Below are 109,295 nucleotides of genomic sequence, written 5' to 3'. Positions count from 1 at the left end.
CGGCGACGCGGACGTGGCTGTCGAGTCCCCGAAACGTGCGGGCGTCGCGAAGCGCGATACCGTGCTTGCGCGCCGTCGAGAGCAGGTCGTCGACGCTCGTGTCGGTCACTTCGAACAGGAGGAACGGGGCGTCAGAGGGAAACACGTCGAAGCGCGTTTCGAGACGGGCGCGCATCCGCGAGCGCTCTCGCTCGACCCGCCCGCGCGTCTCCGCGACGAACTCGGTCTGTCCGTAGCAGTGCTCGCCCAGCGCCGCGGCGGGGCCGCTCATCGACCACGCGCGGCGGGCGGTCGTCAGGCGCTCCAAGGCTCGCTCGGACGCGACGGCGTAGCCCGTGCGGATGCCCGGCAGGCCGAACAGTTTCGTCAGCGAGCGCGCGACGACGACGCCGTTGCGGCCCGCGATGGAGGGCTGGTCCGTGAACCCGAGAAAGGCCTCGTCGACGAGGAGCGTGGTTCCGGCGGCCCAACACCGGTCGGCGAACGACCGGAGCGCGTCGGGGTCGTAACACTCGCCGGTCGGGTTGTTGGGATTGCAGACGATAGCCAGCGAGTGCTCGCTCAGGTCGCTATCGAGGATTTCGTCGTGGGCGACGAGCGTGGGGTCCCCGCCCTGCAACCGAACCTCGCGGACGTACTCACCGAAACTCGGCGTCGGGACGAGGACGCCGTCGCCCGCACGCACCGTCGTCTGGATGGCGAGGCGGATGGCTTCGAGACCGCCGGCCGTCGGCACGATTTCGAGTGGCTCACAGCCGACGAAGTCGGCGGCGGCCGCGCGAAACCCGGCGTAGTCGTCGGCGGGGTACGATTTCGCGGCGGCGAAGCTACTGCTGTAGACCCGCGCCGCGCCGTCGGGGACCCGTGGATTCGTGTTGGCGCTGAAGTCGAGCAGTTCCGGGTCGTCGCTGCTGCCGTGGGGGACGCGACCGTCCGCGTCGACGGACGCGTCCGTTCCGGCCCCACACTCGGCGCGAAACTGCTCGATGGTGTCCGGGTCCATACGCCGTCAACGACCACTGGGGCGGAAAAGGTTTCGCGGGTCAGCAATGCCGGGCGGCGACCCGCGCGTCTGACAGCGTGTTGACGTTGACCGCGAGTCGGGCGTCCGTCGACACCCACGCGTCGTCGCCCTCGTCGCCGACGACGTTGACACCGGTCGGAGCCACCTCGCGGCCGTCTCGTTCGTAGGTCGTGTCGTCGCTGACGCCCAGTTCCCGCTTGCGTTCTGCGGGAACCAGTACGGACAGCGACCCGCCCCCGTAGGCGGCCAGCACGCGGTCGAGTATCTCGCCGTCGAGCAACGGGAGGTCCGCGGCGACGGTCAGTACCGGCGTCGAGATGCGGTCGTCTGCCAGCGCCGCGTCGAGGTCCGCGACGTAGCCCTCGCCCGGCGTCTCGATGCACGGGACATCGAGGTGGGCACGCGTCGCGGGTGCGTGGGGTGAGGTGACGGCGTACACGTTCTCGACGCCGCTCGCTCCGAGTGCCGAGAGGACTCGGTCGACCATCGGGACGCCGCCGACCCGAAACAGCGGTTTCTCCACGTCGCTGTCGAGGCGCGTCCCGCGGCCCCCACACAGCACTAGAGCGTCCACGGGAAGCCACCCCCGAACAGCGTCCACGCGACGACGGCGGCGTACAGCGCCGCGACCCGCGCGAGTTCGTTCGCCGCGCCGAACACGTCCCCCCCGACGCCGCCGAGCGTGCGGTCGGCCCACGACCCGAGGACGACGGCGACGAGGAGAGCGACGGCGACGGCGACGGCGGTGGCGGGAGCCGCGAGCAGCGCCGCCGGAACCGCGACCGCGACCGGCCAGCCGAGGTCCCGCGTGCGGGTGCCGGCGAGTATCCGCGACCCGAACCCCTCGTGGCTCGGTCTACCGAGGCAGGCCAGCGTCGCCATCGCGAGTTTCGCGCCGACTTCGGCCGCGAGAACGACGGCGACGGCTCCGCGTGGCGGCAGTCCGGCCACCGCGAGCGCCGCCAGCGCGAGCGCGAGCAGGACCGTCACGAGCGCGAGCACCGCGCCGACGCCGACGGTCGTATCCCGCATCACCTCCCGTCGTTTGTTCGGCGGGCCGTGAACGACGGCGGCGTCGCCGAGGTCGGCGAGGCCGTCGAAGTGGTTGACGCCGGTGACGACGACCAGCGCGACCAGATAGCCTGCCGCGACCACCGGCGCGGGGAGGAGGTCGGCGGCGAGAAACGGAACGGCGACTAGTCCGCCGACCACGTAGCCCGCGAGGGGAAACGCCGTCGGACTGGTCGTGAACGCCTCCCACGCGCGCTCGCTGTGACCGACCGGCAGGCGCGAGAAAAAGCCCAGCGCGCCGCGAAGGGCGTGCAGAATCAGAACCACGTCGCCACCCCCGCGAGCGCGTACGCGAGAAGGCCCGCAACGCCCACTCCGCGGACCCCGCGCTGTGCCGTCTCGACGTCCGGGAGCGACGCATCGGGGTTGAGGACGTACACGCTGGGCTTCTCCAGTCTGACGCCAAGCGCGGCGGCGGCGACGCCCATCGGCCACCCGGAGTTCGGCGAGGGGACGGCGACCAACCAGCGGCGGGCCTCGGTCAGCGACCCCGGCGCGGCCAAGGCGACGGCGAGCAGGGCCGCGCTCACTCGCGCGGGAATCCACATCACGGCGTCGTCGAGTCGGGCCGCGGGCGTCCCGACCCGTTTCGTCCGATACCCGAGCATCGAGTCCATCGTGTTGACGGCCTTCACCCACGCGGCCGCACCGGCCGCGACGGGGAGCGCCGGGAGGCCAACGAGCGGTGCGAACACCGCCCCGAGCGCGAACGCGCCGAGCGAGGCGACCAGTCCGTCGGCGAGATTCTCGGCGGCGCTCTCGACGGCCGCGCTCCGGAGCAGGCCCGGCGAGAGAGCGCTCGCGTCCCGACCGGCCAGCGCGAGCAGTCCGTCGCGTGCGGCGGCCGCGTCGCTCTCCGAGTCGGCGACGACGGACTGCGCCGCTTCGAGCAACCGTCGGAGACTGGTCGTGAGAAAGAGCGCGACGCCCGCGGCCAACACGCCAAGGAGGGTCGAGACCGACGCGGCGGCCGCGACGAACGCCGCGACGACGCCCGCCGCGAGAACGGGGAGCGTCGCCGCGCCGACGGCACCGACCGCCAGCGGCCGCGCCCACTCGCGGTCCAGCGGCGCGACCAGCGACCCGAACCACGCGACCGGGTGAAACCGCGTCGGTGGCTCGCCGACCGCGGCTTCGAGGGCGGCGGCGACGACCACCGCGCCCGTACTCAGCACAGCGTCCCCTCCCGAAGTCGACTCGCCACCCGCGTCAGCGGCACGTCGTCGAGGAGCACCGTCGTCGCGCCGACGCGTCCGGCCCCGCCGTCGGTGCGCGCGTCGTCGCCGACGTGGACCAGTTCGGTCAGTGAGATACCCAGCGTCTCGGCCGTTCGCTCGAAGATACGTTCGTGGGGCTTTCGCCACCCGCAGTCGACGCTCGTGACGACTGCGGCCGGGCCGTCATCGCTGTCTGGGCCGAGGTCCGCGCGAGCGAGCGTTCGCTCGACGAGCCCCGGGACGCTACAGTTCGAGCAGACGGCGACGGGGCCGCGCTCGTGGGCGGCCGCGAGTGCCTCGCGTGCGCCCGGGCGAACGCTGACGGGGGCGTCGAACGCGGCGAGCACCGCCTCGCTCACCGTCTCGGGACCGGCCTCGACCCCGCGACTCCCCAGCGCGAGGCGGACGTGCTCGTCCAGCGGTGCCTCCCGTCCGCGCTCGTACTCGCGGTGAGCGCTTCGGTAGGCGGCTTCCCAGTCGCTCGGGACGCGAACCCCTCGCTCGGCGAGTGCGTCGGCGACGGCGTCCCACGGCGCGGCGGGTTTGTCGGCGTCGACGAGCGTCCCGAACAGGTCGAAGGAGACTGCCACGTGCGTGTGGTTACTGCAAGCGCACTTGAACGGTGCGGTGAGCGCCACAGTTAATCCGGACGCCGGTGTCGACCCGCCATGGCAGAGACGTTCCGCTACGACGGCGAAGTGCCGCCCGGTGAGACCCGACACATCCGCCACGAGGTGGGCGAGACGTATCTCGGCGACCCCATCGAGATTCCGGTAACTATCGTCAACGGCGAACACGACGGGCCGACCGTCGGCCTGACGGCGGCTATCCACGGCGACGAACTCAACGGCGTGAAGGTCCTACAGGAGGTGGCCGACCGCTACACGCCCACGCAGGTCCACGGAACCATCGTCTGCCTCCACGTCCTGAACGTCCCGGGCTACCTCGCGCAGACCCGGGACATTCCCATCTACGACCAAGACCTGAACCGGGCGTTCCCCGGAAAGTCCCGGAGCAACACGGCCGAGCGGATGGCCAACCGCATCTACGAGACGTTCGTCAGCCAGTTCGACCTCCTGTTGGACTTCCACACGTCGACGCGCAATCGGACGACGATGTACCACGCCCGCGCCGACACGAGCAATCCCGCGGTCGACCGTCTGACGCGAGCGTTCGGGACGAACGTCGTCATCGCCGGACCGGGCGAGACCGGGTCGCTCCGCCGGACGGCGACCGACAACGGGATTCCCGCCGTGACCGTCGAGATGGGGAAGGCCCATCGGTTCCAACCGACGCTCATCGACCGGGCGCTCGAAGGCGTCACCAGCGTGTTCGCCGAGTTCGGTGTCGACCCGACCGCGACCGTCGGGTGGCCCGGATGGTACCGCGCGGTCCCCGCCGACAAGGGCGACAAGACGTGGCTCCGCGCGGACACCGGCGGCCTCGTCGAGATGCAGTGGGGACCGTATCCGCTCGTCCAGGAAGGCGAGACCATCTGCACCATCAGCGACCACTTCAAGCACGAGGAGCGGGCCGTCGAAGCGCCGTTCACCGGCATCCTCGTCGGCGTCCTCGAGAACCCCGTCGCGCAACCGGGCCACCCGCTCTGTCACCTCGTCCGCATCGACGAGACGACCCACGAGGAAATCGTCGCCGAAATCGACCGCGGCGAGTTCGACGGCTATCGACAGCGGGGCCTCCGCTGGCGCGGTGAGAGTCCCGCCCTCGACTGACCGTCAGACACGTTCAGTAGTTCTGATAAGACTGGCGACCCATACTATACGATTTCTTAGATATACTTCGCCACATACAGTAAGAATCCATACATAAGTCACGGTACTGCGGGCGTATCAACTCATGTCACTGGCGAGTATGCTTGCGAAATACAGACCGTGAAAACGCGCGATTTTATAGTGCTAAAACCGACAGGTTCGCTACCAGCGGTGGTGGACCGCGTCGAAGAGGTACTCCTCGTAGATGTCGCGCACCGCGCCGTGCGTCTGGTGTGAGAGCGGGGCCATCTCGCTCGTTGCCGCGTTGGCCTCGATGTGGTCGGGCGTCGTCGACCCGGGGATGACCGTCGACACCGCGTCGTGGTCGAGAATCCAGCGCAGGGCCATCTGGGCCATCGTCATCCGCTCGGGGACCTGCTCTCGGAGTTCGTCGACGGCGTCGAAGCCGTTCTCGACGGGGAGGCCAGCGAACGTCTCCCCGCGGTCGAACGCCTCGCCCTCGATGTTGAAGTTCCGGTGGTCGTTCTCGGGGAACTCAGTGTCCCGCGAGAGTTTGCCGGTCAACAAACCCGAGGCGAGCGGCACCCGGACGATGACGCCCACGTCGCGGCGTGCCGCCTCCTCGAAGAACAGTTCGGCGGGTCGCTGCCGGAACATGTTGAAGATTATCTGGACCGTCTCGACGCCGGGGTACTCGATGGCCTTCATCGCCTGTTCGACCTTCTCGACGCTGACGCCGTAGTGGGCAATCTTCCCCTCGTCGACGAGTCGGTCCAGCGCTTCGAACGTCTCGGGTTGGTAGTACGCCTCGGTCGGCGGGCAGTGGAGTTGAACGAGTTCCAGCGTGTCGACGCCGAGATACTCTCGCGACCGGTCGACGAACTGCGAGAGGTTCTCGTAGTTGTATCGGTCGGCGGTGTGCGGGTCGAGGCGTCGCCCAGCCTTCGTCGCGACGGTCACCTCGTCGCGAACCTCGCGTTCGTCCAGCACCTCGGCGATGCGTTGCTCGCTGAAGCCGTCGCCGTACACGTCGGCCGTGTCGATGAAGTCGATGTCCGCGTCGAGGGCCGCCCGGACGGCCTCGCGGCCCTCTTCCTCGGAGACGTCGCCCCAGTCGCCGCCGATGTTCCACGTTCCGAAGCCGACATCTGTGACATCGTAGCCAGTCGTTCCGAGTGTGCGCCGTTGCATACCCCGCCGTAATAGTCGACCACACTTGTGCGTATGGACCACGGCACGCTACGCGAGGAGTGCATCAAAAAGGGGCGTAAGCCCGATAGCCTTGGCAGGGACGTGCCGTGTGGGCGCCGACGGCTATTCGACCCACTTCGCCCGGCGGATGTCGTATCCTCCGCAGGTCGGGCAGGAGTGGTGCTGGACTTCGAGTGACGCTTCACATACCAGACATATGTATGGGCGTCTTTCTTGCTCCCCGAGATGGGAAACGCGGCGTGCTTTGTCAAATACTCCCATCGACGACCACGTCCGTCTTTCGACCCACACTGTCAAAAAGAGCGCTGATAGTTCACGTCATTTTAGACGCCGCCGTCGTGCGGTTTTCCCGATAGCGACCTCCCGACGACCCGCGCGGAAACGGACTCTTTCCCTCCTCGAACGGTCGCCCGCACGACACGCACGGTCCGAACAGTCCTGACAGAGTTGCAGACGGTTTTCGACCGCGTTGGGACGCCGCTCTCACGGGCGATTCGCCCGACCGATTGACTCGGGTTCGGGTCCATCTGGCGACGATATTCGACCGAGGACCGGTGCGCCGCTCGCGACGATGCTGACGGTGTCCGCTTTCACTGCCCGAACCCGAACCGTTCCTCCCCCAACGTCGACGACCCGTCTGACCCCAAACGCGGCGCGACCGACCCGGAAGAGATTCCCCGCCCGTCTCGGCCACGAGCGGACGCCGGGCGGTCGACGGTCAGCAGTTCGGCTGAAAATCGAGCCCGTCCTCCCCGATGTGAACAGGTGAGAGACGGTCAGCCTCGCGTGACTCGGCCGCTGCGACTCTCGTGTTCAAATCGGCTCAATTGGACGTTCCACTGCTCACAGTCGTTTGAAGGAGAAGTCCGCCCTCCCCGATTTGAACGGGGGACAAGTCGATCTACAGTCGACTGCTCTACCAGTCTGAGCTAAGGGCGGTCTGCACCCGAAAGTAGCCCGCCTTCCGGACTTAAGGATTGTTATTCGAGAGAGGTTCGGTGGCCGGTGACATGCGTCGGCGACAGCCGACGCACCGACCCCGTGGATGCATCGGCCGCTCGACGACGCCCAGTTTGGCGGACATCGCGTGCGCACGCGGCTGCCCGCGGTGGGGCCGCTTCGGCGAATCGTCGAGAGAGATAGCCGCGACGCGGAGTAAGCCGACGTGAACTCGCGGTCGACGAGCGTGACGGTTCGTTGAGGGGCGACAGACGCTCGTCAGACGCGGCGGGAAGATTGAAATACCCGGGAGACAACCTGTATGACGAGTCGGATGAGTAAGATCACCTTCCGCGCAGACGACGACCTCATCGAGCGTCTCGAAGCGTTCGACGCCTCGAAGAGCGAAGTCATGCGCGAGGCGCTCCGGACCTACCTCGACGGCGCGGACGACGCGTCGCCGTCGCGTTCGGAGTCGTCCGAACCGACCGCCGACATCGAGAGCGTCGACGAACTCATCGCGGAACGCGTCGACGCGATTATCGCCGACCGGATGGACGGCCCGTCACCGTCCCGCGAGCCGAAAGACGTTAACGTAAACATCAACTTGAACGGCGATTCAGCGGCTGTATCGCCGGATGAAGCAGTCGATGCGCGGGCGTCCGACGACGTGTCTAACGATGGGACGACAAGCGTATCACACGCTTCAGAGGGGCGTAAGACACCGGCGAACGGGCGTGAAAACGCCGGTAAACGGGCGGAACAATCGTGCGCCCAATGTGGTGAAAACCTGTCCTCAGGGCACGTTTACTGCCCGAATTGCGGCGAGAAAGCGTCCCGAAGAATCTTCTGTGACTGCGGCGACGAGCTCCGGTCTGACTGGGGATTCTGCCCGGGATGTGGGCGTCGGACCCCGGCGGCAGACGTGCTCGACCAATCCAGAAGTGGCGCAAACGAGCGGTAGCGTGCCCTTACCGAGGTAAACGCGAGATTGTCATACACTCTGCGATAGTTTTAATATCCCCCAGTCTGTGGTACATCTTGCGTAAGACGGTCGTCTTACACAGCGTTCGTCCCGGCGGTATGTATCCGCTGTCCGGCGGTTTCGCTGTGTAAACGGTTGGGCGGGTCGCAAACACGACCCGTTCAGGCCGTCTTACCCAAAGGGGAAGATAAAATATGGAGCGTGTGACGCTACGGATTCCGAAACAGCAGATAGAAGAGGTCGAACAGATGGTCGAAACGGGGGAATACCCCAACCGGAGTGAAGCAATCCGGTCGGCCGTCCGCGAGATGCTCGCAGAACAGGACGGCTCCGAGCGGTCGTCCGAGAAGCGAAAGCGCACGTGGGCGAGGGCGTAACGATGCAGGACATCGTCAACGAAGCGCTTCAGCGCGACGAGCAAGAGAAGCAGAAACTGTCCGACGACGACGTCGACGGATTCGGTGACCCCCGCATCGTCATCGTCGGATGCGGCGGGGCCGGGAACAACACGGTCAACCGCCTCTACAACATCGGCGTCGAGGGTGCCGACACCGTGGCCATCAACACGGACAAACAGCACCTGAAGATGATAGAAGCCGACACGAAGATTCTGGTCGGCAAGTCCCTCACCAACGGTCTCGGCGCGGGCGGCGACCCCTCGATGGGCGAGCGCGCGACCGAGATGGCACAAGGGACCATCAAGGAGGTACTCGGCGACGCCGACCTCGTGTTCGTCACCGCCGGGATGGGTGGCGGGACCGGCACCGGCGCGGCCCCCGTGGTCTCGAAAATCGCGAAAGAGCAGGGCGCAATCGTCGTCGGCATGGTGTCGACGCCGTTCAACGTCGAGCGCGCCCGCACGGTGAAAGCCGAGGAAGGGCTGGAGAAGCTTCGCAACGAAGCCGACTCCATCATCGTCCTCGACAACAACCGCCTGCTCGACTACGTCCCGAACCTGCCCATCGGCAAGGCCTTCTCGGTCATGGACCAGATCATCGCCGAGACGGTCAAGGGCATCTCCGAGACCATCACCCAGCCGAGCCTCATCAACCTCGACTACGCCGACATGACTTCCATCATGAATCAGGGCGGCGTCGCGGTGATGCTCGTCGGCGAGACCCAGGACAAGAACAAGACCCAAGAGGTGGTCAAGGACGCGATGAACCACCCACTGCTGGACGTGGACTACCGCGGTGCCAGCGGCGGACTGGTCCACATCACCGGCGGCCCCGACCTCACGCTGAAGGAGGCCGAGGGTATCGCCCAGAACATCACCGAGCGCCTCGAAGCCTCGGCGAACGTCATCTGGGGCGCCCGGATTCAGGAGGAGTACAAGGGCAAGGTCCGCGTCATGGCCATCATGACCGGCGTCCAGTCCGCGCAAGTGCTCGGCCCGACCACCCAGAAGCAGGCCAACAAGTCCCGGGAGGCCATTCAGGAGGTCGGCGACGACACCTCCTTCGACGCGTCGGACAACGTCGACACACTCGACAATGCGGGTGCGAGCGGCAGTCCCGGCGGTCACAGCGGCTACGGCGAGACCGACGGCGGCCGCGACCAGCACGAGAAGAACAACGGCCTCGACGTCATCCGGACCAACGAGTAACTCGCGACCTCGGTTTCGTTTCGTTCTCGTTTTTTCGTCGTTTCCACCGCCCAGCGATTGCATCGTCAGCCCTCGACCGTCTCGGCTATCTCGTCGATAGTGGGCCAGTTGTCGCTTGCCGCCTCGGTCAGCGAGTACACTGCCCCGTAGTCGGGGCCCGTTCGTTCGACGAGGCCGCGTTCTTGGAGGACGTCGAGGTGGTGTTCGACCGTCTTGTAGTTGAGCGACAGCGCCTCGGCGAGGCGGTGGCGGTTGCGTGGTCGGTCCTCGAGCGTCCGCAGGATGCGGATTCTGTTGGGGCCGCCCTCGGTCCCGGCGAGGACCTGCCACAGGACAGTCTCCATCGTCCCGGATACGGTGGCAGACCGCCTTAGTATTCGTTCCGTATCCGGGGGTAAGCCCGGCTAGTGGCCGTCGGCGCGGATGTCGACGGCGGCGAAGAGGTCGAACACCTCGTATTCGGCCGCGTCGTCGGGGGCGAAAAAGCCGGTGGCGACGACGGTGTAGGTCCGTCCCGCGCGGAGGCGAAGGTCGAACTCCGCGTCGAAGGGATTGTTGTTCTCGGAACTCGCCGGTCGGACCTCGATTTCGTACTCGCCGGGTCGGACGGTCAGGTAATCGCTCTCCTCGCCGAATTCGAGGTCCTCCACAAGGACGATGTCGCCGTCGCCGACCGTCACGTCGACGTTCGGCGCGTCGGGCGACGCGTGGATGACACGGACGCGGGCGCGGTTCCGGCGGACGCTCCGGTCGTCCTCGAAGATGAGCACTTCGAACTCGTCTTCGGCGAGTTCACCCGTCGCGACGATGGTGTACTCGTCGTCTTCGTCGAACTCGACGTCGGCCTCGAAGACGACGGCGTCGTCGTCACCGGCCGCGGTAATCGTCACCTCGTACTCGTCGGGGGCGACGGCGAGATAGTCTGAGATGGTCCCGAATCCCACGTCAGACAGCACTCGCTGGCCGTCGACGTACACGTCCACGTTCGGCGCGTCGGGCGACGCGTGGACGACTCGAACGAGGGCGTCCTCGTCGTCGTCGTCGTGAGCGCTCGCAGTACCGACTCCGAGCACAGAAGCGGTTCCCGCAGCAGCGATACCTCGCAGCACGTCGCGTCGGTCTGGTGTCATCGGGTTCACCAGTCGAGACGGAGGCGCGGGGCAACATGAACGATTTCCAGACTTCGACCAGTAATCGTCCCCGCTCGGACACCAGTGAGACACGAATCGGACACAAATTACCGCGAATAAGTGTGTCTTACCGCCCGGTCACGACTCGGTTAGACCGCTTCGAGCGCGTCCAGTAGGTTGCACTTCCGGCACCGCTCGCGGGCGGTCGGCGCGCCACAGTTCTCGCACTCCCCGAAGTCAACGTCGGCGTCCTCGCCGCCGTAGGCCTCGGCCGCGAGCGCCGCGAGTTTCTCGTAGCCCGCCATAATCGAGTGTCGAGTTCCCGGGTGGTTCTCCTCCAAGCCGAGCATGAGTTGCTGAATCTCGCCCCGATACGCCTCGTCGGCGTGGGGGCATTCGGTGATGTGCGCCGGAAGGTCCTGGAAGCGAGCGTACAGCGCGATTTCCTTCTCGGGCACGTCGCGAAGGGGTTTCGCCCGCGGGATGTGGTGGTCCTGCTTCTCCCGCGTGCGCTCTGTCGGGGCATCGGACGAGGACTCGAACGGGCCGAGCGAGGCGTCGAAGTGCTGGGCCATCTGGTCAACGTCGCCTTCGAGGAAGTTCATCAGCGCCGTCTCGGCCTCGTCGTCTAAGTTGTGGCCGGTCAGCAGTTTGTCGGCGTCGAGTTCCTCGGCGTACCGGGAGAGGAGGTCACGGCGGAACACCCCACAGTACGCGCAGGCGGCCATCCCCTCGGGGTCTTTCTCGACCACGTCGTCCATCTGGACGCCGAACTCCTCGGCGTACGAGACCGTCTCGTGACGGATTCCCAACTCCTCGGTCAGTTCCCGGCAGGCGTCGAGGCTCTTGTCCCGATAGCCCTCGATGCCCTCGTGAATCGAGAGGGCGACGAGTTCGATACGAGGGTCCCGCTCGAAGATGTCGTGGAGAATCGACGTGAGGACGACGCTGTCTTTCCCGCCCGAGAGGCCGATGACCCACGTGTCCGGGTCCTCCGGCGTGGCGTCGTCGGGCACGAGGCCGTCCTCGCGAACCCGGCGGCGCAACCGCTTCTCGACCGTCCGGCAGAGGTGGTGTTCACAGAGGTAGAGGCCGGAGTAGGCCGCGTGCAACACCGCATGGTCGCCGCACTTGTCACACTCCATCGTGTCGACGATTCGTGCGAGGAGTGGTGAGCGTTTCGTCTCGGTTGTGAACCACTTCGAAGTTGTTTGGCGAGGGAAACCGTCTTTGCGGTCGGGTCACCTCACGTAGACGATGGGTGAGTCCCTGCGGACGAGACTGGAGCGGGTGGTGTTCAACTGGTACCCCGCGTACCTCGGGACCGGCGGCCGCGTGACACACATCGAGGACGACTGGTCGGAGATTCGGGTGACACTCCCGCTGTCCTGGCGGACCAGAAACGTCGTCGGCACAATTTTCGGCGGGAGTCTCTACAGCGCCGTCGACCCCTTCTACATGATGATGCTGCTGCGCCGACTCGACGACTCGTACGTCGTCTGGGACAAGGCCGCCTCGATTCAGTTTCGCAAGCCCGGCACCGAGACGCTGTACGCGACCTTCGAAATCTCCGACGCGGAGGTGGCCGCCGTCGAATCGGCCCTCGAAGACAGCGACTCCGTCGACAGGGAGTACGCCGTCGATTTGGTCGACGAGTCCGGGACGACGTACGCGACGGTCGAGAAGACGGTCCACGTCAGTACGAACGACGAGAAGCGGGCCTGACGCGACCCGTTCAGAGGGCCGTGGGACCGTCGTCGAGAGCGGCGAGGACGGTGTCGACGTGCCGGTCCCGCGAACTGGAGGAGAACAGTTCGTGGCCGCCGTCGTACAGGCGGATTCGGTCGGCGGGCAGTCGCTCGCCGATTGCCCGCGGGTCGACCACCCTGTCGGTGAACGTACAGAACGCGACGGCGTTCTCGCGGGCCGGTGGGAGCGTGGCGTGAGCGCGCCGCGTCGTCCGGAGGAACGCGGGCGAGGCGGCGTCCGGGCCGTCAGCGAACTGCGCTTCGGTGGCGAGGTCACCGATGGCGTCGGGTTCGAGGTCGCCGGTCGGGAGGAACGGTCGCTCGACGGGGAGGCGCGTGAGGAGGTCCATCACCGAATCGGGGAGCGGGAAGTCGCTCCCCCACCACGGACTCAGGTAGACGCGCTGAGTGACGCCGTCGAAGTCGATGTGGGCGGTGGTCAGGCCCCCGGCGCTGTGGGCGAGCAGTGCGAACTCGTCTAACTCGCTCGCGTACTCCCGGACCGGGTCGACCCACTCGCGTTGCACGTCCGTGATGTGCGTCGGCAGTTCGACGGCGTGGACCCGATAGCGCTCGGCGATTTGGTCGATGAGCCACTGGACGTTCTCGTGGCGACAGCGGTTCCCCCACCCGAGGACGAGCACGCAGTCGCGGTCCGCGCCGTCGTCGTACACCCTGACCTGCATGGCCGAGCCTTCGTCATCGGGGGACAAAAGGGCGTGTGAACCGGACGCACGCGGCCGGGGGTTTCCCACGCCCGCCAGCAGGACATCAGTCGTGTGATTCGGAGCCGACGAATCGGTCCCGACGGAGCGTCAGCGATTTGCCGACCCGGCCACTACTCAGCGACGATGAGCATGGACCGCGCGGCGGCCGTCGAACGGGTCGAAGACATCGTCGACACCGTCGAGTCCGAGACGATGCCGGTTCCGGTCCGGGAGGTGTGGGTGTTCGGCGACATCGCCCTCGGACTGGACCCCGTCGAGCGACTCGACGTGTACGTCACCAAGGACATCCTGTTCAAAGACGCGCCGGACCGCGCCGAGGAGTTCCGGCGGAGTCACGGCGTCGACGGCGTGGGCAAGACGGTGCGCGCGGCGTGGGCCGACGAGTACCCCGAGTACCTGCGGGCGAACGCAAACGGCCACGCCGCGCCCGAGAAGTGTCTCGCCGCGCACCTCCTGCCGGAGACGGACGAACCGATTCACCTCGAAGTCTGCAACGCGTCCTTCGACGACAACGTCACCCAGCGACTGAAGGGCGCGATGGCCCGCGACGACTACGAGCAGATTCTCGACCCGCGCGGGGCCTGCCTCTGGGTAGAGGGTCAGCGCTCCGAGGAAGCCTTCGAGAAACTCCGCGAGGGCGAGTTCGTCCTGCCGACGCTCTCGGGCGCGCTGGAGATGCTGGGAATGGACGCCGACGAAGCGGACACCGCCGCTGACGCCGTCCGGGCCTACCGCGAACGACAGGACGGGCCGAGCGTCCGCGGCGACGTGGTGTAGGCGACGACACAGAACTTTTGGTCCGGCCCGCGTAGCGGAACCGATGGCCCCACTGGTCTCCCTCGCGATACGGACCCTCCACGTCCTCGCGGTGACGGTGCTGGTCGGCGGCACCGTCGCCCTCTGGTACGGTTATCGGTCCGGCGCGCTCACCTCCCTGCGCGCCGCCCGACAGTACGAGTGGCTCTTCTGGGCGCTGCTGGGCGTCCTCGTGCTCACCGGCGTCGGCAACCTCGGTGCGCTCGGCCCGCCCGGACCCGCCACCGATTGGGGGCGGACGCTCCTCGTGAAACTCCTCGTCATCCTCGGCCTCGTCCTCGGGTCGGCCGTCCGGACGCTCTCGGTCGTCCGCGTCAGTGACCACCTCGACCGGGCCACGGGTCGGTCGACCCACACCGCATTCGGCCGTGCCTATGGCGTGACCGCGACGGCACTGCTCGCACTCGTCGTCCTCGCGGAGGTGTTGGCACATGTCTGATGCCGAGTCTGAGTGGCTGTCGCTCCGCGCGTGGACGCTCGCGACGGTCGACATCGCGCTGTTCGTCGTTCTCGCCCTCGTAGGCATACACGCCGTCGGCGGCCTCGACGACCTGCTGGCGGGACTGAGCACGCTGGTCGGCGTCGCGGCCTTCCTCGGACTGTGGGCGCTGTTCGTCCTCGCGGTCCGGTGGGCCCTCGCCGATGCCTCACTCGCGAAGTCGTCGCTGTGGACGCTCGCCAAGCGGGGTCTGGTCGCCGGGTCGGTCGCCGGTCTGGTTACACTGCTGGTGCTCGCCCTCGTCGTGGTCGTTCCACTCGTCCTCGTCGGCCCCGCGGAACCGCTCTCCGGGTTGCTTTTCACCGCTATCGCCACGCCGTTCGCCGCCGTCGTCGGAGCACTCGTCGGTCTCTTTTTCGGCGCCGTCGACGTGGCGCTCTACCGGGCATCGGGGTACGCGCTCCCGGCGGTGGTCGACGAGCGGCGGGGGACGCCGACTACACCCGACCGACCGTGACGAAGAAGGGGACCGTCTCGACCCGCTCGTACGCCGACCGCTGCATCTGGTCCACGACGGTCCGCCCCATCGCCCGCCAGCGCTCGCGGAGCGCGTCGTACTCTTCGGGCGTCGTCGCCCCTGCGAGAATCGTCTCGCGGTCGCTCGCCAGTCCCTCCCCCGTGGCCTTTCGCCGTGCGGTCGAGACCGCCGTCTCGTCGTAGGGCGGTTCGACGGTCCGCCGCTGGTCGTACCGCCGGGTCGAGACGACCGAGAGGCCCGCGGATTCGAAGACTTCCGCGGCGTCCCCGCCGAGGGTCACGTCCGTCTCGACGCCGTCGAGGAAGTACCGGCGGGCGCGCCGCGCGAGTGCGGGTTCGCTCTCGACGGTCGACTCGACCGAGACGGCCCCGTTGTCGGGTTCGACCGCCGCGACGCGGTCGCTCGCGACGCGGGCGAACTCCCTGACGGCGGCCTCGGGGTCGGGGAGGTTGATGAGCAGTGCCTGACACACCACGAGGTCGAAGGCGTCGTCGGCGAAGGGGAGTCGCGTCGCGTCTCCTCGCACGACCGGTCCGGCGACGGATTCGAGAAGCGTCGCGTCGGCGTCGAGGCCGACCACGGGGCCGCCCGACTCCTCGCGGAGGACGCGCGTGAGTTCGCCGGTCCCGCACCCCACGTCGAGGATGCGGTCACACTCTCCGAGTTCGAGGTCCACCAGCGCCTCTCGGGAGTCGGCCCACATCCCCTCGCGGGTCGCGTCGAGGTAGTCGGTGGAGAACGTGCGCACACGCTGTCCGAGTCGGTTCGAGAGCAAAAAGTCAGCGGTCGCGCGCTGAGTCCGTCGTGGGAACCTACTCGTCGCGCAGTTCGCGAACGCGCTGGATGTTCCACTCGAAGCTCTTGCCGTTCTCGGTCGGCGTCTCCAAGACCAGCGGCACGTCGGAAACGGCGTCGTGGTTGAGGAAGGCACGCATGCCCTCCTCGCCGATTTCGCCCTCGCCGACGTGGGCGTGTTCGTCCTTGTTCGTCCCGCAGGCGTGCTTGGAATCGTTGAGGTGGACGCAGGCGAGGTCGTCCAGACCGACCACGTCGTCGAACTCCGCGAACGTCTCGTCGACGCCGTCGGCCGTCGAGAGGTCGTACCCCGCCGCGAACATGTGGGCGGTGTCCAGACAGAACTCGATGTCTTGGTCGGTTCGCTCGCGGACCGTCGCCAGATGCTCGAACTGGCCGCCGAGTTTCGTTCCGCTCCCGGCGTCGGACTCGATGAGCACCGTCACGTCGTCGGGCACTTCGAGGTCGTCCAAGACGCTGGCGGCGTTGTCGAGGCCGCCGTCGACGCCCGCGCCGGTGTGTGCGCCGAGGTGGACGTTGACGTACTCAACGCCCAACTTCGCGGCGGCGTCGACTTCCTTCTGCATCGAATCGAGAGACTTCTCGCGCAGGTCGTCTTTCGGCGTACAGAGGTTGACGAGGTACGACGAGTGGATGACCCACGGACCGACGCCGTTCTCCTCGCTCAGGTCCCGGAACTGCTGGGCTTCGTCGTCCTCGATGTTGGGGTCTTGCCACACCTGCGGCGAGTGGGAGAATATCTGTCCGCAGTTGCCGCCGTACTCGACCTGCTCGGAGACGGCGTTGTACGCACCACCCGCGATAGACGTGTGAGCACCGACTTTGACCATGCCACCCGGTCGGGTTCGGGTGTCCAAAGAGGTTCCGGAGTCGGCGGCGACTGCGCGGTCAGGGGTCCCGTCGGACCCACTCGTCGGTGGCGTACTTGCTCTGAGCGCGCTCGCGCGCTCGCGAAAGTTCGTCGTCGGTCCACGCGCCCTCGTCTGCGTCGACCCACTCCGAGAGCGTCTCGCGAAGCGTCGCGACGACCGACTCGCGGTCGATGTCGACGTACTCGTCGATTGCGCCGACGCGTTCCCGGAAATCCGCTGGGTCGGGGTTCCCGGTGAAACAACCACAGTGCCGGTCCGGTTCCAGGGACACCGACAGGGACCCGTGCTGGATGACGGCGTCCTTCTGTCGGTACTGGGCGTTCCCGGCGAGTTTCCGGCCGTCGGGACCCACGATGTCGTGGGCCGGGTGGAGTTCCCGGAGGTAACAGGCGGGTTGGTGGACCGCCTCGCGCTTCCCGTCGACGAACGACGCGTCGACGCCCATCCGCTCGAAGGCGTCGAGTATCGGTTCGCAGAACAGTTCGTAGCACTCCATCAGGTTGCCGGGGACGGCGCCTGCGGGCGCGACGATGCCGTAGGAGAGGTCGGCGTAGCTATCGTGATAGATTGCGCCGCCGCCGGTCGGTCGCCGAGTCACGCCGATACCCTCGCGCTCGCAGAACGCCCAATCTATCGTGTCGGGGTCCTGTCCGTACCCGAGCGAGAGCGTATCCGGCCACGTGTAGACGCGGACCGTCGCCGGACCACCGCTGGCGGCCGTCTCGGCGGCTATCTCCTCTAAGCCCATCGTCAGTGGCCCCTCGTGACGTTCCTCGCCGACGACGCGCCACTCTAACTCCGCCAGTGTCATCGTCGGCGGTAGGACGTGGGACGTGTTATCGGTTCCGAGACGGTCACGCGGGACCGTCGTAGCGGTCGACGACCCGAGCCATCACGTGCGATTCGGCCTTCCGGAGGTGTTCGGCGGCCGTCCCCGGTGCGCAGTCGAGTCGGTCCGCGACATCGGCGGTGGTCCCGCTCCGCGGGGTCTCGTAGTAGCCGCAGTCGACGGCGGCGGCGACGGCCGCGAACTGGCGGTCGGTCAGCCCCGCCCCCGACTCGAACCGTCTGCTGTCGTACTCGCCGACCTCGCGAACGTCGACGCCCACACCGTCCGGAACGGCCTCGACCGCTCGCTGGACGGTCCCGCCCGGCCCCACGAGCGTCAGTCCCACCGTCCCGTCCGCGCGGTAGGCGATGGGGGAGACGACGACCAATCCGGCGGTCGTGAGCGCCTCGACCAGTTCCGTACCAGTCTCGGAAGGTCGGTCGCGGACGTAGAGGTAGAAGGTGTCGTCCGGACACGTCGAGATGGCGTACTCCTCGACGTGGTCGGTCCGCTCTAGGGCCTCTCGGTATGGGTCCGGCGGAAAGCCGTCGACGTGAAAGAGGAGCGTCTGGACAGCCTCACCCACGTCGTTCCCACGAAGGAGATAGCTCGCGCGGTACCCGTCTCGCTCCACGACGAACTGGTGCATCGGGTGGCGCACCTCGGGCGCCATCGACAGCGAGAGCCTGACGTACTTCACACCGGCCGTTCCGCCGCCACATATAAATGTGCCCCGTCGACGAGGCAGTACGACGAGGTGGGCGGGCGACGACGCCCCGGTATGTCCCAGACAGTCGCGGAGCGGCGAGCGGACCACCGCTCCGACCTCCTCGACCCGATACGCGAGTACGTCGTCCGCGAGGACGACCACCTGAACGCGCCCGCCGTCGTCGTCCGCGCCGACGAGGTGCAGACCGTCCTCTCCACCCTGCGGACCGAGGCCGGACTGGACCACTGTGCCTGCGTCACGGCCCAAGAGTACGCGGACCGCTACGAGTCCATCTACCACCTGCGGAGCTACGACGACCCCACCAGAGAGCTATCGGTGGTCGTGCCGACGCCGAGTTCGGCTCCCGAGAGCGAGTCCGGCGCGCCCGTCTTCCCCGCCGCCGAGTGGCACGAGCGCGAGGCCTACGACCTCGTCGGTATCGAGTACGACGACCATCCGGACCTCCGCCGCCTCCTCCTGCCCGAGACGTGGCAGGGCCACCCGCTCTCCCGAGAGTACGACCAGGGACAGCCACAAATCGTCACGTTCCGCGAACACCAGCGACTCCTCGAAGACGAACGCGTCGGGCCGGACCGGATGCACCTCAACGTCGGCCCGCACCACCCCTCGACCCACGGCGTCCTCCACCTGAACGTCGAACTCGACGGCGAACAGGTCGCGGCCATCGACCCGGACATCGGCTTCATCCACCGCTGTGAGGAACAGATGTGCCAGTCGAAGACCTACCGCCACCAGATAATGCCGTACCCCGACCGCTGGGACTGGAGCGGTGCGGGCCTGCTGAACGAGTGGGCCTACGCGCGGGTCGCCGAGGAGATGGTCGGCATCGAAGTCCCGGAGTACGCGCAGGTCGTTCGGACGATGTGCGGCGAGTTCTCCCGTATCCTCGGCCACCTGCTCGCCGTCGCGACGTACGCGCTGGACGTCGTCGGCGAGTTCACGCCCGTCTTCCAGTGGGGGGTTCGCGACCGCGAACTCGTCCAGGAAATCCTCGAAGACCTCACCGGCCAGCGCCTGATGTTCAACTACTTCCGCCTCGGGGGGGTCGCGTGGGACGTTCCGACGCCACGGGACGCGTTCTTCGAGAAAATCGACGCCTTCCTCGACGGTCTCCCGGAGAAACTCGAAGAGTACCACCAACTGCTGACAGAGAACGAAATCATCCAGCTACGGACCGTCGACACGGGCCATCTCTCGGCCGAAACCGCGAAGGCCTACGGCTGTACCGGGCCGGTCGCCCGCGGGTCGGGCGTCGACTACGACCTGCGCCGCGACGACCCCTACGGCTACTACGACGAACTCGACTGGTCGGTCGTCACCGAATCGGAGGGCGACAACTTCTCACGACTGCTCGTCCGCCTGCGGGAAGTCGAGGAGTCCGCCCGCATCGTCGAGCAGTGTGCCGACCTCCTGCGGGGGTGGCCCGAGGCCGACCGCGAGATACAGGCCAACGTCCCCCGGACGATTCGGCCCGACCCGGACACGGAGATATACCGCGCCGTCGAGGCCGCGAAGGGGGAACTCGGCATCTACATCCGCTCGGACGGGACCGACACGCCCGCCCGCTTCAAGATTCGCGGCCCCTCCTTCTCGCACGTCCAGACGCTCCCCGAGATGGCCGTCGGCGAGTACGTCCCGGACCTCGTGGCGACGCTCGGGAGTCTGGACCCCATCATGGGCGACGTGGACCGGTAGCCCCCGAAGCCCGGACCCTACTCAAGCCGAGACCGGGATGTCGCCGAGTTCGACGGTGTACTCGCTGGTGGTCGGTTCCCCGTCGCCGGTGACGACGGTCACTGCGACGGCGTCTGGCCGCTGGCCCTTCGGGAGGAGCCATCGCCCCGTCACCGACCCGGTGTCGCCAGCGGCGAGTTCGCCCGTCGTCGGCCCGCTCCCAGCCACCGTTTCGCCCGCTCTGGTCGTGACCGGTCCGAGGCGGAGTTCGTAGGGACCCTGCCCGGTGTTGTTCACCGCGACCGTGAGGGAAAACTCCCAGCCGTCCTCGGCGACGACCACGGTGGCGTCGTCGATGCGCTCTACGGCCGGTGTCTGTTCGAGTATCTCGTCGCCGGTGCTCGCTCCCGCTATCGCTGGCGTGGGCGTCCCGGCCGCTCCGCCTCCACCGCCGCTCCCGGCCACGTAGTGCCCGATGAGGCCACCGAAGGTGATCACCTCGATGAGTATCGGGATGCCGATAGCGAGCACTATCAGGAGCCGAACCAACCGCGTCTTCTGCGGGCCTTCGACGTCGTCGAGCATGGAGGTGGGAGAGTTAGACCGGTATCGGCGGGCTTCCGGGCACCGCGATGCCGTCGGCGACCATGCTCGCGAGCGGCGGCCCGTAGGCGATGACGATGAGCACCAGCGCGATAGCGGTCCACAGTTTGTAGTTGTCGAGGATTCGCGGGCTGTGTTCCGGCCCCGACAGCGGGTCGGGGAACTCGCTGTTGACCGAGAGGGTCCCGCCGCGGTGTGCCAGCCACGTCTCGGCCATCACGAACAGGAACATCGCGGCCCCGAGGAACAGCAGGAGGCCGCCGATGGCGATTTGCAGGCGCATCTCGCCCACGGTTCCGACGAGTCCCTCGAAGGCGAACTCGTCGTAGTTCGGCTCTGCGGTCCGGCGCGGGATACCCGCCAACCCGGCCCGGTGCATCGCGTTGGACATCAGCGCCATCCCCACGAACCAGACGTAGGGCTGGGCGAGCGCCACCGTCCGCTGGCGGAGCCGTTTGCCAGTAATCTGCGGGACCAGCCAGTAACTGATGGCCATGGCCGTCAGCGCGAACGCCGTGCCGACGGTGAGGTGGAAGTGTCCCGGGACCCACAGCGTGTTGTGGATGAGGTAGTTGATGTTCATCCCGGCGTTTATCATCCCGGAGAACCCGCCAGCGGCGAACATCAGCCCCGCGAGCATACACCCGGCGAAAGCCGGGTCGCCCCACGGGAGCGAGCGAAGCCATCCGAAGTACCCCTCACCGCCGCGTTGGCGAGCCCCGTGTTCGATAGAGGCGACGACGGTGAAGGCAGTCAGTAGCGACGGCAACAGGAGGAACATCGTGTTCGTCATCGCGATGAACTTGAACCCCTCCGGGATGCCGGGGTCGACGTACTGGTGGTGGAACCCGACCGGCGTCGACAGCAGGAGGAAGAGGACGAACACGACCCGGGCGAGGGGGTCACTGAACAGTCGCCCGCCAGCCAGTTTCGGCAGCACCGTGTACCAGACCAGGTACGCTGGCATCAGCCAGAAGTACACGACGGGGTGGCCGAAGTACCAGAACAGCGTCCGGGTCAGCAAGGGGTCGACGCTCTGGATGAGGCCCAGCGACCACGGGATGAGGAGCGCGACCACCTCGACGGCGACGCCGATGGTGGAGATGTACCACATCAGCATCGTCGTCACGACCATGAACGCCCGGAGCGGGATTCGCTCGTCGGGGTTCTCGCTGCGCCAGTCCCACAGCGACTTGAAGTACGCGAGACCGGCGAGCCACGACCCGACGATGATGAGCGCGGCCCCGACGTAGAACGCGGGGTGGGCCTTCATCGGCGCGTAGAACGTGAACAGCACGTCGGCCTGCAGGTCGTGGCCGAAGACGGTCGGCGCGCCGACGATGCCGCCGATGATGGCGACGGCCGCGAGCACCGTCCCGGTCAGCATCAGCCAGAACGCGGACCACGAGAGCCGCTGTGGCAGTTCACGCTCTAAACTGTTCGTCGTGGCCCACGCGAACAGGCCCGCGATGAAGAACGTCGTGAACACGAGCGCCAACAGGACGCCGTGGCCCGTCAGCAGCGTGTAGTAGTCGGCCGAACTGACGAAGCCACGGAACAGGCCCGTGCGGTGGAGTGCCTGCACGATACCGAACAGCGCACCGAGTCCGAGCGCGGCGAACGCGACGAGGAACTCGCTGCGGACGAGTTTCGAAGTCTTTGGATAGGAATCGACGAACACCATCAGTCGCTCACCTCCTGGTAGTCGTATTGGGACCGTGGCACGACTTCGACGGACCCACCCATCGTGTGGTGGGCCGCGCCACAGTACTCGTGACAGACGAGGCCGTAGGTCCCCGGTTCGTCGAACCGGACGGTCACCTCGGCGACCTGTCCGGGGATGACCATCGTGTTGACGTTCGTCTCGACGATGGAGAACCCGTGTAACACGTCGGCGCTAGTCACCCGGAAGGTGACGCGCGTGTCCGCCGGGATGCGAATCGGGTTGTCGCCGCTCCCGGGGACGAACTGGAACTGCTGGGCGACGACGTAGACGACGTAGTGGCTGTCGTTCTGCCTGACGACGCCGGGGTCGTCGAACTGCGTGCCGGACTCGCCGTTCTGGACCGCCTGTGCGCTTATCTGTCCGCCCGAGTCGTCGACCATCTGGATGCCCGCCCCCACCGTGCCGTAGGAGATGGTGGCGATGAAGCCGACGATGAGCAGTATCGCTGCACCGAGCCAGATTTTCTCGAAGTTGTGGACCTGCATGATATCACCCTATCACGGAGACGCGACCGAGGAACTCGACGAAGTACATGAACACCCACAGGAGCGCGATGAGGACGAAGTAGAAGGCGATGAGCGCCGCCGTCCCCGTCGGGTCGAACTCCTCGTGTCCGAGTTCCGTCTCGGGGTCGGTCGCCGCCGCCTCCTCGACGCGGACCGTCCCGTCCGCGTCGACCATCTCGGCCGGCGGCGTCGTCTGCCGTCGCCGCCGCATCGCCGCGGCGTACAACAGCGGCGTGAAGAAGGCAAACGCGACCGGAGCGGTGAACAGCCACGTCGGCCCCGACACCTGCGACCCGGTCCGACCGCCACCGCCGCCGTCACCACCGCTCCCGCCGGGCGGGCCGCCGACCACGACGGCCCCCTTCATGCCGAGCGAGAGGTGTGGCTCACAGACGTATTTGTAGATGCCAGTCTCCTCGAACGTGTAGCTGTACGTGGTTCCGCTCTCGGCGACGGGGTCGCCCGAGTCCAGCGGTCCGTCGCCGTCCGAGACGACGTTGTGGCCCCCGCCCTCGCCGTTCCACGTCCAGACCACTTCCGTCCCCGGCGAGACGCGGACTGCCGGGGGGTCGAACGCGAACGCGCCGTTGTTGCCCGCCGCGCCGACCGTCACTTCGACGGTGTCCTGTCCCGTCCGGTCGACCGTCTCGCCCTCGTAGTTCGAGACGTCGTCGAACCATCCGCCGTAGTCGGGGTTCGCCGGGGGTCCCTGCTGGCCGGCGTCGCCGCCACCGCCACCGCCCGGTCGGACGACGACGGCCCCCTTCATGCCGAGCGAGAGATGTGGCTCACAGACGTACTTGAAGATACCCTCATTCTCGAAGGTGTGGCTGTACGTGGTGCCGCTCTCGGCGACGGGGTCACCGGAGTCGAGCGGGCCGTCGCCGTCGGAGACGACGTTGTGCCCGCCGCCATCGCCGGTCCACGTCCAGACCACTTCGGTTCCGGGGGAGACCATCACCGCCGCCGGTGCGAAGGCGAACGCGCCGTTGTTCCCCTCCGCGCCGACCGTTATCTCGACGGTGTCCTGTCCCCGTCTATCGACGGTGCCGTCGTAGTTCGAGACGTCGTCGAACCATCCGCCGTAGTCCGGTTCCGACTGTGCTGTCGCCGTGCCGACTGCGCTCAGCGCGGCCGCGCCGACGGCGCTCCCGAGGAACTGCCGCCGTCCCAGCGTCGTCGCCGGACCGTCCGACCGCGTCGTCTCGGAGTCGGTACGTGCCTGTCCCATACTCCGCCGAGACCCACCCGAGCCACAAAAAGGGGGGTCGGCGTTCCTACGGAGTAAGAACCGGGACCCACTTTTTAACGGGACCACGGCGTACGGGCGTTCATGGCCACTTCGAGTCCGCGCCTCGTGACACTGCTCGTTCTCGCGGGCCTCGCGCCCGTCGCGTACTACTTACAGGGAACCGGTCGGACCGTCGTCGCGCTCTCACTCGTCAGCGTCGTCGTCATCGCGGCGGCGCTGTTCCTGATGGCGTCGCCCTCGGACGCGACCACCGCCTAGGATGCCCCTCGACGGACTCGGACTGACCGCGAGCGAGACGGCGGGCGTCGCCGCCTTCGCCGGCCTCGGACTCCTCGGGAGCGTCCACTGTCTGGGGATGTGCGGCCCGCTGGTCACCACCTACGCCGACCGGCTCGACGACGGCGGCCCGCTCTCCGGACACGAAATCCGCCAGCAGGTCCTGTTCAACGTCGGCCGCGGCCTCAGTTACACGACCCTCGGCGTGGCGTTCGGGCTGCTGGGGGGCGTGCTCTACGACGCCGCCGGTCTCGCCCGACTCGCGACCACCGTCCGCGGTGTCGTCGGCGTCTGCGTCGGCCTGTTCATCCTCGCAGTCGGGGCTGGCTACCTGACCCGGGCCAGCGCAGTCGACGTCGCGTCGTCGGTTCCGGTCGTCGGGACCCTGTTCCAGCGACTCGCTGGGACGCTTGTCGCTCGACTCGACGCCCTCGTCGACGGTCCGGGGATGGTCGCGCTCGGCGCGATGCACGGACTGCTCCCGTGTCCGCTGTTGTACCCGGCGTTCCTCTACGCCTTCGCCAGCGGGTCTGCCGTCACCGGCGGCCTCTCGCTCGCGGCGTTGAGCCTCGGGACGATACCGCTCGTGTTCGCCTACGGGACGGCGTTCGGGTCGTTCGCGCCGACCCGTCGGGCGGCGTTCCACCGAGCGCTCGGGGCCGTCTTCCTCGTCCTCGCGCTGGTCCCGCTCTCGAACGGGCTGGCGGCGTTCGGCGTCGCCGTCCCGAGACCGCCCCTCCCGATGCCGTGGCTGTGAGACCATGACCGACTGCACGCTCTGTGGACTGGCCGTCGACTCGCCCGTCGCCGACAGCGACGTGGCCGGGACCTTCTGCTGTCGCGGTTGTCTGGAAGTCGCCCGGACGCTGGACGCCCCCGCAGAGCAGTCGGTCGCGGACGCCGAGACCGGTCCGGACCCGGCCGACGCAGAGGGGGAGACGGCATTTCTCTCCGTCGAAGGCATGCACTGTGCGACCTGCGAGACGTTCCTCGAAGCCCGCGCCACCGACCACGAGGGCGTCACCGGCGCGGCGGCCAGTTACGCGACGGGGACGATGAAACTCACCTACGACCCCGACCTGTGCTCGGAAGACGACCTGCCGAGCGTCGTCGCCGGAACCGGCTACGAGGCGAGTTTCCAGACCGTCGACGCCGACGACGACCACGAACTCGAAGGCCGTCTGGTCGTCGGCGGGTTCTTCGGGATGATGACGATGCTGTGGTACCTCCTCTTTCTCTATCCCGCCTACCTCGGACTGGCCGACCGGTTCCTGTTGGTCGACCTCGGGGGGGCCGCCGGTGCCTACCTCCTGTGGAACATGGCGGTGATGACCGCCGTCGTCGTCGGCTACACCGGGTGGCCGCTCCTGCGCGGCGCGTACGTCAGCCTCCGGGCGGGCCGCCCGAACATGGACTTGCTGGTGGCGATGGCCGCGACGACGGCGTTCGGGTACAGCGTCCTCGCCATCCTCCTCGGAGAGACGGAGGTGTACTTCGACGTCGCCACCGTCATCGTGCTGGCCGTCTCGCTCGGCGACTACTATCAGGACCGCGTCCGCCGTGCCGCGGCCGGGCGGTTGACCGACCTCACGAGACAGCGCGTCGACACCGCCCGCCGCCGGGTCGAAGACGGGACCGAGACGGTCGACATCTCGGCGCTCGGGCCTGGCGACGAACTCCTCGTCAGGACCGGCGAACGCGTCCCCGTCGACGGGACCGTCCTCGAGGGGACCGCCGCCGCCGACGAGTCGCTGACGACCGGCGAGGCCGTCCCCGTGCGGAAGACCCCCGGGTCGAGCGTCGTCGGCGGGTCGCTGGTCACCGACGGCGCGCTGGTGGTCCGCGTCGGTCCCGAGGCAGAGAGTACAGTCGACCGCCTGACCGAACTGCTGTGGACCGTCCAGAGCGACCGGGGCGGTATCCAGCGACTCGTCGACCGCCTCGCCGCGGTGTTCGTCCCACTCGTGGTCGGACTGGCCGCCCTCGCGACCGTCGGGCATCTGGCGCTGGGCGCGTCGGTGACCGACGCGCTCCTGACCGGACTGGCCGTGCTCGTCGTCTCCTGTCCGTGCGCACTGGGGCTGGCGACGCCGCTGGCGACGGCCGCCGGCGTCCGGACCGCCTTGGACGACGGCATCGTCGTCACCGATAGCTCGGTGTTCGAGACGGCGTCGGCCGTCGACGTGGTCGCGTTCGACAAGACCGGGACCCTGACCACGGGCGAGATGACGCTACGTGAACGGGCCGATGAGGAGGCGATGCGGCGGGCGGCGGCCGTCGAGCAGTTCGCCGACCACCCGCTGGCGTCTGCGGTCACCGACGCGGCCACCGCGGACGACGCCGTCGTCGAGGGGTTCGAGCGACATCCCGGCCGAGGCGTCAGCGCGACGGTCGACGGCGAACGCGTCGTCGTCGGGACCCAGTCCCTGTTGGCCGACTGCGGGTTCGCGGTCCCGGAGGGACTCGCTGAGCGGTTCGACGCGGCCCGGAGCGAGGGACAGGTGCCCGCGCTCGTCGGGTGGGACGGCCGCGCACGGGACCTCGTGGTCGGGGGCGACCGGCCGCGCGACTCGTGGGCGGCGGTCGTCACCGACCTCGCGGCGGCCCACGAGGTGGTCGTCGTCACCGGCGACAGCCCCGAGGCGGCGTCGCGGTTCGCCGACCACGAGGCGGTTTCGGAGGTGTTCGCGGGCGTCCCACCCGAAGCGAAGGCCGAAGTCGTCGACCGACTGCAGTCCCGGGGGACCGTCGCGATGGTCGGGGACGGCGCCAACGACGCCCCGGCGCTGGGCCGCGCCGACCTCGGTATCTCGATGGCCTCGGGGACGCAACTGGCCGCCGACGCCGCCGACGCCGTGGTCACCGCCGACGACCTCCGTGCCGTACCGCGGGTGTTCGAGTACACCGCCGCGACGCGGCGGCGCATCCGGCAGAACCTCGCGTGGGCGTTCTGTTACAACGCCGTCGCACTCCCGCTTGCGCTGGTCGGCGCGTTGAACCCGCTGTTCGCCGCGCTGGCGATGACCGCCAGCAGTCTGCTAGTGGTGGGCAACTCCGCCCGGTCGGTGGGTGACGGCGCACCACCGGACGGACGCGCCCGGCCGGTCACGCACGGGGCCGCTGAGGCCGACTGACGCGCTGGCCGTCTCCTTTTGTGCGTCCCGCGCCTACCGGCTAGCGATGACCGAGCAAGCGACGTTCGCCGGTGGCTGTTTCTGGTGTACCGAGTCCGTCTTCAAGCAGGTGAACGGGGTCGAGGACGTGGTGTCAGGGTACGCTGGCGGCCACGTCGAGAATCCGAGTTACGAAGCCGTCTGCCGCGAGGAGACGGGCCACGCCGAGTGCGTGCAGGTGACCTACGACCCCGACGTGGTGAGCTACGAGGACCTGCTGGCCGTCTTCTTCACGACGCACAACCCGACGACGCTGAACCGACAGGGCAACGACGTGGGGACGCAGTACCGCTCGGCTGTCTTCTACCACGACGACGACCAGCGCGAGACCGTCGAGGCGTTCATCGAGGAGATTCAACCGGGCTACGACGACGACATCGTCACCGAGGTCGAACCGCTCGACGTGTTCTATCCCGCCGAGGCCTACCACCAGGACTACTTCGAGAAGAACCCGAATCAGGCCTACTGCCGGATGACCATCCCGCCGAAACTGGACAAGCTAAAACAGAAGCACGCGGAGCTGCTGGCATGAGTTTCGAGTTCACCACCGCGGTCGACGTCCGCTACGACGACCTCGACACCTACGGCCACGTGAACAACGTCCGCTACGGGACCTACTTCGAGGAGGCCCGCATCGACTACCTCGCCGAAGTCGTCGGCCGCGGCGACCGGTCGTTCCTCGCGGCCGACGGCGAGGGGACCGGTATCGTCGTCGCGAACCTCGAAATCGACTACGAACGGCCGGTTCGGTCGGTCGACAGCGTCACCGTCGGCGTTCGGGTCCCGAACCTCGGGACCAAGAGCTTCCCGTTCGAGTACGAGGTCCGCGACGAGGCGGGCGTCGTCGCCACCGGCGAGAGCACGCAGGTCACCTACGACCGCGAGGCCGAAGCCCCGCAGGCGATTCCCGACGACTGGCGCGACGCCATCAGCCAGTTCGAGTGGCAGTGACGCTCTCCGACACACCGGGAATCCACCACGTTTCGGCACTCGCCGGTGACCCGCAGGAGAACGCCGACTTCTACGTCCGCGGCCTCGGTCTTCGACCGGTCGTCCGCACCGTCAACTTCGAGGACAAGTTCACCTACCACCTCTACTACGGCGACGCCGCCGCCACTCCGGGGTCCGTGGTGACGTTCTTCGCCTCGCCCGCCGAACTGGCCGGGCGCGTCGGCCGCCCCGACATCCACTCGTTCCTCCTCGCCGTCCCCGAGGGGACTCTGGACTACTGGGCCGACCGTCTCGCCGACCACGGTGCGGAGGTTGACGACCCCCGAACTCGCTTCGGCGAGCGCGTCCGCCAGTTCAGGGACCCGCACGGCACGCACGTCGAACTCGTCGCCGACGGCGACCACGGGCGTCCCGTCGGTGGCGGCCCGGTTCCCGATTCGAAGGCCGTTCGCGGCGTCCGCGGCATCACCCTTCGGTCGATGAGTCCGTACGTGACCGCCAGCCTGCTGGATACCTTCGGGTTCGAACTGGTCGACGAGACGGCCGAGGCGGTGCGCTATCGCGTCGCCGAGCGCGGGTCGACCGTCGACATCCTGAAAGACGACGCGCCGTTCGGCCGCGAGGGCGCGGGGTCGATTCACCACGTCGCCGTCAGCGTCGACAGCGAGGCCGAACTCCGCGAGTGGCGGGACCTGCTCGACGACCGGGAATTCACCGTCTCCCGCGTGAAGGACCGCCACTTCTTCCACTCGCTGTACGTTCGGGACCCCGGAGGCATCCTGTTCGAACTGGCGACCGAACGGCCCGGTCTGGGCGTCTCCCCGGCGGACGACGCACCCGCCGACACGCTCCGACTGCCGCCGTGGCTCGAAGAAGACCGCGAGATGATTGCCCCGCAACTGCCGCCGCTGTCGATGCCAGCGTGGTGAGACGGTGAGCGAGAACGACGACGGGCCGCACGCCGGAGCGGAAATCGTCACCGCGGGCGCGCCGCCCCAAGCCGCGACGGCCGCCGTCGTACTGCTTCACGGCCGCGGCGACTCGGCCCGACACTTCCTCAGACTCGCCGACGAGTTCCACCACCACGGCGCGATGTATCTCGCACCCGAAGCGGCGGGCAAAGCGTGGTTCCCCGGTCCGGTCGACGCACCGAGAGAGCGCCGGGAACCGTGGCTCTCCTCGGCCGTTTCGCTCGTCGACCGCACGCTCGACCGGGCCGCGGCCGCCGGAGTGCCGCGCGAGCGGACCGTCTTCGTGGGCTTCTCGCAGGGGGCGAGTCTCGCGGGCGAGTACGTCGCGGGCAATCCCGAGCGATACGGCGGCCTGACGATGCTCGCCGGTGGACTGCTCGGGCCGGACCCCGCCGCCGAGCGGTCCGGGTCGCTCTCCGGGACGCCCGTGTTCGTCGGATGCGGGAACGACGACCCGCACGTCTCGGCCGACCGCGTGGCCACGACTGCCGACGCTTTCCGCCGCCTCGACGCCGACGTGACCGAACGGGTGTACGACGGCCTCGGGCATGCCATCAACGACGAGCAGATTTCGGCTATCGACGCGATGGTCGGAGCCGTCGTCTGAGTGCCGCGATGTCGTCGGCGCGGTGTAAGAGGACACTCCCGCCGACGCTGGTGAGGAGGACGTAGCCGACGGTTATCGCCGGAATCGTCTCCGACAGCGTCGGCGTCGTCCCCTCGACGGCGAGGAACGCGGCGATGACCAGCGAGAACTCGCCGCGCGGGGTCAGCGCGGCCCCCATCCGCACCGCCGCGTCCGCGTCCAGACCGAACGCTCTGCCCGCGTAGTAGCCGCTGACGAGTTGGCCCGCGAGCGTCACGAGCCCGATTCCGAGGACGAACGGCGCGGCGTCGGCGACCACCCGGGGGTCGGTCTGGACGCCGACCCAGAGAAAGAACACGACGGCGAACACGTCACGGACCGGCGCGAGGTATCGCTCCGCCTCCGCGAGGAGGTCCGCGCGTTGGAACAGGCCGCCGACGAGAAAGGCGGCGACTGCCTCGCTCGTCCGAGTGAGCGTCCCGACTCCCGCGACGAACGCGGCCGCCCCGAGCGACGCGACGACGAACAGTTCTCCCCGGAGCGGGCCGAAGGCGCGCCGCACCGGTTCGGCCCCGCGGAGGACAACCGCCACGAGCGCCACAAGGAAGGCGATACTGACCACGAGCGACCGGGCCAGCGTGACGCCTGACCCGCCGACGACGAGCGTCGAGACGACGGCGAACAGGAGCGCAGTCACGACGTCCTCGACGACGACGACGCCGAAGACGGCGTCGCTGACCCGACTGCCGACCCACCCCGCGTCGACGACGGACTTGGCGATGATGACCGTCGATGAGTTGAAGACGACCAGCGCGAGAAACGTCGCTTCCAACGGCGAGAAGCCGGCGACGATGCCGACCAGAAAGCCCAGCGGCAGGCTGACCCCCACGTCGACGGCCCCGGCGCGGGCGAACGCGCGACGGTCCGCGAGCAGTTCGCCGACGCTCAACTCCAGTCCGACGAAAAACAGCAAGAGGACGACCCCGAGCGCGGCCGGGAGCGCGAGCAACGCTGGGAGCGGGACACCCACGGTATCCGCGCCCAAGCCGATGCCGAACGGCCCGACGACGACGCCGGCAAGAATGTACGTGGGGATGACCGACTGGCCGATTCGCTGGGCCGCGAGTGCGAGGGCGACCAGCGCCAAGAGCACCGCGCCGGCGACGAGCAGCGGATTCGCCACGGCTCACTCGAGCAGGTCGGCCAGTTTCGCGTGGGCCTCGTCCGTTCCGACCGCGACCAGCACGTCCCCGGCTTCGATTCGAGTGTCCGCGTCCGGACTCGAGAGCGTGCGGTCGCCGCGCTGAACGGCCAGTACGAGGACGCCCGTCTCGCTCCGTATCGCGCTTTCGCCGAGGGTCCGACCGGCCACCGGGTCGTCGTCGGCCACCTCGACCCAGCGAATGCGGGCGTCTTCGAGCGCGTGGTCGATGCCCTCTCGCGCCGGTTCGAAATACGTCCCGTCGTATATCTCGGCGAGTTTTCGCGCCTGTGCCGGCGAGAGCGAGAACAGGCGGGCGCTGTCACCGTCGTCGTCACCCCGCCAGTACGTCTCGCGAGGCCCGTCATTCTGGACGAGAACGGTCAATTGCCCACCATCGGGAAACGTCACGGTGTACCGGCGGCCGACGCCCGGAAGGTCCGTTTCGAAGACGCGCATACCGGAAGGAGGGCGGGAACCCACTTCGTTATTCGCCTCAGTCAACAATTTCCGCGTTCGTCCGTCGGGCAAGCGACGTAGCCGCCGTCGAACTCGAACGTCTCGGGATCGTCGAGATACTGGAGGCCGATGCCCTCGACGGCCATTCTGTATAGCGTTATTTGATATACTACCGCGCAGACCGCGACGCGTCGAACTTTTACGAGTCGGGCGGCTATGGAGCGCTAATGGTCCAGAACGTGGCTTCTGTGCTGCCGGAACTGGAAGCCGAGGATTTCCATCTGCTGTCCGGCGTCGAACAGGGGATGCGGTTCTCCGAGTACGTCAACCGCGAGAAACTGACCGACTTCTCCCGCCTGACCGAGGAGAACGTCGACTATCGGCTGGACCGCTGTGAGGACCGCGGCCTCGTCGAGCGAAAGACCATCCAGTACGAGGGGTTCAAACTCACCTTCGAGGGGTACGACGCGCTCGCACTCCACACCTTCGTCGAACGCGGGAGCATCGAGGGATTCGGCGCGCCGTTGGGCGTCGGCAAGGAGAGCGACGTGTACGAGGTTCAGTCGTACAAACCGCTGGCGCTGAAGTACCACCGCGAAGGGTACACGAACTTCCGCGAAGTGATGCGCGAACGGGACTACACGTCCGACCGCGACCACGTCTCGTGGCTCTACACCGCCCGAAAGGCCGCCGAGCGCGAGTACGACGCGCTGGAGACGCTGTACCCCGAGGTTTCAGTCCCCCAGCCGATAGACACGAACCGCCACGCAATCGTGATGGAGAAAGTCGACGGCGTCGAACTCTCCCGAACCGGTCTCGAACCGGAACAGGTAGTCCCGGTCTTGGGGTTAGTCCTCGACGAGATGCAGACGGCCTATCGGGAGGGGTTCGTCCACGCGGACATGAGCGAGTACAACGTCTTCGTCACGACCCAGGGGGTCGTCGTCTTCGATTGGCCGCAGGCGGTGCCGACCGACCACGAAAACGCGCGCGAACTGTTGACCCGAGACGTGGACAACATCGTGAGCTACTTCCAGCGGAAGTATCCCGCCGAGGTCGACGACGTGGACGTCGACGCCCTTGCCGACGCGGTGGCCGACGACGCCTTCGAGACGGTGGCGAACTACTCTCCCTGACCCCCGTATTTCTCGATTTCGCGGTTTTTCGCCAGTGAGCAACGGGTCTGTGGACCGCGCAGTACGCGACTGATAAACGCCATATCGCGATATGAAATTGGCGTGGCGAAGCGAGAGTCCGGTTGCAGCGGGACTGGCTGGAGGAAGGGCAGAACGGCTGAATTCGGGGTCTCCCGAAAACGGCGACGACGAATCTCGGGTTTCGAATCCTCGATAGCGGTGTCCCGGACGCTCGGACGTGTCGGGTGTCCCTGCGGGTGAGGGTGACCGTGTCGGGGACGTTCGTCGCACCGGCGACCGCGTTTCGCGGCGCTCCCACGAACCGGCAGTCAGGCCCGCCCGAAATCGCTATGGCAGGGAACCGCAGTCGTCGACGCATCCGAAATAGGACTATCGAGAGAATACGCGTCGCGTGTTGGGGCCGATGCGACAGCGTCGACGGTGGTGGTGCGGTCACCCGCGCGTCGGTCGAAACGGCGACCGCCTCAGAGCACGCCGAAGCGGAAACTCCCGAACGGCCAGACGTGGTACACCGCGATGCCCACGACGAGCGCGGGAATGGTCGTATAGATGGTTGCGACGATGGCCGCTTTCATGTCGATAGCCATCAGCGGGAACAGCGCGTCGCCGTCCTGACTGATGGCGTTCGCGGTCAGCGCCGAGAAGGGAATGCCGCCCTGTAGGGATATCCGGGGGAAGACGATTTGTGGCCCACACCCCGTGGCGAAACCCAACAGCGCACCCCCGATTGGAGTCGACACGCCAACGCGGTCGCGAGTGCCGCGACCACGGTTCGGAAACTGACCGTCCCGCGGATGTACAGCGGCATCGCCATAATCGCGCCGCCACACCCCGGGGTCAGGCCGAGTAGCGCGCCCGCGACGAGTTGCATCCGCTCGTTGGCTACCGGAAAACGAGCGGTCCGGTGGTTCGACCGCACGGTGGCAGTGTCTCGGCGAACAGTCGTCTTCAGCGGGGGCGAGGCGGTCGGTTTCGTGGCCTGGGGTCCCGAGCGGCCATCGACCACCGGGCATCCGTAAACTGGTCCGTGCTATACAGAACCGACGCTCAGGCCGACTGGCCCATCTCCGCGGGATTCTCCATCCCCTCTTTGACGCCGAAGCGGACGAGGGCGAGGTTGACGGGGAACGCCGCGAGGAAGCCGAGCGAGAGCGAGAGGACCAGCGACGACCAGAACAGGGCGTCCGTGAGGCCCGCTTCGGCCGCGAGCAGGAGGTCCGAACCGACCGCGACGACTTCCATCACCGTAATCGAGGGCGTCTCGCTGTAGAAGGCGTCGCGTATCGCCGTCGAGAAGTTCACCCCCTCTTGCATCAGCGGGCCGACGGTGAGCGCGTAGCCGAAGGTGTACGCGAACCCGAAGGTGACGGCGGCGACCCAGCCGACCGCGAGGCCGAGGAGCCCCTGTGCGAGGAGGAGGCCGACGACTTCACCCGCACCGCATCCGGAGTAGCAGTGCGCCGTCGACCGGAGGCCGCGCCGCCACAGCGAGTCCCGGGAGATCTGCGTCCGGCCCGCGTACCAGTAGACGGCGAGGCCGAACGGCCCGGAGTAACAGACGACGAGCGACCACACGCCCTTCATCATCGACGGGAGCGCGCGGTTGTGCCGCCGGATGTCCCACCACAGGACCGCCACCGAGCAGGCGACGACGGCGACCCAGCCGAACAGCAGGGTCGGCTCTGCGAGGACCGTCCGCAGTTCCGTCCGGACTGGTTCGAGTGGCTGTGCTAGCTGGGGAGAGAGTGCGTGTCCGATCATCGTATTGAGAGACTGCCGTCGCTCTCGACACCGGTTCGTCTACACTGTCGGGCGGGACGTTCTCCGCACTTGCGGTTGTGTTCCCAAAGCGCGTCAGCGTGCGTCGGTCCGGCAACCCTGGTCAGCGACGGAGCGAGGGGAGAGACAGCGGCCGAGCGACGGTCCGGAGCCCAAAGCGCCGGTCGGTCCTCAGGCGTCTCCGGCGTGCCGACCGGACTCGCCAGCGGTGTCTCGCACGTCGGCGTAGAGGTCGGCGACCACGTGGACGTACAGGCTCACGCCGACGACGAACGCCCAGTACGTCGCCCCGAGGACCCACAGACCGCCGACGAGGAGTCCCGCGATGAGGGCGTGACTGAGCAGTCGTTGGAGTCGCGAGAGGTCGGCGTCGTCGAACAGCGCCCGCTGGTCGGTGACCGCCAAGCGGGGATTGGCGAGGAGGCGCCGGGCGTTCTTCGCCGACCCGGTGTGGAGGTAGGCGACGAGGAAGTGGTCGAAGTCGATACCGACACCCACCGCGAGGGCGACGGCGACGACCGCCATCGGGTGTCCCGGCGGCGTCGTCGCCACGACGACAGCGAGGCCCGTCAACAGCGAGAGAATCGCGTGGTCGCGGGAGTACATTCGTCGCCCTCTTCGCAGGCCAGTAACATGAACGCTGGCAACGGAGTCGTGCGACCGGTAGACTGACACTACCGCCTATCCATCGGCGTGTATGGACGAGCAGTTCCTCGAAGCGACGGTGAGCCTCCGAGGGGCCATCTGCGCGCCCGACGGTCGCGTCCTCACTATTCGACGCGCGAGCGACGGCGGCTGGGAGCTCCCCGGCGGGCGGATCAACGACGGCGAGGCCGTCGTCGAGGGCCTCGAACGCGAGATACTGGAGGAGACGGGACTGACCGTGCAGGTCCACCAACCGGTCCACGCCGTCACGTGGCACAACGACCGGAGTCAGGGGCGCTTCGCGGTGTACTATCACTGCACCACGAACGGGACGGAGGGACCCGACGTGACGCTGAGCCACGAACACACGGATTGGGCGTGGCTCCCCGAGTCAGACCTGCGCGAACGCCTGAGTACCCCGCAGTCGACGGCCGTAGAGCGCGCCCTCGCCGCGGGGTCGGTCGCCCGTCCGAGCGGCGACTAGGCGTTCCCCGTCGCGGACCGGAACAGACGGGCGACGACGCGGTCACTCCCGAGGAGGTAGAGGACGCGGCCGACCAGCGAATCTATCCGCTCCCACCGGAGCGTCGGGACGGCCCGCCCGCCGAACGCGGTCTTGAACGCGAACGTCCCGTCTTCGAAGTCCGGCGTCGTCTCGCCGAAGTTGCAGGTGGCGTAGCCGTTGTCGATGCCCCACTTGATGGCGGCCCGATACAGTACCTCCGACGGGAAGTGCTCGAAGTTCGTCGGGTCGTAGGCGGGAAAGAGGAGGAACAGGCTGTCGCGTTCGTCGTCACAGACCGCCAGCAGTTCGCCCGCCGGGTCGCCGTCGACGGCGGTCCGGAACAGTTTGAGGCGGTCGCCGATTGTCGCGTGCAGCGCTCGCAGGAGTTCGGGGGACGCGCCGTCGCCGTCGAGGCGCGCCACGTGCGCGGCGTGTCGCTCGGCGAACGAATCGACGCTGTCGGCCGTGACGGGAACGTCGGTGGCGGTGACGCCCGCTTCGTCGGCCTTCCGGAGGTTGCGCCGCTTCTTCTGTGAGAGGTCGCTCTCGACGGCGTCCCACGGGCGGTCGGTGTCGAGAACGAACTGGCAGTCCCGGACCGACGGGTAGTAGTTCCGGTCGCGAAGGCGCGTCGCGTACCGAACCGACCGCCCCGAGGCGGGGCGGAGCAGGTGGCCGATTGTCCGGCCGCCGGTCAAGTCGGCCATCCGGTCGGCGAGCGCGGCGAAGACGGCGTCCTCGTCGGTGGCTATCAGCGCACCGTTCGTCCCGGGTTTGGCCGGGCCGAGGAACCGAAACGGCGTCCCCGGGAGCGGCCGAACGAACGTCGGGTGGACGCCGACGAGCGTCCCGTTCTTGCGGACCTGCACGTGGCGGGCGTCGGCGCCGGTCGCTCGCTCGTAGGCGTCGAGCCACTCGTAGCGCTCGAAGACGCTCCCGGTCCGGGACTGCTGGGCGACGATAGCGTTCCACTCGCCCCGTTTGACCTCGGTGATAGAGCGGTGCACCGAAGTCGTGAGGTCGGTCATCGCCAGTCGGTTCACCCGCCGGGGTCCTAACTGTATGGTCGCCGCGGCCGGGCGGTAAGACGACCTTAGAGATGGGTTTATCCCGACCACGAGCGTCGGTACCCCATGACCAAACTGGCCGTCGGCGTCGTCGGGGCGGGGTGGATGGCGACCGACTACCACGTACCGGGGTTCGACAGCCACCCCGACACTCGCGTCGTGGCGTTCGCCGAACGCGACGACACGCGACGGGCGAGCGCCGAATCTGAGCTATCGCTGCCGGGGTACCCCGACGCGGCCGCGATGCTCGCCGCTCACGACCTCGACATCGTCAGCATCTGCACGCCGCCGAGTACCCACGAAGGAATCTTTCTCGACGCCGTCGACGCGGGGTGTCACGTCCTCTGTGAGAAGCCGCTGGCGCTGACCGCAGAGAGCGCTCGGCGGATGGCCGACGCCGCCGCCGAGGCGGGCGTCGTCACGCAGGTCGGCTATCTCCACCGGTACTACCGGAACTACCAGCGCGCGCTGAGGCTGCTGTCGAACCACATGCTCGGCGACGTGGTGGAGGTCACCGTCGCCCACCACTCGACGCCGCCGCGTCAGGGGTGGTACTACGACCCGGACCTCGCGGGCGGCGGCGTCGCGCGGGACCTGTTTCCCCACTCGCTCGACGTGCTGTTCGAGGTGTTCGGGGGGGACCCGACCGTCACCGACGCGAGCGTGCGCCACCTCCGGGGCGACGCCGTCGAGGACGCCGCCCGCGTCTCGCTTGAGTTCGACGGCGTCCCGGTCGACCTCTCGGCGACGTGGACCCAAGCCGAGGGGGTCAGTCGCCTCCTCGTCGTCGGCACGGAGGGCTGGCTGGAACTGGACGCCGAGACCTTACAGGGCGACGTGCACGGCCGCCCGTTCGAGTTCGAACACGGGGAGCGGTCGCTGGTCGACATCGGCATCGCGTCGCTGTTTCCGGCCAGTGACGAGGACGCCCACGCGACGCGGGTCCACGACTTCGCGGACCACGCCGCGGCGGGCGATAGAGAAACGGCCGCCCCTGCCAGTCGGGGGGTCGCCGTCGCCGAGGTCATCGACGCGGCCTACGAACTGGCCGAGGGAGGAAAGCGATGACCGTCCTCGTGACCGGGGCGACCGGTTTCATCGGCCTGAACCTCCTGTCCGGTCTGGGCGACGACCACGACGCGGTGGCGATGGTACGCCCGACGGCGTCGACGGCACGGCTTCCCGACGGCGTCGAAACCGTCGAAGCGGACCTCTCGGACCCCGACTCGCTGGCCGCCGCGCTCGACGGCGTCGACTCGGTCGTCCACCTCGCGGCCGCCGTGTACGACGCGGGGGCGATGGCCGGGACCAACACCGCCGGGACCGAACGCCTCGTCGAGGCGGCCGCAGAGGCGGGCGTCGAGCGGTTCGTCTTCCTCAGCACCATCGGCGCACATCCCGAGGTGCCCGCCGACCCCGATTCCCCGTACCAGCAGTCGAAACTCGCCTCCGAGGAACTGCTGTTCGACAGGGACCATCCGTTCTCGGTGTCGGCGCTGTACCCGACGTACATCTTCGGCCCGCGGGACTACCGCCTGACCCGGAGCGAGCACATCACGCCCGTCGCCAACAACCGCGTCCTCGTCCCGCCGCTGTACACCCACGACGAGTACAACGTCGTCCACGTCGACGACGTGGTCGGGAGCATCCGCCACTGCCTCGAATCGGCGGCGGCGGGTCGCCACCTGATTACCGGGCCGAACCTCTCGTACAAGCAGGTGCTCCGAACCATCGCACAGCACACCCCCGGAAACTGCCGGGTCGTCGACGTGCCTTACGGCGTCGCCCGATGGGTCGTCAAACCGACGCTGGACGCGTTGCATCGGGTCGGCGTCTCACCGGTCCCTGGCGACGGCCTCGTCCAGCGCGGCGACTTCGGGACCGTCCGCGAGGACCTGACCGAACGGGCCCCGGTGCGCCAGCGGTCGTGGCAGGCCGCGCTTGCCGAGACGGTGGCGTGGTACGATTCGGTGGGATTGCTCTAAGTCGCCCGATTCGGTGTCCGTTCTGCGAAGGGTCAGTGACCTCGAAAGGGCACCGTCGAGCGAGTACACCGGTCCCAGCGCCCGTAGCGGGCGGTCACCTGTCGGCCCTATCGTGAGACGGGATAGCAAACCCTTATGGCCTTGGTTGACCAAGGTTCCCAGTACGGAACCACGGTTGCACACTATGCGCTCGTACCCCCTCCGCAATGGGGTCGTTTGAGCCGGATACCCGGGCAAACAGGCAGTCTCTCGTTCTCCTCGCGTCGCCGTGACGCGGAACGCATCACACACCCACGCGTTTCGCAACAGCGACCAGCCAGCATGACCGACTCCACTTCCAACACCGGTAGCCCCGCGACACCGTCGAGTGCCGACCAGCGCTCCGACGAACCGATGGTCGTCTACGAATTTGCGGTCCCAGCCGAGGAACTGGCGTTCGCCGACGTGCTCGGCGAGTTCCCCGACATTGTCGTCGAGTTCGAGCAGTTGATACCCACGAACCACACCCCGTTGCCGTACTTCTGGGCCACCGACGAGACGGCGCCCGCGTTTCGGAAGGGCATCGCCGAGGACCCCCACGTGGACCGCGTGCAGAGAGCGGCCACGTTCGAGGGGGGAAACCTGTACGGCGTGACGTGGACGGAAGACAGCGACGGACTGCTCGGGTGGGCCGAGGGCAACCACGAACGGACCGCCGTTCTCGGTGCAACCGGGCAGGCGGACGAGTGGGTCCTGAAACTCCGGTTTCAGACGCGAGCACACCTCGCTGGCTTCCGAACGTTCTGTGACGAGCGAGGCATCGACCAACGCGTCATTCGCCTCTACGACATGACCGCCCCGAAACTGGGTGAGTACGACCTCTCCGAGAAGCAACGCGAGGCCTTGATTCGGGCGCTAGCGATGGGGTACTTCGAGATTCCTCGCCAGGCCACCCTCGAAGACGTCGCGGAGTCGCTCGGCATCTCCGCTCGAGCCACGTCCGAACGACTCCGGCGCGGGCAGACGAGCCTCGTCAAGAACACGTTGACCATCGGGCCATCCGACACCGCCGGATTCGACGCGTCGTAGTGCAGCCCTCAAAACATATATAAAACAATCAGTTTGTGATGCCGCACGTCCTTCTGCGACCGGAGGATAATGTTCCGTGATGAGCACAAGCAAGGAAAACACGCTGGATACCTTGCATCGATGCCTTGCGAATAAACGTCGGCGGATGATACTCTACTACCTCCACCGTACTGAGGATGGAGTGGCATCACTGGACGACTTCGTAGACTACATCGTTTCCCAAGAGGCGAACTCGTCAGCGCCAGACAGTACACGCGTCGCCATCGCGCTGTACCACAAGCATTTGCCGATGCTGGCTGACTGCGGTTTAATCGACTTCGATAGGCGGACGGAGACGGCACGGTACAGCCCAGATTCTACGGACGACTACGCCGGAGCCCTGCTGGACAGTCAGGAAGCCGAACTCGCTAAAGAGTTTTCGTAACCGACCGAAGGCCCGGGCGTAGACGGCAGCGGATTCCGTCGCCGTCTCTCGTATCGACCCAGTCGGGAACTGGCTGTCTCGGACTGTGCATCGATAGGCGGTCCGGCCACCCGAACGCCAGTCTCTGGACGACTTCCGCCTCGCGAACCGTCTCGCGTTACTGCGGAGGGCGGACGCGGTAGACGACGCCCTCGCGTTTCGTGAGCGGGCCGTCGCTCAGCGCCGCGCGCGTCCCGAGGACGTAGCTGTCGTCGCCGTCGACGCCGAGCGAGAGGACCTGGATGTCGAGACCGCCCGCGACCCGAATCTCTCGCATCGGCCAGCGGCCGTCCTCGCGGGGCGTCGCCGCGACGAGGCGGCCCGCGGCCGCGGTGAACGAACTCGTGAACACGCCGAAGACGTACGAGTCGCGGATTGCGTCGACCGACCCGGTGTGAACGTGGCCGCCGATGACGGCGAACCCGACGGCGTCGCCCGCCTCGTCGAAGTGCGGGAACTCCAAGACGGGGTCGACCAGCGGTTCGCCCCGGTCGGACTCGACGACGCACTCGCCGTCCTCGCTGGTCCCCAGTTGCGGGTCGTGACAGTGATACCCCTCCTTCAGCGGCCACCCGTAGTTCGCCCCCTTCTCGACGACGTTTACCTCCTCCCACGTGGCTTGGCCCACGTCGCCGAGGAGTAACTGGTCGCCGCTGAAGGCCATCTTCCACGGGTTCCGCAGGCCCCACGCGTAGTGTTCGTCCCGGCCGTCCTGCCCGACGAGCGGGTTGTCCTCGGGGACGCCGTAGGGTTTGTCGTCGGTGCGGCCGTCCACGTCGAGTCGCAGGACGCTTCCCTTGAGGTTGTGCGTGAGGTCCTGTCCGTTGAACGGGTTCAGGCCGTCGCCGAGGGCGGCATAGAGGTAGCCGTCGGGCCCGAACTCGATGCTTCCGGCCTGATGGATGGGCCGTTCCCACGGGAGGTCCAACAGGACGCGCTCGCTGTCCGGGTCGCCGCGCTCGCCGTCCTCGGTTGCTCGGAACTCCGAGAGGCGTTCGCGGTGGTCCAGTTCCGGGTCGTCGGCGGGCGCGCTGTACCGGACGTAGAACAGGCCGTTCGAGGCGAACTCGGGATGGAAGGCCAACCCCAACAGACCGCGCTCGTCGTAGGCGACCCAGTTGGGCAGGTCCTCACCGAGCGCGACGAGTCGGTCCGAGAGGTCCAGAAACGGGTCCTCGCGGAGGCCCTCGGCGTCGTGGACGTGCACGACGCCCACTTGGTCGAGGATGAACCGACGGTCCATTCCGTCGTCGGCGGTGACGAGGGCGCTCGGCGAGACGAGACCGGTCGCGACTTCTTCGAGTCGAACGGTCGGCCCGGGTTCGAAGTAGTTGCCGCCGGACCCGCCGGTGTCGCTGCCGCCGTCGCCCCCGTCAGCCGTCTCACTGTCTGTCTGTTCGTCGCGGGCCGCGTCGCGGTTCCCGAACGAACACCCCGCGAGCGCACCCGTCCCCGCGACGGCCCCGAGCGCCGTCAGGAACCGTCGGCGCGACGGGCCGGGCGGCGAATCGGGCGATTGCCGGTTCGGTAAGTCCATACCGATACCGGGGGACGGAGACAGATAACCGTTTGTCGGAGCCTACCGCCCTACATCGACCATCGGAAATATATAAGCCGCCGGGAGACAACCGGTAAGATATGCTTATTTGGACGGTAGACGAATGCGTGCGGTGATACTCGCGGCGGGGGAAGGCCGCCGACTCGGGCCGATGACCGAAGGACGGCCGAAACCGATGGTCCCCGTCGGAAATCGACCGGTCCTCGAATCCGTGGTCACGGCCGCCGTCGACGCGGGCGTCGACGAGGTAGTGCTCGTGGTGGGCTACGCCAGAGAGCGCATCCAGAACCACTTCGGCGACGGCGACGACTGGGGCGTGCCGATTCGGTACGTCGTGCAAGACCACCAACTCGGCGCGGCCCACGCGCTGGCACAGACCGAGTCCATCGTCGGCGGCCCGTTCCTCGTCCTCCACGGCGACCAACCGGTCGGCCCCGAACTGGTCCGGCGGCTACTGGACCGCTGGGACGCGACCCGCACCCCGACCATCGCGACGGCCCAGTCCGACCGCCCGACGGAGTACGGCGCGGTCGAAGTCGACGCCGAATCGGTCGTCTCGGTGTCTGCCGCGCCGACGACGGACCCGCCGTTCCTCGTCAACGCCGGGGCGTACGTCTTCGACTCTCGGGTGTTCGACGCGGTCCGGGACATCGAATCGAGCGACCACGGGGACTACGGGATGGCGACGGCGCTCCAGCGACTCGCGGACGCGGGCGCGCTCTCGGCGGTCCAGCACCGCGGGCCGTGGCAGGACCTCACCTTCCCGTGGGACCTGCTGACGGCGAACGCCGCCGCGCTCCGGGGACGCGAGGCCGACGTGGACGCGGCCCGCGTCCACGAGACGGCGGCGGTGTCGGACGGCGTCGCGGCCGCCGAGGGCGTCACGGTCGGCCCGCAGGCCACGTTGTTGCCGGGGACCGCACTGGGACAGAACGTCCGCATCGGGTCGAGCGTGACCGTCTCGAACGCCGTCGTGATGGCGGACGCGAGTATCGGCGACGGCGCTGTGCTCCACGACTGCGTCGTCGGGGAATCGGTCGTCATCGGCCCGAACGCCACCGTCGAGGGCGGCCCCGCGACGGTCAGAATCGGCGACGCCGTCCACGACGAGGTGGGTCTCGGCGCGGTGTTCGGCGACCGGACGACCCTTCGCGGGAACGTGACCGTCGCACCGGGCACCGTCGTCGGGCGTGACGTGACGGCAGACACCGGCACCGTGCTGCGCGGACGAATCGACAGTGGCGAGCGGATACGGAGAGGGTAATTCATGTGTGGAATCATCGGCTACGTCGGCGAACAGTCCGCCCAGCCACGTCTGGTGGCGGGGTTGCAGAAACTGGAGTACCGCGGCTACGACTCGGCCGGTATCGCGCTGGTCGACGACGCGCTCTCGGTGTACAAACAGGTGGGCCTCGTCGGCGAGTTGGACCTGCCCGCCGACTCGTCCCAGACCTGCGGCATCGGACACACGCGCTGGAGCACCCACGGGAAACCGACCGACGCGAACGCCCACCCGCACACCGACTGCACGGGTGATGTGGCCGTCGTCCACAACGGCATCGTCGGCAACTACGACGACTTGCGCGCCGAGTTGCCCGGCCACGAGTTCCGGAGCGAGACGGACACCGAAGTCGTCGCCCACCTCGTCGAGGAGGAACTGACGCGGACCGACGACCTCCGCGAGGCCGTCGCGGCCGTCGTCGACCGCATCGAGGGAAGCTACGCCCTGGGCGTCGTCGCGGCGGGCTACGACGGTATCGTCGCCGCGCGGCGAAACAGCCCCCTCGTCGTGGGCCACGGGAGCGACGGCAACTTCATCGCCAGCGACGTGACGCCGCTGCTGGAACACACCCGCTCGGTGTCGTATCTGGAGGACGGCGACGTGGCACACATCACCCGGGAGGGCGTCTCCGTGTGGCACGACGGCGACCCGGTAGAGCGGACGGTCAAGACCATCGAATGGGATGCCGACGCCGCCGAGAAGGGCGGCTACGAGCACTACATGCTCAAGGAGATTCACGAGCAACCACAGGCGCTCCGGCAGGCCATCGCCGGGCGCATCGACCCGCTGGAGGAACGGGTGGACCTCGACCTCTCGCTGTCGGCGTCCTTCCTCGACGACGTGGACGAGATTCAACTGGTCGCCTGCGGCACGTCCTACCACGCCTGTCTGTACGGGAAGCAACTGCTGGAGACGCTCGCGGACGTGCGGGCCACCGTCGAGTTCGCCAGCGAGTACACCGTCGGCAGCGGCCGCGACCCCGAACGAACGCTCGTCGTCGGCGTCAGTCAGAGCGGCGAGACGGCCGACACCCTCCGGGCGTTGCGGATGGCCCGCCGGACCGGGATTCGGACGCTCGGCGTGACCAACACTGTCGGGAGTACCGTCGCCCGCGAGTGCGACGACGCCCTCTACATTCAGGCCGGGCCGGAAATCGGCGTCGCCGCGACCAAGACGTTCGCCTCGCAGGTCGTCACCCTCGCGCTGTTCGCGCTCTCGGTGGCCGACTCCCGCGGGGAACTCGACCTCGCGGTCGGCGCGCAGTTGCTCGACGACCTGCAGGCGCTCCCCGGGGCCGTCCAGACCATCCTCGACCGCGAGGACGAAGTGGCCGCCGTCGCCGACGCCTACGCGGGCGGCGAGGCGTTCTTCTTCATCGGTCGCCGGTTCGCCACCCCCGTCGCGCTGGAAGGGGCGCTCAAACTCAAGGAGATATCCTACGACCACGCCGAGGGGTTCCCGGCGGGCGAACTCAAACACGGGCCGCTGGCGCTGGTCACCGAGGGAACGCCCGTCTTGGCCGTCCTGACCGACGGCGCGCGCCCGGAGGAGACCCACAACAACGTCAAGGAGGTCCAGTCCCGCGGCGCGCCCGTCATCGCCATCGCCTCCGAGTCGGGGCGAGAGGGCGATTACGAGGTGGGCTTCGGCGTGCCCGAACTCGGCCTGCTGGAACCGCTCGTCGCCAACGTCTACCTCCAGTTGTTCGCCTACTGCGTCGCCGACACCAAGGAGCGTCCAATCGACAGGCCGCGAAACCTCGCGAAGAGCGTCACCGTCGAGTAACGCCTCCGAAAGCGGCATCTACGTCGATTCGGCGAATTCGGGGGACCGGACGCAACGCCCCGGAGAATATTTCGACAATCGTGGTAGAAAAGGATATATTTGCTGGGAAGAAACTGAGGGGTACATGGAACCAGACCCGCCGCCAGACGGTGACGACGGGGAGCGCACCGAACTCAGTCGTCGGTCGCTCCTCAAACTGACCGGTCTCACCGCTCTCGGAACGACGTCTGTCGCCGGGTGCCTCGGCGCGCGAGACGGTGAACGTCGCCTGGGCTACGGGGGATTCCCGTGGCGCATCACGGACGACGTACCGGCGGCGGCGTTCGCGCCCCACCTTCCCGCGCTCGTCGGAGCAGGGGACGGCCTCCGCGCGCACTGGCCGCTGGACGGGACCGGGGCGACGGCGACTGACGCTGTCGGCGGGAACGACGGCGCGCTCCGCGGGTCACCCCAGCAGGGCGTCCCCGGCGTCTACGACACGCGCGCCTACGAGTTCGGGACCAGCGCCGACAACTACGTGGAGGTGGCCGACGCCGCCGCCCTCCGGCCCGCCCAACTCTCCTTCGGCGGATGGTTCCGCACCGACAGCGGTGCGAACAGTCAGACGGTTCTCCAGAAAGCCGACTCGCGCTTCGGCGAGGAAGGCTACGCCGTCGACGTCCAGACCCCCAACAGTCTACGCGCCCACGTCGGCGTCGAGAGCGGGCGTGCCGCCGTGAATCCGTGGGGCATCGGGACCAACGATGGAGAGTGGCACCACGTGTTCTGCACGTGGGACGGCACGGCCCTCGTGATGTACCTCGACGGCGCCGAGGTCGACCGGGACACCTCGCAGTCGGGTGCGGTCGTCCACACGACTCGCTCGCTGTACGTCGGCCGCGGCGACAACGGCTACACTACCTACTACGACATGGACGGCGCTATCGACGACGTTCGCGTCTACGACCGGGCGCTCTCGGCGAGCGAGGTCACCGCGCTGTCCGAGGGCGTGAGCGAGACGCCGACGGCCACTGCGACGCCGACCGCGACAGCCACCGCGACGCCCACGGCTACCGAGACGTCCACGCCGACGGAGACACCCACGGCGACCGAAACCCCGACGCCAACCCCAACAGCGACGCCCACGCCCACGCCGACTCCGACGCCAACGGAGACACCCACGGCCACACCTACCCCGACGCCGACGCCAACGCCGACACCCACGCCAACTCCGACACCCACGGCCACACCTACCCCCACGCCGACAGCGACGCCCACGCCGACGCCCACGCCCGATAACGGCCCCACCCCGGTCGCCCGCTGGCGCTTCGAGGAGACGGGTGGGACCGTCGCGGCCGACGCCGTCGGGGCCGCCGACGGCTTCCTCCGCGGGGCGCCGACGCTCGACACGGACGGCGTGTTCGGGACCTCCGGCGTCGCGTTCGACTCGAACAGCGACTACGTGGAGGTGGCCGACGCCGCCGCCCTCCGGCCCGCCGAACTCTCCTTCGGCGGGTGGTTCCGCACCGACAGCGGCATCAACAGCCAGACGGTCGTCCAGAAGGCCGATTCCCGCTTCGGCGAGGAAGGCTACGCCGTCGACGTGCAGACGCCGAACAGCCTCCGCGCCCACGTCGGCGCCGAGAGCGGCCGCGCCTCGGTGAACCCCTTCGGCCTCGACACGAACGACGGCCGGTGGCATCACGTCTTCTGCACGTGGGACGGCGCGGCTCTCGTCGTGTACTTCGACGGCGAGGAAGTCGGGCGCGACACCTCCCAGTCCGGGCCGGTGGTCCACACCGACCGCTCGCTGTACGTCGGCCGCGGCGACAACGGCTACACCTCCTACTACGGTCTGGTGGGGAGCGTCGACGACGTGCGCGTCTACGACGTGGCGCTGACCGCGAGCGAGGTCACGGCGCTGGTCGAAGAGAGCGGGGCGACGCCGACACCCACGCCGACCGAAACACCAACCGCGACACCGACCGAAACGGCGACGCCAACGCCGACACCGAGCGAAACGCCGACGATAACGGAGACGCTGACCGAGACGCTCACCCCGACTGCGACGGCCACGGCGACGCCCATACCGAACGACGAGTTCGGCGAACGCGGCTACGGAAGCTACGGGTACGGCGGCTTCCTCGACACATCCTGACCATGACAGACAACCATCAATACGAGACGCCACCGGCGGGAACGCTGGACTGGCACCTCCCGCTGAACCGCAACTTCGAACGCATCGACACGGACGTGGAGATACGCGATACGGATGCCAACCGCTCGAACTACACCGCCAAATCCGGCGCGAAGTTCCTCGCGACGGACACGGGCAACGTCTACATCGGCGACGGTGGCTCGTGGGCCCAACTCGGGACCATCGGGACCGACGCGGCGGCCGTCGAGGGGAGCGGCATCACATCGCTCCTCCTCGACGGCTACGTAGTCGCACTGGCGCGGAACCTCTCGGCCCCGCAGTCCATCGACCCAGCGGGGACCGACACCCCGATACAGGACGCACTGGACCTCGTCGCGGCCAACGGCGGCGGCGAGGTGCGCCTCCCGGCGGGCGTCGTCGAGGAGACGGGGCCGATTCGCCCCTACGAGGAGACCCAGATCATCGGTCTCGGCGTCGAGATAACGAAAATCTCCATCACCGACCGCGACGCCGACGGCATCCTGTTCGACCGCGAGTCCGGCGTGAGTCGCGTCGCCCTCGACGGGTTCGCGCTCAACGGCCCGGCGGGAACCGGCCCCACTGGCGTCGCCATCCATCACACCAACAGGGACACGCAAGACCTCAAAGTCGGTCGCCTCCTCCTGTGGGGGTGGAACAACTCCGTCTACCGCGTCGACGAGGGCGTCGGCCCGTTCCAGTGCCGCCACGACCAACTCACCATCTACGAGTGTGACGCGGGCGACCAGGACGGCCTGTTCGAGTTCCGGTCGTGGTACGGTCCCGCGAACTGGTTCGGGACCATCGCGGCCTACCCGAGCGCGAACGTGAGCGGGCAGAACACCACCGTGTTCTTCTCCCGCGGCGGCACCCAGACGGTCGACTACCTCACGATGGGGGGGTCGGCGGGTGTCGCCGTCGACCAGACGTGGGACAGCGTCGTCGAGTTCGGTCACGTCCACTGGGAACCGACCACGAACCCCTCGAATCCGTCCGCTATCGTCCGCCTCCGCGGCCACGGCACCGCCCTCGTCGGCGCGGTCAAGCACGTCACCGGCACCGCCGACTACGTGTACGAACTGGGCTACGACGACTACAACGGCCGCGGCCCCGCGCGGAAGGTGCTCGGCCCGTACATCGAACTCGGCGCGGACGCCGACATCGCCTCGAACGTGATCAACCTCTCTGCTCCGGGCGACCCGAGTAACCCATCGCTGTATCAGGGGTCGCCCAACGACGTGACCGTGACCCACAACGACGGCAACACCGGCGGACTGCGGGCACTCGGGACGGCCGGAACCGGATTCTGACCGTGTCGGTCGTATGTGGTTAAGTACCCCGGGAGCGGACGGGTAGGCAGTGACTATCGGCGAGGACACGTCCCGAACGCGATTGCTCGCACACGCGCAGTACCGGTTCGACCCCGTCGTGCGCTCGGCCCGCGAGACCCTCGCGAAGTCGACGCTGGCCGAACGAGTCGCGTGGCACGCCGGAGAGCGTCTCCACATGCGGACGCCACCGGCCTCTCGGGTACCGGACCCCGTCGACCTGACCGGTCGCCACGAGGGCGACACGGTCCCCACGTACCCCTACGACGCCGACCGCGCGCCGTCGCTGTTCGAACCGGCGGGCGACGTCAACCCCGTCCTCACGGCGGGAGACGTGACGGACTTCGGCCACGCCGACTGCGTCGCCGACCCGTTCTTACTGGTCGCCGACGGCCGCTGGCACATGTTCGTCGAGGTGTACAACCACCGCCGAACGCCGACGGCGGCTATCGCCCACGCCGAGAGCGACGACGGCTACGAGTGGACCTACGACCGCGTGGTCCTCGAAACCGACGAGCACCTCTCGTACCCCTACGTCTTTCGCTGGGACGGCGACTACTACATGGTTCCCGACCGGTGGGCCAAAGAGCGGGGACCGGCGGGCGTGACGCTGTACCGCGCCGAGTCGTTCCCCCACGAGTGGACCCCCGTCGCGGACCTCGTGCGGCCGTCGACGCCGCTGCACGACTTCAGCCCCTTCCGGTGGGAGGACCGCTGGTGGGCGCTCGTCGGCGACGGCCGCGACCTCTACGCGTACTACAGCGACGACCTCGAGGCACCCGACTGGACGCCCCACGCCGAGAACCCCGTCGTCGAGAACCGGGTGCGCGCCGGGCGACCCGGCGGTCGTCCCCTCGTCTTCGAGGACCGCGTCCTCGCGTTCTATCAGGACTGCGCCGCCCGCTACGGTGAGAAGGTCCGACTGTACGAGATTTCGGAGTTGACGCCGACGGCGTTCGCCGACGAGGAGCGCCACGACTCGCCCGCCGTCGAGGGGACCGGCGGCCTCGGGTGGAACTCCGGGTCCATGCATCAGGTCGACGCGTGGTACGACGGCGAGGGGTGGCACTGCGCGGTAGACGGGACTCTCGGACTGGGGTATCAGGTCCTCGGCGAACACCACTGGGCCGTCGGCATCTACCGGGCTTAAGGGAGGTCCTGCGGGACCGGGTCGGGCGCCGTCAGTCCTTCGAGGAAACCGAGGCCGTAGTAGCCGTACTGGGCGGCCAGCATGACCGGGACGAGCACCGCCAGCGGCGTCCGCCGGTCGCGGTACACCTGCGCGGTGGCGAAGGCGGTGACGACGAGGAACGCGAGCGCCAGCAACGGGACGTTGCGCGCCCGCCGACTCCGCAGGTCGTCGGCCACCGCGAGGACGCCGCCGCCGAGCGCCAGCGACGGGAGCGCGGAGTACCAGCGGATGACCTTGCCGTGGCGACGCTGGATGCGGGCCATCGCGTAGCCGTACGAACGGCTCTTCTTGCAGAACGCACCCCAGTCGGCCGAGAGGTGGTGCGAGACGGCGATGGCCGGGTCGAAGACGAACCGGTAGCCCGCCTCACTCAGGCGGAAGTGGAACTCGGCGTCCTCACCGACGTTGACCTCGTCGTCGTACCGATGTTCCTCGAACACGCTGGCGTCGTAGAGGACGTTACAGGCCGCGACGGAACCGACGAGTCGGACCTTCCCGATGGCGTGAGACTGCGGTGACCCGCCGGACCCGAAGACGGTCCCCTGCAGACTCCCGACGAGTTTCGCGAACGGCGGGTCGTCGGGGAACGGCCGGTTCGGCCCCCCGACGCCCGCGATGTCCACGCGGTCTGGATAGCTCTCGATGCGGTCGACGTGCGAGTCGAGCCACGTCGACGGGACCGCACAGTCCGAGTCGGTGAAGGCGACGTACTCGCCGCGAGCGGCGTCGACGCCGTGGTTCCGACACTCGCCGATGGTCGCGTCCGCCGCGACCCGGAACTCGACGCCGTGTGCGGCCGCGATATCCTCGGTTCGGTCGGTCGACCCGCCGTCGACGACGAGAACCTCGTAGCGGTCCGCGGGGTACGTCTGGTCGGCGAGGGACGACAGCGTCTCTGCGACCGTCTGTTCGGAGTTGTAGGTGACGATGACGACGGACACGAAGGGTCGGGCCGTCTCGTCACGGGAAGTCGGCACGAGTAAGCAGTCTGTACCACCGGCGAATAGTCTTGTCGGTGGCTCAGCCCATCCCCTGCCCGGCCGTCCCGAGGACGCGGAGACTTCCAGTTTGGGACCCGCGAGTCACGTCCACCTCGGCGGGCCTGCCGAAATACCACGAGCGGCGGGTCCGGTCGAGGGTGCCTGCGATGTTGACGACGTTGCGTCGGACCTCGCCGCGGCCGCCCGGCGGTCCGAACAACAGCGCGTTCCCGGCCCCCGCGCCCAGTTCGTAGACGTACCCGACCGCCCCGGCGTCGACGACCACGTCGTCGAACCGTGTCGCGCCGCCGCCGCCGATGCGGACCAGCGTGCGGGGGACGCTCGGTTGTCGCTCCGGTTCGTAGTGCAACCGGCCGACGTGAAGCCGACCCGCGCGGGTGTCGACGAGCGTTCCCGACGTGCCGCCCGTCGTGATGTCGCCGACTGCGAGTTCGCCGCCGCGCTGATAGAGGAGGTCCGTGTTCGCGCCGCTTCGAGACGCCGTCGGATAGGCGACAACAGTTCCGAAGCGGTTGGCCGGGCCGTACGAGGAGCGCCACTCCAACAGACCGTTCTCGTTCCCGGCGTCGCAGTCGTCCATCCGGAGGAAGTCGTGGCGGCACTGGAACGGCCCCACGTCCGAATCGACGCGGTACACCGAGTTCGCCCACTCGCGGCAGTACAGGCGGCCGACGTAGAAGTCCGCGGGGTCCGTGGCCGGGTCGGCGGGGTTCGAGACGAAGTGGAGGGCGACCCCCGTCTCGACGCCAAGTCCCGGCCCGCGGAGTTCGAACCCGTCGAGTTGCACCCGCTGGGTCTTCGTGTCGCGGTCGAATCGGATGCCGTCGGTCCCCGACTCGGTTATCTGGAGGACCGAGACGTTCATGCCGAAGCCGTAGACGCCCGTGTTCGGGTGCGGGCGCACCGGCCCGCGCTCGCGGACCAGTCCCGGCGGGAGATAGACGCGTCCGCCCCCTCGCTCGGCGACCCTATCCAGCGCGTCCTGTACCGGCGTCTCGGTCTCGTCGGTCCGAATCGCCGTCCGGTCCAGACCGTTCGCGACGGCGACCACGTCGCCCGCCGCGAGGTCGGCTATCGACGCCGCGTCCGTCACTATCTGATCGGGCATCGACTCATCCTCGGGCAGCGAACAGCCAGCCATCGTCGACGCGAGAACCAGCGCGAGATACGACCGGCGGTCGAACCCGGTCACAGGTCCCACCAACGGTTCGGAGCGAGGAGAAACACACGACCAGGAGTCTGGCGTCGCTCAGGAAAAGTATTGGCACACATACAGACCCCCGCCCTCTCCCGGAAAGCCTTAACACATGGCTCGTCGTTACAGTAGGACGAACATACCGTCTCTCGGACCGGAGACGCCCATTTCGCCCTCATGTCAGACGAACCTTCTGCCCGAACCGGCCACGAGACGACAGCGAGCGACGACCCGACCTACCGCGTCCTCGGCTGTGCGACCGAACACCCGAATCACGTCTTTCAGGTCCGAACGCCGTTCAACCACCGGTCGTTCGACGCCCTGAACGCCACCGGCGTCGACTTAGACGTCGTCTCGCCGACGCCCTTCGCCCCGCCCGTCGGCCCGTACTCGGAGTACCGCCACGTCCCCACGACCGAACAGTGGGGGTCCTATCGCGTCCACTACCCGCGTTTCCTGTACATGCTTCCGAAGCGGTATTTCTACCACGTCTCGGGCAACTCCGCCCGGAAACGCGTCACGAACTACGTCGAAGACACCTTCGAGACGCCCCACGACGTGGTGCAGGCCTGCGGGTTCTACCTCGACGGCTACGCCACGCTGGAGTACTGCAAGCGCCACGACGTGCCGCTGGTGGCCCTCTCGCACGCGGGCGACCTGAAGAACTTCGACCGGTTCAACGACACCGTCCAGTCCCACATCCGCGAGACCATCGACTACTGCTCGGCGGTCCTGACCGTCAGCGACGAACTCAGCGCGATTGCGCGGCGGTTCGCGCCCGCCAGCAAGGTGACCACGCTCCCCATCGGCGAGGACCCCGAGAACTACCCGACCGACCGCCGGGACGCCATCCGCCGAGAACTCGGTATCGCCCCCGAGACGAAACTCCTCCTGTACGTCGGCCGCTTCGAGAAGGAGAAAGGAGTCCGTGACCTCGTCGCCGCGCTCGAATCGCTGGACCGCGACGACGTGGCCGTGGCCGCCGTCGGCCACGGCGGGGCGCTCCACTGGTGGTTCCTCGACAGACTGGGCGAACTGCGCCACCCCGCCCACGCCTACTGGCAACTGGACCCCATCGCCGTCCGCCGTCTCCACGTGGCCGCGGACCTGCTCGTCCACCCGAGTCACTTCGAGGCCCGGCCGACGGTCATCTACGAGGCGATGGCCGCCCAGACGCCCGTGCTGGCCTCGAACGTCGGCGGCATTCCAGAGATGGTCGTCGACGGCGAAACCGGCGTCCTCGTCACACCGCACGACCCCGAGACGCTGGCCGAGACGCTCGACTACCTCTTGGACGACCCCGAGCGGTTGCGGGAGATGGGCGCGGCGGGCCACCGGCGACTGGTCGACCAGCAGTGGACGTGGCGACGCCACGCCGAGCGCCTCAACGAGATTCACCGGGAGGTCATGGGTGACTGACTCGCCTCGCGTGAGCGTCGTGATTCCGGCCTACGAGCGGGGCGACGTTATCGGCCGCGCGATAGACAGCGCCCTCGCACAGACGGTCGACGACACCGAAGTCCTCGTCGTCGACGACGGCAGCGGCGACGACACGCGGGCGGTGGTCGAGGGATACGACGACCCCCGGGTGCGGTATCTGTCCCACGAGACGAACCGCGGGGTCAGCGCCGCCCGGAACACCGGCGTCGACGCCGCGACGGGGGCGTACGTCGCCTTCCTCGATTCGGACGACGAGTGGCTTCCCCGGAAACTCGAACGGCAACTCGCCGTCCTCGACGACCGGGGCAAGGAGTGGGTCGGGGCCTACTGCGACGTGGCGACGGCGGGCCTGTCGGCGCTCGGTCGACTCGCCACTGTCGTCTCCGACCGCCTGTTCCGGTCGAGCGCGCCCCGCGAGGGCGGGCGGGAACTGGCCGCCTCGCTGCTCTCGATGCAGGTGTTCATGGGGCCGGGGTCGACCCTGGTGGTCGAGCGGGCGGTCCTCGACGAGACGGGCGGGTTCGACGAGGACCTCTCCATCTACGAGGACTGGGACCTCGTCCTGCGAGTCCTCGCGGCCGGGAAACTGGCGTACGTGGACGAACCGCTGGCGCTGACCCACTTCACCGGCGACGCGCCCGCCGCGGCCTACGTCGAGAACGACCGGCGCTACCTCGACCGGAACGCCGCCCTCGTGGCCGAACTGGAGGCCGAAGGAATCCCGGTCCGGCGCGTCCACCGGATGGGACTCGTCGGCCACTTCCTCGCCGAGGGCCGCTTCGACGAGGCCACCGACTACCTCGACGTGGGGGCGCTCGCCCGGCCGAAAGACCTCGCGCGGGTCGTGTTCTGGTCGGTACTCGGCCTCCGTGCACTCGCCGCGGGAGGTCCAGAGTGAGCGACGACCGCCTCTCCGTCACCGGCGACGGCGGCGACCCCTATCGCGTGCTGGCCTGCTCCGTCCACCACCAGAGCCACGCCCTGCCGGTTCGCTCGCCGTTCAATCACCGGTCGTTCGACGCGCTGAACCGCACCGCCGCCGACCTCGATGTCGTCGTCCCGACGCCCTTCGCCCCGCCCGTCGGTCCGTACTCGGAGTACTCGCGGGTCCCGAAGACCGAGCGCTGGGGCACCTACGTCGCCCACTATCCCCGGTTTTTGTACGTCATCCCGAAGCGCTACGGCTACCACCTGTCGGGCGACTCCATCCAGAAGCGCGTCACGAAGTACGTCGAACGGACCTTCGAGACGCCCCACGACGTGGTCCACGCCTCGGACATCTACCTCGACGGCTACGGGATGCTGAAGTACTGTCGGCGGCACGACCTGCCGCTGGTGGTCAACAGCCACGCCGTCGACCTGCACAACTACGACTCGTTCAACGACGAGGCCCAAAAACGCATCCGCGAGACCATCGACTACGCCGCCCACATCCTCGTCGTCAGCGACGAACTCGGGGCCGCCGCCCGGCGCTTTGCGCCCGCCGAGAAGGTGACCACCGTCCCCATCGGCGAGAACCCCGCGCGGTTCCCGACTGACCGGCGCGACCAGATACGCGACGAGTTGGGTATCGACCCCGACACGAAGGTCCTGCTGTCGGTCGGCGCCTACACGAAAGAGAAGGGCCTGCGGGAACTGGTGACGGCCGTCGACGCGCTTGACCGCGAGGACGTGCTGTTGGTGACGGTGGGTCACGAGGGCGACCTGCGGTGGTGGCTGCTGAACGAACTCGGCGAACTGCGGCACCCGGCGCGGTCGTTCTGGCAACTCGACCCCGTGGCGCTCCGGCGCTGGCACATCGCGGCGGACCTGCTGGTCCACCCGAGTTGGACCGAAGGGCGGCCGACGGTCATCTACGAGGCGATGGCCGCCAAGACCCCGGTGCTGGCCTCGAACGTCGGCGGCATCCCCGAGATGGTCGTCGACGGCGACACCGGCGTCCTCGTCCCCCCGAAAGACCCGCAGACGCTCTCGCGGACGCTGGATTCGCTGCTGGACGACCCCGCCCGACTCCGAGAGATGGGCGCGGCGGGCCATCAGCGTCTGCTCGACGAGCGGTGGACGTGGGACCACCACGCCGAGCGACTGAACGAGGTTCACCGCCGGGTGATGGCCGAATGGTGAGCGACCCCACCGAGCAGACGGTGTCGGTCGTCGTGCCGTACAGCCCCAAGTACACCCCCGAAGCGATGCTCGAAGAGGCGAAAGCGACCGTCGCGGCACAGACCGTCCCGACGGAACTCCTCGTCGTCGACGACGTGGACACCGGTCCCGCGGACGCCCGGAACGCCGGACTCGACCGGGCCGAGACGCGCTACGTCGCCTTCCTCGACGCCGACGACCTGTGGGAACCGGACAAACTCGACCGGCAGTTGGCCCGGATGCGAGAGACGGGCGCTGGCCTCTGTCTCGCGGGCGAACCGATGACCCTCGACGACTTCGTCTACGAGGCCTTCGTCGGCGAGTTGGACGAAGTCACCTCGGCCATCCTCGTCGACACCGACCGCGTCGACACCCGCTTCGAGTCGACGCTGCGGCGCGGCGAGGACACGCTGTACGTCCTCGAAGCGGCCAGCGCCGCGGGCGTCTGTCTCTGCCCGGACCTGTTCACGCGCCGCCACCACGACCAGAGCATGATGGCGTCGGGTATGGCCGTCGACGAGTACCTCGCGCAGGCGAAACGCTTCGGCTACCTCGTCGACCGGCGGGTGCCGGAGGCCCACCCCTACGTGGGCACGTACTACGTCCAACTGTTCACCACCGTCGGGCAGGCCTGCCAGCGCGAGGGCGAGTACGACCGCGCCGTCGCGTACTTCCTGCGGGCGTTGCGCATCTCGCCGCACCCCGCGACGCTGGTCCATCTTCTGCGAGCGCTGGTCTCGCGTGCGTTCCGGTGACCCGGAGCGAACGGCGGGGACGAACCGGGACCCGTAGCTTTAATCCCGAGATACGCGACGACTGGGTATGGACCAGTGGTGGCCGCGGGTCGGGAGTTGTGGCTGTGACGCGACGCGTCTCGGTCGCCGATGAGCAGCGACAGTGACCCCGAGAGCGGCCCCGTCGGGCGGCCGACGATGCCCCGCAAACTCAACTTCGCCAGAGCGGGCGGGCTATTGCTGGCGCTGGAAGTGGTCGGCGTCGTCATCGGGTTCGGGTCGACGGTGTACTTCGCCGGGGCGCTGGGCGCGACTGCGCTCGGCGTCTTCTTCCTGTTCGAAGCGGTGTTGAGCACGCTCGGGACGTTCGCCGACTTCGGCGTCAACGGCGCGGTGGAAAAGCGCATCAGCGAGGGCGGTGACGCCGACAGCGTCCTCGCGGCCGCACTCGTGTTGAAGGGGGGCTTGCTACTCGGACTGGCCGCCCTCGTCATCCCCTTCCGCGGCGCGGTCAACGACTACGTCGGCGCGCGGGTCGTCCTTCCCCTCCTCGTCGCGGCGGTGTTGTACCAACTGTCGATGCTCACGCTCCACGTCCTCCGAGCGGAGATGCGGGCCGACGAGACGGCAATCCTCCAGTTCCTGCGTCTGGCTACCTACGTCGTCGTCGCCGTCGCCCTCGTCCAGTTCGAGATGGGGGCGCTGGCGCTCGTCTACGGCCTCATCGCGGGCTACGTCGTGTTGCTGGCCGCAGGGGTCCGACGGATGGAGACGGGACTGGCCCGGCCGTCGACGCGCCACCTCCGAACGCTCGTCGACTACGCGAAGTTCAACGGCGTCTGGGGATTGGGCGGGCACGTCTACAACAGCATGGACCTCCTCGTCGTCGGCCTGTTCCTCTCGGGGGCGCACGTCGCGAGTTACGAACTCGCGTGGCGGGTGACGGTGATGACCGGTATCGTCGGCGTCGTCGTCTCGAACACCATCTTCGCCCAGATGAGCGCGTGGGACGCGGCGGGCGAGCGCGAGCGCATCGCGCCCACTGTGCGGGACGGTCTGACGGCGTCGCTCGTCCTCGTCGTCCCCTCGTTCGTCGGCGTGGCGCTCCTCTCCGAACAGATACTCGGTCTCATTTTCGGTCCCGAGTTCCTGCTCGCGGCGGTGGCGTTCGTCGTCCTGATGGCCGAGAAGTTGGTCGCCGCGGTCAACAACGTCTTCGACGCGACGGTGCGGGCCGTCGACCGGCCGGACGTGGGCGCGTACGCGACGGCGGCGTCGCTGACGCTGAACGTCGTCCTGAACTTCCTGCTCGTCCCCCGGTACGAACTCGTCGGCGCGGCGGCCGCGACGGGCATCGCAATGACCGTCAACACCCTCGTCCTCGGCGGATTCCTCAACCGGTTCGTCCCGCTGTCGTTCCCGACCGGTCCCGTCGCGTGGTGTGCGGGTGCGGCCGCGGTGATGGGCGGCGTCCTCCTCGTGGCCGGTCGGTTCGTCCCCGCGACGCTTCCCGGACTGGTCGCACAGATACTCGTCGGCGGCGTCGTCTACGGGAGCCTCGTCCTCGCCTCGCCGACGCTCCGGGCCAAACTGCTCGCCAACGTGCGGCAGTTCGGCGGGTAGCCGCGTCGCTGGCGGCGTCGAACCGGCTACTGACTCGTGGCGTTCGCGGTCACGTTCTCGCCGTAGAAGCCCCGGTAGCCGTCGGCGCGGTGGTACACCCGCACGTGGTCCGTCGTGTACACCTTGTCGGCCGTCGCGTCCGCCGCCGCGAAGCGGTCGTCACCGACCACGAAGCGGTTCAGGTCGCCGCTACGGAGGCCCTGTCCGAGCGCGACGACGTGGTCGGTCCACCGCTCGCGGACGACGAAGAACGGCGCGTCCGCCCGTAAGCCGCCGGGTCGCGCCCGCAGGGCGCGCGTCGCGTTGTATCCCGTCGTCTCGAAGGCGCGGTTGGTCACCTTGTCCGTGGCCGCGGGGCCGTCGGCGTAGGTCTGGACGAACGCCGATGTGGCCTGCACCGAGCGGTACTCGTCGTCGGACATCGCCACTTGCTCGCGTCGCTCGTCGGTGTAGATGCCCGAGACGTCGTCCGCGGAGACGACGGTAAACGCCGTGGCGGTGCCGAGCGATGAGACGAGGAGGAGCGCGACGACCACTGCTCGCCGGTCTACGGAGAGCGCCCGGTCGAGGCCGATGGCGAGCGGGAACACCGCGACGAGAATAACCGTGAACTTCAGGCGCTCTAACTGCGGAATCGGAATCGGCAGGGGGAGCAGTACCGCCGACAGTCCGAGTCCCGTGACGGCGAGGGTGAACCCCTGGCGGTAGCGGCCGAGGTGGTCGAGCAGTTCGTAGCCAGCGAGGAGTAACACGGCTCCCAGTCCCACGGCGTAGACGCCCGTCGCCGTCGTCAGCCAGCGGACCGCCCGCGCGATGCTGTCGGGCGGAAGCGCGGTGCCGTAAACGTACAGTTGCGACCCGGGCACCGTCGCCACGTCGAAGAGGACGCCGAGCGTCAACTCCACGATACCGACGGCGATGATGCTCGGCGTGTACGTCCAGTACGCCAAGAGGAACACCGCGCCGACGATGCCGGGGAACAGCCAGCGGTAGCGGAACGCACCGAAGCGGCCGCCGAGGGCCTCGGTGACCGACGACCGGTCCGGGAAGACGGACGGTCGGGCCAGCGCCACCGGCACGGCCGCCGCGACGATGCCCGCAAAGAGGATGTACGTCAGGTGGTGTGCCACCACCATCGTCGCCACCAACGCGACGACGGCCACCGAGAGGCGGCGGTAGGTCCGCTCGTCGTCGGCCGCGAGGAGGCGGCTGTTGAGGTAGACGGCGACGAACAGCAGGACGATGGCGAGCGCCTGCGGGTAGAAGTACACCGCGTGGTACGCCGCGAACTCGAACAGCGTGACCCCGAGCGCGGCCGTGAGTCCGAGGCGTCGCGACTCGAACACCGACGCGCCCACGAGGTACGCAATCGGGACGACCAGCGTGTAGACGCCGATGCCCGCGAGCACCAGCGCGTCGTACGCCCGGAGGCCGGTCAGGTACGTGACCGCGCCGACGAGGAAGTGAAAGACCGGGTAGAGGTCGTAGCCGTGGGGAATGACCGTCGTGTAGCCGACTTCGGTGAGCGTGTCGACGGCCGCGACGTGGGCGAACGTGTCCGTCCCGGCGAAGTAGAAGCCGGTCGTGACGTACTTGGCGAGTCGCGCGGCGAGAAACAGCGCCGAGAGTTGGGTCAGCACCGCGGGTACCGAGGGCTCACCGCGAATCTGGAGCGCGACGAGCAGGAACCCGACGGGCAGGAGGACGGCCAGCGGGAGCACCCGAGCGCCGAGTTCCGCGCTGGCGACGACGGCGGCCGCGGCGGCCACGAGGACCACCTTGGTCGTCGCGCCGGGCGGCAACCGTCGCGCGGAGACGGGGCGTTCACCCCGCGAGGCGTAGAACAGGACGAGCGCCACGACGGCCCCGACGAGCGTAAAGCCCGCGCGGAGGAGCGTCGGCCGTTCGAGCACCGCGAGGAAATCGAGCGCGGCGAGGCCGATTGCCGCCAGCAGACAGACGGCGAGAGGGACGGATGCGGGACGAGCGACGCGTGAGAGCGAGACCATCGACGAACTGTGTCTCTCTTTCGCACCGGCCAGCAAAAGTGTTGCAGTCGCCGACTAGGCTTATCCTACTGGCGGGCGTCGAGCGGGTATGGACACGCGACGGAGGTTCCTCGCGCTCGTCGGCGGCGCGTCGGTCGCGCTCGCCGGATGTTCGGGAGCGGGGAGCGACGGCGGCGATGGCGGCAGTAGCGACGGTGACGGCGGGAGCGACCCGAGCGAGACGCGCGTGGCGATGACCGACGACCTGCAGTTCGACCCGACGGAAGTGACGGTGGCCGTCGGCGACACCGTCGTCTGGGAGACCACGGGGTCCGTGGCCCACAGCGCCACCGCCTACGAGGACGACCTGCCCGACGGCGCGGCCTATTTCGCCTCCGGCGACTTCGAGAGCGAGTCGGCCGCCCGGCAGGCCTACCCCGACGATAGCGTCGGGTCGGGTGAGACGTACAGCCACACCTTCGACACCGCGGGCGAGTTCCCCTACTTCTGCATCCCCCACGAGTCGGGGATGCGCGGGACCGTCGTCGTCGAGTGAGTCACGCCAGCCCGACCCGTCGGGCCACCGAGAACAGGACGAATCCGACGCCGAGACCGACGAGGGCCTGGCCGGTCCAGCGGGGCGGCCACAGCGACACCGGGTCCGCGGCCGACCGTCGATACCGGAGGACGACGGCCCCGCCGATGGCGAACGCGGCGAAGCCGTGGACGGCGTACAGGCCCAATCCGACCACCAGCGCGAGGACGTAGCCGCCGACGAACGCGGCGGGCGAGAAGAGGAGTTGGGGCCAGGGCGACACGTTCTCGCCGTCGAACAGGTACAGGAAAACCGTCGGAAAGTACCACGAGGCCGACCCGACGAAGAGGAAGAATCCGGCGATGGCGACGCCGAGGAGGGCGTCCGTCACGGCTTCGGGAAGCATGGACGCAGGGTACCGAGCGCCGACGGAAAGGGATTACTCCGTGCGTCGCTCAGCCGAGGTAGTCCGCGAGGCCCGCCTCCAGCGAGACGGTCGGTTCGTACCCCAGTTTCTCTCGGGCCTTCCCGATGTCGGCGACGCTGTCGCGGATGTCGCCCGGCCGCGGGTCGACGGTCGCTATCTCGGCGTCGGGCGCGACCCGGTCCCGAATCGTCTCGGCCACGTCGCGTATCGTCGTCCGCGCGCCCGTCCCGACGTTGAACGCCTCGCCCGTCGCGTCGGTGGCGGCCGCCCGGAGGTTCGCCTGCACCACGTCGGCGACGTTGACGAAGTCCCGCGTCTGCCCGCCGTCGCCCTGCACGGTCAGCGGCCCGCCAGCGCGGGCCTGTTCGGTGAAGGCGGTGATGGCCCCGGCGTAGTCGCCGCCCGACTGGCGCGGGCCGTAGACGTTGAAGTAGCGCAGCGCCACCGTCGGCAGGTCGTAGAGGTCGGCGTACAGTCGGCAGTAGTGGTCCCCGGAGAGCTTCTCCAGTCCGTACGGCGACGACGGCTGTTTCGGGGCCGTCTCGCTCACGGGGACCGATTCGGGCGCGCCGTAGATGGCCGCGCTCGACGCGAACACGACCCGGGCATCGCGTCGGCGGGCCGATTCCAGCACCGAGAGCGTCCCGTCGACGTTGACCGCGTGGCTGGTGGTCGGGTCCGCGACGGACTGGGCGACGCTGACGATAGCGGCCTCGTGGAAGACGGTGTCGACGCCGTCCATCGCTCGCGCGAGGGCGGCCTCGTCGCGCACGTCGCCCTCGACGACGGTCGCGTCGGCGGGCGGGCGCGACCGGTCGCCGCTGACGAAGCTATCGAGGATTCGAACGTCGTTGTCCGGCAGGAGGGCATCGACGAGGTGGCTCCCGATGAAGCCCGCGCCGCCCGTCACGAGAACCGTCTGTCCGGCGACTGAATCGGTCATACGCAGAGTGAGACAGCGAGGGCCAATAAGCCGCCGGTGGCACGGCCGCGCTCGTCAGGCCGTCGGGCGGACCCACGGCGCGTACAGGAAGTGCGCGAGGAAGACGAGGCCGCCGACGGCGGCCAGTCCCAGTTGGAGCGCGACGCTCCCGGTCAGTTCGATTGCCCGCACCACCTCGAAGAGGTTCTCGCTCGGGTCGTAGGGATACGCCGGGGCGAAGGGCCACAGCAAGAAGGTGAACTCCTCGACGCGCCAGTAGTACAGCGCGTCGTACGTGTCCCCGAGGAGGTGGCTCGCGTAGCCCAGCGCGAACGCGAGTCCGATTTCGGGGTGCGCGCGCCGCCACGCCACCGCGAGGACGAGCACCGAGAGCGGCACGGCGAGCACCAGCGAGTGGGCGAGCGACCGGCCCGACGGGAGGACGGTAAGCCACCACGCGAGGGGTTTGTCCACCACGTCGGGTATCTGGGTCGCCACGACGACGGCCGCCAGTTCCAGCCGCGAGACGCGCCGCCACAACAGCACGGCGAGAACGACGAGCAAGAGGTAGCCGAAAGCGGCGTGCGTCCACGGATACATCGATAGCGAGTGCAACGGGAGGCGTACTCTTGAAGCCGCCGCTCGCGGACCACACCCACAGCGATTATGCGCACCCCCGGCGTAGGCGTCGACGATGACGACACCGCGACAGCGCCGATTCCTGTTCGCACTGGTGGGGTGGGTACTCGGCGGCGCGGCGCTGCTGGCGACGGCCGACGCCCTGACGCTCGAACGCGCCTTCGTCGTCGGGTTTCTCGGGCTGGTGTTGCTCACGGCGCTGACCGCGCCGGTCCACGTCGCGCCCCGCTGGCGACGACGGCTTCGCTGGCCGTTGCTCGTCGGTGGGTTGGTCTTCCTCGCGTTCGTCACGGTGCGGACGCTCCAGAAGTTCGTGGCCTCGCTATGAGTCCCAGCGGCAGGTGACGACCAGGCGGTCGCCCTCAGCCGTCGATTCGACGGTCACCGGCGCGTCGAGCGCCCGTGCGAGACCGACGCCCAGAACCGACGCGACGGGGTGGTCGAATAGCTCCGCCGTCCCGACGTAGCTGTCGGTGACGGTCACCTCGGCCCCCGACTCGGTGGTCCGTGCCGTCGCGCTCTCGACCAGTTCGAGGTCGTTGACCAGCGCATCGACGAGGACGGCGAGTCGGTCGCCGGGCGCGGCGTCCGTCGCCGGGCCGGGGACCGCCGCAGTCAGGCGCTCGCCGACGGGGGCGAACGTCGTCTGTCCGTCGGCCTCGCCGACGACGAGCGAGACGGCGTCACCGTCGGGGACGTACCGCTGTGGACCCGTCCCGGCGAGTCGACGGGCGTTCCCGGCAAACGTCGCGTACACGTCCGTCGCGGCCGTCGCTCGGACCGTCGCGCCCGTCGTGACGAACCGGAGTAAGAGGGCGACGAACAGCGCGGTGCCGCCCCAGACGAACAGTATCGTCTCGAACGCAGGGACCGCGACGGCGGCGGCGACGAGGCCGACGCCGACGAGTGCGAACACCGCCGCCGAGTTGCGTTTCCCGAGGCGACGCCAGCGCCGAGTCCCCGCCGCCGCGTGGACGGGTTCATCCACGGAGGGTCACCGCTGAAGTGCCGAGAGAGGCGAGCGTCATACCGCCCTGCAGTCCCGCCGCGGGCTTATGTGTTCCTCTCACTGTTCCAGTCGCTTGAGCGTCGGGTGGCCGTTCAGGACGTGCATCGTCAGCGCCGTGGTACAGAGGAGCAGTCCGCCGATGGCGAACAGGACGGCGATGCCGAGTTGGACCGCCAACAGCGCCCCCGTCTCGACGTAGTACGCGACGAAAAAGAGCGTGAGGCTCACGCCGAGGAGGGTGGTGACGGCCCCTGGGATACCGACGATGAGCAGCGGGCGGCCGTACTCGACGGTCCAGACGATGTTCCGAACGAGGTCGAGGCCGTGCGAGAGCGACCCCTGCGTGCTCGACTCTTCGACGTCGTAGGTGATGGTCGTCCCCACCTCGCCGACGCTGAGTCGGTTGCGGTGGGCGTGATAGAGGATGTCCGTGCTCGCACCCATGTTGTTCCCGATGCTCGGGTCGGCGGCGAGCGAGCGGACGGCCCGGCGACTGTACGCCCGGTACCCGCTCTGCGTGTCCCGGACCCACCCGCTCGGCCGGAGGTTGCCGAGGCTGACGTTGGTCAGGTTGTTGATGACTGCGAGGCCGAGCGACCGGACGAACGGTATCTTCGTCTTCGACCCCTCGGCGTATCGGCTCCCGATGACGATGTCGGCGGCGTCCTGACGCTGGGCCTCCACGAGCAACGGGATGTCCGCCGGGTCGTGTTGGCCGTCGGCGTCGATGACGACGAGGTGTTTCGCGTCGCGCGAGGCCGCCTCGCGGAACGCCGTCTTGAGCGCGCCGCCGTAGCCGCGGTTGTGGTCGTGGACGACGACAGTGGCACCCGCCTCGCGGGCGGCGGCGGCCGTCTCGTCGCGACTTCCGTCGTCGATGACCACGACTTCGTCCGCGAAAGCGAGGGTTCGCTCGACTACGTCGCCGATGCTCCGCGCGGCGTTGTACGCCGGTATCGCCACCATGACCGTCGGCGCGTCCGTCGATTCGCCCCATTCCTCGGGGATAGCGACCACCTCGTAGTCGGCCCGCTCGAACGCGGCGGCGGTCCGCTCGTAGTCGATACGTGGGCAGTCCCGCGTCTGGAGGACGATACCCGCGTGGCCGTACTCTCGCGCCTCCTGTGACAGCAGGCGGTGGAGCGCCGCCTGTGGCTGGCGTCCCGCGGGCGGGTCGACGACGGTCGCACCGAGCGAGGCGAGCGTATCGAGAGCCTCGTCGGCCACGTCCACGCCGCTGTAGGTCACGAAGACCGAGTGGCCCCGACGGGTCGCGCGGAGGACGGTCCGGTAGGCCGCGTCCTCGTTGCCCGGCGTGAGGACCACGCCGACGGCGGCGTTCTGCAACTGGTCGAGTTCCGCGGCCCGTCGGACCAGCGGGACAGCGTCGTCGACGCCCGCTGCGTTCGCGTCGGTCACGTCGAGCGTCCGCGTCTCGCCGTCGGTCCCGACCCACCGAACCGTCGCCGGGAGCAGGTCGGCGTCAGAGGCGATGCGCTCGACTCGCTCGACTCGCTCGACGGTCGGGTCGGGAAGTTCCTCGTCGGGGCCGTCGAGGAGGTAGCCGAGCCTGGTGTCTTCGCCGGGTCGGACGACGTGTTCGACGGTCAGTCGGCCGTCGGTGTAGGCCGCGCCGTCGCTGTCGCTCTCGGTACCGCCGTCCGGTTCCGCGAGCGCGTGCGACTCCGGGACGGGGTCCGAGACGGCGACGCGGACCGGGCCGTCGCCCGCCGTCGTCACCGATAGCTCGACGAGGTGGGTTCCCGACCCGACATCGTTCGTGGTCTTCGTCACGGAAATGCCGTCCTGCTGTACGTATCTCGGCGCTGTCATGCTACCATTCCCCTATACAAACCACTCGCACCCGATTTGTATGTCACTACTACGCGTAATACTATCTTATAACTGCCGAGTGTCGAACGGTCACGCGGGCGGCTCGACGGTCACCCAGACGTGGACGGCGCGGGTCGGCGCGTCGGTCCCCTCTCGGTACAATCGGTAGGTGAGGCGAAGTCGGTCACCCGCCCGCTGCGGACTGACGGTGTGGCGGGTCACCGTCGACTCGCCAGCGTCGACGGCCACCGGAAACGACACCAGTTCGCGCGAGTCTTCGACGGTGACCGCGTCGCCGTCGACGGTCACGCGTTCGAGTCGCCCGACGACGGTTCCCTCGAACCCGTTCGAACCGTACGCGCCGACGCCGATACCCACCGTCGTCGGACGGTCGACGGTCATCTCACTGGGGACGCTCCCGGCCGTGAGCGCGCCGCTGTCGTTCTCGCCGAGGACGTAGAACTCCGTTACGTCGCCGCGGTCCGTCGAGGCGTCGGCGACGACGCCGACGGCGGCCGCGGCGGCCACGACGACGACAAGCGTCAGCGCGATGCCGAGGACGCCCTCGCCAGCGACGACGGTTCGTACGCGAGACGCGACGGCGCGGCGGTCGGCCCCGGCCGGGCGACCGTCTGTCAGCCGACGGCGGCGACCCCACGCGAGGGCCGTCGCCGCCACCGTCAGCAGACAGAGACCGGCGACGACGGCGCTCCGCTGGAAGCCCCAGACGGTGAAGTCGAGGGTCCATCCGACGATAGCGACGGCCACGACGCTCCCGGCGGCGCTCAGGCCGAGGCGAGCGACCCACGAGGTGCGCGTCGACGCGGTCGGTGCAACGTCGCCCGCCCGGGGGAACGCCGCCGAGACGAGGGCGTATCCCGGAACGACGAGCGCGAAGGGGACGCCGACGGCGACGGCGAGCGGCCGCCACTCGCCGAGCGGCGAGAAGACGACGAGCGCGGCCACCGCGACGGCCGCGAGGACGGCGACGAGGTCGGCCGTCGGTGTCGAGTCGGCGTCCCCGTCGGTCCGTGTCATAGCGAACTCTCAGCGGCCGGGGAGTAAAAACGTACGGAGTGAGGTAGGAACGGCGTACCGCTCGCGGACTCAGGCGCTCGCGCCGGACTCCGACCCGGCGCTGGCTTCGACGGCGTCGCCGCCGGCCTCTGCTTCCAGCAGTTCGCGGTAGCGGTCCCGAATCGTGACCGTGCTCACGTCGGTGGCCTCGCTGATGGTCTCCTGTGTCAGTTCCTCGTTGACGAGCAGTCCCGCGGCGTAGATGGCGGCGGCGGCGAGGCCGACGGGACTCTTGCCGCTGTGGACGTTGGCCGCCTTGCCCGTCTCGATGAGTTCGTGGGCGCGCATGGAGAGTTCGTCGCTGGCGTCCAGTTGGGAGACGAACTTCGTGAGGTAGTTCGCGGGGTCCGGCGGGCCGATTTCTAAGGAGAGTTCACGGTTGATGTAGCGGTAGGCGCGCGTGAACTCCTGTTCGCCGACGCGGCTCACGACGACCATGTCGTCGATAGTCTGCGGGAGGTTCGCCTGCCGGATGGCGACGTACAGCGACGCCGTCGCGATGCCCTCGATGGAGCGGCCGGGCAGGAGGCCCTCGTCCAGCGCGCGGCGGTAGACGACACCGGCCGTTTCGCGGGCGCTCTCGGGGACGCCGAGGGCGCTCCCCATCCGGTCGATTTCGCCGAGCGCCTGCTTGAGGTTGCGCTCGCTGTGGTCTCGGGTGCGGAACCGCTCGTTCCACGTCCGAAGCCGTTGCATCTTCTCGCGCTGGTTCGAGGAGAGGGTGTTGCCCTTCGCGTCCTTGTCCTGCCAGCCGATGTTGGTCGACAGCCCCTCGTCGTGCATGAGTTTCGTCGTCGGCGCGCCGACCCGGGACTTCTGGTCGCGTTCGGCGGAGTCGAAGGCGCGCCACTCGGGGCCGCGGTCGATGCTGTCCTCGTCGACGACGAGGCCACAGTCCGCACAGACCGTCTCACCGCGCGTCTCGTCGCGGGTGAGGTTGCCGCCACAGTCCGGACAGACGTGGTCGACACTCGCCGTCTTCGTCTCCTCGTCGACGGTACGCCCGCGTTCGTCGGCGTCGTATGTGCTGAGTGTGGGCATGATGGGGGTCGCGAGCGACGGAATCGCCGCTCGCGTGTGTACTCTATCGAACGACTGCTTCGGGTATCAGCACTCGTTTGGCGTATGCCGAACTACTGTCGGCATAGTTACACGCCGGTTCGACCGACCCGAAGACGGGTCCCCTCGGCCACCGACTCGTCGGCTTCGACCGGTCCCATCGACCGCGTGACGAACGACCGGACAATCCACGCTTCGGCCCGCTGGAGGCGGTACTGGAGGGTCGAGCGAGACACGTCGAGTTGCTCCGCGAGTTCGGTCAGCGACACGTCCCGCGGCGTCCGGTAGTAGCCGTGTTCGACGGCGGCCTCGACGGCGGCCTGCTGTTCCGGCGGGAGTTCCGCCAGCGACACGGCCTCGTCGGCCCAGTAGGCCGGTTCGCCCAGTTGTCGGAACTCGACGGTGAGGCCGGGCCGGAGTTCCGTCTCGAGCGCCGCGAACAGGTCGTCGACGCCAGCGTCGCTACACAGCAGGAGTCGCCACTCACAGCGACTGCCGCGTCGTTCCGTCTCGCAGAGGACGCCGTTGCCGACGTGTTCGATTGCGAGTCGGGGGATAGAGTGGCAGTCACCGGCCTCCGAGCGATAGCTGTAGACGGTGCGGCGGCCCGCCTCGGCCGCGATGACTTCGTAGTGCCACTCCGTCTCGCACTCGTGGGTACCGATGCACTCCGTACACTGGACGGGGCTGTCGAACACCTCGTCGAGTCGGTCCAGCGCCGCCTCGGAGCCAGCGACCCGTTCCAGTCGCCACATTCCGTCGTGGGTGACGTTACAGGCGATAGTCCGAGAGTGCGTCTCGGGGTAGTCGATAAACACGTCCATCAGCGGGTCGACCCCCCGCTCGTAGTCGATAGTGAAGATGAACTCGCGCATCTACCGGCCGTACAACGCGGAGCGGCTTATAGCCCCCGCAGACGTTCGGCGTGTGCCGAACGGGAAGCCATACCGGTCGGCCCCCTTCGTACGGATATGTCGTGTCCACGCGCCGGAGCGAGTGGCGAACCGTCGCAGTCAGGGGCGGGGAGCGACGCCGCCGTGGGCCGGTTCCCGCCGCACAACTGGCGGCCGACGGTGGTCCACGGGGCGCTGCTCTGGGTCGTGCTAGCTGTCGCCGCGACTCTCGTTCCCGCCGGAAACCCCCTCGAAATCGGGGTCGCCGTGGTCGGCGTGTTCACCGGTCCGGTCCTCCCCGTGGCGCTGTGTTGTGACTACCTGCAATCGCGGCGCGCCGGGGCCTGCGCGCCCGGCCTCCGCGCGTACCTCGCAAATATCGCGCGGGACGTGCGGACCACGCTCACCCGGGGCGATTCACTCGGGAGCGAGCGGCGGCCGTTCGAGTGCTGACCCGGCCTGTTGCTGGGCCTCCGCTTCCGCCAGCCAGTCCGGGTCCTCGACGCTGGTCGACCCGATGCCGGTCAGCGTGTAGCGCCAGTCGGCCGACACCGGTTGACCGGTCTCGGTCTCGCCCGACAACGTCCACGAGGTCATGCGGGCGAGGCCGTCCTCGTCGACCAGCACGACGACCCTGAACTCGGTAATCGTGACGTTCTCCTCGGTGCCGAACGCGCCCGCGCCGTACTGTCGCCAGACGGCCGGGTCCGAGTACTCGTAGCGGTCGACGCTGACGCCGTCGAACGTCTCCGTCCCGACGAAGCGCGCCTCGTCGACCGAATCGTAACCGAACGCGCCGCGGGCGAGCGCCGACTCGAACAGTTCGGCCTCCTGCGGGACGACCTGATAGAACACCTGTTCCCCGTCGCCGTACCGGGTGTAGGTCGTCCCGTCGGCGTAGAACGTCTCGAAGTCGGTCTGGGCCTCCGGCCCGGACATCGTGAACGTCTCGCGCGACCGGTTCGCGTCGAGGTCGACCCGATAGCTGTCGGTGACGCTGTTGGTCACGCCCTCGGCGTCGGTGGTGGTGAACGTCCACTCCGCGGTGAAACTCCCGGCCTCGCGCAACAGTCGGTCGGAGTCGGCCACGTCGAACCCCTCGCTGTCGTCGGCCGCGCCGTCACCGCCGTCACCGCCGTCACCGCCGTCACTGCCGTCACTGCCGTCTCCCGCGCCGTCTCCCGCGCCGTCGCTCGCTCCGTCACTGCCGCCGTCGGACGCGCCGTCGCCCCCGTCAGAGGCGACGCCGCCACAACCGGCCAAAATCACTGTAAGGGCCACCAGAACGGTGGCCAGTCGTCGATACGTCATCCCCTGTACTGAGGAGGCACCGCGACATAAGCTAGTATGATTGATACGATTCGGTCGCCGGGTCCGTCCCAGTTGCGCATCCCGACGACACCGGACGCCGACTCAGAGCCAGTCGGTCTCTGGGTCGATGTACTGCGGCGGTCGCTCGCCCGCCAGCGCGGCTTTCACGTTCGCCGCGACGGTGGTGTTCAGGTCGAGACGGGCCTCCTCGGAGTACCACCCAGCGTGGGGCGTGACGATGCAGTTGTCCAGTCCGACGAGCGGGTGGTCGTCGCTCGGTGGCTCCTCGCAGAGCACGTCGAGACCCGCGGCCGCGATGTCACCGCCGGTGAGCGCCGCGTAGAGGGCGTCCTCGTCGATAAGCCCACCGCGGCCGGTGTTGACGAGGACCGCCTCGTCGCGCATCCGGTCGAACGCGTCGCCGTCCACCATCTCACGGGTGTCGTCGGTCAGCGGCGCGTGCAGGGAGACGTAGTGCGCACGCTCGTACAGTTCGTCCAGTTCGACCTTCTCGACGCCGTCGTCGGCCATCTCGTCTGCGTCGACGTAGGGGTCGTAGGCGACCACGTCGAAGTCGAATCCGCGCAGTCTGTCGAGCGTCCGCCGCGCGATAGGGCCGTAAGAGACGAGGCCGAGCGTCCGCCCCCGGATGCGGTGGACCGCCCGAGTGCGGTCCCAGCCCCACTCGCCCGCGCGAACGTCGCGGTCGTAGGCGGCGACGGTACGGATGCAGTCGAGCAAGAGCGTCGCCGTGTGGGTCGCCACCTCCTCGGTGCAGTAGTCGGGGGCGTTCGTGACTGCCACGTCGTTCCGGGCGGCCGCGACCACGTCGACGTTGTCGATACCGACGCCAGCGCGGGCGACGATTTTCAGGCGGTCGAGTTCGTCCAGCACGGCGGCGGTGATGGGCGTGTTCACGTCGACGACGAGAGCGTGAGCGCCCCGGGCCGCATCCAGCAGGGCCGCCTCGGAACTCGTATCGGCGGCGACCACTTCGGCGTCCAGTTCGGCGCGGAGCAACTCGACGTCTATCATCGGGTCGTCGCTGGCGACCACTCGTGGCATACGCGGGACAACGGACGCCCCCTATATAACGGCCCGCGGCCGTTCCCAGTCCGCAGGAACCCGCCGACGGTGTGCCCAGCACCCGCACACCCGATTCGGCTTCGAACGGTTTAAGGGCGCGAACGGAAAAGCTGAGACAACTCGCTGGACGACGGGCACCAGCGGGCACCTGCGTGTGCAGGTCGGGATGTGAGTCGCCGACGCGACTTGAACCACGCAACGCCCGTGGTGAAACACAATGGCACGAAGTGCATACTCGTACATCCGAGACGCGTGGCAGAGCCCCAAGGAAGGCAAACTGGCGGAACTGCAGTGGCAGCGCCAGCAGGAGTGGCGCACCGAGGGCGCCGTCGAGCGCATCGAGCGCCCGACCCGCCTCGACAAGGCCCGCTCGCAGGGCTACAAGGCCAAGCAGGGCGTCGTCGTCGCCCGAGTCTCCGTCCGGAAAGGCAGCGCCCGCAAGCGCCGCCACAAGGCCGGGCGACGCTCGAAGCGACAGGGCGTCACCCGCATCACCCGCCGCAAGGACATCCAGCGCGTCGCCGAGGAACGCGCCGCGCGGGTCTTCACGAACCTCCGCGTCCTGAACAGTTACTCCGTCGGCCAGGACGGCCGACAGAAGTGGCACGAGGTCATCCTCGTGGACCCGGAGCACCCCGCAATCCAGAACGACGACGACCTCTCGTGGATTTGTGAGCCCCAGCAGACCGACCGCGTCTTCCGCGGTCTGACCGGCGCTGGCCGCCGGAACCGCGGCCTCAGCACGAAGGGGAAGGGCGCAGAGAAGACCCGACCGTCGCTCCGCAGCAACCGCGGCAAGGGCAAGTAACAACTGCAGTCCGTTCTCTCGGTTTCTCGTTCCCAGTAGCCGCAGGTGCGGTCCCTTCCACCGACGTCCGGACGCGGGACTCGCCTGCGGTCCCGGCGGACTCCGCTACCGGCGCCGTTCTACGTCTCGCGCCTCACCCGCGCCACGTCGGTTTGCCGTGACTCGGGATGTCGGCCTGCATCCGCTCCGGCCGTCGCTCGGAGACGGCGCTGACCGAGTAGAACGTCGCCTCGGGGTCGCCGTTGCGCCGCCAGTGCCACCACGTGCGGGCGAGCAACCAGAGGCGACGGCGGCGAGTCAGTTGCGGCGTTTCGGTCAGCACGTCGTAGCCCCGGTCACGGATGAGGCGGTGGTGTTCGGCGTACAGCACCGCCGACAACAGGACCCCGAACTGGCAGTCCTCGGGCAGGTATCGGATGCCCGCGACGCCCTCGCGGTAGAGGTCGTCAGTGCGGGCCAGTTCCTCCTGCATCACCGCGCGAAAGCCCTCGTCGACTTCGGCGTTGGCGAGTTGGTCCTCCGTGACGCCGTGGCGCTTTAGCGTCTCCTGGGGGAGATAGACGCGCCCGTAGTCGTGGATGTCCTCGCGAACGTCGCGCAGGAAGTTCGACAGTTGGAACGCCTCGGCGAGCGCTTCGGCGTGCGGCAGGGCCTCCTCTTTCCGCGGCGGGTCCATCACCATCGTCATCATGTTGCCGACGGCGACGGCCGACCCGCGCATGTACTCCCGGAGGTCTGCGAACGTCTCGTAGCGGGCCTGCGCGATGTCCATCTCCATCGCGTCGATGAAGACGTTTATCTCCTCGTCGGGGATGTCGTGTTCCACGACCAGTTCCCGGAACGCTTCCAAAACGGCCCCGTCCTCGGTGTCCTCCGGGTCGCGGTTACCCAGTGCCGTCTCCCGAATCTGTTCCAGTCGCTCGTGTTGGACCGTCGGCGGCGGGCCGTCGGGTTGGTCGACGACTTCGTCGGCGACCCGGAAGAACGCGTACATCACGTAGGTCGGATAGCGGGTGCGCTCGGGAAGGACGCGAGTCGCGAGGTGGAACGTGCGACCGGTCTGCTGTTGAATCGATTTGCTCGTTCGGATGTTGTCAGATTGCATTGATTGGGGCGACGGGCTACTCGGCTAGTGATACGTCCTCACCGGGGTAGAATCCGGTTTCGGGCACGCCGACGCGGGCCGTCCGTCCCGCAAACGGGAGGCATCCGCCGCGTCGGAACTCTGCTGGTTCATTCGACCCGAAACAGGATGACACATCGTCTACATACTACTTCGGGTCGCGCCACTTTAAACTCAACACCAAACTACTTTGGACCCCACGAGGGCGACGGCGACATCAGCGGGTTTTCGGCGGTCTCACCACGTCTCGAAGACGGCTTCGAGTAGCTTCCGTTCACCGGCCCGCAGATGCTGATGGAACGTCGACGGGCAGATGTCCATCGACTCGGCCAGTTCCTCCCCGGAAACGTCCCGCGGCCAGTCGAAAAAGCCCCCGAGATACCCCTTCCGGAGCGCCGTCAACTGGCGGTTGGTCAGCCTGTCTTCGAGCGTCGCGAGGAACGCCTGTCGGGTCATCGGCGGTTCGTCGCGCTCTCGAACCGACAGCAGTTCCACGTCAGGGTACCGCCTGCGAACGTGTTCGACCACCGCGCGCGTCTCGGTGGCCGCCGGGAGCGTCACCGTGGCCGTCGCGTTGTCCGGCGTGACGACGATATCTCGGGTCTCGGCCCCCCTGTCGGCCAGCAGCGAGACGAGCGGCGCCGTCTCCACAGTGAACTCGAACAGCGAGCAGTCCTCCGCCGTCGAGACGTGAGTCACCGCCGACACCTGCTGGTGGTCGGTCGCCGCGGCACAGACCGCCGACGGGTCGTCCGTCTCGACGAGGAAGAACATGGCCGTCTCCTCCCCGTCGGCGACGCTCCCGCCGTAGGTCATCCGACAGCCGAGTTCGCGGGCAAGCGCGACGAAGAACACGTCCGTGTCGCGCGTCTGCAGTTCCAGTTCGGTGAGGTTGTCAGCGGTCAGGAGTCTGCTCGTCTCGCGGGCGTTGATGGCCGCCGAGATGGCCTGTCCGACCGCCCCTAAAACCGCTCGCTCGCGCTCGTCGAACACGTCCGGGTCGTCGGCGTACACCGTCAGGACCCCGTACAGCGACTCGCCCGCGACGAGCGGAACCGCGGCGACGGCGTCGACGGGCGCACCGCACATCTCGTCGTGTATCGGTCCCGCGTCTGTCGCGGCCTGAATGTCCTCGGTCCGGGCCGCCAGCGCCACCGGGTCGTCGTCGTCGAGCGCTATCGCGGCGTCGACGTCCCGTTCCGCCGAGAGCGCCGCCGGGCGGAGCGTCTCGTCCCGGAGGTCGAACGTCGCAATCCACGCGAACCGGTAGGAGTCGACGGTCGCCAGTCGGTCGACGACTAACTGCTGGATAGCCGCCCGCGAGTCCGCCGTCAGCACGTCGGCCATGACCGCCGTGACCAGTCCGTCGAGTCGGTCGACGAGGTGCCGGAGGTTCGAGCGTTCGGCCTGTAACTGCTCGCTGCGTCGTTCGGCCGCCAGTTCGGCCAGTTTCCGTTGTGTGATGTCGATGTGCGCGACGACGACGCTCCCGGCCTCTTCCTCGGGGAGCGGCGCGACTCGCATCAGGAACCACTGCTTCTCTTCGGGCGAGTGACAGGGGTACTCCAGCGTGAACAGGTCCCGCTCGCCGTCGATGACGGCTTTGATCCCTTCGACGGCACGACCGGCGTACTCGTCTGCTTCCACGTCGCTCGTCTCGAAGTAGTTCACGCCCTGCATCTCGCCGCGGTCGACGCCAGCGAACTCACGCCACGCCCGGTTCGTGAACAGAATCGTCCCCGACTCGTCGAGAACGGCGATGTTGATGGGGAGCGTATCGAGCGTCGAGTGCGCGAGCGTCTGTGGTGGCTTCATTCGGTTTCCCCGGCGTGTAACCGCCGTTACACGAGATAGCGGCGGCGTCCGCATAAGCGTGTGGCTTACACCCGAAACAAATCGGTATCGGAGTCGGTCGGGTCCGGGCGACGAGTCGGCACAACACTCTATACCGTGGCCCCCGCTACCGGTACGTATGTTCGGGTCCCGGACGGACCGGGAGACGGTGACCTGCATCGCCTGCGGCGACCGTCTCGCCCGGTCGGACGCCCGCGAGTACGACAAGCACGGCGACCGGTGGGACCGCCGGGACAAGGAGTTCGAATTCCTCTGTAAGGCCTGTTTCGGCGACATCTCCAGACAGCCACGGGACGACCTCGAAGCGACGTTGGACGCCGCCGGGGCCGGAGAGACCGACCGCGAGACCTTCCTCCGCCGCTATCGCGAACTCGCCGAAGACCGCGGCGTCGGCCGCGAGTAATCGACGGTCCCGGCCCGCCTCGGCGGCCACCCCGACAGTCCTAACTACACCGTGGGCGTAGCCCGGGGCATGACTACCGAGGACGCCCAGTCGGCGGCGGGAACCGCCGAAGGCCAAGGGCCGGTCGAAATCGACGAGGAACTGGCCCGCCACATGGCGAACAAGCGCGAGGAGTTGTTCGAGAAGTTCGACATCCGCGACGAGTTCCCGCAGGAAGTGCTCGACGAGGCCGAGGAACGGACGACCGACGTGCAACAGGAGATAGCCGACGAAGTCGACGAGCGTCGCGACCTGCGGGACATGACGACGTGGACGACCGACCCCATCGACGCGCAGGACTTCGACGACGCGATTTCGGTCGAGGAACACGACGACGAGTACGTCCTCTGGGTCCACATCGCGGACGTGACTCACTACGTCAACCCCGAGACGGCGATGTGGACCGAGGCCGTCGAGCGGGGCAATACGGTGTATCTGCCGGGCTACACTATCCACATGCTCCCGCCGGTGCTGGCCGAAACCGTCTGTTCGCTGGTCCCCAACGAGGACCGACTGGCCCACACCGTCGAGATGCACCTCGACAAGGAGACGCTCTCCTACGAGACCATCGACATCTACAAGTCCGTCATCGAGAGCGACGCCCGCCTCACCTACACCGAGGCCGAGAACCTGCTCGACGACCCCGACAGCGCCGACGACCTCTTAGAGGACACGAGCGTCGACCTCGCCGAGAAGACGGAACTCGTCTGGGAGTTGGCCGACCGGATGCACCAGCAGCGAAAGGAGGACGGGTCGCTCGTCCTCAACCCCGCGCGGGACCGCGCTCACACCATCATCGAGGAGTGCATGCTGAAGGCCAACAAGGCCGTCACGCACGAACTCATGTGGGACCGCGGCGTCGAGGCGATGTACCGAGTCCACCCGCAGCCCAGCCCCGACGAGTGGGACAAGGCGCTGATGGAGATTCAGGAACTCGACGGCGTCTCCATCCCCGGGTCGGCGTGGGACGACCCCCGGAAGGCCGTCAACGCTACCCTCGAACAGGCCCCCGGCCGCCAACTCGACAAGATTCAATGGGCCGTGATGAAGGTGATGCCCCGCGCGAAGTACATGAACGACCCCTTCGGCGGCCACCACGCCCTGAACTTCGAGATTTACGGCCACTTCACCTCGCCCATCCGCCGCCTCTCGGACCTCATCAACCACTGGATCGTCTACACGAACGACGTGCCCGAGGACCTCGTGGCGCTGTGTGACCGCGCCAGCGACCGGCAGAAAGACGCCGAGCAGTGCGAACGCGAGTACAAGCAGTTCTTGGAGGAGGTCGGTTTGGACGCCGCCGCGGTGAACAACCGCGGCCTCGAAATCGTCGACGACGACGACGAGGAGTGAGTCGGGCGACGCCTCCCACTCGACGCGAGGCGGTCGTCTCGCAACCGCTGGCGAACACCTATTGCCGCGTCGTCCGCCAGAGGGGGGATGAGCCCCCCGCCCGCCATCGTCACCGAGGACCTGACGAAGCGTGACGGTGACGCCGTCGCCGTCTCCGGCCTCGTCCTCGCACTGTCCTTCGTCGTCCTCGGCGTCGCCATCGCCCCGGCGACAGTCGCCGTCGCTGGCTTCCTCTACGCCGCCAACCGGGTCGGGACCTACCGCCTCGACTGACCGGCCTCAGCAGATTGGGCGCGGGTCCAGCCCCATCCCGTCGAGCGTCGCGGCGTAGTCGTCGTAGGCCACGTCGACGGCGTCCATCGCGGCCTCCCGCGCGGCTCCGCGTTCGTCTTCGCCGAGCGCGTCCAGCGCTTCGCCAGCCGGGTCCAGGTCGGCTGCACCGCTCCGCAACGCTCGGAACGTCTCGGCGATGGCCTCGTCGGCCTCGTTGACGAAGAAGCCCACCGCCTGTAGGTAGAACCTGTCGAGGACCAGCGGAACGGCCACCAGTCCCGCACCGACGCGCGCCGCGGTCCCCTCGACGGTGTCGAGATGCGCCGAGAGCGCGTCCGGTTCGGCGGGCGCGGCGTCGATTCGGCCTGCCCTGTCGCGAGCCGCGGCCCCGGCCCGCTCGAACGCCGCCGCGACCGGTCCCTGGGACTCGGTCACCTCGTCCGCCCACGCCGAGAGTGCGCCTGCCACACCGCGCTCACGCGCGGCGGCCGCCGACCGAATCGTCTCCGCCCTCATGTCGGCCCCCGTTACGGCGACGAGGAGCTTGTCCGAGCCGAGTCGGTCCAGTTCCGTCCGCTTCGCCTCCCGCACCGCATCGAGTGTATCCGCGGCGTCCATACCCGAATCGACGACCGCACGAGGCATAGAACCCCCGCCCGATTTATCGGCTCCCGACACTTAGTTGACGTATGAGCCGAGACCCACCCGACCCGCCCGCGGACCATCCCTCGCTGTCCGCCGTCGACCTGAAAGCGCGGCTGGACCGCGGCGAGTCGGTCCGCATCCTCGACATCCGCGACCGCGACGAGTTCGAGCAGTGGCGCGTTAGCGGTCCGACGGTCACCGCGACACAGCGGCCGTTCAACAAGTTCCTGCAAGCGAAGGTCACCGATTCGGTCGACGACCTCGCGGAAGACATCCCCGGAGAAGGGCCCATCACCGTCGTCTGCGCCCGCGGCGAGTCCAGCGCCTTCGTCGCCGGACTCCTCGTCGACAACGGCTACGAGGCCCACAACCTCGCCGACGGCATGGAAGGCTGGGCGCGCCTCTACGAGGGCCACGTCGTCGAGTGCGACGGCGCCACGCTGGTTCAGTACCAACGCCCGTCCTCTGGCTGTCTCGCCTACCTCGTCGTCAGCGACGGCGAGGCCGCCGTCGTCGACCCCCTCCGGGCGTTTGCCGACCGGTACGTCGCAGACGCCGCCGACCACGACGCGTCGCTCCGCTATGCCGTCGACACGCACGTTCACGCCGACCACGTCAGCGGCGTCCGTCGACTCGCCGACGAGTACGGCGTCGAATCCGTCCTCCCCGCACGCGCCGTCGACCGCGGTGTCGCCTTCGAACCGACGGAACTGCCCCACGACGGCGCGCTTTCCGTCGGAGCGACGACGCTCGACGCCGTTCCGCTCCCGGGCCACACCACCGACATGACCGGCCTCCGCGTCGGTGACGTCCTCCTCGCCGGAGACAGCCTCTTCCTCGACAGCGTCGCCCGCCCGGACCTCGAAGCGGGCGACGACGGCGCGCCCGAACTCGCGCGCGACCTCTACGAGACGCTGACCGACCGCCTCGCCGCGCTCCCGTCGACGATGCTGGTCGCGCCCGGCCACTACGCCGAGACGACCGCCCCCGCCAGCGACCGCACCTACACCGCCACCCTCGGTACCCTCCGCGAGCGACTCGCCGCGTTCCGACTCGACGAGACCGCTTTCGTCGACCGTATCTGCGGCGACATCCCACCGCGACCCGCCAACTTCGAGCGAATCATCGCCATCAACCTCGGCACCGAATCGGCCGACGACGACACCGCGTTCGAACTCGAACTCGGCCCGAACAACTGCGCCGCCGCGCCGATGGACATCCCCTAAAACGGAAGTCGCCTGCGAATCTGGTCGAACAGCGATTCGTCCGCCTCCGTCGCCTCCGGCCCGATAACGTCCTCGTCGGGGACGATGACCGTCTCCTCGCCGTTATTCTCGACCTCGATGAGGTCGTCGGCTTTCAGCGCCGCCAACGCGTCCTCTATCTGGTCGATGTTCACGTCCGCCCGCGAGCGTATCTCGAACACCGTCATGCCCTCGGTGTGCCGGTCGGCGAGCGCGTCGAGCACCGCAACCTCTGTCTCGTCCCGGTTGCGGTACTCCGGCTTCGCTCTCATACCCTCCTCTAAACCCGCCCGACTCTTGGCTTTGTCCCTCAGTGCGACGGTCAGCGGGAACGAAACCGGTTACTTCGCCGAACTGTTGTACTCGTCGTAGACGGCGAGCCCGACGCTCGTGGAATTGTCCGCTCCCTCGACGTAGCTCTCGTGGGCAGGGCCCCATCGCGTCGCGTAGAGGAACTTGTACCAGTAAGTCTCGAAATCGTCTGTTCGTTCGTGTTCTTTTGCCCACTCGTCGGTTAGGTACGCTGTCCGGTATAGTTGGCCGTCGGTCGTCTCTGCCCTGAGGAAAATTCGGTCGGGAATGAACGACTCGTTGAATGGACCGGAAGATTCTCGGTATGCAGTTCCGAGGTTTGCGTAGGTTATCAGTACAGATACCTGCGTATTTTGTAGGTCAGTCGTATTCTCCGGGATTCTCTCGTAAGTGAGAGAAATGTAGTTTTCCTTGGGAAACACAGTATAGTTGGTGACTTGCGTGTGGTTGTCGGTGGCGTTCGCCGCAGAACGGAAATCGTAGGCGAACTCGGTGAGCTTTGCACGTTTGTTCCAGTTCGCGGGATTACTCTCGTTAATCGACTCAGTATGCTCTTCAACAGTCAATAGATACCCGAAAGTTGTATTGGGTTCGCTGGACCCCGCGATGAGTGTGTATCTGCCAGTTTGGGGAAGCGTGGCTTCCTCAATTGCCGCGCTGTTGCCGAAACCACCGTTATCGTCGGCGTCAACGGTACTACCGTTCGGCGCAAGTAGGCGGATCTGAGGATCACCATTTCGTGCACCCATTGTGATATTGACGCTCGTATTGGCTTCAGCCACGAACTGAACAGGCTCGTAATAACCGTTCTCGTTCTGTGGGTCATCCCTGTCTATTTCTCCACGAGTAATTTGTCCGCCGTCTTGCTCGAGACTGATATTCCGTAAATCCGTCCCCTCCCCTGCGTTAGTTGGAGTCGGTGTGGCCGTCGCAGTCGACGTTAGAGTCGGTTCGGAGGCAGGTATGCCTATGTCTCCACTAGCACTGGGGTCGCTTTCTTCGGCCATGAAACCGTAGTACCCTGCAGTCACAAGAAGAATAGTGAGTAGAACTGCTGAGAGCCCTATTCCAAGGTTTGGGAGAAAACGGAGATCCATTATATATCACTCGTTTTCTCCCGCATTTAAAACTTTTTCATAGGTCATAGTCTGAAATATACCCCCACAGCCAGGGCGTCGATTTGACATTATTTTCAGAGGAGGAGCTAAATCGAGTACTAACACATAATGGGATGATTAGGCCATGGGCAACTGTTAGAGCTACTGGAGCTGCTATCGCTTGAGCTACTATCAGAACCATCCGAATGAGAGCTGCCGAGGTTGCGATAATGGTCGTCAACTGGACCACCGTTAAAGCCATTAGAAGCATCAGACTCACGGTCAGCTGAGCTGGAAGTATCACCGCTGTTCCGGTCACCGCACGTTGGCGTACAGTCATCACCGCTCGGACTGTTGGAGTCACCAGAGCTACCGGAAGTATCTCCCCGTGAATCGGACCGACCACCGTTTCGTTCGCCGCATGTCGGTGTACAGCCGTTATGACTTGGACTGCTGTCGGAACCGAGGTTCTCGTAATAGTCACTTATGTCATCTCCGCTAAACGGGTTGCCGCTGGATGAGCCAGAGCGACTATTACTACTAGATTGCCTTTGGGTTCCTTCCCGTTCGCTCTGCGACTCTTTTTCTCGGTATTCCTGTCTCATCGCCTCAACAACACTCCCCCGACTAATCGCACCACCACTGGTACGATGGGTGTCGAGGTCGATATTCAGCGCATCACTCGACCGCAGTTGCCCGTCGACGTATAGCTGCACCCCCTCACGACCGTTGGCGTCCAGAATCACGGTTTCACCGCCGGGTTCGGGCTGATACTGGATATCCGCGGCATCGCTACATAGCGGGGTGTGGCCGCCGTTGCCGTCGGCGAACCAGTGGGGTTGGGACCCGTCGGGGCACGTCGATTGGGACCGCCCGCTCGGGCGATTGGTTCGGCCCACGACGGTGACTGTCTGGGTGGCGTTTCCACGACGTCCGAGGGTGTCGTAGACCACCGCTTGCACCGAATGGGGGCCGCCGGAATCGAACGAGTGAGTCGTACTCGTCGTCGCCCGGTGTCCGGACAGGGCGGACTGGTTGACGACTGCGCCGTCGACCACCCACGCCAGCGTCGCGAGGTCGGCGTCGGTGGCCGTCGCGTCGACCGAGAGAGTCGTCGCGCGGCCGCGACGAGTCGTGGCGGGTGTCGAGAGCGCCACCGCGAGCGACGAGGTGGCCTCGACGGTGACGTACATCGAGTCTGAGCGGGTAGCGCCGTCGTCGTCTGTGACACTGAGAGAGACGGTGTACCGGCCCACGGCGTCCGGTCGGAATCGGGTCTGTCGGCAGGTCCGGCAGTCCGGCGCGACGGCGTCGCCGTCCGGTTCGTGGATGGTCCACGAAACCGCCGAAATCGCACCGTCCGGGTCGCGCGAACCGTTGGCGTCGAGATACACCGTCGTTCCCTGTGTAACGGTCTGGTCGAGGCCAGCCTCTGCCAACGGGGCTGCGTTGTCCGACGCGGCGACCCCACCGGTGGCTGCGGTGACGGCGAGCACTGCGACGACGGCCAACCCGAGGGGACGCATCGCGTGATGGTGGGTGCTCGCCCGTGTATAAAATTACGCTTTCAGATTCAGAAAATCAAATTGATTGTGAATAAGAATTAGTGGCGGAGCGTCGGGGGCGTCGCGTGGCCGGGCACCGACGGGGAGGGTTTAAGTAGGACAGGGCGGGAAGAACTGACAATGGGTCTCAAGTGTTCTGTCCTCGGGCATACGTACGGTGAGACCACCGTCGAGCGCGAGCGCGAAGAACAGGGGAGCGAAGTCGTCATCACCATCCAGGAACTGGAGACCTGCGAACGGTGTGGACAGACGCGCGTCGTCTCCGAGAACAAGGAAGTAACGTCCATCGAGACGCCGTCGGACATCGCGGGCGATATGCTCGACGACGAAGCCGACGGTCCACCCTCGGACGACGAGAACGACGACGAAGCGGCGGCGACGGAGGACCCCGACGAGGGGACGGACCCCGTCGACGAGACGGACGACGAGGAGGCTGACGGCGACGCCTCGACGGCGGGAGACACGGCCGAATCCGGCGTCGAGACGTCCGCCGAAATGGTCGACCCGGACGACGACGACGCGGAGATACTGGACGACAGCGACGAAGACGACGAGGAAGCGGTCACCGACAGCGAACTCGATAATCCGACGACGCACGTCGACGTCCCGGACGCAGAGGAAGAAGGCGCGGCGGCGGCGGACGACCCCGAGGAGGACGACGCTCTAATTATCGACGGTGAGGAGGACGCCGGTCTGGTCGACGACGACCGGGAACCCGGCGCGTGGCCCGAAGAACCGGCGGGCGACGAGGACGACTGGCGGCCCGAGACGGTGTTGGGCGGCGACGGCGACGCGGCGGCAGAAGCCGAATCAGGCGAGAGCGCGGCCGTGACGGTGCCGGACGACCAGTTCTACTGTCCGGAGTGTGAGTTCACGACCGACATCGAGGCGAGTTCGCTGCGCGCGGGCGACTTCTGTCCCGAGTGTCACAAGGGGTCGTTGGTCACGAACACCGAGTGAACGCAAAGGGTAAGACCTGCCCTCGCAAAACGTCGGGCATGCGAGAGTACAAGATGCGACGGGGCGAGCATCTCGAAGACCGCGTCCCCGACATGGAAGCGTTCGTCGAGGAACACTTCGGTCCGGTGACTGGCACGGAGGAACACAACGGAAGCGACCTGCTCGTCGTCGACGAACCGGACAACCCGGTGTTCGAACGAGTCGTCGCCGGAACCGTCGGGTACGGGAGCAAGAAGGACAAGCTCGCGCTCCACATCGACGAGAAACCCGCCGAAGAGGTCATCGCCGAAGGACACGTCGACGCCGCCGAAGACGCCGTCTCCGTAAAGAACGACTTCCTCGAATCGGCGACCGGTCGGGACGCGAAAGCCCGACGTGAGTCGCTGAAACGCGACGTCGAGGACGACGCCGACGCGCCAGACAACGTCTAACCGCGGCGCGCTTTTTCCCGGATGGTGTGATTCTGCCGTCACGTCTAAGTACCCTCGTGTCATACGTTCACATACGCCCCGCCCGAAGGCGAACAGAAGTATTCGGGTCACGGACTCCCGTGTCGCCCTGTGGCGTCCACCGGGCACCCCTGTCATAGTTTGTCCGCCCCGTCGGAGGCGGCCCTAATCCGACACCGGGCACGTCCGCCCGCTTCTGTCAGTCGACGAGTCCGTAGCCGCGCCGCACGAGTTCGATATCGACAGCGACGACGACGATAGTGAGGCCGGTGAGGACGAGCAGTGAGAGGTTCGGCGAGAGGTCCGTCGCCTGCGGGATGACGCCGTAGCGGACGCCGTTGACCATGTACACCATCGGATTCAGCAGGGTGACCTGCCGCCAGATGCCCTCCAGCGCCGACAGCGGGTAGAACACCGCGCCGAAGAACACCAGCGGTCGGATGATGAACTGGTTCAGCACCGTGAGGTAGTCGAAGTCGCTCGCCCAGAGGCCGCCGATGACGCCGAACGCGGCGAACAGCGTCGGGATGACGAGCATGAAGGCCACCAGATAGAACGGGTTCGAGACGGTGACCGGGGTGAAGACGAGTCCGACGCCCCAGATGATGGCCCCGACGACGATACCCCGGAGCGACGAGGCGGCGACGTAGGCCAGCACCATCTCGGTGTGGGACAGCGGCGAGGTCAGTACCTCGTGGATGTACTCGTTCCAGCGGCCGTGGAAGATGGAGAACGAGGCGTTCTCGAAGGCGTTAGATATCATCCCGAGGACGACGAGGCCGGGCAGGATGAACAGGATGTACCCCGCGCCGCCGAACGCGTCGGGGTCGCCCCCGCTGATTCGCTCGCCGAGGACGACGCCGAAGACGGTGAAGTAGAGCACGTTCGTAATCATCGGCGGCAGGAACGTGTTTCGCGGTCGGCGGACGTACCGGAGAATCTCCCGGTGGAGCAGTGTCCAGAGGCCGACGAGGCGCGCGCCGATACCGGTCGGTGCGGTCCGTTCGTCCGGCGAGTCCGGTCCCGGCGCGACGTTCCCGTCGTCGGCGTCGAGGCTCATGCGGACACCTCCGCGTACTCGCGGTCGTCGCGAGTCATGTCGACGAACACCTCTTCGAGCGAGGCCCGGCGGATGTCCAGCGAAGTGACGTGGTGGCCCGCGCGTTCGAGTGTACGCAGAAGTTCCGGCGCGGTCTGACTCCCGCCCGCGGCGGTGACCGAGAGGCCGTCGTCGGTGACCGACACGTCGGTGACGCCCTCCACGTCGAGTCGGGGTGCGGTCCGGGGTGGGTCGGCTAGACCGATGTCGATGGTGTCGGTGCCGCGGTCCATCAGCTCGCCGGGGGCGGCCTCTTCGACCTTTTGCCCGGAGTCCATGATGGCGACGCGGTCACAGAGGCGTTCGGCCTCCTCGATGTAATGGGTCGTCAGGACGATGGTCGTCCCGGCGTCGTTCATCCGGTTGATGATGTCCCAGAGGTCGTGGCGTAACTGCACGTCGACGCCCGCGGTGGGTTCGTCCAGAATCAGCAGGTCCGGATTCGAGACGAGGGCGCGCGCGAGGACGAAGCGGCGCTTCATCCCGCCGGAGAGCCAGTCGAATCGGGTGTCGCGCTTGTCCCAGATTCCCACCGTCTTGAGCGCCTCCTCGGCGCGGCGACGGGCCTCTTTGCTGCCGATGCCGTGGTAGCCCGCCTTGTGCTCTAAGACTTCGATGATAGGGAAGAAGCGGTCGACGTTGAACTCCTGTGGAGCCAGTCCGATGCGGTCCCGGGCCTCGCGGTAGTCGTCTTCCACGTCGTAGCCGAACACCTCGGCCGTGCCGCTGTCCTTGTGAACCAGGCCGACCAGCGTGTTGATGAACGTCGTCTTGCCCGCGCCGTTCGGGCCGAGCAGACCGAAGAACTCGCCGCGCTCGACGGTCAGATTCAGACCGCCGAGCGCCTGCACGTCACCGTAGCTTTTCCGTACGTCTCGGGCGCGTATCGCCGGGGCTGTCATTACTCACCGTACCCGGTCGACACCGAAAAGGACGTTGAACGCGGCGGCTCGGGCCGCTCGGCACAGCGCGCGAGAGTGAGCGTGAGTCGGAGCGACAGCGGGCTATCGTCAGAGCCGTTCGCGAGCGATGCCGACGCCCGCGGGCGTGATGATGAGTTGGTCGTCGTCTTTCTGGACGATGTCGCCGCCGACTTCGTTGGCGACCTGTTTGAGTTCGTCGCTGATGTGTTCCATCGTCCGGTCCTGCGTGGAGTGGCGCGTGATGTCGGCGATGACGATGTCGCCGTCGTAGACGGCGTCCTTGATTTCGATAACGTCTTGCTTGCCGCTTATCTGGGCGATTCGGACCTGGCGCTCCGTCTCGGTGGCGGCGGCCTCGAAGTCGTCGGCGTTGAGTTCGACGTAGTCGTCGGTCTTGCGGGAGGTCCCCGACTCACCGAGAATCTTGCTCATGAGTCCCATATCCCCTACGGTGTTCGCTACCGGTTTCAACTTTTCGTCAGACGCAGTTTCGAGGCCACGCGGCGTGCACTGTCGGTCGTCACCGCGCTGGCGACGGCCGACTCGTCGGCGCGTGGAGCACAGAAACGGCCGCGGACTACACCGAGAACTCGAACAGGTCGTCGCCGACGTGGTGGATGGACCCGACAACTTTCCCCGAGTCCCCGACCATGTCGTCGCCGTCGGCCATCGCGCGGCCGATGGCGAGGAACTTCCCGTGGGACTCCTCGTTGATGGCGACGAGGTCACCCTCGGCGATGTCGTCGTCGGCCTCGGTGATGCCCGGCCGCATGATGTCCGCGCCGTCCGAGACGAACGAGATAGCGCCGGTGTCGACCGTGACGACGTGTTTCTCCGGAGGATACTCGTTGGCCCCCCGGACGGTGAGGAAGGGGTCGTCGTCGACGTAGAGGACGAGCGGTTCCCCGTCGACGAGGACCACGTTCCAGTCGCTGTCGTCGAACTCGACCTTCTCGAAACTGTCGGCGTCCAGTTCGACGCCGAGGTTGTCGGTCAGGGCCGTCGCGATGGCGTCGACCTCGTCCGACCGGAGGTGATGCCGCGATTTGACGTTCATACGTGCGAGTGGGCGGCCCCCGACGGTAAGCGTAACGAAGGACGAGAGCGCGGGAGCGAACTTTTTCAGCGGGCACGCCGAACCACGGGTATGCGCGTCGTCACCCTGCTCCCCTCGGCCACGGAAATCGTCTACGCCCTCGGGATGGAACCCGTCGGCGTCTCCCACGAATGCGACTATCCCCCGGCGGCCCGCGAGCAACCGTCGGTCAACCGCTCGCGCGTCGACCCGGAAGCGTCGAGCGGTGAGATAAACGAACAGGTCGCGGAGGCCGAGAGCGGCGACGGCGTCTACGCAATCGACCGGGAGGCGCTGGCGACCCTCGACCCGGACGTAGTCATCACACAGGGCGTCTGTGACGTGTGCGCCGTCGACCACGTCCAAGTGGCCGAGGCAGTCGCGGACCTCGGCCTCGACGCGGAGGTGCTGACGCTCGACGTCCACAGCCTCGAGGACCTGTTCGAGTCTATCCACCGCGTCGGCGCGGCAATCGACCGCGACGAGGAAGCGACCGACCTCGTCGCGACCCTCCGCGAACGAGTGGCCGCCGTCGAGACGACGGCCGCACGGGCCGAGGCGACGCCGACCGTCGCCGTCCTCGATTGGCTGGACCCGGTGATGGTCGCGGGCCACTGGATACCCGAGATGGTCGAGATGGCGGGCGGCGCGTACGGCATGGCCGAACGGGGCGCACACTCCCGCCCGCGCGAGTGGGACGAAGTGCGCGAGTACGACCCCGACGTACTCGTGGCCGCGCCCTGTGGCTTCGACATCGCACAGACCCGCGAGAACCTCGACGACCTGACCGAACGCCCGGGATTCGACGACCTCTCGGCGGTCCGAGACGGACGTGCCTTCGTGATGGACGGCCACCACTACGTCAACCGCTCGGGGCCGCGATTGGTGGATACGCTGGAGTTTCTGGCGGCTTTGGTCCACCCCGAGTTGTTCGACGCGCCGCCGCGGGACGCGGTGCAGGCCTTCTCCACACTACGGGCCTGACACTCAGTCGTCGGCCAGCGAACAGCGCCCCTCGTAGGCGGCGTCCGCGACCCCGTCGATTGCCGGGTCGTCACCACAGACTGGGCAGTCGGGATTGGGGGCGACGGGTACCTCGTCGACGGTCATCGCGCTGGCGTCGTAGGCCAGTAAGCGGCCGTCCAGCGTCTCGCCGTAGCCCATCACGAGTTTGACGACTTCGGTGGCCTGCATGCATCCGACGGTGCCGGGGAGGACGCCGAGGACGCCCGCCGTCGAGCAGTCCGGGACCGTCCCCTCCGGCGGCGCTTCGGGGAACAGGCAGCGGTAGCACGGCCCGTCGCCGGTGAACGTCGTCACCTGTCCCTCGAACCGGAACACCGCGCCGTGCGAGAAGGGCGTCCCGGAGAGCGTGCAGGCGTCGTTGACCAGAAATCGGGTCGCGAAGTTGTCGGAGGCGTCGACGACAACGTCGTACTCCGCGACGAGTCCGGCGGCGTTGTCGCTCGCGAGGCGCAGTTCGTGCGTCTCGACGGTCACATCGGGGTTCAGGTCGGTGACGAACTCGCGGGCGCTCTCGACTTTCGGCCGTCCAACGTCGGCGTCGGCGTGAATCACCTGTCGCTGGAGGTTCGACCGCTCGACCACGTCGTCGTCGACGATACCCAGCGTCCCGATTCCGGCGGCCGCGAGATACTGGAGGACCGGCGACCCCAGACCGCCCGCGCCGACGACGAGCACCGACGAATCGAGCAGGGCCGCCTGTCCCGCCGGTCCCACATCGTCCATGATGATGTGCCGGGAGTAGCGGTCGAGTTGTTCGGGGTCTAAGTCCGGTCGCATGGTCGGCGGTTGGCCGCCCAAGGAGATAAGCGGTGTGCTGGACGAAAACCCCGACCCGGCCGCTCAGCAGTCGTAGAGGTCCCGGTACTTCGCGTCGGCGTACTCCAAGAAGTAGTCGGCCGTGAACGACTCGCCGGTCGCCTCGCGAATCAGGTCGTCCGTCTCGTAGCGCGCGCCGTGGCGGTGGACGTTCTCCGTCAGCCACTCGTGAACGGGGCCGAAGTCGCCCTCGCGGACGAGCGAGTCCACGTCGCCCACGTCCGCGCGGAGGTGGTGGTCCAGTTGGGCGGCCAGCACCGACCCGAGCGTGTAGGTCGGGAAGTAGCCGATAGCGCCGTTGGTCCAGTGGATGTCCTGCAGACAGCCCTCGGCGTCGGTGTCGGGGCGGATGCCCAGATACTCCGCCATCTTCTCGTTCCAGACTTCGGGCACGTCCTCTACGGCGAGGTCGCCGCGGATGAGGTCGCGTTCGATTTCGAAGCGGAGGATGATGTGCATGTGGTAGGTGAGTTCGTCCGCTTCCACCCGAATCAGGTTGTCCTCGTACACCTCGTTGGCGGCCTCGTAGAACTCCCGCGGCGTGGCGTCGGTCCCCAGATGCTCGTTCGCGGTGTCGGTAAACAGGTCCCAGAACGGCCGGGAGCGGCCGACGTGGTTCTCCCAGAACCGCGACTGTGACTCGTGGACAGAGAGGTCGCGGTTGTCGCCCAGCGGCGTTCCGTACTGTTCCTGTGGCAGGCCGAGCGTGTAGGTGGCGTGGCCGAACTCGTGGATGGTCGACCCGATTGCGCCCATCGGGTCGTCCGGTTCGAACCGCGTCGTCACGCGGGCGTCGAACTGCGTCCCCGTCGAGAACGGGTGGGGCGCGGTGTCCAGTCGGCCGTGGTCCCAGTCGTACCCGAGCGTATCGAGGGCTTCCTCGACGAGTTCCTGCTGGGTGTCGTCGTCGTAGGTCCCCTCGAAGGGGTCTGCGAGCGTCACGTCGCTGTCGGCGATGTCGTCGATGAGCGGGACGAGTTCGTCGCGCAGGCGGGTCAGAATCTCCTCGGCGGTATCGATGCCCAGATACGGCTCGTACTCCTCGAAGAGGACTTCGTAGGGGTCGCGGTCGGGGTCGATGGCCGCGGCGTACTCACGGCGGAGTTCGACCATCTCTTCGAGGGTGTCGGCGAACATCTCGAAGTCGTCCTCGGCCTTCGCCTCTTCCCAGACCGGGAGGGCGTTCGAGGACGCCTCGGAGATGCGCTCGACGAGGTCGGATGGGACCCGCACCGCTCGCTCGTAGTCCCGGCGGACTTCGCGAACGACGGCTTCCTGTTCGGGTTCGAGGTCGGCGTCGTCGAGTTCGTCCAACCACTCGCCCAACCGGTCGTCGGTCAGCATGTCGTGGTGGACCGTCGACAGCGCGGAGGACTGCTTGGCGCGGGCGGGCGTGCCACCGGAGGGCATCATCACCTGCTGGTCCCACTGGAGGACGCCACCGGCGTCGCCGACGTAGTGGAGGCGCTTGACGTGGTCGATGAACTGCTCGTAGGTCGACTCTGTCTCGCTAGTCGTTGCCATACTTCGCCGTTGGGACGGCGTTCCTAAAGGGACAGCGTAGGCGGAAATCTGTCGCTCACGCCAGCCACGACGCGGCGACGCCCGCGTAGATTCGCTGGCATCGCTCCAGCACGTCGACAGCGACGCTCTCGGTGGCGGTGTGGGCCTCGCCGGGTTCGGCCGCGCCGACGACCACGCAGTCCGTGCCGGTCTCGGCCAGCCATCCGGCGTCCGTCGCGTGCGGTTTGACGACGTGTTCGGGCGCGCCGTCCTGTGCGTCGGCGGCCGCGTCGAGGACGGCGTCCGCGAAGTCCGCGTCCCCGCAGGCCATCGGCGGCAGGTCTTGGTCGACGCGGACGGAGACGCCCGGAATGTCCTCTGCCCGCTCGATGGGTGCGCGCTCGCCCGGGACCGTCCGCTCGTCGACGGTCGCCTCGCAACGTTCGGGAATCACGTTCCACGCCGACCCGCCCTCGATTTCCGTGACGGCGACGCTCCCCGAGAGTTCGTGTCCCAGCACGTCCGTCGACGGGAAGTCGAGGGCCCGGACCACGTCGACGGCGTCCGTCGCGCGGTAGATGGCGTTCTCACCTGCTTCCGGTTCGCTGGCGTGGGCGGCCGCGCCCTCGGCGACGATGGTCGACCCGCGGCGGCCCTTGTGGGCGACGGCCACGTCGGTGACCCCCGGCCCGGAGTAGCCCGTCGACCCCTCGCCGACGACGGCGTAGTCCGGTGCGAACCCCGCGTCGATAGCGGCCCGACAACCCACGCCGCCCTGCTCTTCCCCGGCGAAAGAGGCGAAGACGAGTTCCCCCTCGTCGGGCGTGTCCGCGTCGGCGAACGCCAACATCGCGGCCGCGACGCATCCCTTCATGTCGGCGGTCCCGCGGCCGTAGAGGCGGCCGTCTGCCTCTCGAACGACGTACCCGCCGTCGGCGTCGACCTGCGCGTCGTCCGGCGGAACCACGTCGTGATGACCCACGAGAGCCAGCGACTCGTCGCCCGCGCCCTTCCGCGCGACCACGTTGTCGTGGTCGTCTCGGGAGACGGCGGCGTCGGTGTTCGACTCGAGCCACGAGACGAGGAAGTCGGCGGCGGCCGACTCGCCCTCGTGGCTCGGAATCGCGACCAGTTCGCGCGTGAGGTCCGCGACGTGCATACCTGACGGTGTCGGGCGAGGGGTTTGTGTCTTGCTCGAAAAACGCGCCGTCACTCGGCGTCTCGGCTGCCGTGGTTACCGATTACCGAAGCGCCGCGTACGCTACGCCCAAGACGCCGCCGTAGACGACGTGCCAGAGGAGGCTCGGAATCGCGAAGTTCGGGAACGGCGGGGCCGCCGGGAATCCGACGGCGCTCAGCCACACGGGCATCACGAGGGCGGCGAGGACCACCCACGTCACGACGCCCCAGAGAATCCCGAGGCCGACCGTGGACCCGACCGACCGGTCGACGACGCCGGACTCGACGACGGCCGCGAAGACCACGCCGAGAACCGCGCCGTGCGAGAGGTGCACCGCCCAGCCCGCGACACCACCGGAGAGGCCGTACAGGCCGGGAATCGCGCCCGTCAGCACGCCTGGGTTCATCACCGAGATGAGGACCGCCATGACCGCCGCGCCAGCGATACCACCGACGACACCGGCCTGCCAGTCCTCGAGGACGACGCCGGTGTCTGTTGGAGTCTGTGTTGCCATCGCATCTGAAACGTTCGCCACTATCTATCAAATATCTAACTTGAAGGGGCGCGGTCCGCACACTGCCCCGGTAGTTTGAAGTATCGAACCGGACGCTGGTCGTCACTCGGGTGCCAGTTAGCGCCAGCGTAGCCGTCGAACGCGTCCCGAACGCGAATCCCCAGCGAACCGGATTAGCTCGCGAACAGTCTGCGCTCGGCCCGTTCGTGGTCGGCGGCGAGAACGTCGAGTAGCGGGGCGAACGGTGTCATGTCGTCAATCGAGCGGTCGGCACTCGATTCGACGGCGTCGGCCATCACCGGTCGCAGGTCGTCCAAGATTCGCTGGGCGTCGGTGTGGCCGAGCGAGAGGAGTCGCTGGGCCGCCCCCAGCAGTCCGGTGACGAAGCCGTGACAGCACAGCAGACACGCCTGCCGCGCGTCGATGCCCGCCAGTGCCGTCGTGACGCCGAGGACGACGGCGTAGTTGCCGGGCGCGTCGCCGTCGGTAACGGCCTCCGCGTACGACTCCAACAGGTCGTCCTCGCGGAGGTCCCGTTGGAGCGAGAGCAGGCGGTCGCCCGACTGCTGGGCGCTCTCCCGGAACTCCGCGGCCAGCGTCACCGCCGCGAGGCGGCGGTCGGCCGCGCAGATAGTGTCGAGGTCGCCCGTTCGGGCGGCGGCGTGTGCGGTGCGAAGCGCCACCAGTTCCGCCGGACCGACCTGCCGACGGAGGTACGTCTCCAGTAGCGCGTGCAACTCCTCGGCGTCGGTCACGCGGTCGTCCGCGACGAACTGTTCGAGGCCGTAGGAGACGGTGTAGGTCCCGACCGGCAGGAACGAGTCGGCGAGGCGGAACGCTTCGAGGGTGGCGTCGTCGCTCATCGCTCGTCCCCGTCGATAGTGCGGACGCCGTGGCCGTGGTCGTGGCTGTGCGAGTGCGCGTGGCCGTCGGCGTGACTGTGTCCGTGGTCGTCGTGCGAATGAGTGTGCCCCTCGCCGCCGTGCCTGTGGTCCGCCCCGTCGTCGTCGAACGTGGTCGGCGGCACGTCCTCGAAGCGGGTCGTCACACCGGGCGGCAGGTCCTCCTCGACGGCGGCCAGCATCCGCTCGCGGGTGTCCGGCACGGGAAACAGCGCCTCGCCGTCGCGCATCGCGAGGTCCCAGTGGCGGTTACCGAGCGCGTGGCCCAGTTCCAGCGCGGCCGTCGGCGACACGTCGGCCGCCGCGAAGTCCAGTACGAGCGCGTCGATTGCGGCGAGTTCGACCACGACGAGCGTCCCGTCCTCGGTTTCAAGCACGTCGCCGTCTCCCAAGTCGCGGGCGACGACGATGCCGATGTCCTCACCGTCGGTCGTCTCGGTCCGCACCCGAGAGCGTCGCCGGTCGGTGTCCGAGAGGACGACGGTGACGGTGTCGGCCTCGGCCAGTCGGTCGGCGAGGCCGTCGTCGTCCTCGTGTCCGAGGTAAGTGTCGGCGACGAGCATCAGTACTTCCTCCCCGACGGCGCGGGCGCGTCCAGTAGGTCGCGGCGGGCGTGGTCCCACGCGGCGTGGAGCGCGGACTGGGCCGTCTCGGCGCGGTCGGCCAGCGCTCGGACCACGACCCCCGACTCGTTCGGGAGTTCGGTCGCCGCGGCCCGCCCCTCGGCGTCTGCCTCTGTGGCCACCTCGTGGAGGGCGTCAGAGAGCGCCGCCGTGTCGGCGTCGGGCGCGACGACGAACAGCGTCCCGTAGACGGTGAACTCGCCGAGGACGCCGGGGGCCGTCGGGTCCGATTCCGCAGGCGTGAGGTGCGTCGCGTCCTCGAACAGGAGTCCGTCCGGCCCGTGGACGCGGACCCGCGAGAGGTATCGCTCGAACTCGAAGCGCTCGCCGCGGGCGAGACGCCCCGGGACGACGATATCGCCGAGAGCGGCCGTCGCGTCGTCCGCGAGTTCGAGTGTGAGGTCCTGATAGTACCGCGAGTCGGCGTGCAGGATGGTCGGTTCCGGCACGTAGTCCAGATGCCCGCCCGCACCGACCGAGAGCGTCGCGTCGGCGGCGGCGTAGTTGGCGTTCATCGACTGGACCTTCGTGGAACTCTGCGTGGAGACGTGTGCGACCCCGTCGCCTTCGACGGCAATCGTCACGTCGTGGCGGTCGCCCTGCGCGATACCGCCCGTCGGCGACTGGAGGAACACCGTCTCGGCGTCTGGGTGCGGGTCGTGGCCGAGCGTCCCCGAGACGTGGAACGGCACCGTCGCGTAGTCGTGGACGAGTTTCGTCCCGCCGCGGGTCGGCGCGAAGCGAAGTTCCAGCACGCCGTCCTTGCCGGGCGCGCCGACGGCGGCCTGTGGCGGCGACTCCGCCGCGTAGCCTTCGAAGGCAGGGTGTGGTGCGTCCGTCGCTTCGTCGTCGCTCGACCGAGTGGTGTCCGGGACCTCCGTCGCCATCAGGCGAACAGCACCCCTTCGCGGACGTGCTCCAGCACCTCGTCGATACCCTCCTTCGCTTTGCAGTCCGTGAAGACGAACGGGCCGTCGCGGACCTCGGCGGCGTCCCGTTCCATCACGTCCAAATCCGCGCCGACGTAGGGCGCGAGGTCCGTCTTGTTCATCACCAGCAAGTCGCAGTCGACGACGCCGGGGCCACGTTTGCGCGGGATGTCGTCACCCTCGGCGACGGAGATGACGTACAGCGAGTAGTCGGCGAGTTCGGGGTTGAACGTCGCCGCGAGGTTGTCGCCCCCGCTCTCGACCAACACGAGGTCGAGGTCCGGGTGGTCGGCGAGGAAGGCGTCTATCTGCTGGAGGTTCATCGACGGGTCCTCGCGGATGCCGGTGTGCGGGCACGCGCCCGTCTCGACGCCCGCCACGAGGTCCTCGGGGACGACGCCCGCGAAGCGTTCGCGGAGTCGGTCGGCGTCCTCCTGGGTGAGGATGTCGTTGGCGATGACGCCCACGTCTAACCCCTCGTCGCGGAGGCGCGGGACCAGTTCGGTCAGGAGCGTGGTCTTGCCGGACCCGACCGGACCGCCGATACCGACCGTCGCCACGTCCCGGTGTGTGAGACTCATGCGTCGTCTGCCTCTTGGTCGGCCGTGCCCACGCTGTCGGAGCGAATCGGGTCGTGGACGGTGACGAGTTTCGTCCCGTCGGGGAACACCGGTTCGACCTGAATCATGTCTATCATCTCCGGGACGCCGTCCATCACGTCGTCGCGGCCCAGCAGTTTCGACGCCCCGGCGCGAATCTCGGCGACCGACTGGCCGTCGCGGCCGCGTTCGATGCACCAGTCGCTGATGTAGGCGACGGCTTCGGGGTGGTTCAGCGGGACGCCCCGTTCCTTGCGGCGTCGCGCGACCTCTGCGGCGGTAAAGACCGTGAGTCGTTCCTGTTCTTTGGCGGTGAGTTTCATAGCAGGTAGCGTTGTGCGAGGGGTATCTCGGAGGACGGTTCGCAGGTGACGTGTTCGCCGTCGACCGTGACTTCGAACGTCTCGGGGTCGACTTCGATGTCGTCGGGACAGTAGTCGTTGTGCACCATGTCGTCCTTGCCGGGCGTCCGGGTCCCCTCGACGGGGACGACGGGGGTGTCCAAGCCGTACTCCTCGCCGACGCCGCGTTCGGCGGCGGCGGGCGAGACGAACGAGAGCGAGAGCGCGTGCTTGGCCTTGCCGACGGCCCCGGCGCGTTCGCGCTGGACGATTGGTTCGCAGGTCATCAGCGACCCGTTGGCCTCGCCCATCTCCGAGTGGACCGGGAACCCGCCCTTGAACGTCATCGCGGGCTTGACGCCGAAGAAGGCGGGGTCCCACAGCACCACGTCGGCCATCTTGCCCGGTTCGAGCGTCCCGACGTACGGTTCGATGCCCGCCGAGATGGCGGGGTTGACGGTGTACTTCGCGACGTACCGTTTGATGCGGAAGTTGTCAGCGCCGGTCCCCTCGTCCTCGGGGAGGGGGCCGCGCTGGGACTTCATCTTCGAGGCCGTCTGCCACGTCCGCGGGACGAGTTCGGCCATCCGCCCCATCGCCTGTGAGTCGGTGGTCATCATCGAGATAGCGCCCATGTCGTGGAGCACGTCCTCGGCGGCGATGGTCTCGGCGCGCACGCGGGACTCGGCGAAGGCCACGTCCTCGGGCACGTCCGGGTTCAGGTGATGACACACCATCACCATGTCCAGATGCTCGTCGAACGTGTTGTCCGTGTACGGCATCGAGGGGTTCGTCGACGAGGGGAGCATGTTCGGTTGGCCGACCATCTCCATGATGTCCGGCGCGTGGCCCCCGCCAGCCCCCTCGATGTGGAACAGGTGCATCGTCCGGCCGTCGACGGCGTCGAAGGTGTTCTCGACGAACCCCGCCTCGTTGAGCGTGTCCGTGTGCATGCAGACCTGCACGTCCTCCTCCTCGGCCACGTCGAGGGCGGTGTCGATGGCGTCGGGCATCGACCCCCAGTCCTCGTGTAGCTTGAGGGTACAGGCCCCGGCCTCGATTTGCTCGCGCAGGGGTTCGGGTTTCGAGGCGTTCCCCTTCGCGTAGAACCCGACGTTGACCGGCCACTCCTCGGCGGCTTGGAGGTGGCGCTTGACGTTCTCTGGGCCGGTGGTACAGGTGGTCGCACCGCCGCCGTACCCGCCGCCGAGCATCGTCGTCACGCCCGACGAGAGGGCGTGTTCGTGCAGTTGCGCCGAGTTCCAGTGGACGTGGATGTCCAGCGCACCCGCCGTCGCAATCTTCCCCTCGCAGGGATACACGTCCGTCGACGGGCCGACGACCATGTCGACGCCGTCCATCGTGTCCGGGTTGCCCGCCTTCCCGATACCGGCGATTTCGCCGTTGCGAATGCCGATGTCGGCGGCGATAATCCCGAGGACCGGGTCGATGATTGTCGCGTTCGTCAGGACCCAGTCCATCGCGCCCTCCTCCTGCGTGACACCGGGGGCCTGTCCGAGGCCATCCCGCAGGGTCTTTCCGCCGCCGAAGACGGCCTCGTCGCCGTGTGTCCGCAGGTCGTCCTCGACTTCGGCGAACAGTTCCGTGTCACCGAGTCGGACCTTATCGCCCGTCGTCGGGCCGTAGAGATCCGCGTAGGCGTCGCGGTCTATCTCGCGGGTCATTCCTCCGCCCCCTCGTCGTCTTCGGCCGCCTGCTCGCGGGTCGCGTCCGCTCCCTGCTCGCCGTCCCGAGGCCCGCTCTCCGAGCGCGCCTCGCTGTCCTCGAATCCGGCCGCGCGAAGTCGCTCCAGCGCCTCGGTCGGGTCGGCGTCGACGCTCCCGTTGACCATCCCGTTCATCCCGTGGGCGACGCGCTTGCCCCCGATGTCGACGAGTTCGACGGTCTGTTCGTCGCCGGGTTCGAACCGGACGGCCGTGCCCGCGGGGATGTTCAGTCGCATCCCGAAGGCCGCCTCGCGGTCGAAGCGAAGCGCCGCGTTGGCCTCGAAGAAGTGGAAGTGCGACCCGACCTGTACCGGTCGGTCGCCCGTGTTGCCGACGGTCACCTCGACCGTCTCGCGGCCCTCGTTCAACGTTACGGTCCCTTCGCCAGCGATGACCTCGCCGGGAACGAGGTCCTCAGCCACGGTAGACCACCGGACTCCGTACTTTCGGCTGTTTGTCCAACATATGGGATTCAGTTTGGACAGGTGTAATAAGCGCCTTCCTCTCGGCGCAAATAGCGCCGCGTCGTTCTTTACTTCCACCAGTTCGTCACGATTGGCCCGGGACGACTGGACGAGCGTCCACTCAATTGTCCACTCGGCGGGGCCGAAAACCGGAAACCACCAGCGACAGGTCGGTGACGAATCAGCGTCGTCTTCGGCGTGGTTCGGCGGTCTGGTGGGAAACGCTCACCGGCCGCACAATATTTGCGCGGTGGGGAAGCAGTTTATTCGCGTTCCGTCTATCGTCCCCGCATGGACCAACCGACGCTCCCGCGCGGCGACGGGACCGAAACCCTCATTCGCCAGAGTTGCGACGGTGTGAAGCGATGACCGGCGCACTCTTGCCGGCGCTCGTGACCGCGGGCGTCCTCGGCGTCACCCACGCGATAGAACCGGACCACGTCGCCGGTATCTCCTCCCTGACGAGCGACTACGGCGATTCGCGCCTCTCGGCGCTCGCTGGCGCGTGTTTCAGCGTCGGCCACGTGGCCCTCGTGGCCGTCTGGCTGGGCGTCGCGTACGTCCTCCTCGGACAGACGTCGTTTCCCGCGGTGTACGGACAGGTCGGCACCCTGGGCGTCGGTGTGCTGCTGGGCGGCTTCGGCGCAGTGATGGCCGTCGGCGGTCTCCGCCGAATCGTCCGAGACGACGAGCACGGTCACGGCGACGTGACCCACAGCCACCCGCACCTTCGCCTCCCGTTGCCGGGGTTCGACGGCGCGGACCACGGCCACGACACCGTCTCGTACCTCAAGACCGGCCTGGTCGGGGCGCTGTTTACCCTGTCCCCGCCGGTGTCGATGATAGTGTTCGCCTCCACGTTGCTCCCCGACTACGGGGCCGACGTGGTCGCGCTCGCCGTCCTGACCTACGGCGTCTCAATCACGGCGACGATGAGCCTGCTGGGCGCGGGCGCTGGGGCGTTGTTCGGGCTGACCGCCGGCCGCGGCAGAACCGTCCACGGCCTCGCACAGACCGTCGCGGGCATCGCCGTCACGGCCCTCGCCGGGTCCCTGCTCGTCGACGCCGTTCCGGCGCTCCTGTAGCCCACGGGTGAGCCAGCCATATCACGCCCACCGTCCTAGACCCCGCCATGACCGACGACATCGACCGCATCAGCCTCACGCTTCCCTCGTCGATGGTCGACCGACTGGACGGCATCGTCGACGACTGGGAGTACGATAGCCGGTCAGAGGCGATTCGGGACTCCCTGCGGGACTTCTTCGCGAACTACGAGTGGGAGACGGGTGGCGAGGAGCGTCACCACGGGACCATCGTTATCGTCCACGACCACCACGTCTCGGGCATCGCCGACGACCTCCAGACAATCCAGCACGAGATGGCCGACGCCATCACCTCGGTCCAGCACATCCACCTCTCGCACGACACCTGTATGGAGACGCTGGTCGTCGAGGGCGCGGCGCGCGACATCACCGAACTCGCCAACCGACTCCGCGCGCTCAGCGGCGTCCAGCAGGTGAAAGTCGTCGTCGTCGGCGAATGATACCACGGCCCACGCGGTCGGTGGCACGAATCGGCAACGCTGGCCGCCACTCCGGTCGGCGACCCGTAATTCTGTTACTATCCACTAATTCTCGCAACTATTGTTCGAATATCCCGTTATTCCACCATATCCTTGAACTACCTTATACACTACCACCCATCTGAAGGATAGTATAAGATTCGATTGGTAACCCTTATTTACATCCTGCTAATCGGCCATGATGTGAACGAAATCATGGACGCACGTTCGGAATGTGGGACCAGTAATGCAGATTCGTGTAGTAAACTGCGGACCGAAGTGAACGAAGTTGTTGCAGTGGAGGGAGACGTATGAGCCGCGGTCCCATCAGCCGTCGCGGTTTCCTCGGGTCGACGGCCGCCCTCGCCGGGACGGCGCTCGCCGGGTGTTCCGGTGGCTCCGCCTCCAGCGACGACACGATTCAGCTCGGTGTGCTGGAGGACCGGTCGGGCAACTTCGCGCTCGTCGGCGACCCCAAGCACAAGGCGTCGATGCTCGCCATCGAGGAGATAAACAACGACGGCGGCATCGACGGCAAGCAAATCGAAGTGTTCGACCCGGACCCGCAGTCGGACAATCAGCGCTATCAGGAACTCACCCGCCGCGCCATCAACCAAGAGAACGTCGACGCGCTCTGGGCGGGGTACTCCTCGGCGACCCGTGAGGCCATCCGCCCCATCATCGACCGGGAGGACCAACTGTACTTCTACACCACCCAGTACGAGGGCGGCGTCTGCGACCACAACGTCTTCGCCGTCGGCCCGACGGCCCGCCAGCAGTTGGGGAGCGTGCTCCCGTATCTCGTCGAAGAGTACGGCCCGAAAATCTACACCATCGCCGCCGACTACAACTTCGGTCAGTTGTCGGCCGACTGGGTGAAGGTGCTCGCGAACGAGAACGGTGCGGAGGTCATCGGCGAGGAGTTCATCCCGCTGTCGAACTCCCAGTTCGGGTCGACCATCAACCGGATTCAGGAGGCCGACCCCGACTTCGTGATGTCGATGCTCGTCGGCGCGAACCACACCTCCTTCTACGAGCAGAAGGCCTCCGCGGGACTGGACGTGCCCATCGGCACGTCGACGGCGATGGCCCAGGGCTACGAACACCTGCGTCTGGACCCGCCCGCGATGGCGAACATCTACGCCGGGGTCAACTACATGGAAGAGATACCGACGAACCGCAACACCAGCGAGGGCGGGTTCGTCGACCGGTACTACGAGATGTTCCCGGACGCCCCGTACCTCAACGAGGAGGCCGAGAACAACTACTTCTCCATCTACATGTACAAGAAGGCCGTCGAGCAGGCCGGAACCACGGAGATGGAGGCCGTCAAGGAGGCCCTCGAAACGGGCATCACCTACGAGGCCCCCGAAGCCCCCGACGGCGAGTCCATCGCCATCGACGGCGCGACCCACCACGTGGACCACCACATGTGGGTGATGCGCGCCGACGAGAACCACAACGTCGAGGCCGTCGACGACCGGGTCATCCCCGAGACGTTCCTCTCGGAGACGGTCGGCTGTGACCTCACCCAAGAAGACGAAGAGACGCAATACACCCCACAGGACTTCTACGAGGAGGCGGGGTGAGATGGTCAACGGCCTGAACCTGCTGTTCCAGTTCCTCGATAGCTTCGCCTTTATCGTGCTGGCGGCGGGGGGACTGGCCATCATCTTCGGCATCATGGGCGTCATCAACCTCGCCCACGGGGAGTTCATCATGGTCGGCGCGTACGCGACGACGCTGGCGAACATCCGCCTCGGGCTGCCGCTCCCGGCCGCGATGCTCGTCGGCGTGGTCGTGACGGCGCTGTTCGGCCTGCTGGTCGAACGCGTCGTCATCTCGGGGTGGCTCCCCAACCTCGTCGCCCAGCGGACCCTCGGTCGGAACGTCATCGAACCGCTGTACGACCGACTGGCCGACTCGATGGTCGCGACGTGGGGCCTCTCGCTCATCATGGTGCAGGGCATCCGCGTCACGCTGGGCAACTCGCTCGACCAAATCGGGACGCCGCTGGGCAAAATCGCCTACAGCGGCTTCTCGTACTCCACCTATCGGGTCCTGCTCGCCGGTGTCGCTCTCGCGGTGCTCGGGTTCACCTACTACGTGTTCACCCGCACCGAGTACGGGATGCGCGCCCGCGCGACGATTCAGGACGAGGACACGGCCCGCGCACTCGGCGTCGACACCGAGCGCACGTACATGACGACGTTCGCCTTCGGGTCCGGACTGGCCGGACTGACGGGCGCGCTGTACGCCCCGACGGTGACGATGGTCCCCGGTCTGGGGAGTTCGTTCCTCGTCGAGGCGTTCGTCGCCGTCGTCGTCGGCGGCCCGAGCGTGGTGCTCGGGACGACGCTGGCGGGCGGCCTGCTGGGGGCCATCAACGCCCTGTTCTCGAACCTCGTCGGGACGTTCTTCGGCCGCATCGCCCTGCTGGTGACCGCCATCGTGATGATTCGGTTCCTGCCGGACGGCATCACGGGCTTCGTCGAGCGCCTGCGCGAGCGCCGGGAGGAGGCGTAGATGACCGCCGAAACCGGTTCCGGCGGCCCGACCGCCGACCCGACGGGCCTCGCCCGCCTGCGCGACTACGTCGAGGGACCGAACACCGTCGGGAACTCGAAAGGGTTCTGGATAGGGTTCCTCGTGGCCGTCGTCGCCCTGTCGGCGTACCCCCTCGCCGTCGGGTCCTATCAGGCCTCGCGGTTCTCGCTGTTCCTGGTGTACGCCTTCCTCGGCCTCTCGCTGTCGGTCGTGTGGGGCTACGCGGGCGTCCTGTCGTTCGGACAGGTCGTCTTCTTCGGCGTCGCGGGCTACACGTTCGGCGTCGTCTCCGTGAACTTCGCGACGCCCGCGGGCATCACCGCCGCCTTCGCCGTCGGCATTCTCGGCGGCGCGGTGATGGCGTTCGTGCTGGGCTACTTCATGTTCTACGGCGGCGTCCGCAACGTCTACGTCACCATCATCACGCTCGTCTCGACGCTGGTCCTGCACACGTTCATGGCCCAGACGGCCGGTGACGAGTGGACCATCGGCCAGGCCGCGCTGGGCGGGTTCAACGGGATGCCGACCATCCCGAACCTCGCCTTCGGCGTCGGCGGGGCCGCGATTATGTTCGACAGCGTGACCTTCTACTACCTCGTCCTGGGCCTGCTGGTGGCGACGTACCTCGGTCTCCGCGTGCTGGTCAACTCCGACTACGGGCGCGTGATGGTCGCGGTGCGAGAGGACGAGGACCGGACGCGGATGTTCGGCTACGACGTCAAGCGCGTGAAACTCGCCGTCTTCACCCTCGGCGGCGCGCTGGCGGGCCTCTCGGGCGTGCTGTACGCCTCGTGGGGCAACTACATGAGCCCCGGCGTGTTCGAACTCACGTTCGCTTCGCTGCCGGTCATCTGGGTGAGCGTCGGCGGCCGGAAGACCCTGCTGGGTGCGGTCGGTGCGACCGTCGGCATCGAGTTCTTCCGGAACTCGCTGGGCGGCGAACTGGCCTTCATCATCGTCGGCGCACTCCTGCTGGTGTTCATCCTCGGCCTGCCGGGCGGTATCGTGCCGTGGGTCCACCAGACGTACCTCGACATGCGCGACGACGGCAGTGCGCCGGACCCGCCCGAGACGGCTGCAGAGGTGAGCGACCCATGAGTTCAGACACTGACGCGAAGGCGAACCGAGACGCGGCGAGCAGTCCGAACGTCCGACAGACGGCCGCGGAACTGGCCACGGGCGACCGAACCGACACCCTGCTGTCGACCGACGGACTCCGCAAGGAGTTCGGCGGGTTCACCGCCACCGACGACGTGGACTTCAGCGTCGCCGAGGGCGAACTGCGGTGTCTCATCGGTCCGAACGGGGCCGGGAAGTCGACGCTGCTGAAACTCATCACCGGCACGTACGACGCCACCGCCGGGAGCATCTACTACGACGGGCACGACATCACCGACCTCGAACCGCACGAGCGGGTTCGGAAGGGCATCAGCATGAAGTTCCAGGTGCCGTCGGTGTACGGCGACCTTACGGTGCGAGAGAACGCCCGCCTCCCCATCCAGCGGTTCGCCGACGGGGAGGAACGGCGCAAGCGCGTCGACGAGGCCATCACCGCGGCCGGTCTGTCGGGATACGAAGACGCCGATGCGAGCCAACTCTCCCACGGCCAACAGCAGCAACTCGAAATCGGGATGGCCGCCGCGCTCGAACCCGACTTGCTCCTGCTGGACGAACCCGTCGCGGGACTGGACGTGGCCGAACGGGAGGCCATCGCCGAACGCGTCACTCGCCTCAACGAGGAGGAAGGCATCGCCTTCGTCGTCATCGAACACGACACGGAGTTCGTGGCGAACATCGCCGACGAGGTGACGGTGCTGCACAACGGCGGCATCTTCCGCGAAGGCCCCATCGAGGACATCGAGTCCGACCCCGAGGTCCAGCGCATCTATCTCGGAGGTGAGCAGTGATGCTCGAACTCGACGGCGTCACCGCCGCCTACGACTCGACGCCCATCCTCCGGGACGTGGACCTCACCGTCGACGAGGGCGAAATCGTCGGCGTGATGGGCAAGAACGGCGTCGGGAAGTCGACGCTGATGAAGACCATCATCGGCCTGCTGGAACCCACCCGCGGGACCATCACCTACGCCGGGCAGGACGTGACCGACGCCGCGGCCGACGAACGCGCCCGGGCCGGGATGGGCTACATCCCGCAGGGCCGGGACGTGTTCCCGAAACTCACGGTCGAGCAGAACATCCGCATGGGCGAGACGGTCAACGCCGCCAGCGACGAAACGCTGTACGACCAGATTTACGACTACTTCCCGGTCTTGGAGGAGCGGGCGAGTCAGGACGCCGGGACGCTCTCGGGCGGCCAACAGCAGATGCTCGCCATCGCGCGGGCGCTGGTGTCGAACCCGGACCTCCTCCTACTCGACGAACCCAGCGAGGGCATCCAGCCCTCCATCGTCGACCAGATCAGCCGCGACATGCAGACCATCAACGAGGACCTCGGGACGACGATTCTGTTCGTCGAGCAGAACCTCGGGGTCATCCGCGAGATGGCCGACCGCTGTTACGCGATGGAGCGCGGCGAAATCGTCGACGAAGTCGGCCCGACGACGCTGGCCGACGAGGACGCCATCGCCGAGTACCTCGCGGTCTGACCGTCCGAAACGGACACACCTATTTTTGCCGCCGCCGACGGTCCGAACGTGTTCCCCCGCCGGATTCGTGGACTTGTCGTTGCCCCCACGGTTCGTGAACGCGTCGCGGCGACGGTGGCCGCCGCACATCCGCGCGAAGCCGGGGGCTTTCTCGCCTGCGAGCGCCGCGGCGACCGCCTGTACGCCACCGACCACGTAGAACTCGACAACGAGGCCAGCGAACCCCGGCGGCGGTACGTCACGACCGTCGACGAGCGGGCACCCCCGCGCCCGCGCGTGTTCTACCACTCGCACACCTCGCCAGCGTCGCCGTCGGGCCTGACGCAGACGGACCGGCGGCACATCCCCGAACAGTTCGCGCTCGTCGTCTTCGCACCCCACGGCGACCCGTACAGCTATCGCCTGTTCAAGCGCGGCCTCCTCCCGTGGCGCGAACTGCCGGTCGAGACCGGCGAGACCGACGCGGCCGAGAACCGGTCGCGACTGCCCCGACTCGTCTAGCGTCTAGACACCATTATACTGTCAAAGGTGTTCGAGTGTGCACCGACAGGCTGGAACGGTTCGAACACGTCAAAGTGTAACCAGAGACGATAAACAATCACAGGATAAGGCCTTTTAATCCCGAATGGTTCGACAGTTCTGTAACCAATATGCGACCACACGTACACGCATCGCGAGATAGGGTTCGTGTTTCACACATCACTGCCGACGAAACCGCGTTGTTCGTCAACTCGGGGGAATCGCGATGAGCCTCATCGTCTACGGGTTGGCCGCCATCGTCCTCGTGATGCTCGGCATCGGCCTCTACGTCTCGAAGTACGTCAAGGGCGACAGCGTCAACTACATCATCGCGGGCCGAGGCCTGATACTTCCGCTCGCGGCGGCGACGCTGATGGCCCAGTCGCTCGACGCGAACGCGACGCTCGGCAACACCGACCTGACTTCCTCGTTCGGGTTCTGGGCCGGGGCCGCACTGCCCATCGGACTGGCGCTGTGTCTGTTCATCACCGGTCTGTTCTTCGCCAAGCCGATGAACCGGATGGACCTCATCACGCTTCCGGACTTCTACCGACGCAAGTACGGCCGCAGCGTCGAGGTGCTCGCCAGCCTCATCATGGTGTTGAGCTACGCCTTCCTCTTGGCGGGGAACCTCGTCGCCGGGGGCTACCTCTTCCAGACGTTCGTCGGCATGTCGTACTTCACCGGCGTCTTCGTCATCGCGGCCATCATCTTCGCCTACACCATCGCGGGCGGCCTGTTCGCGGTGGCCTACACCGACGTGATTCAGGCGTTCGTCGCGCTGGTCGGGTCGCTGGCGCTCGTCGTCTTCGTCGCGACGAACTACGGCATCACCATCCCAGACGGCATGGGACCGATGGCGTTCGGCCAACTCACCGACCCCTCGCAGGGCGCGTACGTCAACCTCGCGACCATCGCCGCCCTCGGCCTGGGCGACATCGTCGCCATCGACTTCATGGAACGCGTGTTCGCCGCCGAAGACCCCGAGACGGCCCAGAAGGCGTGTTTCATCGGCAGTCTCGGAACGCTCGTCATCGGCCTCCCGTTCTCGATGGTCGCGCTCTCCTCGGGCGCGATTCTCCAGTCGCTCGGCGTCGAGGCGGGCAATCAGGCCGTGCTGTACGTCCTCTTGCAGAACGCGGTCCCGCCGTGGCTGGCGGCGCTCGTCCTCGGTGGCATCGTCGCCGCCTCGTTCTCGACCGGCGACGGCGCGATTCTCGGCACGTCCTCGGTCATCGCACGCAACATCGGCGACATCCGCATCGACGAGAAGCAACAGGCCGAACCGGTCGCCGCCGACGGCGGCCTGTTCAGCCACAAGAGCGACAAACTCCTGAAGGTCACTCGCATGATGGCCGTCCCCATCACTCTGCTGGGCGTGTTCTTCGCCCTGCGCGTCCCGGCGACGGGGATGTTGCTCGTCCTCGCGTTCGACATCATGTTCGCCGGTGCGCTCGTTCCGCTGGCGCTCGGCCTCTACTGGCCGGACGTGGCGACGACGCCCGCGGCGCTGGCCTCGATGGTCACCGGGTCGCTCACGCGTCTCGGCTTCTTCGTCCTGATTCCGGTCACCTACGGCTACGAGAACTCGCTGCTGTACATCCAGAACGACATCTTCACGGCGGCGTTCGACGGCATTCCGACGTTCATCGCGCCCGCGGTGAGCCTCCTCGTGTTCCTCGCCGTCGGCTACGCCACCCGCGAGAGCTACGGCGTGCGGAGCCTCGACCGGCAGGGCCAGCGCACCATCGTCGCGGGCGGCGACGACGATGAGTGAGTTCTCCGGGGGCGACCGGTTCTTCCTGTTCGGCCTCGGCCTCGTCGTCCTCCTGTTGGCCGTGACGCTCGTCATCGTCGGCACAGCCTGACACGTCCGATTTTCCGACCGATTCGCACGTATTGTTCCAACCATAACCCCGATTTACAGCCATATCGTGTATCATACCAGAGTACAAATGAACGCCCACCGATCGATTGTCGGCGCGAGGGGCCGACAGTGAACACCGACTACGTCCGCGTCAAGCGGAAGGTGCAGCAACTCGGCTCCTCGACGCTGGCGGTGACCGTCCCGGCCGAGTGGGCGCGCCACCACGACATCGAGAAAGGCGACGAGGTCATCGTCCAACGCGACGAGAACGGCGGGTCACTGCTGTTGGTCCCGGAGGAACCGAACGTCGACGACACCGACGCCGTCGTCAACGCGGAAACGCTCTCGCCGGAGGCGCTGGGCCGGGCCGTCGTCACCCAGTACGTGCTGGGTCGGCAACTCGTCCGCATCGAGTCCGAGACGCCGCTGACCCCCGAGCACCACGACGCCGTCTTCGACGCGGAACGACAGCTCATGGGTCTCGGCATCGTCGAACAGGCGACTCAGACGGTCACCGTCCGCTGCTCCGTCGCGCCCGGCGACTTCGACCTGCCGACCCTGCTGGGTCGTCTCAGCCGAACGGAAGCGACGATTCGGACGGAAGCGATTACGGCGCTGGTCGAGGGCGACGCCGACCGCGCCCGGACCGCGGCCCGCCGGTACGAACAGGTCGAGAAACTGTTCTACCTCTTCTTGCGCCTCGTCTTCGCCACGTACCGGAACCCGCGACTCAACCAAGAGGTAGGCCTCGACACCGGCTTCCCGCTCATCGGCTATCGCTCGGTCGCACAGGACGTGTCCCTGATGGCGGGTCTGGCCCGCGACATCGCCGACATCGTCGTCGAGAGCGACGGGACCGTGCCGGACGACGACACCGCCGACCACCTCCGCGCACTGGGCGGGGCCATCGACGACGCGGTCAGTGCGACTATCGCGGCGGTCACGACGCCCGACTACGACGCGGCCGAGACCGCCCGCGACCGGTTCGACGCGGTCGACGACCACGTCGACGCGTGCAACGACCACCTCGCCGACGAGCGACCCGAACCCCTGCTGGAACTCCAGCGGGCGGTCGTCCTGCTGGAGCGGTGTGCTCAACACGCGCGGGACAGCCTCGCCGTCGCGACCCACCTCGCGTTCCGCGCCTCGCCGGACCTCGTCGACAGCGAGTGACCCGTCCATCTTTTCGGAGCGCAGGCCACCGAGCGACAGCGCAGTCCTGCGGTTGCCGGGGACCTTAAACACCTAAAGGAGACTGCAACGGTCCATGCACGCACCAGTTCCCCAGAAAGGGTATTACACATCCGAAGGAACGCTTTTCAGTATTGGTCAACCACCCAGTTATGTCGAAGAAAACGACGTGATTCGCGGGCACAACCCGCCAAAACGAGACAAACACATGACTGACGAACGTTCAGGCGAAGATATCTACGGCGACGCGTACAAGGAAGCGAACGAACCCATCTTCAGCGGCATCCCGACGTTCCTGAAACTGCCCGAGGTAGACCGGGACGAACTGGACGAGGAAGACGTGGACATCGGCATCCTCGGCGCGCCGCTGGACACGGCGACGACCATCCGTCCAGGGACGCGCTACGGGCCGCGCGCGGTGCGGGCCGCCTCCACGGTCCCCTCGCCGCCGTACGAGCACTTCAACATCGAGACTGGCGTCGACCCGTTCGACAGCTTCAGCGTGGCCGACACCGGCGACGCCGCCGTCTCGCCCGGCGACACGCGACAGAGCCAGTTGAACATCGAGGACGCCGTCTACGAGATCAGCGAGCAGGCGACGCCCATCGTCATCGGCGGCGACCACTCCATCTCCTACCCGGACATCAAGGGCTGGGCCGAGGCGAACGGCTACGAGGACATCGGCCTCATCCACTTCGACTGCCACGCCGACACCGGCGAGGACGGCCTCACCGGGTTCGAGTACGACCACGGCGCGTGGGTCAAGCGGGTCTACGACGAGGACATCATGGCCGGCGAGAACTACACGCTCATCGGTCCGCGCGGGTTCTGGCCCGGCCCCGACACCTACGAGGACATGCGCGAGGCGGGCATGAAGTGGTACACCGCGATGGAAGTCGGGACGATGGACCTAGACGACATCGTGAAAGACGCCGTCCAGCGGGCGACCGACGGGACCGACGCCGTCTGGGTCTCCTTCGACGTGGACGTGATGGAACCGGCCTACGCGCCGGGGACCGGCGAACCCGAACCCGGCGGCCTCATCCCCCGCGAGGCCATCTACATGGTCCGCGAAGTCGTGAAGGCGCTGGACCCCGAGAACTTCGGGTTCGACGTGGTCGAAGTCTCGCCCGCCTACGACGTGAGCGACTCCTCCTCGTACAACGGCGGCATCACCAGCGGGTTCGCCAACCGCCTCATCATCGAGGTGATGGGGAGCATGGCACTGGCCGAGAAGGGACTGGACTCGGGTGACCCCATCAAACCGAAGGAACCCCTCGGCCCGACGGAGACGACGGAGACGCCCGCCGACGACTGAGTCCCCGCGACTGAACGTCCGACATCCTTTTCGTGCGGGGCCGCCGCGACCCGCTCTCTTGCCCACGCGGCGGCCCATCCATACCCGTTCTGACCGGCCAGCGACGGTAGTGGTCGGTACGGACCCAGAGACGCCCGTCCCGTAGCTGACGACATAGCCGACACAGGCAGGACTGAACGGGGCCGCACGCCTGGAACACCGGCGAAGTAAGCGCGAGAACGGAGTGAGCGCGCAACGAGTCTCGGGAGCGGCGCGCCTGGGGCTTTCTGGTCGTTCACAACGTGACTCGTTCGCGAGAGTATACTATCAACAGCAATCGCGGCTAGCACGCCACTCGCTAGCGCGGGCATCAGGAGCCTTATCACTCGACGGTGACGTATTCCGCGTATGGAAATCGTACCGGACACGAGCGTGGTCATCGACGGCCGCGTGTCCGCCCAGATAGCGGCCGACGCCGCTCCCGAGGGAGAGGCGGACGGCATGGGATTCGCTGGCGCGACGGTCATCGTCCCCGAGGCCGTCGTCGGCGAACTCGAAGCACAGGCCAACGACGGTCGCGACACCGGGTGGGAGGGACTGGAAGAACTCCAGCGCCTCGTCGACCTCGCCGACGAGGGCACCGTCGACCTGGAGTACGTCGGCCGCCGCCCCGACGCCGTCGAGAAACGCGACGCGGGCGAGGGCGAGATAGACGCGCTCATCCGCGACGTGGCCCAGAATCGGGGGGCGACGCTCGTCACCAGCGACGACGTACAGGCAGAGGTCGCCCGCGCGAAGGGGCTGAAAGTCGAGTACATCGAACCGCGGGGTCGCGACGTGGAGCGCCTCCAGATAGAGAATTTCTTCGACGAGTCGACGATGAGCCTCCACCTGAAGGTGGGCGTCAAGCCCTACGCGAAGAAGGGCTCTATCGGCGACATGCACTATCAGCCGATTCGGGACGACATCGCCACCGAGTCGGAACTGCGGCAGTACGCCGACGACATCGAGGACGCGGCCCGGTCCTCGCCCGACGGCTTCTTCGAACTCTCCGAACCGGGGATGGACATCGTGCAGTTCCGGGACCTGCGTATCGCCATCGCCCGACCGCCGTTCTCGGACGCGATGGAGATTACGGCGGTGCGACCCATCGTCAAGACCGACTTAG

Annotated in this window: 113 protein-coding genes, 1 tRNA gene and 1 pseudogene (2 of these 115 cut by a window edge); 55 read left to right on the top strand and 60 right to left on the bottom strand. The window is 67.6% G+C overall.

The annotated features are described in order from the left end of the window. The 5 genes in view from cobD to NJQ44_RS04555 are tightly spaced (at most 40 nt apart) and all read right to left on the bottom strand, a layout consistent with a single transcriptional unit that may run on beyond the window. A protein-coding gene (gene cobD / locus NJQ44_RS04575) for a threonine-phosphate decarboxylase CobD (RefSeq protein ID WP_254273500.1) crosses the window boundary here: on the bottom strand, positions 1-1,003 show its 5' portion. It extends 50 nt beyond the left edge of the window; the window shows 1,003 of its 1,053 coding nt (coding positions 1-1,003); the start codon lies at positions 1,001-1,003; its stop codon lies beyond the left edge, outside the window. 40 nt (positions 1,004-1,043) lie between these two features. Further along, positions 1,044-1,583 (bottom strand): NTP transferase domain-containing protein, encoded by a 540-nt coding sequence (locus tag NJQ44_RS04570; protein WP_254274310.1) that lies wholly within the window; start codon positions 1,581-1,583, stop codon positions 1,044-1,046. A 2-nt stretch (positions 1,584-1,585) separates the two neighbouring features. Then, a complete protein-coding gene (gene cobS / locus NJQ44_RS04565; protein ID WP_254274309.1) occupies positions 1,586-2,356 on the bottom strand; it encodes an adenosylcobinamide-GDP ribazoletransferase in 771 nt (256 codons plus the stop codon). Next, positions 2,353-3,270 (bottom strand): adenosylcobinamide-phosphate synthase CbiB, encoded by a 918-nt coding sequence (cbiB, locus tag NJQ44_RS04560; RefSeq protein WP_254273499.1) that lies wholly within the window; start codon positions 3,268-3,270, stop codon positions 2,353-2,355. The genes cobS and cbiB overlap by 4 nt, the downstream gene beginning before the upstream one ends. Continuing rightward, positions 3,264-3,902 (bottom strand): HAD family hydrolase, encoded by a 639-nt coding sequence (locus NJQ44_RS04555; protein WP_254273498.1) that lies wholly within the window; start codon positions 3,900-3,902, stop codon positions 3,264-3,266. The genes cbiB and NJQ44_RS04555 overlap by 7 nt, the downstream gene beginning before the upstream one ends. Before the next feature lie 78 nt (positions 3,903-3,980). Between NJQ44_RS04555 and NJQ44_RS04550 the strand changes: the two genes are divergently transcribed. Next, on the top strand, positions 3,981-5,045 hold the full coding sequence (locus NJQ44_RS04550; RefSeq protein ID WP_254273497.1) for a succinylglutamate desuccinylase/aspartoacylase family protein: 1,065 nt from the start codon (positions 3,981-3,983) through the stop codon (positions 5,043-5,045). Between the two features lie 201 nt (positions 5,046-5,246). Here the strand turns inward: NJQ44_RS04550 and NJQ44_RS04545 are convergent, their stop codons facing one another. Together NJQ44_RS04545 and NJQ44_RS04540 are read right to left on the bottom strand one after the other, a co-directional pair. Beyond that, a complete protein-coding gene (locus NJQ44_RS04545; protein WP_254273496.1) occupies positions 5,247-6,236 on the bottom strand; it encodes an aldo/keto reductase in 990 nt (329 codons plus the stop codon). Positions 6,237-7,122: 886 nt separating this feature from the next. Next, a tRNA-Tyr gene (locus NJQ44_RS04540) sits at positions 7,123-7,196 on the bottom strand. A gap of 334 nt (positions 7,197-7,530) precedes the next feature. On the opposite strand from NJQ44_RS04540, the gene NJQ44_RS04535 reads away from it, so the two are divergent. From NJQ44_RS04535 to ftsZ, 3 genes are all read left to right on the top strand, one after another. Beyond that, positions 7,531-8,160: a double zinc ribbon domain-containing protein gene (locus tag NJQ44_RS04535; protein ID WP_254273495.1), complete on the top strand. Its 630-nt coding sequence runs from the start codon at positions 7,531-7,533 to the stop codon at positions 8,158-8,160. Between the two features lie 215 nt (positions 8,161-8,375). Next, complete coding sequence (gene cdrS, locus NJQ44_RS04530) at positions 8,376-8,558, top strand: transcriptional regulator CdrS (RefSeq protein ID WP_254273494.1); 183 nt, start codon at positions 8,376-8,378, stop codon at positions 8,556-8,558. Between the two features lie 2 nt (positions 8,559-8,560). After that, positions 8,561-9,787 carry a cell division protein FtsZ gene (gene ftsZ / locus NJQ44_RS04525; RefSeq protein WP_254274308.1) on the top strand — a complete coding sequence of 409 codons (1,227 nt, stop codon included), beginning with the start codon at positions 8,561-8,563 and terminating at the stop codon, positions 9,785-9,787. A gap of 65 nt (positions 9,788-9,852) precedes the next feature. On the opposite strand, the gene NJQ44_RS04520 is transcribed toward ftsZ, so the two are convergent. The 3 genes from NJQ44_RS04520 to ncsA form a co-directional block, all read right to left on the bottom strand. Continuing rightward, positions 9,853-10,131: an ArsR/SmtB family transcription factor gene (locus NJQ44_RS04520; RefSeq protein ID WP_254273493.1), complete on the bottom strand. Its 279-nt coding sequence runs from the start codon at positions 10,129-10,131 to the stop codon at positions 9,853-9,855. Positions 10,132-10,191: 60 nt separating this feature from the next. Continuing rightward, positions 10,192-10,917 (bottom strand): DUF4397 domain-containing protein, encoded by a 726-nt coding sequence (locus NJQ44_RS04515; RefSeq protein ID WP_254273492.1) that lies wholly within the window; start codon positions 10,915-10,917, stop codon positions 10,192-10,194. 149 nt (positions 10,918-11,066) lie between these two features. Continuing rightward, on the bottom strand, positions 11,067-12,062 hold the full coding sequence (ncsA, locus tag NJQ44_RS04510; RefSeq protein WP_254273491.1) for a tRNA 2-thiolation protein NcsA: 996 nt from the start codon (positions 12,060-12,062) through the stop codon (positions 11,067-11,069). Between the two features lie 112 nt (positions 12,063-12,174). On the opposite strand from ncsA, the gene NJQ44_RS04505 reads away from it, so the two are divergent. Continuing rightward, positions 12,175-12,642 (top strand): DUF4442 domain-containing protein, encoded by a 468-nt coding sequence (locus NJQ44_RS04505; RefSeq protein WP_254273490.1) that lies wholly within the window; start codon positions 12,175-12,177, stop codon positions 12,640-12,642. Between the two features lie 10 nt (positions 12,643-12,652). On the opposite strand, the gene NJQ44_RS04500 is transcribed toward NJQ44_RS04505, so the two are convergent. Continuing rightward, entirely contained in the window at positions 12,653-13,351 is a 699-nt protein-coding gene (locus tag NJQ44_RS04500; RefSeq protein ID WP_254273489.1) for an alpha/beta hydrolase, read from the bottom strand. A 171-nt stretch (positions 13,352-13,522) separates the two neighbouring features. On the opposite strand from NJQ44_RS04500, the gene NJQ44_RS04495 reads away from it, so the two are divergent. From NJQ44_RS04495 to NJQ44_RS04485, 3 genes are read left to right on the top strand one after another with little or no spacing between them, the layout of a single operon-like run. Beyond that, on the top strand, positions 13,523-14,170 hold the full coding sequence (locus tag NJQ44_RS04495; RefSeq protein ID WP_348533078.1) for a DUF7095 family protein: 648 nt from the start codon (positions 13,523-13,525) through the stop codon (positions 14,168-14,170). A gap of 43 nt (positions 14,171-14,213) precedes the next feature. Further along, entirely contained in the window at positions 14,214-14,648 is a 435-nt protein-coding gene (locus NJQ44_RS04490; RefSeq protein ID WP_254273487.1) for a CopD family protein, read from the top strand. Further along, positions 14,641-15,165: a DUF7965 family protein gene (locus NJQ44_RS04485; RefSeq protein ID WP_254273486.1), complete on the top strand. Its 525-nt coding sequence runs from the start codon at positions 14,641-14,643 to the stop codon at positions 15,163-15,165. The genes NJQ44_RS04490 and NJQ44_RS04485 overlap by 8 nt, the downstream gene beginning before the upstream one ends. Here NJQ44_RS04485 and NJQ44_RS04480 read toward each other — a convergent pair. From NJQ44_RS04480 to NJQ44_RS04465, 4 genes are all read right to left on the bottom strand, one after another. Then, positions 15,146-15,889 carry a class I SAM-dependent methyltransferase gene (locus NJQ44_RS04480; RefSeq protein WP_254274307.1) on the bottom strand — a complete coding sequence of 248 codons (744 nt, stop codon included), beginning with the start codon at positions 15,887-15,889 and terminating at the stop codon, positions 15,146-15,148. The two genes, NJQ44_RS04485 and NJQ44_RS04480, sit on opposite strands and share 20 nt — an antisense overlap. Before the next feature lie 109 nt (positions 15,890-15,998). Then, positions 15,999-16,832: a deoxyribonuclease IV gene (locus tag NJQ44_RS04475; RefSeq protein WP_254273485.1), complete on the bottom strand. Its 834-nt coding sequence runs from the start codon at positions 16,830-16,832 to the stop codon at positions 15,999-16,001. Positions 16,833-16,890: 58 nt separating this feature from the next. Continuing rightward, the gene (locus NJQ44_RS04470) at positions 16,891-17,685 is read right to left on the bottom strand and encodes a lipoate--protein ligase family protein (RefSeq protein WP_254273484.1); all 795 of its coding nucleotides are present in this window, start codon (positions 17,683-17,685) and stop codon (positions 16,891-16,893) included. Between the two features lie 43 nt (positions 17,686-17,728). Next, complete coding sequence (locus NJQ44_RS04465; protein WP_254273483.1) at positions 17,729-18,403, bottom strand: helix-turn-helix domain-containing protein; 675 nt, start codon at positions 18,401-18,403, stop codon at positions 17,729-17,731. Between the two features lie 81 nt (positions 18,404-18,484). On the opposite strand from NJQ44_RS04465, the gene NJQ44_RS04460 reads away from it, so the two are divergent. Further along, positions 18,485-20,128, top strand: a complete 1,644-nt coding sequence (locus tag NJQ44_RS04460) for an NADH-quinone oxidoreductase subunit D (protein WP_254273482.1) — start codon at positions 18,485-18,487, stop codon at positions 20,126-20,128. 21 nt (positions 20,129-20,149) lie between these two features. Here the strand turns inward: NJQ44_RS04460 and NJQ44_RS04455 are convergent, their stop codons facing one another. The 4 genes from NJQ44_RS04455 to NJQ44_RS04440 are packed head-to-tail and all read right to left on the bottom strand — an operon-like array spanning position 20,150 to position 24,173. Then, a complete protein-coding gene (locus NJQ44_RS04455; RefSeq protein WP_254273481.1) occupies positions 20,150-20,692 on the bottom strand; it encodes a hypothetical protein in 543 nt (180 codons plus the stop codon). 13 nt (positions 20,693-20,705) lie between these two features. After that, the gene (locus NJQ44_RS04450; protein WP_254273480.1) at positions 20,706-22,394 is read right to left on the bottom strand and encodes a b(o/a)3-type cytochrome-c oxidase subunit 1; all 1,689 of its coding nucleotides are present in this window, start codon (positions 22,392-22,394) and stop codon (positions 20,706-20,708) included. After that, positions 22,394-22,921, bottom strand: a complete 528-nt coding sequence (locus tag NJQ44_RS04445; protein WP_254273479.1) for a cytochrome c oxidase subunit II — start codon at positions 22,919-22,921, stop codon at positions 22,394-22,396. The genes NJQ44_RS04450 and NJQ44_RS04445 overlap by 1 nt, the downstream gene beginning before the upstream one ends. A 4-nt stretch (positions 22,922-22,925) precedes the next feature. Continuing rightward, complete coding sequence (locus NJQ44_RS04440) at positions 22,926-24,173, bottom strand: halocyanin domain-containing protein (RefSeq protein WP_254273478.1); 1,248 nt, start codon at positions 24,171-24,173, stop codon at positions 22,926-22,928. Positions 24,174-24,275: 102 nt separating this feature from the next. Between NJQ44_RS04440 and NJQ44_RS04435 the strand changes: the two genes are divergently transcribed. The 7 genes from NJQ44_RS04435 to NJQ44_RS04405 are packed head-to-tail and all read left to right on the top strand — an operon-like array spanning position 24,276 to position 30,172. Beyond that, positions 24,276-24,452, top strand: coding sequence for a DUF8131 family protein (locus tag NJQ44_RS04435; RefSeq protein ID WP_254273477.1), 177 nt, complete (start codon positions 24,276-24,278; stop codon positions 24,450-24,452). Position 24,453: 1 nt separating this feature from the next. Continuing rightward, entirely contained in the window at positions 24,454-25,227 is a 774-nt protein-coding gene (locus NJQ44_RS04430) for a sulfite exporter TauE/SafE family protein (RefSeq protein WP_254273476.1), read from the top strand. Between the two features lie 4 nt (positions 25,228-25,231). After that, complete coding sequence (locus NJQ44_RS04425) at positions 25,232-27,604, top strand: heavy metal translocating P-type ATPase (protein ID WP_254273475.1); 2,373 nt, start codon at positions 25,232-25,234, stop codon at positions 27,602-27,604. A 46-nt stretch (positions 27,605-27,650) separates the two neighbouring features. Then, positions 27,651-28,175: a peptide-methionine (S)-S-oxide reductase MsrA gene (gene msrA / locus NJQ44_RS04420; protein WP_254273474.1), complete on the top strand. Its 525-nt coding sequence runs from the start codon at positions 27,651-27,653 to the stop codon at positions 28,173-28,175. Beyond that, a complete protein-coding gene (locus NJQ44_RS04415; RefSeq protein ID WP_254273473.1) occupies positions 28,172-28,594 on the top strand; it encodes an acyl-CoA thioesterase in 423 nt (140 codons plus the stop codon). Before msrA ends, NJQ44_RS04415 begins: the two co-directional genes overlap by 4 nt. Next, positions 28,591-29,523, top strand: coding sequence for a VOC family protein (locus tag NJQ44_RS04410; protein ID WP_254273472.1), 933 nt, complete (start codon positions 28,591-28,593; stop codon positions 29,521-29,523). Before NJQ44_RS04415 ends, NJQ44_RS04410 begins: the two co-directional genes overlap by 4 nt. A 4-nt stretch (positions 29,524-29,527) precedes the next feature. Then, a complete protein-coding gene (locus NJQ44_RS04405) occupies positions 29,528-30,172 on the top strand; it encodes an alpha/beta hydrolase (protein WP_254273471.1) in 645 nt (214 codons plus the stop codon). On the opposite strand, the gene NJQ44_RS04400 is transcribed toward NJQ44_RS04405, so the two are convergent. Both NJQ44_RS04400 and NJQ44_RS04395 read right to left on the bottom strand, forming a co-directional pair. After that, positions 30,141-31,334, bottom strand: a complete 1,194-nt coding sequence (locus tag NJQ44_RS04400; RefSeq protein WP_254273470.1) for a cation:proton antiporter — start codon at positions 31,332-31,334, stop codon at positions 30,141-30,143. The two genes, NJQ44_RS04405 and NJQ44_RS04400, sit on opposite strands and share 32 nt — an antisense overlap. A 3-nt stretch (positions 31,335-31,337) precedes the next feature. Further along, positions 31,338-31,811, bottom strand: a complete 474-nt coding sequence (locus tag NJQ44_RS04395) for a cation:proton antiporter regulatory subunit (RefSeq protein WP_254273469.1) — start codon at positions 31,809-31,811, stop codon at positions 31,338-31,340. 227 nt (positions 31,812-32,038) lie between these two features. On the opposite strand from NJQ44_RS04395, the gene NJQ44_RS04390 reads away from it, so the two are divergent. Further along, on the top strand, positions 32,039-32,947 hold the full coding sequence (locus NJQ44_RS04390; RefSeq protein WP_254273468.1) for a serine/threonine-protein kinase RIO2: 909 nt from the start codon (positions 32,039-32,041) through the stop codon (positions 32,945-32,947). Between the two features lie 485 nt (positions 32,948-33,432). Here NJQ44_RS04390 and NJQ44_RS19545 read toward each other — a convergent pair. The 3 genes and pseudogenes from NJQ44_RS19545 to NJQ44_RS04370 form a co-directional block, all read right to left on the bottom strand. Further along, positions 33,433-33,887, bottom strand: a pseudogene (locus NJQ44_RS19545) (putative manganese transporter). A 128-nt stretch (positions 33,888-34,015) separates the two neighbouring features. Further along, positions 34,016-34,729 carry a DUF4396 domain-containing protein gene (locus NJQ44_RS04375; protein ID WP_254273467.1) on the bottom strand — a complete coding sequence of 238 codons (714 nt, stop codon included), beginning with the start codon at positions 34,727-34,729 and terminating at the stop codon, positions 34,016-34,018. A 189-nt stretch (positions 34,730-34,918) separates the two neighbouring features. Next, positions 34,919-35,353 (bottom strand): hypothetical protein, encoded by a 435-nt coding sequence (locus NJQ44_RS04370; protein ID WP_254273466.1) that lies wholly within the window; start codon positions 35,351-35,353, stop codon positions 34,919-34,921. Between the two features lie 91 nt (positions 35,354-35,444). Between NJQ44_RS04370 and NJQ44_RS04365 the strand changes: the two genes are divergently transcribed. Then, complete coding sequence (locus tag NJQ44_RS04365; protein WP_254273465.1) at positions 35,445-35,876, top strand: NUDIX hydrolase; 432 nt, start codon at positions 35,445-35,447, stop codon at positions 35,874-35,876. On the opposite strand, the gene NJQ44_RS04360 is transcribed toward NJQ44_RS04365, so the two are convergent. Continuing rightward, a complete protein-coding gene (locus tag NJQ44_RS04360; protein ID WP_254273464.1) occupies positions 35,873-36,925 on the bottom strand; it encodes a GNAT family N-acetyltransferase in 1,053 nt (350 codons plus the stop codon). The genes NJQ44_RS04365 and NJQ44_RS04360 overlap by 4 nt on opposite strands. Positions 36,926-37,030: 105 nt before the next feature. On the opposite strand from NJQ44_RS04360, the gene NJQ44_RS04355 reads away from it, so the two are divergent. The 4 genes from NJQ44_RS04355 (at position 37,031) to NJQ44_RS04340 (ending at position 40,441) form a co-directional block, all read left to right on the top strand. After that, positions 37,031-38,032: a Gfo/Idh/MocA family protein gene (locus tag NJQ44_RS04355; protein ID WP_254273463.1), complete on the top strand. Its 1,002-nt coding sequence runs from the start codon at positions 37,031-37,033 to the stop codon at positions 38,030-38,032. Continuing rightward, positions 38,029-38,949, top strand: a complete 921-nt coding sequence (locus tag NJQ44_RS04350; protein ID WP_254273462.1) for an NAD-dependent epimerase/dehydratase family protein — start codon at positions 38,029-38,031, stop codon at positions 38,947-38,949. The genes NJQ44_RS04355 and NJQ44_RS04350 overlap by 4 nt, the downstream gene beginning before the upstream one ends. Before the next feature lie 321 nt (positions 38,950-39,270). Further along, on the top strand, positions 39,271-40,017 hold the full coding sequence (locus tag NJQ44_RS04345) for a helix-turn-helix domain-containing protein (protein ID WP_254273461.1): 747 nt from the start codon (positions 39,271-39,273) through the stop codon (positions 40,015-40,017). 79 nt (positions 40,018-40,096) lie between these two features. Beyond that, complete coding sequence (locus tag NJQ44_RS04340; protein ID WP_254273460.1) at positions 40,097-40,441, top strand: DUF7344 domain-containing protein; 345 nt, start codon at positions 40,097-40,099, stop codon at positions 40,439-40,441. 157 nt (positions 40,442-40,598) lie between these two features. Here the strand turns inward: NJQ44_RS04340 and NJQ44_RS04335 are convergent, their stop codons facing one another. Then, positions 40,599-42,017 carry a PQQ-dependent sugar dehydrogenase gene (locus tag NJQ44_RS04335; RefSeq protein ID WP_254273459.1) on the bottom strand — a complete coding sequence of 473 codons (1,419 nt, stop codon included), beginning with the start codon at positions 42,015-42,017 and terminating at the stop codon, positions 40,599-40,601. Positions 42,018-42,141: 124 nt separating this feature from the next. On the opposite strand from NJQ44_RS04335, the gene NJQ44_RS04330 reads away from it, so the two are divergent. From NJQ44_RS04330 to NJQ44_RS04310, 5 genes are all read left to right on the top strand, one after another. After that, a complete protein-coding gene (locus NJQ44_RS04330; protein ID WP_254273458.1) occupies positions 42,142-43,302 on the top strand; it encodes a sugar phosphate nucleotidyltransferase in 1,161 nt (386 codons plus the stop codon). 3 nt (positions 43,303-43,305) lie between these two features. Next, on the top strand, positions 43,306-45,105 hold the full coding sequence (glmS, locus tag NJQ44_RS04325; protein WP_254273457.1) for a glutamine--fructose-6-phosphate transaminase (isomerizing): 1,800 nt from the start codon (positions 43,306-43,308) through the stop codon (positions 45,103-45,105). 124 nt (positions 45,106-45,229) lie between these two features. Beyond that, complete coding sequence (locus tag NJQ44_RS04320; RefSeq protein WP_254273456.1) at positions 45,230-47,242, top strand: LamG domain-containing protein; 2,013 nt, start codon at positions 45,230-45,232, stop codon at positions 47,240-47,242. A 2-nt stretch (positions 47,243-47,244) separates the two neighbouring features. Further along, on the top strand, positions 47,245-48,570 hold the full coding sequence (locus NJQ44_RS04315; RefSeq protein ID WP_254273455.1) for a hypothetical protein: 1,326 nt from the start codon (positions 47,245-47,247) through the stop codon (positions 48,568-48,570). Between the two features lie 49 nt (positions 48,571-48,619). After that, complete coding sequence (locus NJQ44_RS04310; RefSeq protein ID WP_254273454.1) at positions 48,620-49,738, top strand: glucosamine inositolphosphorylceramide transferase family protein; 1,119 nt, start codon at positions 48,620-48,622, stop codon at positions 49,736-49,738. Here the strand turns inward: NJQ44_RS04310 and NJQ44_RS04305 are convergent. Beyond that, positions 49,735-50,757 (bottom strand): glycosyltransferase, encoded by a 1,023-nt coding sequence (locus tag NJQ44_RS04305; protein WP_254273453.1) that lies wholly within the window; start codon positions 50,755-50,757, stop codon positions 49,735-49,737. The two genes, NJQ44_RS04310 and NJQ44_RS04305, sit on opposite strands and share 4 nt — an antisense overlap. Positions 50,758-50,800: 43 nt before the next feature. Then, positions 50,801-51,973, bottom strand: a complete 1,173-nt coding sequence (locus NJQ44_RS04300; RefSeq protein WP_254273452.1) for a hypothetical protein — start codon at positions 51,971-51,973, stop codon at positions 50,801-50,803. A 180-nt stretch (positions 51,974-52,153) separates the two neighbouring features. On the opposite strand from NJQ44_RS04300, the gene NJQ44_RS04295 reads away from it, so the two are divergent. The 5 genes from NJQ44_RS04295 to NJQ44_RS04275 all read left to right on the top strand — a co-directional run bounded on the left by NJQ44_RS04295 (position 52,154) and on the right by NJQ44_RS04275 (position 57,915). Beyond that, positions 52,154-53,395, top strand: coding sequence for a glycosyltransferase family 4 protein (locus NJQ44_RS04295; protein WP_254273451.1), 1,242 nt, complete (start codon positions 52,154-52,156; stop codon positions 53,393-53,395). Continuing rightward, complete coding sequence (locus NJQ44_RS04290; protein WP_254273450.1) at positions 53,388-54,314, top strand: glycosyltransferase family 2 protein; 927 nt, start codon at positions 53,388-53,390, stop codon at positions 54,312-54,314. Before NJQ44_RS04295 ends, NJQ44_RS04290 begins: the two co-directional genes overlap by 8 nt. After that, positions 54,311-55,540, top strand: a complete 1,230-nt coding sequence (locus NJQ44_RS04285) for a glycosyltransferase family 4 protein (protein ID WP_254273449.1) — start codon at positions 54,311-54,313, stop codon at positions 55,538-55,540. Before NJQ44_RS04290 ends, NJQ44_RS04285 begins: the two co-directional genes overlap by 4 nt. Next, positions 55,534-56,313, top strand: a complete 780-nt coding sequence (locus NJQ44_RS04280; protein ID WP_254273448.1) for a glycosyltransferase — start codon at positions 55,534-55,536, stop codon at positions 56,311-56,313. The genes NJQ44_RS04285 and NJQ44_RS04280 overlap by 7 nt, the downstream gene beginning before the upstream one ends. Before the next feature lie 129 nt (positions 56,314-56,442). Continuing rightward, positions 56,443-57,915: an oligosaccharide flippase family protein gene (locus NJQ44_RS04275; RefSeq protein ID WP_254273447.1), complete on the top strand. Its 1,473-nt coding sequence runs from the start codon at positions 56,443-56,445 to the stop codon at positions 57,913-57,915. A 26-nt stretch (positions 57,916-57,941) separates the two neighbouring features. On the opposite strand, the gene NJQ44_RS04270 is transcribed toward NJQ44_RS04275, so the two are convergent. Then, positions 57,942-59,924, bottom strand: coding sequence for a hypothetical protein (locus NJQ44_RS04270; protein ID WP_254273446.1), 1,983 nt, complete (start codon positions 59,922-59,924; stop codon positions 57,942-57,944). 88 nt (positions 59,925-60,012) lie between these two features. Between NJQ44_RS04270 and NJQ44_RS04265 the strand changes: the two genes are divergently transcribed. After that, positions 60,013-60,459 carry a plastocyanin/azurin family copper-binding protein gene (locus NJQ44_RS04265; RefSeq protein ID WP_254273445.1) on the top strand — a complete coding sequence of 149 codons (447 nt, stop codon included), beginning with the start codon at positions 60,013-60,015 and terminating at the stop codon, positions 60,457-60,459. 1 nt (position 60,460) lies between these two features. Here the strand turns inward: NJQ44_RS04265 and NJQ44_RS04260 are convergent, their stop codons facing one another. The 3 genes from NJQ44_RS04260 to NJQ44_RS04250 are packed head-to-tail and all read right to left on the bottom strand — an operon-like array spanning position 60,461 to position 62,387. Further along, complete coding sequence (locus NJQ44_RS04260) at positions 60,461-60,844, bottom strand: hypothetical protein (RefSeq protein WP_254273444.1); 384 nt, start codon at positions 60,842-60,844, stop codon at positions 60,461-60,463. 49 nt (positions 60,845-60,893) lie between these two features. Beyond that, positions 60,894-61,808 carry an NAD-dependent epimerase/dehydratase family protein gene (locus tag NJQ44_RS04255; RefSeq protein WP_254273443.1) on the bottom strand — a complete coding sequence of 305 codons (915 nt, stop codon included), beginning with the start codon at positions 61,806-61,808 and terminating at the stop codon, positions 60,894-60,896. A 54-nt stretch (positions 61,809-61,862) separates the two neighbouring features. Further along, complete coding sequence (locus tag NJQ44_RS04250; protein ID WP_254273442.1) at positions 61,863-62,387, bottom strand: metal-dependent hydrolase; 525 nt, start codon at positions 62,385-62,387, stop codon at positions 61,863-61,865. A 94-nt stretch (positions 62,388-62,481) separates the two neighbouring features. Here NJQ44_RS04250 and NJQ44_RS04245 point away from each other — a divergent pair, with 94 nt between their 5' ends. Next, the gene (locus NJQ44_RS04245) at positions 62,482-62,754 is read left to right on the top strand and encodes a DUF8044 family membrane protein (RefSeq protein ID WP_254273441.1); all 273 of its coding nucleotides are present in this window, start codon (positions 62,482-62,484) and stop codon (positions 62,752-62,754) included. On the opposite strand, the gene NJQ44_RS04240 is transcribed toward NJQ44_RS04245, so the two are convergent. From NJQ44_RS04240 to NJQ44_RS04220, 5 genes are all read right to left on the bottom strand, one after another. Then, positions 62,749-63,414, bottom strand: a complete 666-nt coding sequence (locus NJQ44_RS04240) for a DUF7982 domain-containing protein (protein WP_254273440.1) — start codon at positions 63,412-63,414, stop codon at positions 62,749-62,751. The genes NJQ44_RS04245 and NJQ44_RS04240 overlap by 6 nt on opposite strands. A gap of 78 nt (positions 63,415-63,492) precedes the next feature. Continuing rightward, entirely contained in the window at positions 63,493-65,229 is a 1,737-nt protein-coding gene (locus NJQ44_RS04235; RefSeq protein ID WP_254273439.1) for a glycosyltransferase family 2 protein, read from the bottom strand. Between the two features lie 129 nt (positions 65,230-65,358). After that, the gene (locus NJQ44_RS04230; RefSeq protein WP_254273438.1) at positions 65,359-66,306 is read right to left on the bottom strand and encodes a DUF8471 domain-containing protein; all 948 of its coding nucleotides are present in this window, start codon (positions 66,304-66,306) and stop codon (positions 65,359-65,361) included. A 69-nt stretch (positions 66,307-66,375) separates the two neighbouring features. Further along, positions 66,376-67,386: a transcription initiation factor IIB gene (locus tag NJQ44_RS04225; RefSeq protein ID WP_254273437.1), complete on the bottom strand. Its 1,011-nt coding sequence runs from the start codon at positions 67,384-67,386 to the stop codon at positions 66,376-66,378. 107 nt (positions 67,387-67,493) lie between these two features. After that, complete coding sequence (locus NJQ44_RS04220) at positions 67,494-68,279, bottom strand: helix-turn-helix domain-containing protein (protein WP_254273436.1); 786 nt, start codon at positions 68,277-68,279, stop codon at positions 67,494-67,496. A 96-nt stretch (positions 68,280-68,375) separates the two neighbouring features. Here NJQ44_RS04220 and NJQ44_RS04215 point away from each other — a divergent pair, with 96 nt between their 5' ends. Further along, positions 68,376-68,750, top strand: coding sequence for a hypothetical protein (locus NJQ44_RS04215; protein ID WP_254273435.1), 375 nt, complete (start codon positions 68,376-68,378; stop codon positions 68,748-68,750). Here the strand turns inward: NJQ44_RS04215 and NJQ44_RS04210 are convergent. Both NJQ44_RS04210 and NJQ44_RS04205 read right to left on the bottom strand, forming a co-directional pair. Next, the gene (locus NJQ44_RS04210) at positions 68,715-69,608 is read right to left on the bottom strand and encodes a DUF7537 family lipoprotein (protein ID WP_431357784.1); all 894 of its coding nucleotides are present in this window, start codon (positions 69,606-69,608) and stop codon (positions 68,715-68,717) included. The two genes, NJQ44_RS04215 and NJQ44_RS04210, sit on opposite strands and share 36 nt — an antisense overlap. 102 nt (positions 69,609-69,710) lie before the next feature. Beyond that, positions 69,711-70,673, bottom strand: a complete 963-nt coding sequence (locus tag NJQ44_RS04205; RefSeq protein ID WP_254273433.1) for a C-terminal binding protein — start codon at positions 70,671-70,673, stop codon at positions 69,711-69,713. A gap of 238 nt (positions 70,674-70,911) precedes the next feature. On the opposite strand from NJQ44_RS04205, the gene NJQ44_RS04200 reads away from it, so the two are divergent. Continuing rightward, positions 70,912-71,502: a 50S ribosomal protein L15e gene (locus tag NJQ44_RS04200; protein WP_254273432.1), complete on the top strand. Its 591-nt coding sequence runs from the start codon at positions 70,912-70,914 to the stop codon at positions 71,500-71,502. Positions 71,503-71,635: 133 nt separating this feature from the next. Here NJQ44_RS04200 and NJQ44_RS04195 read toward each other — a convergent pair whose 3' ends face one another. Both NJQ44_RS04195 and NJQ44_RS04190 read right to left on the bottom strand, forming a co-directional pair. Continuing rightward, positions 71,636-72,607 (bottom strand): phytoene/squalene synthase family protein, encoded by a 972-nt coding sequence (locus tag NJQ44_RS04195; RefSeq protein WP_254273431.1) that lies wholly within the window; start codon positions 72,605-72,607, stop codon positions 71,636-71,638. Between the two features lie 255 nt (positions 72,608-72,862). Then, positions 72,863-74,440, bottom strand: coding sequence for a bacterio-opsin activator domain-containing protein (locus NJQ44_RS04190; RefSeq protein ID WP_254273430.1), 1,578 nt, complete (start codon positions 74,438-74,440; stop codon positions 72,863-72,865). A 157-nt stretch (positions 74,441-74,597) separates the two neighbouring features. Between NJQ44_RS04190 and NJQ44_RS04185 the strand changes: the two genes are divergently transcribed. The 3 genes from NJQ44_RS04185 (at position 74,598) to NJQ44_RS04175 (ending at position 76,547) form a co-directional block, all read left to right on the top strand. Then, entirely contained in the window at positions 74,598-74,882 is a 285-nt protein-coding gene (locus tag NJQ44_RS04185; RefSeq protein ID WP_254273429.1) for a DUF7562 family protein, read from the top strand. Between the two features lie 69 nt (positions 74,883-74,951). Next, positions 74,952-76,274 (top strand): RNB domain-containing ribonuclease, encoded by a 1,323-nt coding sequence (locus NJQ44_RS04180; protein WP_254273428.1) that lies wholly within the window; start codon positions 74,952-74,954, stop codon positions 76,272-76,274. Between the two features lie 87 nt (positions 76,275-76,361). Next, entirely contained in the window at positions 76,362-76,547 is a 186-nt protein-coding gene (locus NJQ44_RS04175; protein WP_254273427.1) for a hypothetical protein, read from the top strand. 6 nt (positions 76,548-76,553) lie between these two features. On the opposite strand, the gene NJQ44_RS04170 is transcribed toward NJQ44_RS04175, so the two are convergent. Next, complete coding sequence (locus NJQ44_RS04170; RefSeq protein WP_254273426.1) at positions 76,554-77,165, bottom strand: transcription antitermination protein; 612 nt, start codon at positions 77,163-77,165, stop codon at positions 76,554-76,556. A 71-nt stretch (positions 77,166-77,236) separates the two neighbouring features. On the opposite strand from NJQ44_RS04170, the gene NJQ44_RS04165 reads away from it, so the two are divergent. Further along, a complete protein-coding gene (locus NJQ44_RS04165; RefSeq protein WP_254273425.1) occupies positions 77,237-78,418 on the top strand; it encodes an MBL fold metallo-hydrolase in 1,182 nt (393 codons plus the stop codon). Here NJQ44_RS04165 and NJQ44_RS04160 read toward each other — a convergent pair. The 3 genes from NJQ44_RS04160 to NJQ44_RS19540 form a co-directional block, all read right to left on the bottom strand. Beyond that, positions 78,415-78,708, bottom strand: coding sequence for a DUF6432 family protein (locus tag NJQ44_RS04160; RefSeq protein ID WP_254273424.1), 294 nt, complete (start codon positions 78,706-78,708; stop codon positions 78,415-78,417). The two genes, NJQ44_RS04165 and NJQ44_RS04160, sit on opposite strands and share 4 nt — an antisense overlap. Positions 78,709-78,777: 69 nt before the next feature. Then, positions 78,778-79,845, bottom strand: a complete 1,068-nt coding sequence (locus NJQ44_RS04155; protein WP_254273423.1) for a PPC domain-containing protein — start codon at positions 79,843-79,845, stop codon at positions 78,778-78,780. A gap of 119 nt (positions 79,846-79,964) precedes the next feature. Beyond that, entirely contained in the window at positions 79,965-81,371 is a 1,407-nt protein-coding gene (locus NJQ44_RS19540) for a PKD domain-containing protein (RefSeq protein WP_431357783.1), read from the bottom strand. Between the two features lie 159 nt (positions 81,372-81,530). Here NJQ44_RS19540 and NJQ44_RS04145 point away from each other — a divergent pair, with 159 nt between their 5' ends. Continuing rightward, a complete protein-coding gene (locus NJQ44_RS04145) occupies positions 81,531-82,370 on the top strand; it encodes a DUF7093 family protein (protein WP_254273421.1) in 840 nt (279 codons plus the stop codon). Positions 82,371-82,408: 38 nt separating this feature from the next. Next, a complete protein-coding gene (locus tag NJQ44_RS04140) occupies positions 82,409-82,801 on the top strand; it encodes a DUF5611 family protein (protein WP_254273420.1) in 393 nt (130 codons plus the stop codon). 217 nt (positions 82,802-83,018) lie between these two features. On the opposite strand, the gene NJQ44_RS04135 is transcribed toward NJQ44_RS04140, so the two are convergent. From NJQ44_RS04135 to NJQ44_RS04120, 4 genes are all read right to left on the bottom strand, one after another. Continuing rightward, positions 83,019-83,804: an ABC transporter permease gene (locus tag NJQ44_RS04135; RefSeq protein ID WP_431357788.1), complete on the bottom strand. Its 786-nt coding sequence runs from the start codon at positions 83,802-83,804 to the stop codon at positions 83,019-83,021. A 71-nt stretch (positions 83,805-83,875) separates the two neighbouring features. Next, complete coding sequence (locus NJQ44_RS04130) at positions 83,876-84,820, bottom strand: ABC transporter ATP-binding protein (RefSeq protein WP_254273418.1); 945 nt, start codon at positions 84,818-84,820, stop codon at positions 83,876-83,878. Positions 84,821-84,928: 108 nt separating this feature from the next. Beyond that, positions 84,929-85,282 (bottom strand): cell division protein SepF, encoded by a 354-nt coding sequence (locus NJQ44_RS04125; protein ID WP_254273417.1) that lies wholly within the window; start codon positions 85,280-85,282, stop codon positions 84,929-84,931. A 136-nt stretch (positions 85,283-85,418) separates the two neighbouring features. Continuing rightward, positions 85,419-85,898: an RNA-binding protein gene (locus NJQ44_RS04120; RefSeq protein ID WP_254273416.1), complete on the bottom strand. Its 480-nt coding sequence runs from the start codon at positions 85,896-85,898 to the stop codon at positions 85,419-85,421. A gap of 90 nt (positions 85,899-85,988) precedes the next feature. Between NJQ44_RS04120 and NJQ44_RS04115 the strand changes: the two genes are divergently transcribed. Further along, entirely contained in the window at positions 85,989-86,900 is a 912-nt protein-coding gene (locus NJQ44_RS04115) for a cobalamin-binding protein (protein WP_254273415.1), read from the top strand. Positions 86,901-86,903: 3 nt separating this feature from the next. Here the strand turns inward: NJQ44_RS04115 and ubaA are convergent, their stop codons facing one another. The 11 genes from ubaA to NJQ44_RS04060 form a co-directional block, all read right to left on the bottom strand. Continuing rightward, on the bottom strand, positions 86,904-87,719 hold the full coding sequence (ubaA, locus tag NJQ44_RS04110) for an SAMP-activating enzyme E1 (protein WP_254273414.1): 816 nt from the start codon (positions 87,717-87,719) through the stop codon (positions 86,904-86,906). A 63-nt stretch (positions 87,720-87,782) separates the two neighbouring features. Beyond that, positions 87,783-89,282 (bottom strand): carboxypeptidase M32, encoded by a 1,500-nt coding sequence (locus NJQ44_RS04105; protein WP_254273413.1) that lies wholly within the window; start codon positions 89,280-89,282, stop codon positions 87,783-87,785. A 55-nt stretch (positions 89,283-89,337) separates the two neighbouring features. After that, complete coding sequence (locus tag NJQ44_RS04100) at positions 89,338-90,420, bottom strand: M20 family metallopeptidase (RefSeq protein ID WP_254273412.1); 1,083 nt, start codon at positions 90,418-90,420, stop codon at positions 89,338-89,340. A gap of 82 nt (positions 90,421-90,502) precedes the next feature. Beyond that, a complete protein-coding gene (locus NJQ44_RS04095; protein WP_254273411.1) occupies positions 90,503-90,955 on the bottom strand; it encodes a histidine kinase in 453 nt (150 codons plus the stop codon). Between the two features lie 173 nt (positions 90,956-91,128). After that, positions 91,129-91,818, bottom strand: a complete 690-nt coding sequence (locus NJQ44_RS04090; RefSeq protein WP_254273410.1) for an urease accessory protein UreF — start codon at positions 91,816-91,818, stop codon at positions 91,129-91,131. Next, positions 91,815-92,420 carry an urease accessory protein UreE gene (locus tag NJQ44_RS04085; RefSeq protein ID WP_254273409.1) on the bottom strand — a complete coding sequence of 202 codons (606 nt, stop codon included), beginning with the start codon at positions 92,418-92,420 and terminating at the stop codon, positions 91,815-91,817. Before NJQ44_RS04085 ends, NJQ44_RS04090 begins: the two co-directional genes overlap by 4 nt. Then, positions 92,420-93,367 carry an urease accessory protein UreD gene (gene ureD, locus NJQ44_RS04080; protein ID WP_254273408.1) on the bottom strand — a complete coding sequence of 316 codons (948 nt, stop codon included), beginning with the start codon at positions 93,365-93,367 and terminating at the stop codon, positions 92,420-92,422. The genes NJQ44_RS04085 and ureD overlap by 1 nt, the downstream gene beginning before the upstream one ends. Next, entirely contained in the window at positions 93,367-93,990 is a 624-nt protein-coding gene (gene ureG / locus NJQ44_RS04075; RefSeq protein WP_254273407.1) for an urease accessory protein UreG, read from the bottom strand. The genes ureD and ureG overlap by 1 nt, the downstream gene beginning before the upstream one ends. After that, a complete protein-coding gene (locus tag NJQ44_RS04070) occupies positions 93,987-94,331 on the bottom strand; it encodes an urease subunit gamma (RefSeq protein WP_254273406.1) in 345 nt (114 codons plus the stop codon). The genes ureG and NJQ44_RS04070 overlap by 4 nt, the downstream gene beginning before the upstream one ends. Beyond that, positions 94,328-96,034 (bottom strand): urease subunit alpha, encoded by a 1,707-nt coding sequence (gene ureC / locus NJQ44_RS04065; RefSeq protein ID WP_254273405.1) that lies wholly within the window; start codon positions 96,032-96,034, stop codon positions 94,328-94,330. The genes NJQ44_RS04070 and ureC overlap by 4 nt, the downstream gene beginning before the upstream one ends. Then, the gene (locus NJQ44_RS04060; RefSeq protein WP_254273404.1) at positions 96,031-96,498 is read right to left on the bottom strand and encodes an urease subunit beta; all 468 of its coding nucleotides are present in this window, start codon (positions 96,496-96,498) and stop codon (positions 96,031-96,033) included. Before NJQ44_RS04060 ends, ureC begins: the two co-directional genes overlap by 4 nt. Positions 96,499-96,905: 407 nt before the next feature. Here NJQ44_RS04060 and NJQ44_RS04055 point away from each other — a divergent pair, with 407 nt between their 5' ends. From NJQ44_RS04055 to NJQ44_RS04000, 12 genes are all read left to right on the top strand, one after another. Beyond that, positions 96,906-97,625, top strand: coding sequence for a HoxN/HupN/NixA family nickel/cobalt transporter (locus NJQ44_RS04055; protein ID WP_254273403.1), 720 nt, complete (start codon positions 96,906-96,908; stop codon positions 97,623-97,625). A gap of 47 nt (positions 97,626-97,672) precedes the next feature. Further along, positions 97,673-98,083 carry a nickel-responsive transcriptional regulator NikR gene (gene nikR / locus NJQ44_RS04050; protein ID WP_254273402.1) on the top strand — a complete coding sequence of 137 codons (411 nt, stop codon included), beginning with the start codon at positions 97,673-97,675 and terminating at the stop codon, positions 98,081-98,083. A gap of 329 nt (positions 98,084-98,412) precedes the next feature. After that, positions 98,413-99,690 carry an urea ABC transporter substrate-binding protein gene (locus NJQ44_RS04045; protein WP_254273401.1) on the top strand — a complete coding sequence of 426 codons (1,278 nt, stop codon included), beginning with the start codon at positions 98,413-98,415 and terminating at the stop codon, positions 99,688-99,690. Between the two features lies 1 nt (position 99,691). After that, the gene (gene urtB / locus NJQ44_RS04040; RefSeq protein ID WP_254273400.1) at positions 99,692-100,627 is read left to right on the top strand and encodes an urea ABC transporter, permease protein UrtB; all 936 of its coding nucleotides are present in this window, start codon (positions 99,692-99,694) and stop codon (positions 100,625-100,627) included. After that, positions 100,628-101,746 (top strand): ABC transporter permease subunit, encoded by a 1,119-nt coding sequence (locus NJQ44_RS04035; protein ID WP_254273399.1) that lies wholly within the window; start codon positions 100,628-100,630, stop codon positions 101,744-101,746. Continuing rightward, positions 101,743-102,555 carry an ABC transporter ATP-binding protein gene (locus NJQ44_RS04030; protein ID WP_254273398.1) on the top strand — a complete coding sequence of 271 codons (813 nt, stop codon included), beginning with the start codon at positions 101,743-101,745 and terminating at the stop codon, positions 102,553-102,555. Before NJQ44_RS04035 ends, NJQ44_RS04030 begins: the two co-directional genes overlap by 4 nt. Further along, positions 102,555-103,253 (top strand): ABC transporter ATP-binding protein, encoded by a 699-nt coding sequence (locus NJQ44_RS04025; RefSeq protein ID WP_254273397.1) that lies wholly within the window; start codon positions 102,555-102,557, stop codon positions 103,251-103,253. Before NJQ44_RS04030 ends, NJQ44_RS04025 begins: the two co-directional genes overlap by 1 nt. 48 nt (positions 103,254-103,301) lie before the next feature. Continuing rightward, positions 103,302-103,754 carry a Mov34/MPN/PAD-1 family protein gene (locus NJQ44_RS04020; protein ID WP_254273396.1) on the top strand — a complete coding sequence of 151 codons (453 nt, stop codon included), beginning with the start codon at positions 103,302-103,304 and terminating at the stop codon, positions 103,752-103,754. A gap of 244 nt (positions 103,755-103,998) precedes the next feature. Beyond that, positions 103,999-105,549: a high affinity choline transporter 1 gene (locus tag NJQ44_RS04015; protein WP_254273395.1), complete on the top strand. Its 1,551-nt coding sequence runs from the start codon at positions 103,999-104,001 to the stop codon at positions 105,547-105,549. Positions 105,550-105,768: 219 nt separating this feature from the next. Beyond that, positions 105,769-106,812: an AbrB/MazE/SpoVT family DNA-binding domain-containing protein gene (locus NJQ44_RS04010; RefSeq protein ID WP_254273394.1), complete on the top strand. Its 1,044-nt coding sequence runs from the start codon at positions 105,769-105,771 to the stop codon at positions 106,810-106,812. Positions 106,813-107,038: 226 nt separating this feature from the next. Next, positions 107,039-108,148 carry an agmatinase family protein gene (locus NJQ44_RS04005; protein WP_254273393.1) on the top strand — a complete coding sequence of 370 codons (1,110 nt, stop codon included), beginning with the start codon at positions 107,039-107,041 and terminating at the stop codon, positions 108,146-108,148. Positions 108,149-108,535: 387 nt separating this feature from the next. Further along, positions 108,536-109,295, top strand: the beginning of a protein-coding gene (locus NJQ44_RS04000) for a PINc/VapC family ATPase (protein ID WP_254273392.1). Its footprint extends 1,118 nt past the window's final position; the window shows 760 of its 1,878 coding nt (coding positions 1-760); the start codon lies at positions 108,536-108,538; its stop codon lies off the right edge, out of view.

Source organism: Haloarcula marina, from assembly GCF_024218775.1.
Lineage (GTDB): Archaea > Halobacteriota > Halobacteria > Halobacteriales > Haloarculaceae > Haloarcula > Haloarcula marina.
The sequence above is the reverse complement of the archived record's forward strand: the minus strand, read 5'-3'. Positions and strand labels throughout refer to the sequence as shown.

What these genes read in the sequence shown, in the direction of transcription:
- NJQ44_RS04550 (WP_254273497.1), top strand. Translation starts at nt 3,981, where the DNA reads ATGGCAGAGACGTTCCGCTACGACGGCGAAGTGCCGCCCGGTGAGACC.
- NJQ44_RS04545 (WP_254273496.1), bottom strand. Translation starts at nt 6,236, where the DNA reads ATGCAACGGCGCACACTCGGAACGACTGGCTACGATGTCACAGATGTC.
- NJQ44_RS04535 (WP_254273495.1), top strand. Translation starts at nt 7,531, where the DNA reads ATGAGTAAGATCACCTTCCGCGCAGACGACGACCTCATCGAGCGTCTC.
- cdrS (WP_254273494.1), top strand. Translation starts at nt 8,376, where the DNA reads ATGGAGCGTGTGACGCTACGGATTCCGAAACAGCAGATAGAAGAGGTC.
- ftsZ (WP_254274308.1), top strand. Translation starts at nt 8,561, where the DNA reads ATGCAGGACATCGTCAACGAAGCGCTTCAGCGCGACGAGCAAGAGAAG.
- NJQ44_RS04520 (WP_254273493.1), bottom strand. Translation starts at nt 10,131, where the DNA reads ATGGAGACTGTCCTGTGGCAGGTCCTCGCCGGGACCGAGGGCGGCCCC.
- NJQ44_RS04515 (WP_254273492.1), bottom strand. Translation starts at nt 10,917, where the DNA reads ATGACACCAGACCGACGCGACGTGCTGCGAGGTATCGCTGCTGCGGGA.
- ncsA (WP_254273491.1), bottom strand. Translation starts at nt 12,062, where the DNA reads ATGGAGTGTGACAAGTGCGGCGACCATGCGGTGTTGCACGCGGCCTAC.
- NJQ44_RS04505 (WP_254273490.1), top strand. Translation starts at nt 12,175, where the DNA reads ATGGGTGAGTCCCTGCGGACGAGACTGGAGCGGGTGGTGTTCAACTGG.
- NJQ44_RS04500 (WP_254273489.1), bottom strand. Translation starts at nt 13,351, where the DNA reads ATGCAGGTCAGGGTGTACGACGACGGCGCGGACCGCGACTGCGTGCTC.
- NJQ44_RS04495 (WP_348533078.1), top strand. Translation starts at nt 13,523, where the DNA reads ATGGACCGCGCGGCGGCCGTCGAACGGGTCGAAGACATCGTCGACACC.
- NJQ44_RS04490 (WP_254273487.1), top strand. Translation starts at nt 14,214, where the DNA reads ATGGCCCCACTGGTCTCCCTCGCGATACGGACCCTCCACGTCCTCGCG.
- NJQ44_RS04485 (WP_254273486.1), top strand. Translation starts at nt 14,641, where the DNA reads ATGTCTGATGCCGAGTCTGAGTGGCTGTCGCTCCGCGCGTGGACGCTC.
- NJQ44_RS04480 (WP_254274307.1), bottom strand. Translation starts at nt 15,889, where the DNA reads ATGTGGGCCGACTCCCGAGAGGCGCTGGTGGACCTCGAACTCGGAGAG.
- NJQ44_RS04475 (WP_254273485.1), bottom strand. Translation starts at nt 16,832, where the DNA reads ATGGTCAAAGTCGGTGCTCACACGTCTATCGCGGGTGGTGCGTACAAC.
- NJQ44_RS04470 (WP_254273484.1), bottom strand. Translation starts at nt 17,685, where the DNA reads ATGACACTGGCGGAGTTAGAGTGGCGCGTCGTCGGCGAGGAACGTCAC.
- NJQ44_RS04460 (WP_254273482.1), top strand. Translation starts at nt 18,485, where the DNA reads ATGTCCCAGACAGTCGCGGAGCGGCGAGCGGACCACCGCTCCGACCTC.
- NJQ44_RS04455 (WP_254273481.1), bottom strand. Translation starts at nt 20,692, where the DNA reads ATGCTCGACGACGTCGAAGGCCCGCAGAAGACGCGGTTGGTTCGGCTC.
- NJQ44_RS04450 (WP_254273480.1), bottom strand. Translation starts at nt 22,394, where the DNA reads ATGGTGTTCGTCGATTCCTATCCAAAGACTTCGAAACTCGTCCGCAGC.
- NJQ44_RS04445 (WP_254273479.1), bottom strand. Translation starts at nt 22,921, where the DNA reads ATGCAGGTCCACAACTTCGAGAAAATCTGGCTCGGTGCAGCGATACTG.
- NJQ44_RS04440 (WP_254273478.1), bottom strand. Translation starts at nt 24,173, where the DNA reads ATGGGACAGGCACGTACCGACTCCGAGACGACGCGGTCGGACGGTCCG.
- NJQ44_RS04435 (WP_254273477.1), top strand. Translation starts at nt 24,276, where the DNA reads ATGGCCACTTCGAGTCCGCGCCTCGTGACACTGCTCGTTCTCGCGGGC.
- NJQ44_RS04430 (WP_254273476.1), top strand. Translation starts at nt 24,454, where the DNA reads ATGCCCCTCGACGGACTCGGACTGACCGCGAGCGAGACGGCGGGCGTC.
- NJQ44_RS04425 (WP_254273475.1), top strand. Translation starts at nt 25,232, where the DNA reads ATGACCGACTGCACGCTCTGTGGACTGGCCGTCGACTCGCCCGTCGCC.
- msrA (WP_254273474.1), top strand. Translation starts at nt 27,651, where the DNA reads ATGACCGAGCAAGCGACGTTCGCCGGTGGCTGTTTCTGGTGTACCGAG.
- NJQ44_RS04415 (WP_254273473.1), top strand. Translation starts at nt 28,172, where the DNA reads ATGAGTTTCGAGTTCACCACCGCGGTCGACGTCCGCTACGACGACCTC.
- NJQ44_RS04395 (WP_254273469.1), bottom strand. Translation starts at nt 31,811, where the DNA reads ATGCGCGTCTTCGAAACGGACCTTCCGGGCGTCGGCCGCCGGTACACC.
- NJQ44_RS04390 (WP_254273468.1), top strand. Translation starts at nt 32,039, where the DNA reads ATGGTCCAGAACGTGGCTTCTGTGCTGCCGGAACTGGAAGCCGAGGAT.
- NJQ44_RS04375 (WP_254273467.1), bottom strand. Translation starts at nt 34,729, where the DNA reads ATGATCGGACACGCACTCTCTCCCCAGCTAGCACAGCCACTCGAACCA.
- NJQ44_RS04370 (WP_254273466.1), bottom strand. Translation starts at nt 35,353, where the DNA reads ATGTACTCCCGCGACCACGCGATTCTCTCGCTGTTGACGGGCCTCGCT.
- NJQ44_RS04365 (WP_254273465.1), top strand. Translation starts at nt 35,445, where the DNA reads ATGGACGAGCAGTTCCTCGAAGCGACGGTGAGCCTCCGAGGGGCCATC.
- NJQ44_RS04360 (WP_254273464.1), bottom strand. Translation starts at nt 36,925, where the DNA reads ATGACCGACCTCACGACTTCGGTGCACCGCTCTATCACCGAGGTCAAA.
- NJQ44_RS04355 (WP_254273463.1), top strand. Translation starts at nt 37,031, where the DNA reads ATGACCAAACTGGCCGTCGGCGTCGTCGGGGCGGGGTGGATGGCGACC.
- NJQ44_RS04350 (WP_254273462.1), top strand. Translation starts at nt 38,029, where the DNA reads ATGACCGTCCTCGTGACCGGGGCGACCGGTTTCATCGGCCTGAACCTC.
- NJQ44_RS04345 (WP_254273461.1), top strand. Translation starts at nt 39,271, where the DNA reads ATGACCGACTCCACTTCCAACACCGGTAGCCCCGCGACACCGTCGAGT.
- NJQ44_RS04340 (WP_254273460.1), top strand. Translation starts at nt 40,097, where the DNA reads ATGAGCACAAGCAAGGAAAACACGCTGGATACCTTGCATCGATGCCTT.
- NJQ44_RS04335 (WP_254273459.1), bottom strand. Translation starts at nt 42,017, where the DNA reads ATGGACTTACCGAACCGGCAATCGCCCGATTCGCCGCCCGGCCCGTCG.
- NJQ44_RS04330 (WP_254273458.1), top strand. Translation starts at nt 42,142, where the DNA reads ATGCGTGCGGTGATACTCGCGGCGGGGGAAGGCCGCCGACTCGGGCCG.
- glmS (WP_254273457.1), top strand. Translation starts at nt 43,306, where the DNA reads ATGTGTGGAATCATCGGCTACGTCGGCGAACAGTCCGCCCAGCCACGT.
- NJQ44_RS04320 (WP_254273456.1), top strand. Translation starts at nt 45,230, where the DNA reads ATGGAACCAGACCCGCCGCCAGACGGTGACGACGGGGAGCGCACCGAA.
- NJQ44_RS04315 (WP_254273455.1), top strand. Translation starts at nt 47,245, where the DNA reads ATGACAGACAACCATCAATACGAGACGCCACCGGCGGGAACGCTGGAC.
- NJQ44_RS04295 (WP_254273451.1), top strand. Translation starts at nt 52,154, where the DNA reads ATGTCAGACGAACCTTCTGCCCGAACCGGCCACGAGACGACAGCGAGC.
- NJQ44_RS04280 (WP_254273448.1), top strand. Translation starts at nt 55,534, where the DNA reads ATGGTGAGCGACCCCACCGAGCAGACGGTGTCGGTCGTCGTGCCGTAC.
- NJQ44_RS04275 (WP_254273447.1), top strand. Translation starts at nt 56,443, where the DNA reads ATGAGCAGCGACAGTGACCCCGAGAGCGGCCCCGTCGGGCGGCCGACG.
- NJQ44_RS04270 (WP_254273446.1), bottom strand. Translation starts at nt 59,924, where the DNA reads ATGGTCTCGCTCTCACGCGTCGCTCGTCCCGCATCCGTCCCTCTCGCC.
- NJQ44_RS04265 (WP_254273445.1), top strand. Translation starts at nt 60,013, where the DNA reads ATGGACACGCGACGGAGGTTCCTCGCGCTCGTCGGCGGCGCGTCGGTC.
- NJQ44_RS04260 (WP_254273444.1), bottom strand. Translation starts at nt 60,844, where the DNA reads ATGCTTCCCGAAGCCGTGACGGACGCCCTCCTCGGCGTCGCCATCGCC.
- NJQ44_RS04255 (WP_254273443.1), bottom strand. Translation starts at nt 61,808, where the DNA reads ATGACCGATTCAGTCGCCGGACAGACGGTTCTCGTGACGGGCGGCGCG.
- NJQ44_RS04250 (WP_254273442.1), bottom strand. Translation starts at nt 62,387, where the DNA reads ATGTATCCGTGGACGCACGCCGCTTTCGGCTACCTCTTGCTCGTCGTT.
- NJQ44_RS04245 (WP_254273441.1), top strand. Translation starts at nt 62,482, where the DNA reads ATGACGACACCGCGACAGCGCCGATTCCTGTTCGCACTGGTGGGGTGG.
- NJQ44_RS04230 (WP_254273438.1), bottom strand. Translation starts at nt 66,306, where the DNA reads ATGACACGGACCGACGGGGACGCCGACTCGACACCGACGGCCGACCTC.
- NJQ44_RS04225 (WP_254273437.1), bottom strand. Translation starts at nt 67,386, where the DNA reads ATGCCCACACTCAGCACATACGACGCCGACGAACGCGGGCGTACCGTC.
- NJQ44_RS04220 (WP_254273436.1), bottom strand. Translation starts at nt 68,279, where the DNA reads ATGCGCGAGTTCATCTTCACTATCGACTACGAGCGGGGGGTCGACCCG.
- NJQ44_RS04215 (WP_254273435.1), top strand. Translation starts at nt 68,376, where the DNA reads ATGTCGTGTCCACGCGCCGGAGCGAGTGGCGAACCGTCGCAGTCAGGG.
- NJQ44_RS04210 (WP_431357784.1), bottom strand. Translation starts at nt 69,608, where the DNA reads ATGACGTATCGACGACTGGCCACCGTTCTGGTGGCCCTTACAGTGATT.
- NJQ44_RS04205 (WP_254273433.1), bottom strand. Translation starts at nt 70,673, where the DNA reads ATGCCACGAGTGGTCGCCAGCGACGACCCGATGATAGACGTCGAGTTG.
- NJQ44_RS04200 (WP_254273432.1), top strand. Translation starts at nt 70,912, where the DNA reads ATGGCACGAAGTGCATACTCGTACATCCGAGACGCGTGGCAGAGCCCC.
- NJQ44_RS04195 (WP_254273431.1), bottom strand. Translation starts at nt 72,607, where the DNA reads ATGCAATCTGACAACATCCGAACGAGCAAATCGATTCAACAGCAGACC.
- NJQ44_RS04190 (WP_254273430.1), bottom strand. Translation starts at nt 74,440, where the DNA reads ATGAAGCCACCACAGACGCTCGCGCACTCGACGCTCGATACGCTCCCC.
- NJQ44_RS04185 (WP_254273429.1), top strand. Translation starts at nt 74,598, where the DNA reads ATGTTCGGGTCCCGGACGGACCGGGAGACGGTGACCTGCATCGCCTGC.
- NJQ44_RS04180 (WP_254273428.1), top strand. Translation starts at nt 74,952, where the DNA reads ATGACTACCGAGGACGCCCAGTCGGCGGCGGGAACCGCCGAAGGCCAA.
- NJQ44_RS04175 (WP_254273427.1), top strand. Translation starts at nt 76,362, where the DNA reads ATGAGCCCCCCGCCCGCCATCGTCACCGAGGACCTGACGAAGCGTGAC.
- NJQ44_RS04170 (WP_254273426.1), bottom strand. Translation starts at nt 77,165, where the DNA reads ATGGACGCCGCGGATACACTCGATGCGGTGCGGGAGGCGAAGCGGACG.
- NJQ44_RS04165 (WP_254273425.1), top strand. Translation starts at nt 77,237, where the DNA reads ATGAGCCGAGACCCACCCGACCCGCCCGCGGACCATCCCTCGCTGTCC.
- NJQ44_RS04160 (WP_254273424.1), bottom strand. Translation starts at nt 78,708, where the DNA reads ATGAGAGCGAAGCCGGAGTACCGCAACCGGGACGAGACAGAGGTTGCG.
- NJQ44_RS04155 (WP_254273423.1), bottom strand. Translation starts at nt 79,845, where the DNA reads ATGGATCTCCGTTTTCTCCCAAACCTTGGAATAGGGCTCTCAGCAGTT.
- NJQ44_RS19540 (WP_431357783.1), bottom strand. Translation starts at nt 81,371, where the DNA reads ATGCGTCCCCTCGGGTTGGCCGTCGTCGCAGTGCTCGCCGTCACCGCA.
- NJQ44_RS04145 (WP_254273421.1), top strand. Translation starts at nt 81,531, where the DNA reads ATGGGTCTCAAGTGTTCTGTCCTCGGGCATACGTACGGTGAGACCACC.
- NJQ44_RS04140 (WP_254273420.1), top strand. Translation starts at nt 82,409, where the DNA reads ATGCGAGAGTACAAGATGCGACGGGGCGAGCATCTCGAAGACCGCGTC.
- NJQ44_RS04130 (WP_254273418.1), bottom strand. Translation starts at nt 84,820, where the DNA reads ATGACAGCCCCGGCGATACGCGCCCGAGACGTACGGAAAAGCTACGGT.
- NJQ44_RS04125 (WP_254273417.1), bottom strand. Translation starts at nt 85,282, where the DNA reads ATGGGACTCATGAGCAAGATTCTCGGTGAGTCGGGGACCTCCCGCAAG.
- NJQ44_RS04120 (WP_254273416.1), bottom strand. Translation starts at nt 85,898, where the DNA reads ATGAACGTCAAATCGCGGCATCACCTCCGGTCGGACGAGGTCGACGCC.
- NJQ44_RS04115 (WP_254273415.1), top strand. Translation starts at nt 85,989, where the DNA reads ATGCGCGTCGTCACCCTGCTCCCCTCGGCCACGGAAATCGTCTACGCC.
- ubaA (WP_254273414.1), bottom strand. Translation starts at nt 87,719, where the DNA reads ATGCGACCGGACTTAGACCCCGAACAACTCGACCGCTACTCCCGGCAC.
- NJQ44_RS04105 (WP_254273413.1), bottom strand. Translation starts at nt 89,282, where the DNA reads ATGGCAACGACTAGCGAGACAGAGTCGACCTACGAGCAGTTCATCGAC.
- NJQ44_RS04100 (WP_254273412.1), bottom strand. Translation starts at nt 90,420, where the DNA reads ATGCACGTCGCGGACCTCACGCGCGAACTGGTCGCGATTCCGAGCCAC.
- NJQ44_RS04095 (WP_254273411.1), bottom strand. Translation starts at nt 90,955, where the DNA reads ATGGCAACACAGACTCCAACAGACACCGGCGTCGTCCTCGAGGACTGG.
- NJQ44_RS04090 (WP_254273410.1), bottom strand. Translation starts at nt 91,818, where the DNA reads ATGAGCGACGACGCCACCCTCGAAGCGTTCCGCCTCGCCGACTCGTTC.
- NJQ44_RS04085 (WP_254273409.1), bottom strand. Translation starts at nt 92,420, where the DNA reads ATGCTCGTCGCCGACACTTACCTCGGACACGAGGACGACGACGGCCTC.
- ureD (WP_254273408.1), bottom strand. Translation starts at nt 93,367, where the DNA reads ATGGCGACGGAGGTCCCGGACACCACTCGGTCGAGCGACGACGAAGCG.
- ureG (WP_254273407.1), bottom strand. Translation starts at nt 93,990, where the DNA reads ATGAGTCTCACACACCGGGACGTGGCGACGGTCGGTATCGGCGGTCCG.
- NJQ44_RS04070 (WP_254273406.1), bottom strand. Translation starts at nt 94,331, where the DNA reads ATGAAACTCACCGCCAAAGAACAGGAACGACTCACGGTCTTTACCGCC.
- ureC (WP_254273405.1), bottom strand. Translation starts at nt 96,034, where the DNA reads ATGACCCGCGAGATAGACCGCGACGCCTACGCGGATCTCTACGGCCCG.
- NJQ44_RS04055 (WP_254273403.1), top strand. Translation starts at nt 96,906, where the DNA reads ATGACCGGCGCACTCTTGCCGGCGCTCGTGACCGCGGGCGTCCTCGGC.
- nikR (WP_254273402.1), top strand. Translation starts at nt 97,673, where the DNA reads ATGACCGACGACATCGACCGCATCAGCCTCACGCTTCCCTCGTCGATG.
- NJQ44_RS04045 (WP_254273401.1), top strand. Translation starts at nt 98,413, where the DNA reads ATGAGCCGCGGTCCCATCAGCCGTCGCGGTTTCCTCGGGTCGACGGCC.
- urtB (WP_254273400.1), top strand. Translation starts at nt 99,692, where the DNA reads ATGGTCAACGGCCTGAACCTGCTGTTCCAGTTCCTCGATAGCTTCGCC.
- NJQ44_RS04035 (WP_254273399.1), top strand. Translation starts at nt 100,628, where the DNA reads ATGACCGCCGAAACCGGTTCCGGCGGCCCGACCGCCGACCCGACGGGC.
- NJQ44_RS04030 (WP_254273398.1), top strand. Translation starts at nt 101,743, where the DNA reads ATGAGTTCAGACACTGACGCGAAGGCGAACCGAGACGCGGCGAGCAGT.
- NJQ44_RS04025 (WP_254273397.1), top strand. Translation starts at nt 102,555, where the DNA reads ATGCTCGAACTCGACGGCGTCACCGCCGCCTACGACTCGACGCCCATC.
- NJQ44_RS04015 (WP_254273395.1), top strand. Translation starts at nt 103,999, where the DNA reads ATGAGCCTCATCGTCTACGGGTTGGCCGCCATCGTCCTCGTGATGCTC.
- NJQ44_RS04005 (WP_254273393.1), top strand. Translation starts at nt 107,039, where the DNA reads ATGACTGACGAACGTTCAGGCGAAGATATCTACGGCGACGCGTACAAG.